This window comes from Nocardia shimofusensis NBRC 100134, from assembly GCF_001613125.1.
Lineage (GTDB): Bacteria > Actinomycetota > Actinomycetes > Mycobacteriales > Mycobacteriaceae > Nocardia > Nocardia shimofusensis.
In genome coordinates this window covers 114,436-229,778 of record NZ_BDBT01000004.1, presented here as the reverse complement: position 1 = coordinate 229,778, position 115,343 = coordinate 114,436, and the positions used below count along the sequence as shown (strand labels likewise).

Genomic DNA, 115,343 nt, shown 5'->3' with positions numbered 1-115,343 from the left:
GAGTTCGTCCTCGAGCACCGAGGCCGGGCGCAACTGCACGTCCACCTGCGCGTCGTCGGGGGCGACGAGCATGGCTTTCGACAGTGGCGGGCGGTCGTAGGGCAGATGCGGTTCATCGCCGACCAGCACGATCGGTCCTTCGTGGCTTGCGCGGCGCGCGGACTCACAGGCGCGGATACCTGCCAGCCCGGCGCCGACCACCACCAGGGTCTGGTCGCGACCCATCACGAGTCCTCGACGCGGATTTCGATAGCCTGCGTGGGGCACGAGGCCGCCGCTTCCTCGAGCAGCGCGCGATCGGCGAGGTCGAACGAGTTGTGGTGTACTAGAAGTGCCCCGTCGTCACCGATTTCGAATACCTCCGGCGCCACCGCTTCGCACAGACCCAGGCCCGAGCACTTGCCCATGTCCACGACCACCGTGCATCGACCCGCCGTCACCGACATCACCTGCTCCCGACATTGGTGCGGAACGGCAGGCTTACCACGCCGCGCATGAAGTTGGTCTTCATCAGCGTCGGTTCACCCGCTTCGAAGTCTGGCATCTGCCGGTGCAATTCCCGGAACAGTGATCGCAGCATCGATTTGGCGAGCTGGTTGCCGAGGCAGAAGTGCACACCGCCGCCGCCGAAGGCGATGTGCGGGTTCGGGCTGCGCGTGAGGTCGAACGCCTCGGGATCGTCGAAGACGTCCTCGTCGCGGTTGCCCGATCCGTACATCATCACGACCTTGTCGCCGGGCAGGATCTGCTGCCCGGCCAGCTCGTACTCCGCGATCGCGGTGCGCCGGAAGTTCAGCACCACCGACGCATGCCGCAGGAACTCCTCGATCGCGAGACCGATCCGGCCTTCGAAGTCCTCCCACAACCAGGCTCGCTGCTCGGGGTGGTCGGTGAGATTCTTGACGGTGAAACTCGAGGTGTGGCGGGTGGTGTCGGTGCCCGCCACCGCCATCAGCACCATCACCGCGCCGATCTCGAAGTCGCTCAGGCGTTCTCCGTCGACTTCGGCCTGTACCAGATTGGTGAGCAGGTCGTTCTGCGGTTCGGCCCGCCGTTCCGCGATCAACTGCTCGGCGATGTCGTGGATGACCAGGGAGGCTTCGACCTGGACTTCGGCCGCGTCGCGTCCGGCGAGCAGTACCGGGTCGGCCCAGGCGACGATCTCGTCGGCGGCGTGGGCGACGGTGGCACGCAGTTCCTGCGGAACCCCGAACATGTCACCGAACATCTCGATCGGCAGATGACGGGCGATGTCGGCGACGAAGTCGATCTCGGGCTTCTGTGCCGCGGCCGCGACGATCCGTTCGGCACGCGAGGCGATGTCGGCGTCGATCTTGCGGATCTGACGCGGGGTGAACGCGGCACTGACAAGCTTGCGCAACTTGTCGTGTTTCGGGTTGTCCATGGCAAGGAACGACATCGCCATCTCGAGGAACATCGGCGGCAACAGATCGAACATGACCCCGTAACCGGAGACGAACACATCGTTACGCTGGCTCACCTCGATGATGTCGCGGTGCTTGACCACCGCCCAGAATCCGGTGTCGTCGGGGTCGGGGACCACCGCGGACTCGATCGGGCGTTGCCAGCTGATCGGCCGCTCGCGACGCAATTGCTGGAACACCAACTCCCGTTGCGGCGCGTCGAGAGCCCAGAACTCGTCGCTGGAAACATTCAGTTCGTCGTATGTCCTGGTCGCGGCGACCTCATTGGTGGGTGCGACGTCGGCGTCGGTGTCGTCGTCGAAACTCAGTTCGGCGTCGTCGAACGAGGTGGTCATGCTCTGATCTCCTGAGAATAGTGTGCCGGTCAGTCGTCGGCGTGGCTGAGCAAGATGTCGAAGGGTTTGCGTTCACGCCCCCCCGACAGATCAAGGTGGATCGTCTTGGCCTCGGTGTACTCATCGAGGGCATCCGGGCCCAGTTCGCGCCCGATTCCGCTCTGCTTGTAGCCGCCGAAAGGCACCTGGGCATTGATCTGATGCGCGTCGTTGATCCAGACGCTGCCCGCCTGGACTCGTTCGGAGACGGCGAGGGCGCGCTCATTGTCACCGCTCCACACACTCGCGGCCAGTCCATACTGGCTGTCGTTGGCGATCGCGACCGCTTCGTCGTCGCCGTCGTAGGCGATCACGCACAGCACCGGGCCGAACACCTCCTCTTGTGCGATGCGCATATCGTTGCGCACGCCGGTGATGATGGTCGGCTCGATCCAGAATCCCTTGTCGAACCCGTGGCCTTCGACGGTTCTGCCGCCCAGCGCCACGGTCGCCCCGTCACTGCGAGCGCCTTCGATGTAGTCGAGGATCCGGGCCTTCTGTTTGGCGTTGATCACCGGTCCCATGTCGGTATCCCAGTCACGGGTGGCTCCGATGCGGATCGTCGCGGCCCGTTCGAGCAATCGTTCAACGAACTCGTCGTAGATCGCGTGGGGCACGATCGCGCGTGTGCCCGACTCGCACACCTGTCCGGAATAGACGAAGCACCCGTAGAGAACCCCGTCCACCGCCAGATCGAGATCGGCGTCGTCGAGCACGATCGAGGGACCTTTACCGCCGAGTTCGAGGGTGATGTTCTTGACCGTCCCCGACGCCAAACGCATGATCTCACGCCCGATTTCGGTGGATCCGGTGAACGCGATCTTGCCGACATCCGGATGCGAGGCCAACCGCGCCCCGGCTTCACGGCCCTCGCCCGGTACGACGTTGAGCACCCCGGGCGGCAACCCGTTCTCCTCGGCGATCCGGGCGAAGGCCAGGATCGACAGCGGGGTGTGCTCGTCGGGTTTGACGACCACGCTGTTGCCCGCCGCCAGCGCCGGGCCGACCTTCCACAGAGTCAGCAGCAGCGGGAAATTCCACGGAGCGATCGCACCGACGACACCGATCGGCTCACGGTGCACCACCGACTGCGCAAGCGTCGGGAAGGTCACGATCGGCGCGGGCCGTTTCCAGTTGTAGGTCTCGATGAGGTCGGCGAAGTAGGTGAAGTGCGCCAAGGCATAACCGACATGGAATCCGGTCGCCTGCCGAACGGTGGCGCCGTTGGCCGACATCTCGAGTTCGACGAGTTCCTCGATCACGTCGTTGGCCGCGGCGGCGATCCTGCGCATCACCGCCGCTCGTTCACTCGGTGTCTTGCGCGCCCACACTCCGGCTTCGAACGCGGCTTTCGCCGCGCCGACCGCGTCGTCGATATGTTCGGCGCCGCCCATCGCGACCGTCGCGACGGTGGATTCGTCGCTGGGATCGATGATGGCGCGCACGCGCCCGGTTTCGACATCCCGGCCACCGATGCGCATCGGATAATGGCGTACGTCTACAGCAGTCATCGCTTCTCAGTTCCTGGGATCGAGGATGATCTTGGTCGCTTCGCGGGCTTCGAACATGCGGTATGCCTCGGCTGCCTCGCTCAGGCCCATCCGGTGGGAGATCATGTCGCTGGGGCGGAGCTTTCCGGCTCCCATCAGGGCGATCACCTCGTCCATGTATTCTGTGATGTGGGAAACGCCCATTTCGACCTTCACGCCTTTGAGGTACAAGTCCGAGAACGGAATCGTCAGGCTCTCCTCGGTGTAGACACCGGGGATCGACAGGGTGCCGCCGGCCCGAACCAAGGCGATGGCCGAGATCAGCGCGGACTCGTGTCCGACCGCGTCCACGACGACGTCCGCACCGCGCCAGTCGGTCAGATCCAACACCGCGTCGGCAGGGTCGTTCTCGGAGGCGTCGACCCCGATCGCCCCGTAGCGTTCGGCTTCCTTCAGACGAGCCTTCACACGGTCGATCACGATGACCTGCCCGGCGCCGAGCGCCACCGCGGCCATGGCCGCGCACAGCCCCACCGGCCCGCCGCCCACGACGGCGACGCTGTCTCCGGGGCGCATCGCCCGCGCGACGGCTTCGTAGCCGGTCGTCATGATGTCGCCGGCGAACAGGATGTCCTCATCGTTGGCCGACCCACCGGTCGGCACCGCACGCGCGGTCAGGTCCGCGGACGGCACCACCACGTATTCCGCTTGGCCGCCGTCGAGATCGCCGAGTGCGAGCCCGAGGCCGAAAATTCTACTGCCCGCGCAGTTTCCGGGCTGGTGGCGACGGCATTGATAGCACGAGCCGCAGCTGACCACACACGAGGACACCACTCGGTCGCCCTCGGAGAACTGGGTGACCGCGCTGCCGACCGCCTCGACCGTGCCGAGGAATTCGTGGCCGAGAATGATATCGGACTCGAGTTCGAGCCGACCCTCGTACGGGTGCAGATCGGTGCCGCAGATCGCGGTCTGCTCCACTCTGAGCAGCAGGTCGGTCGGCTCACCGATGCTGGGAACCGGGACGTCCTCGACCTCGACCCGGTGCGGCGCCTTCAGCACCGCGGCCTTCATGGTGCTGGGCATGTCAGGCGACCTCGGCGTCTTTGCGGGCGATCTTCTCGCGGTACATCGGGAACAGCGGCTTGGTCAGCGGCACCAGTTTGAGGATCTTGTTGACCGGCCCCTTCGCCTTGACCTGCCCCTTGGCGAGGCCGACAGCGAGGTTGTAGTCACCGCGCCAGAATTGATCGGCGGTATCGGCACGCATCAGCAGGGTGATATCCGGCTTCACTTCGGTGGGGCCGACGAAAACCTGGTAGTCGTCGCGGAACGCGATCGTGACCTCGCAGTCCGGATCGGTGTAGAGAACACGCATCACGATGCCGGCAGCCCGCAATTTCGGTCCGGATTCGGGGTGATCGCCCGCATCGCGAAACACTCCTCCGATGTACTCGTCGAGTTCGTCCGCATCTTTGAAGAAACCCATATTTCGACTCCCGTGCCCGGCCTCTGGATGATGGCTTGTTTTGTTGACAGAAGCCATCAAATCACCGCCGAACAATAAAGATCAGACCCCACAAGGGGTATATCCCCCTCCCGAAAGGGATATGTCACGAGTCACATACCGCTCCCTGTCGGATGCGCGCAGAGACCGCACAGGACACAAGTGGAACCCGAACCACACGCTCGAACCTGCCCATGACGCCGACATGATGACCTGGACAGCCAAAGTAATTGCAACACAACGATAATCGCGTTCAATACGCCCTAGCCGCGACCAACCGGAGTTACAGCCCACGCCGGCTCGAAAACATCACGGGCAATGCCGCTGGATCTACGAAGAACGCTGTACACAGGGTTGCTTGTCGCTAGGAAGCCATCGACTTCCGCGCAGCACCGGAGCGATCGACGGTGACGTCGTGCCCACCATCTCGGGTGGCTGCTATCCAGGATCCCCACGGCCCGCCGTCGAGATCTGATCATGCTCAAGCCCTATCACCGACCGGGCGAGAATCAGGGCGCACCGAGATCGGCCGCAGCTTATGTACCCGACTGCAACGGGACGGGCACGGCCAATTCGCTACACTCCTCCATGCACCTGGCCTGGTGCGCCCGAATGCCATGGCTCGGGCAGGAAATGCACTACCGCGCGGTTCTCGCAGATGAATCGACGAACCCGGAGCCCTCGCTAGCCGTCGGCGCCCCCGCACACGAAACAGTACACATGATGCTCGGGAAGCTCTCGACACTCCCCGATAGGAGCCGACCCCGACGTTCTGTCACTCAACAGAGTTTTGATTGTATGGTCACTTTGAATATTCAATCAACCATGCGGCTCGTCGGGGGCGCCATCAGCGCACCGGACCCGTGCGAAGCCACGGGGCCGGCGACGTACCGGAGTCGTCGCACCATTCGACTCACCCCGCCTTCCCCCGGCTTCGGCCAGCTTCTCCCTCGGCTGAGCGAGCTTCATCGGGCCGGCGGCCAGAAACAGCACGGCAAGCAGAATAATGTGAGACTTTGGTGGACTTCCGCGATGACCGAAACCTGGCCGTCCCGTCCGGCCGCGCATGTCACAGAGCGCCCGCGGATCTCCCGACGCCGGTAGGTCCGCGATCACGATCGTTGCGACGACCGGCGATGGGTGCCGGGCGAACGCTCCGGCTCGGGCGGCAACAGCCACCTCCGTAGTCGTGGGCGATGTGACGCAGCCTGCCGAGACGTCCTTTGACGGTGGTTTTCGGACCTGGTTACCGTTGCGCAGCTTTGTATTCAGCGAGGGGAGTTCGTCAGATGCCCGATGACGTCCCACCGACTCCAGCCGTTCCGTCCGTACCCGATCCAGCCGTTCCGTCCGTACCCGATCCAGCCGTTCCGGCGATGCCCGATCCAGCCGTTCCGGCGATGTTCACACCAGAGTTCTTCCAGAATCCCTATCCTTTCTACGCATGGCTACGGGACAACGCGCCCGTATATCCGGTCACCATCCCGTTCGTCGATATCAGGGTGTGGCTGGTCAGCCGATTCGCCGACGTCCGGCACGGCTTCGCCGACCGGCGACTGAGCAGCGACTACCGTTCCGCGTCAGCGGATTTCCACGCGGCGGGCCTGGCCTTCGGGGCGGGCACGGTCGCCGAGCGCACGATGGTCAACCTCGATCCACCGGACCACACGCGTGTCCGTCGCCTGGCTGCGGGCACCTTCACAGCAGGCCGAATCACGCAGTGGGAACAGACCATTCGCGAGGAGGTCGACGCCCTACTCGACCCGCTGCCGATGGGCGAACCGGTCGATGTGATAGCGCGGATCGCGGCGCCGCTGTCGGTCCGGGCGATCTGCGCGGTTATCGGCGCGGAGCCGGGCGACGAGGCCGACCTGCGGCGGTGGGGCGATCTGGTGTTCACCGCGGATCCCGCGGAGCTGGCGCAGGTCCCCGAGGCCACCGCCGGGCTGATGAAGTACGCCGAGGAGCTTGTGGCGCACAAGCGCAAGCATCCCGGCGACGACCTGCTGTCCGAGTTGATCGCGGCAGGCGACGACTCCGGCGGCCTCAGTTCGGACGAGCTCATCGCCACTGCAGTGGGGCTGGTGGTGGCCGGCTACGAGAGCTCCATCCGGCTGATCGGCGACGTGCTGCTCGCGCTGCTCGACCACCCCGACCAGCTTGCCGGCGTGCGCGACGGCAGATTCACCGTGGCGGACGCGATCGAGGAAACGCTGCGCTACGACGGTCCCCAACCCAGTTCCCTATGGCGATTCGCGACCGAGGATCTGAATATCGCAGGCACCGCGGTCCCGGCGCACGAGCCGGTGCTGCTGCTCGTCGGTGCCGCCCATCGGGACGAACGGCAGTACCCAGATCCGGACAGCTTCGACCTCGGCCGGGCGAACAAGCGGCATCTGGCGTTCGGGCACGGACTGCATCGCTGTCTCGGCGCCGCACTCGCCCGACTGGAGAGCCGGATCCTGCTCGAACATCTGCTCTCGCGCTGCTCCCAGCTGTCATTGGGCATGCCGCGGGAGGAAGTCCACTACAAGCCGTCACTCGTGCTTCGCGGGCCGAGTGCCCTTCCACTCGTGCTCCACCGCTGAAAACGCGGCATCCCTCATGCTGTCGCGATCGTCTTACCAGGAGAATTTCGTGATCATCGCCCTCGGCCTGTATCCGGGTTTCACCGCACTGGACGCCATCGGCCCGTATCAGGTCTTCACGACCGTGCCGAACGCCGACGTGGTGCTGTGCGCCGCGGAGAAGGGCACGCTTGCCGACGATCACGGTCTGCTGCAGTTGCCGATCGACACCACTTTCGCAGACGTCCCGCGCCCCGACATTCTCCTGATCCCCGGCGGCGCGGGCTCGCTCACAATCGCCAGGGAGAGCGGGCCGATCGTCGACTGGGTGCGCGGGGCACATCCACACACCAGGTGGACCACCTCGGTGTGCACCGGAGCGCACATCCTCGCCGCCGCGGGCGTTCTGGACAATCAGCCGGCTGCCACGCACTGGAACTTCTACGACGAACTCGCCGAGTACGGCGCGCACCCCACAGACCAGCGCATCGTCATGGGCGAGCGCATCGCCACCGGCGCGGGGTCCTCGGCGGGAATCGATCTGGCGCTGACCCTGGTAGCCGATTTCGCGGCTCCCGAACTCGCACAATGCATTCAACTCGCCCTCGAATACGATCCCCGGCCACCGTTCGAGTCGGGCACTCCGCGCAAAGCGACCCAGCCGATCGTCGACCTCGTCTCGATGATGATGGGCGAATTCGAAAAGCAGTACATCCGACGAGCAATCCAGAACTGAGCCGTCCCGGCGGCGGCTCGAGTCGCCGAATCACGATGCGAGGATGCTATGGAGCATGTCCGACTGGCCGAGGCGATTCTGCGCATCGTGTTCCGGCGTCGCCGCACCACCGACCCGTCGGATCCGTGCTCGGCCGAGCCGTGCCCGGAATGCTTCGCTCCCCACCTCGACAGGATCTGCCGGCATGTCGCGGCCGGTGAGCCGGTGCACTTCGTCATCCCGGCGTTCCCGGCGAAGTCACGTAACCGGCGTAAGACCGTCGGGCGGTTGCCGGACCTGGGAGAGCAGCTGGCCCTCGAGTCGATCCAGGCTTTCTGCGAGCGGATCTCGGCGGTGTACGCACCGGGCGCGGTAGTCACCGTCTGCTCCGACGGGCACGTGTTCAGCGACGTCCTGGGTATCCGGGACGAGCACGTCGACGACTACGGCGCCGAACTGCTCAGGATCATCCGCTCGATCGGCGGCGGAGCGATCGGGCTTTACGCGCTGGCCGACGTCATGCCTGGACTGAGCTGGGAGCAGCGTCGCGGCCGGCTGCTCGACGAGCACGCCGATCCGATCGAGAAGATCCGCGACGCGGTGCGTTCCGCGCCCGCGGCCCGTCGGATGTTCAACGGCATCCACCGGTTCGTCACCGAGGACAGTGCGGCTCTGATGCCGGAGCTCAGTGCCACCCAGATCCGTAATCACGCGAAACTGACCGCCTACCAAGTGGTCCAACGCAGCCAGGCGTGGAGCCGGGTCGTCGCGGGAGCCTTCCCCGACGCAGTGCGGCTGTCCATCCACCCCCAGGCGAACCACGACACCAAGATCGGATTTCACCTGCTGGGCACCACCGACAGCTGGCTCACCCCGTGGCACGGCGTGGTGCTCGACGACGGACTGCGTCACGTGCTGGTCAAGCGCGCACAGGCCGAGAAGCTCGGCGCCCGCCTGGTGTGGCGCAACAACAGGCCCAGCCATTTCGTTCTCGCGGAGCCGATCGGGTCGAGTTCGCTCGCCCCCGCGCCCGCCACGTCGAAAGGACAATCGTGACCGATCAACGGCAGCAAGTCCTGCTCGAGGGCGTCGATCTGGCACCGTTCGGGCGGCTGGTGACTGCGCCTGCCGCCGGGCAGACCCTCGCCGATGTACCCATCGATTGCCTGCTGGCCACGACTCTGTCGGCCAAGGTGCTGGTCCTGCGCGGATACGAGTTGCTCGACGCGCTCGCCCTCGAGGCATACTGCCGGGCCGCGGGTGAACTCGTGCAGTGGGAGTTCGGCACGATTCTGGACCTGGTCGTACAAGAGGATCCGAAGAACTACCTGTTCGACTCCGGGGACGTGCCGTTCCACTGGGACGGGGCGTGGCAGGATCGGGCGCCGCGGTACTTCCTGTTCCAGTGCCTGCGTGGGTGTTCGCCGGGCGCGGGTGGCGAGACGGTGTTCTCGGACGCGACCAGGGTGTACCGAGACGCGCCCGAGGAACTGCGCGACCTGTGGGCCCACACCTCGATCACCTACCGCACCGATCGGCTGGCACACTACGGCGGCACGATGACCCATCCGGTCCTGACAATCCATCCGGTGACAGGCGAGACAACGATCCGGTACGCCGAGCCACTGGACCCGGCGCGGTACCGAAACCCTTTGCTCCTCAACGTCGAAGGGCACCCCCCGGAGATGGCGACGCACCTGATGGGGGAGCTCAGCTCGCGCCTGCACGACCCTCGCTACTGCTATGAGCACGCCTGGCGGACCGGTGACATCGTCGTCGCCGAGAACCATGCCCTGCTGCACGGGCGCAACCGCTTCACCGGATCCACCGAGCGGCACATGCAGCGCATCCAGATCCTCTGACCCGACGGCCGGTGCCCATCGCGACAGCGGATGACGGGCGAAACGATTGGAATGCTGCATTGGTCGATCTGCTGACCCCCGCGACGAGGTCCGTGCGAGCCTACGGACACCTCGCCAATGTCTATTTTCTCGACTACAACCTGGGCTATCTGTTGGTGGCGACACTGCTGCCCACGGCTGTCGCGCGCGAGGCGAGCACCTGGGTGGCTCTGGCCCTGATCATTGTGGGGTACTTCCTGCTCCACAGCGCGGTGATCGCCTTCGACGACATCACCGGCTACCGGGACGGCACCGACGCGAAGAACTATCAGGACAATCCCAGCGCGCTGCGGCGCGCCAAGTGGAAACCGCTGGTCACCGGGGAGCTGCGGCTCGGACAGGCGGTGCGGTTCGCGTGGACATGCGTGGCAGTCGGTCTGCTGCTGCTCTTGACAGGCCTGCTCATGACGCCGCATCACCCGCTTGCGCTGATCGCACTCGCCGTTGCCGGCGTGTGCGTCTCGCTGCAGTATTCCTACGGAATCAAGTTCAGCCACATCGGCTTCCAGGAAATGGTGCTCCTGCTGTGGACGCTGGAGCTGGTGCTGATTCCGTATTGGGCGCTGACCGGCGGGCTCACCGGGCGCATCCTGGTCGAGGGTGCGCTGTTCGCCTTCTGGCTGATGATGGTGTCGATGTACTCCAACCTACGTGACCTGGAGACCGACCGCGGCGCAGGCAGGCTCAACATCGCGACCATCGCCGGGGAGCGCAACTACATCAGACTGCTCGGCGCACTCGCCGTCGCGGACATCCTCGTGGTGGGAGTGCTCGTGGTGACGGGGATACTGCCGCCGCTGCTCGCAGCGCTCCTGTGCCCGGTGTTCGCCGCCCGGCTGGCCCAGTTCCGTCTCGGCGCACTCGAGCGTAATCCCTTGCTGGGCCGATTGCTCGGTCGCCGTCTGGCCTGGGCGGGGGCGATTGTGATGGCCATCGGGAATCTCGTGGTTTCGGGCTGATTCGCCGACCCACGGCCGGGCCGTTCCCGCACGGGTGCGGTACGGGGAACCTGCGTGAACCACCGTCGAAGTAGTAGGACCCCGGAAAGATCCGCGATAGACTCGCCACCATGGTGGAAGCACGGGCACAACAGACCATGGCTTGCTCTCCCGAAGAATTCCTCGAATTCGCGATGGACGTCGAACGATATGCGGAAGTGGACGACAAGATCGGACGCTTCGATTGGGTTCGCCGCGATGGGAATCGCGTCGAATTCAAATTCCGCCCGGCGATGCCCGGACTTCCCGGCCCGGCGCCGAAGATGATCGCGCAGGGAATTCTCACACCGGGCAAACGAGTCGATGTCGGACTCGCGCCGCTGCCGGACAGCAAGCTGTGGCATCGGCTGATGAAGTTCGATGCGAGTTTCGTCTGCGAACCCGGCGAGAACGGCACCCTGGTCACCAGGACGATGGCAGCCGAAATCACACCGGCGCTCCGCTGGCTGGTCGATCCCATTCTGCGCCGCAATCTCCCGGGAAATATCGAGACCGAGATTCGGCAGGCCAAGGCATATATCGAAAGGCGCAGCAGCCGGCATTGACCCGCCTGCTCGCCTCGCCGGTGAACTTTGTCGCCGAACTCCTACTGGTGCGAGGATGGGATCAGCTGCCGTACAAGGCATTCCGTCCACCACACTCGAAGAGAGTTCCTATGAACGACGACTATGACGTGGTAATCGTGGGCGCCGGTCTCGCAGGATGTACCGCGGCAATTCTGCTGGGCCGCGCGGGCTTGCGGATCGCGCTGCTGGAGGCGCATCGGAATCCGGAAACCTACAAACGGCTGTGCACCTCGTCCATCCGGTCGAGCGCGTTGCCGACCATGAGGCGCGCAGGACTGGACAAACTCATCGAGGATGCCGGCGGCGTCCCCTCTCACGACGCCTATCTGACTCCCTACGGTTGGCTGCGCGCGCCCCGCACGAACGACCGTCCGCCACACGGTTACAACATCCGCCGCGAAACCCTGGATCCGCTGGCCCGCAACGCCGCCGCCGAGGTGCCGCAGGTCGATCTGCTGCTGGGCGCCAGGGTTCGCAATCTGACCAGGGACGCGCGCGGACGCGTCGACGGTGTCGAGGCCGCCGTGCACGGCGAGAATCGGCGACTGCGAGCGAGGCTGGTGATCGGCGCGGACGGGCGCCATTCGAAGATCGCCGAGTTCGCCGGGCTGCGGGGTCATCGATCCGAGAACTGCCGCTCATGCGTCTTCGCCTACTACCGCAATGTGGAGGTCCCCGAGGACCGGACGCTGAGCATCTGGCTGAAGATGCCCGAGATCGTCTCGATCGGCGCCATGGACGACGGGCAGGTGGTGCTCGCCGGCCTGCTCGACAAGAAGCAGTACGCCGCCGCCGCGGACAAGGAGGCAGCACTGCTGGCCGCGTACTCGGGCCTGCCCGGTGTCCCGGATCTCAGCAGCGCCGAACGTGTTTCCGAGGTCATCGGTTACCGCGACTACCCGAGTATCACGCGCCCGCGGATCACCGCGCCCGGTGTCGCGCTGATCGGCGATGCCGCGATGTCGGCCGATCCGGCGGAGGGCGCGGGTCTGGGCTGGGCGCTACAGACGGCCGAGTGGCTCAGCGACGCGGTGGCGCGGCCACTGCTCGAGGGCGCCGCCGACGGAATCGACGCGGCGGCGCGAAAGTACCAGCGCACACACCGCTTCCGATTGTGGCCGCATCAGCTGCAAATCGTCGATCTGAGCAAGCGTCCCGAGTTGTCGATCCTGATGCGAGTGCTGCTGTCCGCCGCGGTGCACGACTCGTGGGTGGGAGCACGCGTCACCAAAGCGGTGACCCGCAATTCCTCCATGTTCACCGCCCTGCATCCGGTGTTCGTGGCCCGCGCACTGTTCGCCGCCCTGCGCCGGCGCCTGACCTTTCGTGGGAGCGGCGCGACACCCGTCACGGCTCAGCTGTTGTAGGCGCTACGGGCCTCGATATAGGACTTGGCGTGTTCGATCTCCGCCTGGAAGTTCGCGGGCAGAGTCCGTCGCAGGATCGGTTCGACGAGCCATCGCAGCGCTGGAATCACCTCCAGCGTCGTGGAACTCGTGACGAGGGTGCCGCCGTCGGCGGGCGTGCAGACGAAACTGCCCGTATAGGTCATGACGCGGTTGCCGAACTTGTTCATCGGTAGCGGCGCCAGTCGGAGATCGATGCGCTCGCCGGCCACCAGCGTCAGCTGAAGCACCATTTTCGGCATCGGCCGCGGCAATCCGGGAAGCGCGGGCCGGAATCGGAACCGAACGACATCGCCTTCGCGCCGTATCCAGGAAAGCGACGTGATCTTGTCATCGACCTCGGCATAGCGCTCGACGTCCATGACGAAATCGAGATATTCGTCGGGGGAACATTTCATAAGCTGGCGCACGACCACATCCATACTCCGGAAAGATACGGTCGCGCGCCTGACGCAGGCAAACTGGTGCGCCTCAAAGGTATTGAGAGATAGTTGAATACGAGATTTCGGCAGGAGAGGAAGTCCACGTGCATCCGATGAGTATCGCGGCATTCGGCAGCTACCTCCCGCCGGAGGTGCTCACGGTCGACCCTGCGGTCGCGGCGGCCGATCCGATGGCCCAGAGCCCACTTTTTCGTCTGCCCGACCAGCGGCACCGGATCGCGCCCACCCAGCGGGCGGCGGACATGGTCGTCGAAGCCGCGCGGCCGATGTTCGAGCGCCTCGGCCTCGAGCCGGCCGGCAATATCGATCTGCTGATCACGAACACCCTGTTACCCGACGAATGCATCACCGGATGCGGGGCGGAGGCCGCCTACCGGCTGGGGTGCGATCCGGCGCTGGTGCTCGATCTGCACAACGGCGGGTGCGGCGCCTTTCCGTACATGCTCAAGATCGCTCGCGCGATGATCAGCAGCGGTGAGGCGAGAACCGTTCTGCTGGCGAATATTCAGAATACTGCGGGCCAGTTGTTCGCCCAGCCGGAGCTGAGCGGAAAGCAGAGTGCGGCCATAGCCGGAGACGGTTGTGGCGTCGCCTATGTCACCGGCGACGGCCGTTCCCCCGTGCTGGGCGTCCACGTCCGGAATACGCCCGCCTTCGCACCGGATATGTCGCCCGCGACCGGCGACGGCCGCAAGTACTGGGCGGCGGGCAGCGGCGAGCTGGAGATCGTGTTCGATCAACAGAAGTCCAAGGAGATCATCGATCGGGGGAATCGACTGGTCCCGGAGGTGGTCGGCGAGCTGTGCAAACAGATCGACATCGATCTCGGCGCCATCGACTACCTGGTCACGAATCAACCCAATCGGCTGTTCCTGCGCAATTGGCGCCGGGCACTGGGGCTGGAACCCGAGCAGCATCTCGACACCTTCGACCGCTGCGGAAACCTCTACGGCGCGGCGGTTCCGGTGACGCTCGACACCGCGATCCGAGAGGGCAGGATCGCCGACGGTTCGCTGGTGGTGATGGCGGGATTCGCGCACGCCGGTGATTTCGCCGCCGCGGCGGCGATGCGTTGGCACAACTGAGTCACGCTACCGGTGTAGCCATCCTTCGATGGCGCGCGCGGCGTGCACGGCATCCTCCTCCATGACGGAGAAATGGTCGGCGGGCACCGAGACGGTGGTCTGCGCGATGTCCCAGAGCGGCCGATCCGCATCGCCGGGACGTCGCTGTGCGCGCAGCATCAGCACGGGCGCGGCGACCGGACCGGGGTGCCACTGCTCCAGTAATCCGAGGTAGGCGCCCATGGCGGTGAGATTGTCGTCGGTGACCAACCGGCCGTCGGCATCCCGATCGAGAACGCTGCCCAGCGCCCAGGCGAAACTCGCCGCGCGTGCCGCGGCATCGGGATCGACCGTGTCGATCATGACGATGCCTGCCACCGGGCGCCCCGTCTCTTCCAAGCGCTGCGCCATCGCGTGTGCGACCACTCCGCCGATCGAGTAGCCGACCAGAACCGGGGGCTCACCGTCCGCGGCGGACAGGGCAGCGTTCGTCAGGGCATCGATCGCCGCGAACCAGTCCGCGGGTACCGCACCGGCTCGCTCGAATCCGGGAAGGACCAGCGCCTTCGCACGCGAGCGCCGCTCGAAGGAGGCGGCCAGCCGCGCGAACTGGTGCGGGCCCGACCCGGCGAGGAACGACGGCACGCAGACGAGTACCGGAGGTGCGCCTTCACTGACCAGCAAAGGCTTCGACGGGCGGGGGAGATCGGCCGCCGAGGTGAAGGTGCTGCGCGTGGCCGCCGCCGCCCGCAGGACCGGGATCGCCTCCGCCAGGGCGCCCGCCTCGTGCGCTCGACGCAGCACGGCCGTCAGACTCGCCGCACCCACCGGTCTTCCGGCGAGCAGAGGGTCGGGAGAGGCATCGGTGGACATGACTCAGCGCACCCCCAGATCGTTGTCGATCAGATCGAAGATTTCCGAGGCCGTTGCCGACTTGATGCGCTCGCTCCCCTCCTCGCGCGCCTCGTCCTCGAGCATGCGCTGGGTCGCGCGCAGGCGTTCGGCCACACGCGCACGATCCTCGGTGGTGGCCGAGCGGATCAGCTCCGCCAGCCGGTCCAGTGCGAGGTCGAGGGGATGCGCGGTCGATCCGGACGCTGCGCCGGGTGTGAGCTGCTGGAGCAGGCGCCTGGTCACGGCGCTCGGAGTCGGATGGTCGAAGACCAGGGTGGCCGGCAGGGTGAGCCCCGTGGCGTGGGCGAGGCGGTTGCGCAGTTCGACGGCGGCCAAGGAGTCGAATCCGACATCCTTGAATGCCTTTTCCGGGTCGATCGTCGCCACGTCGGCGTGCAGAACCTCCGCGGCCTCGGCCGAGACCAGCCGCAGCAGGTGGCGTTCGCGTTCCCGGGGCGTCAGCGACGCCAGCCGGTTCCGCAGGGCCTGCGCCGCCCCGCTGTCCGGCTTCCCGGCCGTGGCGGGCACCAGGCCGCGCAGCAGAGCCGGCAGCTCCGCGGTCCGGCCGCGCGCCCGCAGTGCGGCGATGTCCAGCCGCATCGGCGAGATGACGGGGTTCGGCGACGACAGTGCCGCGTCGAACAATGCCGTGCCCACATCGGCAGGCATGGCGGCGAGACCCGTTCCGGCCAGTCGGGAGACGTCCAGATCGGTGAGCTCGCCGGTCATCGACGTCGATTGCGCCCACAGGCCCCATGCCATCGAGACGGCAGGTAGACCGCGGACTCGACGCCAGTGGGCCAGCGCGTCGAGAAACACGTTGGCGGCGGCGTAGTTCGCCTGGCCCGGGCCACCCAGCAGGCCCGAGGCGGAGGAGAACAGCACGAAGCCGGACAAGTCGAGATCTCGGGTGGCCCGGTGCAGATTCCACGCGCCGTACACCTTGGCCGCCAGTACCCGATCGACATGGTCGGGGGTCATCGATTCGATTGTGGTATCGGCCAGTACGCCCGCCGCATGAACGACGACACGCAACGGATGGGCCGGGTCGATCGAAGCGATCAGATCCGTCACCGCGGCCGGATCGGCCACGTCACAAGCCTCGATCCGTACCCGCGCGCCGAGCTCGGTCAGCTCCGCCGCCAGGACGTCGGCCCCCGCCCCCGCCGCGCCGCTGCGGCTCGCCAGCACGAGAAAGCGCACGCCGTGCGCGACCACCAGGTGGCGGGCCAGCAGCGCCGCCAAACCGCTCGCACCGCCGGTGATCAACACCGTCGACTCGGCGTCGAAGACGGTGGTGGCGGGAGCCGGTGTGGTGCATCTGGTCAGGCGCGGAACGTGAACGCGGCCCGAGCGGATCGCGACCTGCGGCTCGCCGATCGACAGCGCCGCCGCCACGCCCGACCATCCCACCTCACCGTTCGAACGGGTGCCGGTGTCGGCGGCGTCGTCGGTGTCGGTGTCGACGAGTACGAAACGGTTCGGGTGTTCGGCCCGGGCGCTGCGCAGCAGACCCCATACCGGCGCGGTCGACAGTTCCGGCGTCTCGTCCTTCGCGACGGCGATCGCACCTGAGGTGACCACGACCAGCCTGGATTTCGAGAACCACGGCGAGGCGAGCCATCTGTGGACCATCGCGAGAGTGTCGAGGACCGACTGCCGTGCCGCGTCCGGCACCGGCCCCCGCACCGGCGGAATCGCCACCACCACCGCCTCCGGCAGCGGCGCACCCGCTTCTGCCTCGGCCTCGAGCGCCGCCAGATCCGGATACCGCGGCAGCCCGGTCAGGCCGCCGGGGTCGAATCCCGTCTCCACCACCGCGACCTCGGGAGCCGTACGCTCCGCCGCCGTCGCGGGCTCCCACCGCACCTCGTACAGCGCCCCCTGCGCCGAGCGCCGGCCCGCGGCCAGCTGCGCCACCGACAATGGCCGCGAGACCACCTCCCCCACCGAAACCACCACGCGACCGGCGCCGTCCACACCGACCATCGACACCGAATCCACCCCGGTCGGACGCAGCCGCACCCGCAATGCCTGCGGGGCCCCGGAGTCGGCCCGCAACCAGACCTGCGACCACACGAACGGCAGCACGACACCGTCCTCGGCCGCCGGACCGCCGACCGTGCCGTCGGGCTCGGAAACACACAGGGCCGCGTGGAAGGCCGCATCGAGCAGGGCCGGGTGGATCGAATAGCCTCGGCCCGGCGCCGGGGAGACGACGTCGGCGTAGATGTCGCGGCCGTGCCGCCACACCGCCCGCAGGCCACGGAAGGCCGGGCCGTAACCGAAGCCGCGGGAGGCGAGCGATTCATACCATCGCTCGATGGGGATCGTGGTCGCGCCGGGCGGCGGCCAGGTGTCCCAGTGTTCGTCCGGTGGGGCAGCGACCTCCGGGCTCAGGACACCGGCGGCGTGCCGGGTCCATTCGCTGTGGTCGAGGGTGGTGTGGAAGGCGAATTCGCGTCTGCCGTGCTCATCCGGGTCGCCCACGGTCAGCTGGACGCCGACGGTGGTGTCCGCGGGAATGATCAGCGGGGCCTCGAGCATCAACTCGGCGACCGCCGGGCACCCAGCCCGGGTTCCGGCCGCCGCCGCCAATTCCAGGATCGTGGTACCCGAGACGACCACCTCACCGAATACGGCGTGGTCGGCCAGCCACGGATGGCGGGCCGACGACCAGCCACCGGTCCACAGCCATCCCGGGCCCCCGCCCGGGCGGACGGCGCCGGCGAGCAGCGGGTGGACGCTGGGGGCCAGACCGAGTTCCTCCGCGTCGCCCAGGGTTTCGGCGACGGCCCAGAAGCGCTCGTGGTCGAAGGCGTAGGTCGGCAGGGCGACGCGACGGGCGCCGCGACCGGCGAACACGGCCCGCCAGTCGATGTCGGCACCGGCGACGAACGCCTCGGCCAGCGCGTGCAGCATGCGCCGGGGCCCACCGTCGCCGCGCCGCAGCGTGCCTACGACGGCGGCGCGAATTCCGCTGTCGGAAACCGTCTCCTCGGAACCGAGGGTCAGCAGCGGATGCGGGCCCACCTCGATCACCACGTCGTTGCCCGCCGCCAGCAGTTCACGCAGTGCGGGCTCGAAGAGAACCGGCTCGCGAAGGTTGCGATACCAGTAGGAGCCGTCGAGTTCGGTTGTCGGGAGGACTCTTCCGGTCACCGTGGAGTAGAAGGGAACGCGGGAGGTGACCGGGTGTAGCGCCGCGAGCGCGGGCGCCAACGGCTTGCGCAATCCGTCCATCGCCGCGGAATGCGCGACGAAATCGACGCCGTCCACCAGCCAGCGCATCGTTCCGGCGCGCGCCAGCACGCGTTCCAATCGCGCCAGCGGTTCGCGGGGCCCGGCGACGACGACCGCACGCGGCCCGTTGACCGCGGAGATCGTGAGATCGTCGAATTCACTCAGCAGCGCACGAACGGAGTCCGCCGAGTCCACGATCGACAGCAGCGCACCCCCTTTGCTCCCGAGTTCGCCGATCAGCCTGCTACGCACGGCGACCAGCCGCGCCGCATCCGCGAGCTCGAGCGCACCGGCCACATGCGCCGCGGCGATCTCCCCCTGTGAGTGGCCGATCACCGCGTGTGGTCGCACCCCGAAGGATTCCCACAGCGCCGCCAGCGACACCATGACCGAGAACAGCACCGGCTGCACGACATCGACCCGATCCAGGGCGGGCGCGTCCGGACGACCGCGCAGCACGTCGAGCAGCGACCACTCGACATGGGGGTCGAGCGCGGCCGCGCATTCGGCGATTCGCTCGGCGAATACCGGCGCGGTGTCGAGCAGTTCGACTGCCATCTGCGCCCATTGCCCGCCCTGCCCGGGGAAGACGAAGCCCACCCGCCCGGACCGATCCGCCCGTCCGACGACGACGCCGGGGGCCGTGCGTCCGTCGATGACAGCCTCGAGTCCTTCCAGCAGTTCCGCTCGGGTGGTCCCGACCACGACCGCGCGATGCTCCAACCGCGCCCGGGTCGCCACCAGCGAATACCCGACGTCGACCGGGTCCAGGCCGGGATCGGCGAGCACCCGTTCGCGCAGCCGCCCGGCCTGCTCCGGCAGCGCCGTGGCGGACTTCGCGGAGAGCACCCAGACGATGGGCCCCGCGCCGAACGCCGCCACGCCCGGCGCCGGGTCGGCGCCGTCGGTCGGCTCGGGTGGCTGCTCCACGATCACGTGCGCGTTGGTACCGGACACCCCGAACGAGGACACGCCCGCCCGCCGCGGATGCCCGTTCTCCGGCCACGGCCGTGCCGCGGTCAGCAACGACACCCCGCCGGACCAATCGACCTTCTCCGTGGGTGTCTGCGCGTGCAGCGTCTTCGGGAGCACCCCGTGCCGCATGGCCATGATCATCTTGATCAACCCCGCCACACCGGCAGCCGCCTGGCTGTGACCGATGTTCGACTTGATCGAACCCAGCCACAGCGGTGCACCGGCGCGGCCCTCGCCGTAGGTCGACATCAGCGCCTGTGCCTCGATCGGGTCACCCAGCGGAGTCCCGGTGCCGTGCGCCTCCACCGCGTCCACCTCGTCCGCCCTCAGGCGCGCGTCGGCCAGTGCCGCGCGGATCACCCTTTCCTGCGACGGACCATTCGGGGCGGTCAAACCGTTCGAGGCCCCGTCCTGATTCACCGCCGAACCGCGCAGTACGGCGACGATATCGCGATCGTTGCGTATGGCGTCGGAAAGTCGTTCCAGCAGAAGCACTCCCATCCCCTCCGACCACCCCGACCCGTCGGCGCTCTGCGAGAACGCGCGGCACCGGCCGTCCGGCGACATGACCCGCTGTTGCGAGAACTCCACGAACAAGCCCGGTGTCGCGAGGACCGTCACGCCCGCGGCGACGGCCATAGCGCACTCACCGCGCCGCAGCGACTGCATCGCCAGATGCGTCGCCACCAACGACGACGAACACGCGGTATCCACCGTCACCGCGGGGCCCACCAAACCGAAGGTGTACGCGACCCGGCCCGACACCACACTGCCCGCCGAACCGACGCCCCAATAGCCACTCAGTTCATCGACCGTCCGGGTGATCAGCTCGTAGTCGCGATACATGGAACCGGCGAATACACCGGTATCGCTGCCCCGGACCGAAGCCGGATCGATCCCCGCATCCTCGAACGCCTCCCACACGCCCTCCAGCAACAGCCGCTGCTGCGGATCCATCGCCAACGCCTCACGGCGGCCGATACCGAAGAAGGCGGCATCGAAATCACCTGCACCGGCCAGGAATCCACCCGAACGGCAGTAGGTGGTTCCCGGATTTCCCGGATCGGGGTCATAGAGGGCCGTGACATTCCAGTCCCGGTCGACGGGAAAGTCCGAGACCGCGTCGACGCCGTCGGACACCAGCTGCCACAGTTGCGCCGGTGAGCCCACACCTCCGGGATATCGGCAGGCCATGCCGACCACCGCGATCGGCTCGTGCGCCGCCTCGAGCAGTCGCTGATGGTCTCTGCGCAAGCGCGCGTTGTCCTTGATCGACGCGCGCAGCGCCTCGACGACCTCGTTCATCGACATCGACATCGGGCCGGTCCTCCTACTGCCGATCCCCGCGCAGGGCGAGCTGGACAAGGGCTTCGGCATCCATGCCGTCGATCCCCGCCAGTTCCTCGGCGTGCTCGGCGGGCATCACGGGTGCGGCGACGGGCCCGGACTCGGCCCGCGCGGGGAACAACCGGTCGAGCAGGCAGGCGGTGATCGCATGGGGCGTGGGATGGTCGAAGACGATGGTGGGCGCCAGGGTCAGGCCGGTGGCGCGGCTCAGACGGTTCCGAAGTTGTACCGCGGCCAGCGAATCGAAGCCGAGTTCTTTGAAGGCCCGGTCCGGGGCCACGGCCTGCGGAGTACGGTGATGCAGCACGGTCGCGACCGCTTCCCGGACCACCTGCAGCAGGTGATGCTCGCGCTCCTGCGCCCCGAGTGCGGCCAGTGTCTTTCGAAGTTCCGCCGCGGGGTCTGCGGTCGCGGCATCCCGGCCGGAGGTGACGAGACCGTCCAGGACCGGGTCGAGGCGTCCCGCCCGCGCCTGGCTGCGCAGTGCCGCCCTGTCGAGGCGAACCGGGAACACCACCGGATCCCGGCCGGCGAGCGCGGCGTCGAACAGTGCCAGGCCCTCCTCTGCCGACATCGCGACCACCCCGGACTCTCCCAGCCGGGCGACGTCCAGTTCCCGCAGTTCCCGGGTGAGTGAGGTGGTGGGGGCCCAATACCCCCAGGCCAGGGATATACCCGGCAGTCCGGCGGCGCGACGGAAGTGCGCGAGAGCATCCAGGAAGACGTTCGCGGCAGCGTAGTTCGCCTGGCCCGCGCCGCCGAGAAGGCCCGAGGCCGACGAGAACAGGACGAATCCGGACAGCTCGAGATGGCGGGTGGCCCGGTGCAGATTCCATGCCGCGTCCACCTTCGCCGCCAGCACCCGGTCCAGTTGCTCCGGCAGCATGGCCTCGATCACCCCGTCGGCGAGCACGCCGGCGCTGTGCACGACCACACGCAACGGATGTTCGGGCCCGATGCCGGCGATCAGGGTGGAGACCGCGGCCGGATCGGTCACATCGCAGGCAGTGACACGTACCCCGGCGCCGGATTCCGTCAGCTCTCGCACCAATTCGTCGATGCCCTCCGCAGCCGGACCGCTCCGGCTCGCCAGGACCAGGTGCCGGACACCGTGCTCGGTCACCAGGTGGCGGGCCGTCAACGCGCCGAGACCGCTCGTTCCGCCGGTGACGAGCACGGTCGCCTCGGCATCGAAGCAGTCCGCCCGGAGATCGAGTCCGGCCGAGCGGCCGGTGCGCGAGACCGGCTCGAGCCGGGGAACGCGGAGTCGCCCGTCTCGCACCGCGATCTGCGGCGCGCCCGCGCCGATCGCCAGATCCAGCTCATGCCACCAGCGGCCGGGGTCGGCCCGGTGCTCGGTGTCCAGGTCGGCGATCACGATCCGGTCGGGGTGCTCGGTCTGTGCGCTGCGCAGCAGTCCCCAGACCGGGGCTACCGGCAGCGCTACGGCGGCATCGGCATCCACCGCCACCGCGTGTTCGGTCACCACCACGAGCCGAGTCGTGGCCAGTCCCGGCGCCGACAGCCACCGCTGTACCAGGTCCAGTGCCCGTCGAGTCGTCGCGTGCGCGGCCCCGGCAACATCCGTGTCCTGCGGTGCCGTGATCCGCACCAGGGCCACATCGGGGGCCACGGCCCCACCGTCGAGCGCGGCAACCAGATCCGGCACGTCCCGGAAACGCCGAACATCCCGATCTCGCGGGTCTGCTTCGATCTCCGGCCCCAGGAGAACGAGGCGTCTCGGCGTGCCCATCGGTGACGCGGCGATCTCCGGCCAGCCCAGTGTGAACAGCGCATCGTTCCGGGAGCGGGCCGGACCCAGGTGGTCCGGGGAGACGGGCCGGGAGACCACCGAGTCCACCGAGACGACAACGTCTCCGGCCTCGTCGATCCCCACCATGCCCACCGCGTCCGGCCCCGTCGGGGTCAGGTGTACCCGCAACACGCCGGTACCGGGACGCCGCACGAACCGGACTCCCGACCACACGAACGGGAGGACGACACCCTGTGGCGCGGATGCCCCGTCGCCGAGCAGTGCCGCGTGAAAGGCGGCGTCGAGTGCGCCTGGATGCAGCAGAAAGCCCGATCCGGACTGCGGCATCCGGACCTCGGCGTAGATCTCCTCGCCGCGCCGCTGGACCGCGCACATCCCCCGGAAGGCAAGGCCGTAACCGAAGCCGCGCTCCTCCAGTGCCGCATAGGCGTCGGCGACATCCACCTCGCGGGCATCCGCCGGCGGGGAACTCACCGAATACGGTGCTACTGCGTCGCTCTCGGCGACCAGAGTGCCCGAGGCGTGGCATACCCAGGCACCGCCCGCGTCGACGGCAGTGTCGGAGTACACGGTGCAACGAGATCTGCCCTCGTCGTCGGGCTCACCGACGCGCACCTGGATCGCGACCTCGGCGCCGTCGGGCACGATCAGCGGCGACTCCAGCACGAGTTCGGCGACGACGGGACAGCCCGCGCGTGCCCCTGCCGCGGCGGCCGCCTCCACCAGCGTGGTGCCCGATACCACCACCCGGCCGAAGACGAGGTGGTCGAGCAGCCACGGATGTCGCTCGGCCGACCAGCTGCCGGTGAACAGCCAGCCGGATCCGTCTGCCATGTGGACCACGCCGGACAGCAGAGGGTGCTCCGCCGAGGACAGCCCCGCCGACCGAACGTGCCGTTCGGCGACGGCCCAGAAGCGCTCGTGTTCGAAGGCATAGGACGGCAGCGCGACGGGCCGCGCGTCACGGCCGGCGAACAGAGCCCGCCAGTCCACATCCACGCCCGCGACGAACGCCTCCGCCACCGACAGCAGGAAACGGTCCGGACTTCCGTCGTCGTGGCGCAGCGAACCCACCGCGCACACCTCCCCGGGATCCACACCGGCCGCCCCGACGGACTGTTCCAGCGGGACCGTCAGCGCCGTGTGCGGACTCATCTCCACGAAGGCCCGGTAGCCCTCGGCGAGCATGCCGCGTACCGCGGGGTCGAACAGCACCGGCTCCCGCATGTTCCGGAACCAGTAGTCGCTCGTCGATTCGGCGGGCGCGCCCGGCACAGTGGAGTGGAAACGCACCGGTCCGTCCTCGATGCGCAGTTCACCGAGTTCCGCGAGCAGCGGTTCACGCACCGGGTCGACCTGCGGCGAATGCGAGGCGTAATCGACCGGCACCCAGCGCACCCACACACCGTCGGCCACACAGCTGTCGTACACCTCGGTGAGCGTCTGCCCGGCGCCCGACAGGGTGACCATGGCCGGGCCGTTCACCGCCGCGACCCAGGCCTGCCCCGGCCACCGCCGCAGCCGCTCCCGCACCCGCTCCACCGGCTCGGCCACCGACATCATCCGCCCACCACCCCCCACCGCGACAACCAGATCCCGCACCAGACGACTACGCACCGCCACCACACGAGCACCATCGGCCAACGAAATCCGCCCAGCCACACACGCCGCCGCAACCTCCCCCTGCGAATGCCCCACCACCCCATCCGGCCGCACACCCAACGCCTCCCACAACGCCGCCAACGACACCATCACCGAAAACAACACCGGCTGAACCACATCCACCCGATCCAGCGAAGGCGCACCCTCGTTGTCGCGCAGGACATCGGTCAGCGACCAGTCCAGATGTGGCGCCAGCGCCTGCTCACACTCGGCCATCCGTGCCGCGAAGACAGGTGAGGAATCCAGCAATTCCACCGCCATACCCGGCCACTGAGGCCCCTGGCCCGGGAACGCGTACGCGACCCGTTCGATGCGTCCGGCGCGGCCGGAGGCGATCCGCAGATCGGCTCTGTCCTCGTGACTTCCGTCGATGACAGCGTCCAGACCGGCGAGCAGCGACTCACGAGTTCGACCGACGACGACGGCCCGATACTCCCACCGCGCCCGCGTAGCGATCAGTGAGTACGCGATGTCCACCGGATCCCGCTCGGGATCGGCGAGTATCCATGCGCGCAGCCGCCGCGCCTGCCCGGTCAGCGCCGCGCGCGATTTCGCCGACAGCACCCATACCACCGGCCCGGATACGAACAGAGACGGCGCGGCCGGATCAGGCACAGGTTCTGTGGCATCCTCGCCTGCGGGCGCCTGCTCGACGATGACATGCGCATTGGTACCGCCGATGCCGAAAGCCGACACACCGCCGCGGCGGGGCCTGCCGTTGTCGGGCCAGGCCCTCGCCTCGGTGAGCAGCCGTACTCCGGACTCCGCCCAGTCCACTTCGGCCGTGGGGGCATCCGCGTGCAGTGTCCTGGGCAGGATCCCGTGTCGGATCGACATGATCATCTTGATCAGGCCCGCGGCGCCGGCGGCCGCCTGACTGTGACCGATGTTCGACTTGATCGACCCCAGCCACAACGGCGTTTCGGCGCGGCCGCGGCCATAGGTCGCCATCAACGCCTGCGCCTCGATCGGATCACCCAGGGTGGTCCCGGTGCCGTGCGCTTCCACTGCGTCCACGTCGGTCCCCGACAGACCCGCATCCGTCAGCGCCGCGCGAATCACCCGCTCCTGGGACGGCCCGTTCGGCGCTGTCAAGCCGTTCGACGCGCCGTCCTGATTCACCGCCGAACCACGCAGGACGGCGAGAACGCGATGGTGGTTGCGCCGAGCGTCCGACAACCGTTCCAGCACGAGCACTCCGACGCCTTCGGACCACCCCGCACCGTCGGCGTCCTCGGCGAACGATCTGCACCGGCCGTCCGGCGACATGGCCCGCTGCCGCGAGAATTCGACGAACAGTGCGGGTGTCGCGTACACCGTGACGCCGGCCGCGAGGGCGAGCGAGGATTCTCCGCGCCGCAGCGACTGCATCGCCAGATGCGTCGCCACCAGCGACGACGAACACGCCGTATCCACCGTCACCGCCGGACCGACGAGACCGAACGTGTACGCCACCCGCCCCGAGAGCACACTGCCCGCCGAACCGACGGCCCAATAGCCCTCCAGCTCGTCTCGACTGGAGCGCGCGAGGTGGCGGTAGTCGGAGTCGCACGCGCCCACGAAGACTCCGGTGTCGCTGCCGCGCAGCGACACCGGGTCGATGCCCGCGTCCTCGAACGCCTCCCACACGCCTTCCAGCAACTGCCGCTGCTGCGGGTCCATGGCGAGCGCTTCGCGCGGACCGATGCCGAAGAACCCGGCATCGAATTCCGCCGCGCCCTGCAGGAACCCTCCTGAGCGCGCATACGAGGTGCCGGGATGGTCCTGATCCGGATGGTATATCGCCTCGACATCCCAGCCGCGGTCCGCCGGGAACCCCGTGACCGCGTCCACGCCCGCGTGCACCAGCTGCCACAACTGCTCGGCCGAATGCGCGCCGCCCGGATACCGGCAGGCCATTCCGACCACCACGATCGGATCGTCGTGCTCGGCCCGCGCTCTCGGCGGCGCGCCCGCATCGTCGGCCACGCTCGACGGATCGAACCTCGCGAGCAGGTGCCCGGCCACCGCCGCGGGGGTCGGGTAGTCGAACAGGAGAGTCAACGGCAGCTCGAAACCGCTCACCTCCGAGAGCATCCTGGTGAGCTCGACCGCCGCGAGCGAGTTGTATCCGTAGTCCTGATACGCCCGATCCGGATCGACGTTCTCGATCCCCTTGCCGATCAGGTCCGCGGTCTCCCCGCGGACGATCTCCAGCACGACGGCATAGCGTTCGCCGGCGGGCACGCCCGCCAGACGCCGGGACAACAGCGACGCCGGCAAGGCGTGATCGGACATGTCGATCCCTCGATCTCTCAGACCAGTTGTGCGGGCACGAGGCGCGGGTAGCGATCCTGGGCGGCGAGCAGCGCCGTCAGGCCCTTCGAACCGAGATAACAGAACGGCTCCGGCGGATACGGCTTCTCCTTGCCGTTGACGAACAGCAGGTTGGTGTAGGTGGTGTCACGGCGAAGGATGAGATCGCGCAACACCTTGCCGGTCGAATGCGTGACCGCGATGCCGTTCCCGCAGTAGCCGTGACCGTAGAAGACCCCGTCGCCCAGCGTGCCGACGTGCGGAACGATCTCGCGGGTCATGGCCACCGCGCCGCCGTAGGTGTGGCTGAACCGCACATCCCGCCACTGCGGAAAATAACGTGTGAGCACCGCGCGCAACGCCGCGGTGGCAGGCGGGTTGTCCATGTACTTGCTCTCGTCCATGTCCCGGCCGAAGTGGTAGTCGACCTTGCCGCCGCCGAACAGCAGCCGGTTGCCCGCGGTCAGCCGGCCGAACACGATGAAGTTGCCCGCCTCGACGAATCCTTCGCGTTCGGGCCAGTGCACCTGGTCCAACTGCCGGTCGGTCAGGGGCTCGGTCACCGCGGCATAGCTCCACACCGGCGCGACCTTGCGTTTGAACTGAGGGAACTGGAACTGGTAGGCGTTCGTGGCGTACAGCACGTTGGGCGCGGTCACCCGCCCTCGCGGGGTGGACGCGACATGCCCGCGGGCGGTGCGCGTCACGTCGGTCACCCTGGTCGACTCGTGGATGTGAACGCCCATCTCGGTCACCACTCGATACAGCCCACGCGAGAGCTTGTGTGGGTTGATCAGCGCTCCGCCGACCTTGAACGCGGCCGTGATCGCGGGCGAACCGATACGCTCGCGCGCCGCGGCCGTGTCGAGCAGTTCTATCGACGACTGCCCGCCGAACTCCCCGCTCAGTTCGATATCGCGCTCGAGCAGCTTGCGTTGGGCGTCATTGGTGGCCACTTGGTAGTAGCCGTTGCGTTCGTATTCCGCGTCCACGGAGTACTTGCGGCAGAACCGCTCGAGTTCGAGCATCGACTTGCCGACCACCGCGTAGGCGAGCTTGGCTCGCTGCGCGCCGAAGCGGTGCACCAGCGCGCCGAGACTGTGCCCGATCGTCGGAGTGACGAAGCCGTCGTTGTGCCCGGAGGCGCCGGCGCCGGCGTACTCGGCCTCGAGGATGTGGATATCCATCGACGGATCGGCCTGCTTGAGGAAGAAGGCAGTCCACATCGCGGTGTATCCACCGCCGACGATCACCAGATCACAGTCGACGTCTCCGCTCAGCGGCGGTCCGGGCACGACCGGTTCGGTCTCCCGCCAGTAGATCTCATGTTTCGGCTCGTCACCCCGCGTACCGCCCGCGGCCCCGATCGACTGCGTACCCACCATCGCTGCTCCTCACACACGCTCGAAAATCAAGCGGCCGAGCCCGAAATGCCTCTTCTGGAAGGCATCGGCGGCCGCGTTCAGGTATCTCTCGTAGTTGTCGACCACTTCCTGCCCGACCATTCGTTCGGCGAGGGCGCGGTTGGCGAGCATGCGGTGGTTCCATTCCCGGCAGGTGCGCGCGTAATGGTCGGCGTCGTTGCGCACCCAGACCACATCCATCAGCCGTTCGGCGGCCTCGAAGATCTCCGACATCCACGGCAGTTCCGATTCCGGGAAGATCGTGTCGATCATGAACAGCAGGTCTCGGACGGTCTGCCGATCCATCCGGGTGTTGTTCCCCTTGGTCATGGTCTGCAGGGCGAGGCGTCCGCCCGGCGGCAACCAGTCACGGCAGCGCAGGAAGAAGTCGCGGTAGGCCGCCACTCGCTGCGGGCGGCGCAGGCCCATGTCGGCGAAATGCTCGAAGGCGCCGATCGAGATGACGGCGTCGTACTGCTCGTCCGGCCGATGCTCGGCCCAGTTCTCCACCCGCACGTCGTAGCGCTCGTCCGCCCAGCCCGCGACCGAATCCACCTGGGCCTGGCTCAGGGTCAGGCCGACGACCTGTTCGACCTCGTGAGTCTGCACCAGCCGTCGCAGCAGCGCTCCCCAGCCGCTGCCGACGTCGAGCACCCGCCGGGCTCCGACGGCGTGGGATTCCCGGATCAGCAGGTCGTGTTTGCGGTCCTGAGCTGCCTCCAAGGTGTCCTCGGCCGCGCTGCCGTGCGGATCCAGCCACAGTCCGCACGAGTAGGTCAGCGAGGAATCCAGCCACAGGGCATAGAACTCGTTGCCGATGTCGTAGTGGCTGCGAATGGCGTCCGCCGACGCGCCCAGGTAATCCGTCTCCGCCGTCATTTCGCGGCCGCCTCACGACCGGCGGCGACAACGCGGTTCAGCCGCTCCATCCGGGCCGCCAGCGTGATCCGCCCCTCCAGGCGGAACGGCGGGGGCTGCCTGCCGTCGGTATCGGCGAAGCCGTACTGGACAGCGAGATCGCCGACCGCGAGCCGCTTGCCGGAGTGCTCGATGACATCGGGGTCCGCGGCCAGGTGAGCGATCGCGCGCCCGACATATTCGGGAGAATGCACGACCTGGGCCGGCCCCTCCCCCAGCAGATCCCACGCCGCCTCTACCCGCTCGGTTCGCACGAACCCCGGATGCACAGCGACAGCGCCCACTCCGTGTTTGCGCAGCTCGTATCCCATCCCGACGACCATCCGGTCCGACGCCGTCTTGCACACGTCGTAGGCGGTCTGGCCGAGGTAGACCTCACCGTCGGTGAACGACACGTTGACGATCAGCCCGCTCCGGCCTGCGATCATCAGCGGCGCGGCGAGTCTGGAGGCGACGAACTGACCGCGCAGCGAACCCGCGAACAGTTCCCAGCGCCAGGCAGGCTGCTTCCAGAACGGCGCGTCGAACTTCGCCTCGGGCCACCGCTCATAGCCCGACCAGGCATTGTTCACCAAAATGTCGAGCTTGCCGTCGGTTTCGGCGATCTGGGCGAACAGCCTCTCGGTGTCGGCGTCATCGGTGTGATCGCAGCGCACCGCCACCCCGAGCCCACCGCGAGCGGTCACCTCGTCGGCAGTGTCGTCGATGGTGCCGGGCAGGCCCTCGGTCGTCGGCTCACCGCGCACGCTGCGTCCGGTCACATACACTTTCGCGCCCGCCTCGCCGAGCGCGAGGGCTATGCCGCGGCCGACGCCTCGGCTCGCGCCGGTCACGACCGCGACCTTCGAGCTCAACACTGGTGGCTGCCAGCCATTTTCGAGTTCGGTCACGCTGATTCCTTCCGATCGGAGCCGAGTTCCGGGTGAGCCCAGTACTCGAGGGTGCGCCGGTACGCGTCCCGGTCGCTGACGGCCGGCACGTCGAACTCCTCACGCAGTTCGGGCAACGAGCTCGGCAGCACGCCGCCGCAGGCGTTGGTCACCTCGCTCGTATCGATGAGCACTTGAAGGAACGTCCGCGACATCGGCGCGATCCGCTCCAGCGGGACAGGCAGCGGCAGCGTCGGATCCACCACCGGCACCGGCGTGATCGATCGGCCCCGCGAGGCCGCGTGTTCGACCATGATCTCCTGCGCTTCGTCGGCGGTCATGGCTTCGCCGCCGTAGGTCTGCCACAGCACTCTGCCCAGTGCGTCCGCCTCGACCGCTCGCGCGATGGCGTGCGCCGTGACGTCCAGCGGCACGAAATCCATCAGATTGCCCGGGTGCAGCGGAAAGTAGGGCGCCTTGCCTCGGCAGAACCACTCCGATACCTGCTGGACGATCTGCGGCCGGCTGCTGGCGCCGGTCACCGAATCCCCGATGACGTTGGTGGGCCGATGAATCGAATAGGGCAGGCCACTGCGCGCGACGAGCCGCTCCGATTCCAGCTTGGACCAGATGTAAGGGGTCACGACGTTGCCTGGCCGCAGATCGTCGATCCCGCCTCGCTCGAGTGCGTGGACGAAGCACGAGCTGATCAGGTGGATCGGCGCGCCGGCGGCCCGCGCGAACTCGATGATCCGCGCCGTCCCGTCGATATTGATGCCCTGGTAGATCTCCCTGGTCTGGCCCCAGTTCGTCAGCGCGCCGGAGTGGACCACGACGTCGACACGTTCGGCCAGTTCGTGCCACTGCGCCTGCGGCAGCCCCAGCAGTGGCTGCCGGAGATCGGCCCACAGCACCTCGTCGGCTTCGGGCACCTCGGTGTCGGAATGCGCGAGCCCGACGACGTGGAAGCCGCGCAGTTCCGCGGCGACCGCCCGGCCGACCACTCCGGAGACACCGGTGAGCAATACGGTGCGCAACATAGCGTCACATCCTCGTCAGATCGACCACGGCCAAGGGATCGAACCGTCCTGCTTCGAACATGTTTCGGCACCGATGGCGCTGGATCTTGCCGGTCGGGGTCTTGGGCAGACTGTCGCGGTCGAGGAAGACGCATTCGTCCAGCGACACAGCAGCTTTGGACATCGCGGCCGACGCGGCGACCGCGGCCACATCGCGGTAGTCGGTGTCCCTGCCGCTCACCTCGATGAACAACGTCAGCCGCTGCATCGAGCCGGACCGGTGCGCGACCAGGGTCGAGCACCCCCTGCGCACCCCGTCGATGCCGTCCACGACACTCTCCACCTCGCGCGCGTACACCTTGCGGCCGGCGATCGAGATGAGGTCGTCGGTACGCCCGACCGGATACAGGTGACCGTCCTTGACGAAGCCCAGATCGGAGGTGTGCAGCGCGCCGTCGCGAAAGGTCTCCGCGGTGCGCGTCGTGTCGGCCCAGTACCCGGTGGCCAGACTCGGCGAGCGCACGACGATCTCCTCCAGACGCCCTGTCCCCGAATCGATCAGCTCGACATCCCGGCAGGGCGTACCCGCGCTGACCACGGCCGCGCCGAGCGGGTCGTCGGGTTCGACCTCGATCAGTTCCGAATCGGCCAGGGCGGTGGCATCCACCACCACCCTCCGCCACGGCTGGTCGCCCTTGGGCATGGAGGTGACGGCGAGAGTGGCCTCGGCGAGCCCGTAGGCGGGCACTATTCCCTCGGGTCGCAGACCGAACGGTGCCAGGGACTCCGCGGCGAAACGAAGGGTCTCCCATTCCACCCGCTCGGCACCGATGATGCAGTTCTCTACGGTGCTCAAGCCTCCGCCCGGCATGTTCCTGCCACGCTTGGCCGACCGCGCCGCCAGATACAGGGCGGTGTTGGTGCCCGCGCTGGACCGGCCGCCGAACTGCGCCATGTCCGAGAACCAGGTGCCCGGCGAGAAGGTGAATCGTTCGGGCGTCGACAGATACAGCGAGAAGTCGTTCGCCCACGACGAGAGCAACCCACCGAACAGGCCCATGTCGTGGGACAACGGCAACCAGGAAACGAAGACATCGCGGTGTGGCCGCGCGTCGATGAGATCGGCGATGATGTCCAGCTGTGCCGCGATGGCACGCGGCGTCAGCGCGCACCCTTTCGGGCTGCTCGTGCTGCCCGACGAGTACTGGATGAACGCCAGCTCGTCATCACCCGGCGGGGACGCCGCCACCCGTCCGGTGTCGGCGAACGACTCCCAGGTCCGGAATCGGAATCGCCCGGTCAGCGAATCCGGTAGCAGCGCGAGCAGATCGGCCTCGATCAAGAAGATCACAGGTTCCAGCTGGTCTGCGATGACCCTCAGCTGTTGGGCGTACTCCTCGAAGGTCATGCCGCGGGCCGGCACGGGCAACGACGCCACCGAGCCGCCTGCGAACCACACGCCGAGGAGCCCGCGCACCACGTGCGGGTTGTTGGTGAACACGGCCGCCACCCGGGCGCCGGGGCCCACGCCGACCTTGCGGAGACCAGCGGTGGTCGCCTCGGCGTCGCGGATCACCTCGTCCCAGCTCGATTCCCGGTAGCGGTCGCCGACCCAGCAGTGCAGCGAGTTCCGGAACGACCGGCCCTCGCCGGTCAGGCGGTCCCACAGACCCGGCCCGGACCGTCGTTCACTCGACATCGGCGGCTCCGTCGCGGTTGGGCCGCTCGGCCAACGGCTTCGCCGGCGACGCCGGCGCAAGCCTGCCTCCGCCCGTGCGGGCCAGCCCAGCGGCGCGGGCCCGGATCCGCTCCTCCGGAATGCGCACGACATCCCAGGCCAGCCCGGTGATCTCGAGGGCACGGATGAAGATCGCCGTGAGATCGATTTCCCACCAGCGCATTCCGTGCGAGGCTGCCTTGGGAAAGGCGTGGTGGTTATTGTGCCATGCCTCGCCGAAGGACGGGATCGACAGCCAGGCGACGTTGCGGGACTCGTCGGGAGTGTCGAACCGCCTTCTACCGTAGTAGTGCCCGATCGAATTCACCGCGTAGGTCACGTGATTGGCCAGGAAGATGCGGACCAGACCGCCCCACAACATGCCGGTCAGGAAGCCCTGCCAGGATTGCGTCAGGGCGAGCACGATCAGGCCGGGCGCCACGATCCCCGCGATGACTATCTCCACGAAATGTAGAGAGATGAACCGAATGTCCCTGTCTCGGGCCAGATCCGGACAATATCGGATCGGGTCCGAGGTCAGGTTCTTGTCGAACAACCAGCCCAGGTGTGAGTGCCACAGCCCCTGCAGCACACCCCGAATGCCCGGTACATGGTCCAGATACGGGCTGTGTGGATCGCCGGGTTTGTCGGCCACACGGTGGTGGCGCCGGTGATGCGAACACCAGATCAGCGCCGGGCCCTGTCCGGCGATCGTGCCCGCCACCGCGAGGAAGATCTTCATCGGCCGCGAGGTCTTGAACGATCGATGAGTCAGCAGCCGATGGTAGCCGGCCGAGATACCGAGGATGGCGATCGAATACATGATCGCCAGGGCGATCAGGTCCGCCGGGCCCACATACTTGTTCCACAGCAGCACGATCGCGACGACCACGCCGACGAGCGGAAGTATCGAAGAGGCCAGGATGAACCCGTAATGGTCACGCCCATCCACCGGCCTGTCCCTCCGTCACAGCCCCGCGACCCGCTATGGCCTCGTTCCCCACCCGGATCAGATCTCCCAAGGTCTTCGCGTCGGCCGAACGCGCCGGATCGAACTCGACCTCGTGTTCCTCCTCCAGGCTGAACACCACTTCCGCGATCTGCAGGCTGGACAGCCCCATGTCGCGGAGCTCGGTGTTCTCGTCGAGGACGATGTCCTTGGATTGCTTGCCGCGCATCTGTCGACGGATGAGCACTTCGACTTCGCCGATGGTGATCAATGCAATTACCTCCTGAATCGAGTCGCGTGATCGGGACTCGTTACTCATCCGCACCATCATCCAGCCGATACGAATCGGCATCGCCGAATAGCTCGAGCAACTGCGGAATCCGATTGACAAAGGCGATTTCGGCGACAGGGGAGAGTTCGGCGACGGAGACGAGCTCGTTCGGAATTCGCCGTACATCCACGTCCCGACAGGAGCAATCTACCGTCGCCTCCTCTGCTCCGTAAACTTCCGGCGACGGCTTCCAGCACAGCTGCGAATCGGCCCCATGGCGGCGCGAGCCTCCCGGCGTCGGGAGATTTGAAGGGCGCCGCCGGCACCACTTACCGTCGAATCACGGCTGGTCCGTGCGCTGCTGCGACGGCGAGTCACTGATGCTCACCCGTCAAAGGGAATCCATGGCTGATCAGGTAGAAGTGTCCGATGCGTTGCTGACTTACGTCCGCGACGTTTCCCTGCGCGAGGATCCGGTGCTGCGCGAACTCAGGGAGACGACAGCGGGGCTGCCCTTGGGGACGGCAATGCAATTGATGCCGGAGGAAGGACAGCTCCTCGCGCTTTTCGTCAAGTTGTGCGCCGCGGAGAGGGTGATCGACCTCGGCACATTCACCGGCTACAGCGCTCTGGCCATGGCCAGAGCACTCCGCCCCGGTGGCCGGCTGATCACCTGCGACAACTCCGCCCGCTGGCTCGGAATCGCCGAGCATTACTGGCAGCGCGCGGGTGTTGCCGACCGGATCGAGGCGCGGATCGGTGACGGGGCGAAAACTCTGGGCGAGCTGGCCGCAGAATTCGGGCCGGACTCCTTCGACTTGATCTTCATCGACGCCGACAAGATCGGCTATCCGGACTATTACGAGTCCGCACTCGCCCTGCTGCGCCCCGGCGGCCTCATCGTCATCGACAATACGTTGTTGCGCGGACGTGTCATCGACCCGGAAGCTTCGGACCCGGAGTCCGCAGCGATCCGCGCGCTCAACAAACGTATTTCCGGCGACAGCCGGGTCGATATCGCACTGCTGGTCATGGCGGACGGCATCACATTGGCGCGCAAGCGATAGCGACGGATGGAGATTCGATGACCGAGGGAATTACGGTATTCGGCGCAGGCGTGATGGGATCCGGCATCACCACCCTGGCCGTCGGGCACGGCATCCCGGTGCATCTGGTCGATATCGATGCTGCCGCATTGCAGCGTGCCGTGACGATGGTCGACAGGCAATTGCGGCACGCGCAACTGCTCGGCGCGCTGCCGGCCGACGCGGAATTCGGCACTCTGACGACCGCCTTGTCCACCGGAGGACAGATCGCCTCGGCAGCGGCCGTCGAGGCGATCACCGAGGACGCCGATCTGAAACGCAAACTGCTGGCGGAGGTCTCGGCTGTCTGCGCCGCGGACACCCTGCTCATCTCCAACACCTCCAGCATCCCCATCGACGAGCTGGCGACCGCCGTGGCCCGGCCCGAACAGCTCGTCGGCATTCATTTCATGAATCCGCCCTACCTGATCGAGACCTTCGAGGTGATCCGCGGGCCTCGCACCGGCGAGGCCGCGATGACCGCGGTCACCGCACTGCTGGCCCGTCTCGGCCGAAGGAGTGTGGTGGTGCGTGACTCACCCGGCTTCGTCACCAGCCGGCTGTTGCATCCGATGATCAACGCCGCCGCGCGGCTGGTGGGCGAGGGGGTGGCCGCCGCGGCGGACATCGACGCGCTCATGCAGGGCTGCCTCGGCCACCCGACCGGCCCGTTGCGCACCGCCGACCTGATCGGGCTGGACAACCTCGCCGATTCGCTCAACGTACTGGCCGCTCGGCTCGGCGACGACAGTCTGCGCCCCTGCGAGGCGCTGCTGGAGAAGGTGCGCGCGGGCGAACTCGGCCAGAAGACCGGTGCCGGCTACTACACCTACGACGGGATTGCACCATGACCAGCGATGTACCGACCGCCTCCACCTCACCGACCGCCTCCACCTCACCGACCGCCGGCGATGTGCAGCGGGCTCTGATCGAATATCTGCAGGCGAAGACCAAGACCGTCGTCACCGTCGACCAGGACCTCGTCGACAGCGGTCTGTCCTCTTCGATGCTGGCGATGGAATTGGTGGTGTTTCTGGAAGGCCGCTTCGATGTCGCCATCGTCGGCCTCGACCTCAAGCTGGAGAACTTCCGCTCGGTGGGCCGGATGTCGGAGCTGGTTCTGCGCCTGCGCGCCGACGAGGAGCAGAGTCTCGATGCCTGATCGGCTGGCCGAACAACGCGCCCTGGTGCGCGCGACAGTCGCCGATCACCCCGGCACCTGGGATGCCGAAGGCGCCATACCCGTCGAGGTTCTACGCGGACTGGGCAAGGCGGGCGTGCTGTGCGCACAGGTGGATTCGGCCTACGGCGGCCTGGGCGCGACAAGTATCGACAACGGCGAACTCACCGCCTTCACCGGCGCGCTGTGCAGCTCGACCCGCAGCGTGATGACCTCGCAGGGAATGGCCGCCTGGTCGATTCGACGACTCGGCGACCGCGAGCAGCGCCGCGAGCATCTGACCGAGCTGGTCTCCGGTCGGCTGGCCGCCGTGGCCATGTCCGAGCCGGCGGCGGGCAGCGATCTGACGGCGATGCGGACAGAGATCCGACCGGACGGCGACGCTGTGGTGATCGACGGCCGCAAGCGGTGGACAACCGCCGCGACGACCTCCGATGTGCTGGTGGTTTTCGGCCGATACGGTGACGGCGGCGCAGCCGTGCTGGTACCCACCGATACGCCGGGAGTCCGGCTGCGTCCGGTCGAGTCCCCGGTGGGTTGCCGGGCGGCGGGGCACGCGCACATCGATCTCGACGGCGTGCGCGTACCCGCGGCGAACGTGCTCGGCGGCGGTGGCGCCCCACTGTCATTTCTGGTGACAGCGGCCCTCGCCTACGGGCGGTTCTCGGTCGCGTGGGGGTGCGTCGGCATACTGCGCGCCTGCCTGTCCGCGGCGACCGGGCACGCCGGTGGCCGCGAGCAGTTCGGCGTCACGATCGACCGCCATCAACTCGTGGCCCGGCACCTCGCCGAACTCTACGTGTCCGAGCGTGCCGCCACGCGTGCCTGCGAGCATGCCAGCCGCTGCTGGGACGCGAACTCCCCCGAGGTCGTCGCGGCCACCGTACTGGCCAAATACACCAGCGCGCGGCACGCGGCGGCGGGTGCGGCGAACGCCATGCAGGTGCTCGCCTCGGCGGGTGCGGACGACCACGGCGTGGTGGCGCGCGCCTTCCGCGACGCCAAACTCATGGAGATCATCGAGGGCAGTAACGAAATCTGTCAGTTGATGCTCGCCGAACACGCGATTTCGACATCTGGAAGCGACACCGCCGAAGGGCTGGCCTCATGACCGCGGAAACCTCCACCATCAAATGCCTGGTCTGGGATCTCGACAACACGCTGTGGCGGGGCACGCTGCTCGAAGGCGGCGCCGATGAGCTGTTCGACAGCGTGCGTGACATCCTCGAAACCCTCGATCAGCGCGGCATTCTGCATTCGATCGCGAGCAAGAACGATCACGACCTGGCCTGGCAGCGCCTCGAAGAACTCGGCATCGCGGAATATTTCGTGCTGCCGAGGATCGGTTGGGGTCCGAAATCGCGCGCGGTCGAGCAGATCGCGAAGGAGTTGAACTTCGCGCCCTCGGCCATCGCGTTCATCGACGACCAGCCCACCGAGCGGGCCGAGGTGGCGTTCCATCTGCCCGAGGTCCGCTGCTATGCCGCCGAACAACTCGTCACTCTGAGCACCCTGACGGAGTTCACCCCGGCCATGGTCACCGTCGATTCACGGCGGCGCCGCGCGATGTACCAGGCGAACTTCCGCCGCGATGCCGAGCGGGAGGGCTTCGAGGGTCCCGACCATGCCTTTCTGCAGACCCTCGGTTTGGAACTGCGGATCGACCGGGCCACCGACGCCGATCTCGCCCGGGTAGAGGAACTCACGGTGCGTACGACGCAGATGAACACCACCGGCGTCTACTACCCGGAGGACACATTGCGCGCCCTCGTCGACGATCCGCGCCATGAACTGTTGGTGGCGTCGATGTCGGATCGGTTCGGGCCGTATGGCGCGATCGGCATCGTGCTGTTCGAGAAGTTCGACTCCGTGTGGCATCTGGAACTGCTGGCTACCTCGTGCCGGGTGGTCTCCCTCGGCGCCGGTTCGGCGATCCTCAACTGGCTGTCGACCGAGGCCGCGCGCAGCGAGGTCCATCTGATCGCCGACTTCCGGGCGACAGAGCGCAATCGGATCATGGACGTGACCTACCGCTTCGCCGGCTACACCGACGAACCCTGCGCGTGCCGAGACGAGCTGGCGCCCGTGCCGGAGGAGCTGAGCCGCCTGCACCTGGTTCCGGCGGCACACGAGCCGCCGGACACGCTGCGGCTCGTCTCCCCCGACCTCGGTACTCCTCAGCGCACCGCCACCGGCGCCGTCCACCAGTAGCTCGCACGCTGAAACGGATACGTCGGCAGCGCCACGCGGCGCGCGCCGAAACCGTCGAATACCGCGGGCCAATCGATGTCCGCTCCCGCGCAGTACATCCGGGCCGCTCCCTCCAGGGCGGCCCGGATGTCCGAGATGCTCGTCTCGATCGCGTGGATCCCGCCCTCCACTCGCACGGCCGCGGCGACGGCTGCGGTGCGTGCCGACTCCGTGAGCTGCCGGGTCCAGTAGGCCGGCGTGCGCAGTTCGGCCGGGTCCGCCGCGACACTCGCCACCATCGGCAGGTGCGGCTCACCGAACTCCACTGCGCGCGCCAGAGCAGTGAATTCCCGGCTGTCCCCCGAGCGCGCCACGGCCAGACGGCAGGCATCGGGCAAGGACAGAATCCCCGCGACGTGGGCTGCCGCGATCTCCCCGACGCCCCGGCCCGTCACGACTTCGGGACGCAGGTTCCAGGAGTCGAAGAGCGCCGACACCGCCAGCTCATGGGCGAAGGTCAGGCATTCCGCGTCCACACCGTCGGCCAGTCGTGTGATCTGCTCTCGGATCTCGTCGAAGGTCCGGGCGTAGAGGGGAAAGGCACGCAGATCCGCGTCCGGCTCGGCCCGCTCCGGAAACCACGATGCCATGCCCTGTTTCGTGCCGGAAGTACCGCGAATCGCTTCCGCCTCCCCACCTTCGGACAGCGTGGCCACATCGGTGAGCGTTCGCGGTAGGTCGACGGCGAGGACCACCGCCCGCCACGGCAGATGCGCGCGGGTGGTCGCGAGCGAATACCCGATGTCGAGCACATTCGCTCCGGGGTGTGCCCGCAGATGCGCCAGCAGCCGTCGGGCCTGCGCGGCCAGGGCCTCCGGGCTCGCCGCGGAGATCGGCCAGGGAACGAGGCCCGGTGTCGCGCGGTCCGAATCGAGCGCGGCCGATTCGACCGCAGCCTCGGGTGCGGACTCCAGAACGATGTGGGCGTTGGTGCCCGAGATCCCGAAGGACGACACCGCCGCCCGGCGCGGACCGTCGTGCGCCGGCCAGGGCATGTTCTCGGTCACCAGTTCCAGTGCGCCACTGGACCAGTCGATGTCCGGCGACGGCTCGTCGACGTGCAGTGTCTTCGGCACGATCCCGTGCCGCATCGCCTCGATGAGTTTGACGATGCTCGCGATGCCGCTCGAGGACTGCGCGTGACCGATATTGGATTTGACCGAGCCGAGCAGCAGCGGGCGATCGACCGGGCGGTCGCGGCCGTAGGTGGCCAACAGGGCGTGTGCTTCGATCGAATCGCCCAGCCGCGTCCCCGAACCGTGCGCATCCACGACGTCGACCTCGTCCGGCGCCACACCGGCATCCGCGAGCGCCTGCCGGATCACCCGCTGCTGAGTCTGCCCGTTCGGCGCCGCCAGCCCGTTGGAAGCCCCGACACGGTTGACCGCCGAGCCGCGGATCAATGCGAGAATCGGGTGTCCGTGCGTACGTGCGCGCGAAACACGTTCCAGCAGCAGCAATCCGGCGCCCTCGCTCCACCCGGTGCCTTCGGCGCCCGCCGCGAAGGAGCGGCACCGGCCGTCCGGCGCCTGCCCTATCGACCGGGCGAACTCGGTGTACATGTGCGGTGTCGCATTCACCGCGACACCGCCGGCCAGCGCGAGCTCGCTCTCGCCCAGCCGCAGCGACTGGCAGGCCAGATGGACGGCCACCAGCGAGGCCGAACACGCGGTGTCCACGGTGACAGCCGGGCCCTCCAGTCCCAGCGCGTAGCCGACACGGCCCGACATGACACTGCCCGCGACACCGGTGACCAGGTGATCATCCGGGTCGTCGAAGACCGACGCGGTGGCAGCGTACAGGCGATAGAACGCGCCGATATAGACACCGGTCCGGCTGCCGCGCAGCGACCGCGGATCGATGCCCGCCCGCTCGATCGCCTCCCAGGCTGTCTCCAGCAGCAGGCGCTGCTGCGGATCGGTCGCGCGGGCCTCCGCCTGCGTCATCCCGAAGAACTCGGCATCGAAATCTCCGGCGTTGTAGAGGAATCCGCCCGCGGCCTGCCGCAGAAGCTCAGCGGCGGCGGGTTCCGGGAACCAGCCGCGGTCCGGCGGCGGCTCCGAGATGACGTCCTCACCGCTGGACACCACGCGCCAGAGGTCCTCCGGCGATTCGATGCCGCCCGGATAGCGGCATCCGATACCCACCACCGCTATCGGCTCGCGCATCGTGTCCCTGGCCTCGCGTAGCTGGGAGCGGCAGGATTGCAGTTCGGCGGTGACCTTCCGGAGGTATTCCCGGAGCTTCTGCGTGTTCTCGTCCACTCGAGCCTCATCTCTCATCCGGTGTGCCCTCCCCGAACCTCGCCGGTGTTCCCGACCGATTCCTGTTCTGCCCCCTCGACTGCCCGCAGCGCCCGCGGTGGGCACAACGGGTCGGCCGAGGCGTCAGGACAGGCCGAGTTCGTCGTCGACATAGTCGAAGAGTTCGTCGTCGGAGAGGTCGGCGAAATCCGTAGCGGTGAGGTTCTGCTCGGTCGGCCCGGCGATGCCGCCGACGAGACCGGTCAAACGTTCCAGTGCCGCGGCGTATTCGGGACTGCCGGGGTCCAGGCCGCGGAACCACTGTTCGAGATCTCCGAGGCGGTCCACATCGCCCGCGTCCGACCGGCGGCCGCCGATCTCGGTATCGAGGTGGTCGGCGAGCCGCTGGGGAGTCGGGTGATCGAAGATCGCCGTTGTCGGCAGGCGTACGCCGGTGGCCTCCGAGAGCCTGCGCACCGTCTGCACCAGCGCGATCGAATCCATACCGAGTTCCTGGAAGGTGGCATCGGCGGACAGCTGCGTCGGGTCGTCGTAACCCAGCGCCGTGGCCGCGTGCTGAAGCACGGTACGGCGCAGCACTTTCCGCCGTTGACGCGCCGACATGTCGACGAGGCCGGCGAGCACTTCGACGTCGGGCCGCACCCCTGAGGTCGCGGCCGAGGCGCCGGTCATCTCGTCGAGGAATCGGCTGGCCCGCCGAGCCGTGAACGCCTCACCGAATGCGGGCCAGTCGATATGCGCGATCACCGGCGCGGTCTCGGCATTGCCCACGGCGCGGTGGAGCTCGCGCACGGCCCGCTCCGGAGCCATTCCCACGACGCCGCGACGACGCAGCTCCCGGCCCACGTCGTCAGCGCCCATGCCCGCACCGGCCCACGCACCCCACGCGACAGCGGTCGCCGGGATTCCGCGTGCTCGCAGCAGGCCGGCGAAGGCGTCGAGGTAGGCGTTGGCCGCGCCGTATCCGGCGAGCATTCCGCTGCCCCACACTCCGGCGCCGGAGCTGAACAACACCAAGGCGTCCAGCTGCTCCGGGTCGACCAGCCGGGCGAGGTTGTCCGCACCGACCGCCTTGGCTGCCATGTCTTGGGCCAAGGTCGCCGGTGTCATGGCGTCGACGGCCACCGGCGAGGCGATCCCGGCGCAGTGGACGACGGTGCGCACCGTCCGGCCCTCGGCGCGAATCCGGGCGAAAAGGTCTGTCATCGCATCGAAGTCGACGACGTCGCATGTTTCGACGGCCAGGGTGGCGCCGGTACCGGCGAGCTCGGCGGACAGCGCCGCGGCGTCCTGTGGCGCCATGCCGCCACGGCTGACGAGGACGAGATGCTCGGCGCCCTCGGCGGCGAACCAGCGGGCCACATGCCCGCCGAGCGCGCCGGTGCCACCGGTGACCAGTGCGGTTCCGCGGGGTTTCCATCCGGCGGCGCCGGGGCCGTGCGATCGGTCACGACGCAGGCGACGGACGTGCGGACCGTCTCGGCGGATCGCGATCTGATCCTCGCCGTCGCGGTTGCCGAGCGCGCAGAGTACTGCCCGGGCGCTCGAGGCGTCCGAGTTCTCCGGCAGGTCGAGCAGCCCGCCCCATCGGTCGGGAAGTTCCAGGCAGGCGATGCGGCCGAAACCCCACAGCGCCGCCTGTGCCGGATCGGCCGGTGGGTCGTCGGGGGTGACGACCGTCGCGCCACGGGTCAGCAACCACAGTGGCGCGTTCGAACCGGCATCACCGAACGCCTGGGTGAGCAGGACAGTGGCCACGAGGCCGGTCGGGAGCCAGGGGTATGTACCGTAGGGCCGCGCATCGAGGCCGAGCAGGGAGACCACACCGACGACATGGCCGGTACCCGCGGCCTCGAGCGTGCGTGTGAGATTCCCGCGCTCCAGGCCGGCCGCGTCGATCTCCACCACGGTCATGGGCACACCGCTGTCCTCGAACGCACGCACGCAGGCCCGCGCCCGCTCGTCCACGGGCCCGCCCGGCGCGAGAACGAGCCATTCGCCGGTCGGCAGGTCCGGGCCGGTGAATGTGGCGGGGGTCCAATCGACCCGGTACCGCCAGGATTCGGTCCCACCGGCGCGATGGCCGCTGCGCCATTCCGACAGCAACGACATGGCGGTGCCGAGCGCCGCGGAGTGCTCGTCGGTGTCGGCGTCCAGGACACGGGCGAGGGCGGCGACGTCGCCGCGATCCACCGATTCCCACAACGCGCGCTCCGGACCGTCTGCCGCGAAGCCGGTGTCGACGGTCGCATCGATCCAGAACCGTTCCCGATCGAAGGCATAGGTCGGCAGCGTCACCCGCCGGGCGCCCCGGTCGGCGTACAGCGCTTGCCAATCCACCTCCACGCCCGCGACGAACGCCTCCGCCACCGACTGCAGGAAACGATCCGGCCCTCCGTCGTCGTGCCGCAGCGACCCGAGCACCTGCGCCTCCCCCGGCTCGAGCCCCGCCGACTCGACCGACTGCTCCACCGGAAGTGTCAGCACCGCGTGCGGGCTCGCCTCGATGAAGGTCCGATATCCCGATTCGGCCATATTCCGCACCGCCGTGCCGAAGAGCACCGGGTCCCGCAGGTTCCGGAACCAGTACTCCGCGTCCAGCAGGTTCTCGGCCCCGTCGGCGACCACCGTGGAATGCAGGCGCGCGCCGCCCTCCGGGATCGACATCACGTCGGCCAGGGCCGCCAGCAGTGGTTCGCGCACCACGTCGACCTCCGGGGAATGCGAGGCGTAATCGACCGGCACCCAGCGCACCCACACACCGTCGGCCACACAGCTGTCGTACACCTCGCCCAGAAGATCGCGGTCTCCGGCCAGTGTCACCGTCCCCGGGCCGTTCACCGCGGCGATCGATATGCCGGCCGGCCACCGCCGCAGCCGCTCCCGCACCCGCTCCACCGGCTCGGCCACCGACATCATCCGCCCACCACCCCCCACCGCGACAACCAGATCCCGCACCAGACGACTACGCACCGCCACCACACGAGCACCATCGGCCAACGAAATCCGCCCAGCCACACACGCCGCCGCAACCTCCCCCTGCGAATGCCCCACCACCCCATCCGGCCGCACACCCAACGCCTCCCACAACGCCGCCAACGACACCATCACCGAAAACAACACCGGCTGAACCACATCCACCCGATCCAGCGAAGGCGCACCGAGCTCACCACGCAGCACCGCCGACAACGACCACTCGACATACGGCGCCAGCGCCTGCTCACACTCGGCCATCCGCGCCGCGAAGACAGGCGAGGAATCCAGCAATTCCACCGCCATACCCGGCCACTGCGCCCCCTGACCGGGGAAGACGAATCCCACTCGACCGGCGCGGATCGCGCGGCCCGACACCACACGGGCGCCCGGCCTGTTCTCGGCCACCGCACGTCCCTCGATCACCGCGTCCACACCGGCCAGCAGGTCCGCTCGATCGTTGCCGATCACGACCGCACGGTGCGGGTGGATCGCGCGCGTCGTCAGCAGCGAGTGACCCACATCCACCGGGTCCAGCGCGGGATCGCCGAGAATCCTGTCACGCAGCCGACGCGCCTGCCCGGTCAGCGCCCTGGCCGATCGTCCCGACAGCACCCACACGACAGGACCGGATACCGGCGGTGGCGAGGTCACGGGCCCGGCCGGTGACTCGACCTCGATCTCGGTGCCTCGCGCGGGTGCTTGCTCGATGATCACATGTGCATTCGTGCCGGAGACGCCGAAAGCGGAGACAGCCGCGCGCCGCGGGCGCCCCGTGTCGGGCCAGGCCCGCGCCTCGGTGAGCAGTTCGACACCCGAGCCCCGCCAGTCGACCTGGCTCGTCGGGGTCTCCACGTGCAGCGTCTTGGGGAGCACCCCGTGCCGCATGGCCATGATCATCTTGATCATCCCCGCCGCGCCCGCCGCCGCCTGACTGTGACCGATGTTCGACTTGATCGAACCCAGCCACAGCGGTGCACCGGCGCGGCCCTCGCCGTAGGTCGACATCAGGGCCTGTGCCTCGATCGGATCACCCAGACCCGTGCCGGTCCCGTGCGCCTCCACGACGTCGACATCCCCAGGCGCCAATCCCGCGTCAGCCAGCGCGGCACGGATCACCCGTTCCTGGGACGGGCCGTTGGGGGCCGTCAGACCATTGGACGCACCGTCCTGGTTCACCGCGGAACCGCGCAGCACCGCGACGACGGGGTGCCCGTTGCGGCGGGCGTCGGAAAGCCGCTCCAACACCAGCACCCCCATCCCCTCCGACCAGCCCGCCCCGTCGGCGCCTTCCGCGAACGACTTGCACCGGCCGTCGGCCGACATCGCCCGCTGGCGCGAGAACTCGACGAAGACCGTCGGAGTGGAGTTCACCGTGACGCCGGAGGCGATGGCCATGGTGCATTCACCCCGGCGCAGCGACTGCATCGCCAGATGCGTCGCCACCAGCGATGACGAACACGCGGTATCCACCGTCACCGCGGGGCCCACCAGACCGAAGCTGTACGCGACCCGGCCCGACACCACACTGCCCGCCGAGCCCACGCCCCAATATCCGCCGAGATCCGGGCGGGTACGTGCCAACAGCTCGTAGTCCTGGTGCATCACCCCGGCGAAGACGCCGATGGCGTCGCCGCGCACCGATGACGGATCGATCCCCGCATCCTCGAACGCCTCCCACACGCCCTCCAGCAACAGCCGCTGCTGCGGATCCATCGCCAACGCCTCACGGCGGCCGATACCGAAGAAGGCGGCATCGAAATCCGCGACGCCTGAGACGAATCCACCGGATCGGGAATAGGTGGTACCCGGATGGTCGGGGTCCGGGTCGTAGAGGTGTTCGACGTCCCAGCCGCGGTCGTCGGGGAACTCGGTGACCGCATCGCTGCCGTTGGCGACGAGATCCCACAGCGCTTGCCCGGAGCTCACTCCGCCGGGGTACCGGCACGAGATCCCCACCACCGCGATCGGCTCGTCGGCGACCGTTGCGGGGGCGGCGGGCACCTGCGGCCGCTCGATGCGGGCGGGCTCCAGCAATTCCAGTAGGCGGGTGGTGACGGCGCGGGCATTCGGGTAGTCGAAGACGAGCGTCGGAGGCAGGGTCAGGCCGGTCGTGGCGCCGAGCCGATTGCGTAGCTGGACCGCGCCGAGCGAGTCGAATCCGAGTTCCTTGAGTGCGCGCTCGGGGTCGATCGCCCCGGCATCGCGGTGGTGCAGCACGGCGGCGATATCGTCGGTGACGACCTGCTGTATGTACTGCTCGCGTTCAGCCGCAGGCATTTCCGCCAAGCGAGCACGCAGCTTCGCCCCCGGCTCGGCCCGGTCCCGCCCCGCGGCGGCGACCGGTATCAGGGTGTCGAGGACGGCGGGCAATGTCCCGGCGCGCCCCATCGCACGGAGGGCCCCGACGTCGAGGCGGACCGGGCTCACGACCGCGGCGGGCGAATCCGCCGCCGCGTCGAACAGTGCCAGCCCGGCGTCGACCGGGAGCGGGAGTACGCCGAGCGCGGCCAGCCGCACCACGTCCACCTCCCGAAGATCCCGCGTCATACCCGTATCGAGCGCCCAATGCCCCCAGGCGATCGAGGTGCCCGCCAATCCGGCGGCCCGGCGGGATTGTGCCAGCGCGTCCAGGAAGGCGTTCGCGGCCGCGTAGTTCGCCTGTCCCGGGCCGCCGAGGAGACCGGAGACCGAGGAGTAGAGCAGGAAGCCCGCAAGATCGTGCCCCTCGGTGGCCTCGTGCAGATTCCACGCGGCGTCCACCTTCGGCGCCATGACCCGATCCAGATGCGCGTCGGTCAGTGATCCGACCGTCGCGTCCGCCAGCACACCTGCGGTATGGACGACGACCCGCAGCGGGGCCCGCTGTTCGATCGAATCGATGAGTTCGGTGATCGCGGCGCGGTCCGCGACATCGCAGGCGGCGACCCGCACACGCGCGCCGAGCGCGGTCAGTTCGTCGGTGAGCGCGCCGATGCCGTCGCTGTCCGGGCCACGACGGCTCGCCAGCACCAGATGCCGCACGCCGCGCTCCACCACCAGGTGCCGAGCGAGCACCGCGCCCAATCCGCTCGTGCCGCCGGTGATCAGGACTGTGGACGAGCTGTCGAACATGTCCTCGGTCCGTGAGGCCGCGGGAGCCACCCGCAGTTTCGGCACGTGAATTCCGCCGTCCCGCACCGCGACCTGCTCCGCGCCCGCTCCGACGGCGATCCGGACGGACCGCAGCCAGGCCTCGGGCTCGTCGACGGGATCCGCGTCGATGTCGGCGAGCACGAAGCGGCCCGGGTTCTCGGCCTGCGCGCTGCGCACCAGCCCCCACACCGCAGCCGGCGCGGGCGATTGCGCCGCGCCGGACTCCACGGCCACCGCACCGCGGGTCGCCACCACCAGCCGGGATGCGGACAGCTCCGGTGTACCGAGCCACTGCTGGACCAGCCTCAGCGCCCGGCGGACCGTGATCCGCACGCCTTCGGGCACCGAGACACCGGCCGGTGACCTCAGCACGGCCACCACGCTCTCCGGCGGGCACTCCGCACGGGCCACCGACGCGATGTCGGGGTACCACCGCACCCGGGCGCCGGACGGATCGGCGTGGCCCGGATCGACGTCGCCCGGATCGGCGATAACGACCGGCGGCTCGATCGACGGCCGCGGTGCGGCACCGGGGACCCAATCCAGGACATACAGCGATTCGGCGCGACGCGGACGCGACGCCGACAACTGTGCCGCTGAGACCCGGCGCGAGGACACCGATTCCACCGAGACCACCACCTGGCCTCGCACATCCGTGGCCACCATGCTCACGGCATCCCGCCCCGCACGGACCAACCGCACCCGCAGCGGCCCGGCTTCATGGCTCTGATGCAGTCGCACGCCCGACCACGCGAAGGGTAGCGCGACCTCGCGCGCGCCGACCGGATCGGCGTCCCCGGCATCGAGCAGCGCCGCGTGCAACGCGCTGTCCAAGGCCGTCGGATGAACCAGAAAACCCTCCGTATCCGCGGCGGTTTCGATCTCGGCACAAACCTCCTCGCCCGCCCGCCAGACTGCCCGCAATCCACGGAATGCCGACCCGTACCCGATTCCTCGTCCTGCGAGCGCGTCGTACCAGCCGTCGAGCTCGACGCTGCGCGCACCGACGGGCGGCCACACGCCCCAGCCCGAGCCGTCGCCGGCAACCGGATCGGCGGAGGGCACCGCAGCGGTCAGGGTGCCGGTGGCATGCCGGACCCAAGCGTTCTCGCCAGGACCGATATCCCCCAGGTCGTTGTCGGCGGCCGAGTGAACGCTGAAGTTCGCGCGGCCGTCCGCCCCGGGTTCGCCGACCGACACCTGCACCGCGATCGTCGCGCCGACCGGAACGATCAGCGGCGCCTCCAGCACGAGTTCGGTCAGCACCGGACATCCGAGGTGTTCCCCCACCGCGACAGCGAGCTCCACGAGCGTGGTCCCCGAGACCACGACCTCACCGAAGACCGAATGATCGGCCAGCCACGGAAACCGGTCCACCGACCAACATCCCGTCCACAGCCATCCGGAGCCGTTCGCCAGCCGCACCGAGCCGGCCAGCAACGGGTGCTCCGCCCGGCGCAAGCCGAGCGCGCGCACATCCCCGTTCGCACCGGGCGACACCCAGAAGCGCTCGCGCTCGAAGGCGTAGGTCGGCAGGTCGACCCGCCGGACCGGCCGCCCCTCGAACAGCACCGGCCAGCGCACCTCCGCGCCGGACACGAAAGCCTCGGCCAACGCGGTCAGCATCCGGTGCGCGCCGCCGTCGTGGCGGTGCAGCGAGCCGATCACCGCGGCGCGCGCGCCCGCGTCCGCGATGGTCTCCTCGGTACCGAGGGTGAGAATCGGATGCGCGCTGACCTCGATGAGCACGTCGTGCCCGCCGGCCAGCATCGCTCGGGTCGCGGCCTCGTAGCGCACCGGCTCGCGCAGATTCCGGTACCAGTAGGCACCGTCGAGCATCTCGGCCCGCACCGCGGACCCGACCACGGTGGAGTGGAAGGCCACCTCGACTTCCCGGGGCCATATCGAGGCGAGCTCACGGATCAGCCGGTTCTCCAGCGCGGCCACCGCGGGCGAGTGAGCGGCGAAATCCACCCCGGGCACCAGCCAGCGCATGATCCCGGCGCGGGCGAGGACACGTTCGAACCGCGCCAGTGACTCCGGATCACCGGCCACCACCACCGATTGCGGACCGTTGATCGCGGTGATCGAGATCCGGTCGGCGGCCCCGTCCAGCAACGCCCGTACGGTGGCCTCGGATTCCACGATGGACAGCATCGCGCCCGCGCCGTCCACCTCCTGCTGGATGAGCTGGCTGCGCACGGCGACGATCCTGGCCGCATCCGTCAGCGACAGCACCCCTGCCGCACAGGCGGCGGCGATCTCCCCCTGGGAATGCCCGACCACCCCCTCGGGCCGCACGCCGAAGGACTCCCACACCGCTGCAAGCGAGACCATCATCGAGAACAGCACCGGCTGGACGACATCCACTCGTTCCAGCGTCGGCGCGCCGGGCGCGCCACGCAGCACGTCGAACAGCGACCACTGGATATGCGGCGCCAACGCCTCCGCGCATTCCGCCATGCGCTCCGCGAAAATTGGTGAGCTGTCGAGCAATTCGACTGCCATCCGGTCCCACTGCGTGCCCTGCCCGGGGAACACGAATCCCACTCTGCCCGCGCGATCGGCACGGCCCGCCACCACCCGGACGCCGGGACGTTCGGTGACCTCGGTGCGGCCGTCGGCGAGGGCCCCCAGGCCCGCGAGCAGATCCTCCCGGTCCGTGCCCACGACCACCGCGCGATGGGGCAGCCGTGCTCTTCCGACGGCCAGCGAGTAGGCGATGTCGATCACGTCCGGATCCGGGGCGGCGCGGACCCGGTCACCCAACCGGCGCGCCTGTTCGGCCAGGGCGCCGGCCGAGCGGGCCGAGAGCACCCAGACCACGGGTCCGTCCTCGAACACCCGCGGCGGGCTGTCGGCGGGCCGTAGCGGGTGCACAACAGCGGACCCGGCGACGGGTTCCGGCGGTGCCTGTTCGACGATGACGTGGGCGTTGGTCCCGGAGACGCCGAAAGAAGACACTCCGGCGCGCCGGGGCCGCCCGGACTCCGGCCATTCCTGCCGCTCCGTGAGCAGCCGCACGCCCGCAGTGCTCCACTCCACCTTCGGTGTGGGGGCGTCCACGTGCAAGGTGCGGGGAAGCACCCCATGACGCATCGCCATGATCATCTTGATCACCCCGGCGACGCCCGCGGCGGCCTGCGTGTGCCCGAGGTTGGATTTGACGGACCCGAGCCACAAGGGATCACCGGCGCGCCGGTGCCCGTAGGTCTCCGCCAGCGCGTGCGCTTCGATCGGATCACCGAGCACCGTACCGGTGCCGTGTGCCTCCACGACGTCGACGTCGCCGGGCCCCAGCCGGGCGTCGGCGAGGGCCGCCCGGATCACCCGTTCCTGGGATGGGCCGTTCGGTGCGGTCAGACCGTTGGAAGCACCGTCCTGATTCACCGCCGATCCACGCAACACCGCCAGCACAGGAAGACCGGCACGCCGCGCGTCCGACAGTCGCTGCAGCACCAGCACGCCCAGCCCCTCCGACCAGCCGGTCCCATCCGCTCCGGCGGCGAACGACTTGCACCGGCCGTCCGGAGCCAGCCCGCGCTGGCGCGAGAACTCCACGAAGACACCCGGGGTCGCGTTCACCGCGACCCCCGCGGCGATCGCCAGATCACATTCGCCACGCCGCAGCGATTGCATCGCCAGATGCGCGGCAACGAGCGAGGAGGAACAGGCGGTATCGACGGTGACCGCGGGGCCGACCAGACCGAAGGAGTACGCGAGCCGCCCGGACAGCACGCTGCTCGCCGTACCGATGCCCCAGTATCCGCCGAGGTCTACATCACTGGAGCGCGCCAGATGCGCGTAGTCCGAGGTGGAGCCGCCGATGAACACCCCGGTATCGCTACCGCGCAACGACAGCGGGTCGATACCCGCGTTCTCGAACGCCGCCCAGGTGCCCTCCAGCAGCAGCCGCTGCTGAGGATCGGTCGCCAGCGCTTCACGCGGCGCCACACCGAAGAACTCCGCATCGAATTCCGTTGCGTCCGAGAGAAATCCACCCTGACGGGTGTATGTCGTTCCGGGATGGTCGGGATCGGGGTCGTAGAGCCCATCCACGTCCCAGCCGCGGTCGCGCGGGAAATCGGAAATGGCATCCGTTCCGTCGGCGACGAGTTCCCACAATTTATCGGGAGAATCGGCGCCGCCGGGATAACGACACGACATTCCTACCACCGCAATGGGTTCGTGTGCCTTCTCCTCGCTTTCCTGGATCCTGCGCCGCGCCGCCTGCAACTCGACGGTGACTCGCTTGAGGTAGTCGAGCAATTTCTGGTCGTCCGTCATGGACCACACACCCCGAATCACTGTCGATGGAATACGAGTGCCGGCGCATTCACCCACCCCACATTTCGAGACGCCGAGGTTCCGCGGTTGCGCGGTCCTACATCGACCCGCTCCGCACCCGAGTTGCGCCGTTCGGCATTGAATTCCCAATTTAGCGGAGCGTGTTCCTCCGCTACAAAGTGCGGGATTCTTCACGAAATGACGCCATCGGATGCCTGCTTGCGCGCCCGGGATCCGTTGCGCCCGCCAGGCCGGCGCAACGAATCTACCGACGTCGGTAGATGTCTCCGCGAACTCGACTGTGTCACGACCGGCGACGGCAGGCAGGCAGAGCGCGCTAAGCCGACCTCAATTCGGTCTTCCGGGCGGCTTCCACGGCGGTCGCCACGCCGTCCTCGAGATGGAATCCGCACTGGGGACACACCGGCGCCTCCGCGGGAACGGACTCGACCGGTTCCATCGACTGCGTATCCTGTGGTACACACTCCCCCGAGGCCGCAGCCTCCTTGCGTCGGGCCGCACGGAGTTCCTCCCGCAGACCACGCACGGACAGCTTCGATTCCTCGGCGTGCAGCAGCCACCGGTCCTGATCGTCCGGGTCCAGCGCCGCCACCTCCGCGTGATGGCTCCACGACAGGCGCTCATGGCGGCGCTCTATCGAGAAGCGTGACGCCACGTACGCCATATTCATCAGACTCTGCACGTCATAGCCCGTGATGCGAGCTGCCCGGGAATATTTTTCACCGAACTTGATATTGCCGTAGTTCACCCAGTCACCGATCCACCATGCCGCCGCCCGGCCGATCGTTCCCAGGCGGCCGCCGTGGCGAAGCCACTCTTCACATTTGATTGCGGCGACCGGCTCCCACGCCACCGCACTCACCGAAACCCGAGTGCTATTGTTCCGGACGAGTTCTCCGCGTATCGCCTGCTGTGAAGGATTGTTCACCACTGGGCCCCCTAGGGATCTCTGGAGATTACCCGCCGATCCGATGTCGGCAGCCCACGACCGTTGCCGCCGGATACGAGCGCGGATCGGCCTCACAATATTCGACAGGGCAACCGAAACCGCTGTATGAAGAAACGGAATCGGACGCTGCCGACAGGTGAGGATTCCGCCCGCACCGCGCGAGCTGTCACGGGTTCATTTGGATCGACGAATACTATTGCTGCACAGCCATTTTCGTTCATGCTGGTGCCTCTGATCACGCTACTCGATCCGGCTTGATCTGACTACCCGATCAGCGAGATAACAGACCTTTAACATTCGCTTCCTGTGATCCGGAGCGCGTAGTGCGCAGGACGCGCCGCACGCCGGGCGGGGTACCTCGACCTCGCGAGGGCAGCAGTGAAGACGCCGCGTGGCCACGGTGGAGCCGGGCAGAGCGCCCCCTGTCCACCCGACCTCGTCACCGCGTGCCAGGCCACGATATGGGCACCGGTCGTCCGCCGGTCCGTCCGCGACGTGTCAGCCGGAGACCGAGGAGGGCTCGAGGACCTTCGCCTCCCGATCGGGCTTGCGCTCCCACGGGTTCCACCAGTTCCAGCGCCCCATGAGCTGCATAGCCGCCGGGACCAGCACGACGCGGACCACGGTCGCATCGATCGCCACCGCCACCGCCAGCCCGATCCCGAGCTGCTGGATCGGCATCAAGCCGGCGAATCCGAAAGCGCCGAAAACGACGATCATCAACACAGCGGCACCCGTGATCATCGGAGCCGTACGTGCCATGCCACGGGCCACGGCCGCCCGATTGTCCCCTGAGGCCAGATACTCCTCGCGAACCCTGCTGAGCAGGAAGACCTCGTAGTCGGTACCGAGGCCTACGATCAGCGCCAGCACCACCAGTGGGTCGATGAAGAAGAGAGCCCCCGCGTCGCCGAGCCCGAGCCAGCCGGGTGCCCAGCCGAACTGGAAGACCATCACCATCACGCCGAAGGTGGCGCCGACTGTGAGCAGGTTCGCCGCGATCGCCTTGAGTGGCAGCAACACCGAGCGGAACGTCCCGAGCAGCACGAGGTACACCGCGACAAGCATCAGCACCAGCACCAGCGGAATCGCCCGGGCGATCTCGGCATTCGAATCGTCACCGCGCGCGGTCTCGCCGCCGACCACGGACGTCAGCAACCGCAGATCGGCGGCCCGGTCACGCACGCCGTCGAGCAGCCGCACGGTCGCGTCCTCGGAACTGCGCTGAGTGGACACCACCTGCACGACGAGTTTGCCGCCGTCGTCAGAAACGAAATGACGCACGCCCGCCGCCAGATCGGCCGGGATCCGGTCGAGCGTGGAGGGAGCCAACGCCGCCCCCGGATCCGACGGCGAGATGCGCTGGAGGATGGGCAACGCCGAGTCGACGGAGGCGACGTCGGGCATCGCCCGCAGATCGTCGACGAATTGCGCCATCTCCGCGAGAGCAGCAGCACTTGCAGGCGCACCCTCCCGGGGCTCGAGCACCACAACGATCGGGCTCGCGGCGCCGGGACCGAATTGCTCCGCGACGAGATCGGCGCCGGCGCCGACGGCCGAGTTCGCGGGCAGGATGCGCGCGTCGGGGGTGAAAAGCTTCATCCCGAGGACAGGCACCGACAGCAGCAACAGCGATGCGACGACCGCGACCGAGCACAGCACCGGCCGCGCCATCACCCACAGGGTCACCCGATACCAGCGGGCGGACTCCGGATCGGATTCGTCGCGACGCATCACAGCGGGCACCCACACCCGGCCCGCGTTGATCCGCTCGCCGAGCAGATGCAGCAGCGCGGGCAACAGCAGTACCGCCACGAGCATGGCGATCGCGACCGCGAGCGCGGCGCCGATCGCGAGCGACACCACAGTGTTCAGCGGTGTGACGAACAGCGCTGCCACCGCGACGACGATCGTCAGCGCCGACGCGATCACGGTGTGCCCCGCGGTGGCGATCGTGCGCGCGACGGCGGACGGCACCGGCACGCCGTCCGCCAGCTCCTGTTTGAAACGTTTGAGCATGACCAGGGCGTAGTCCACGCCCACGCCCAGACCGAGCATCACGACGATGTTCTGAGCGAAGATGTTCATCGGCACGTACCGCGCGATCAGGTCGAGCACCCCGAGGGTGTACACGATCCCGGTCATGGTCGTCGCCAGCGCCACCACCGTCGCCGTCACACTGCGGAACAACAGCAGCAGCACGACGACGATCAGGGGCAACGCGAGAGCCTCCGCCTCGGCCAGCGAGGCGGCACTGGCTTCCGTCAGTTCCCCTTGGAACGCCTGGATGTTGACCAGCGCCACCTGCAGGCCCTGCGGCCGGAACCTGGTGTCGAACTCCTGCTGCATGGAGGGCAGCACCGTGGTTGCCGCCGCGTCGTCGAGCGCGAGGCCGACGGAGGTGACCACCGTCCGGTTGTCCGCGCCCACGAACTCGGCGCGCCGCTCGGGGGCCGCGGTATCCCAACCGAAGCTGCTCGTCCCGCCGAGCCGGGAATCGGTCAGGACGGCGTCGATGGCGCCGCCGACCCGGCCGTCGAAGGCGGGGTTGTCGGCGACATTTCGCTCGTCCCGCACGACGAGCACCATCGTGGTCGCACTACGGCCCTGAAATCCCTCGGCCAACAGTGCATCCGCGTGAACACTGCCCGCGTCGGGCGGCGGACCCGACCCGTTGCTCAACCGACCGGCAAGCGATGCGGCGCCCAGTGCCGAGATGAGGAGCAGCAGCAGCCATACGACCATGACGACCCACCTGCGGCGGCCCGTCACCCTGGCGATGGCCTCGGCCCACGGCCGGGAACCTACGGCCCGCGCATCCTCGCCCGCCTTCGAACACATCGTGACTCCCCTCACGTGAGTGGTCGAGCGAATTGTCCGAACCTGCCGCAACCTGCCTGGCCGAGCGGATCAAGCCGCATGCATATCCTGCACTGTACCAACAGTTTTCCGAATCCGAAGGCGATGACATCCCGTCGGATCCCCCTGTCCAGGTCATGCCGGGATGACATCGATCCGGCCGCCGCACTCGCCCGCGAGCACGGACTACACACCGTCACCGCCGACGCGATCGCGGCGCGCGCCGATGTCTCCACCCGCACGTTCCACAACTATCTCGCCGGTAAGGAGGAAGCGATCCCCGCGCGGGGCGTCTGCACCGTCTCGCCGCCGAGGGGGAAATCTTCACCGCCCTGGTCGATTCCACCCGGGCCGAACTCGCGCGGCACATGGTGGCCGGCCGCCGCCACACCCTGACCGGCACGTACTCGCGCATCATCGAACGCGACTGGCCTGCTCGGCGCCTGGATGAACCCACCGCCACCGACATCGGCCGGCTCGTCCACAGCCACCGCGAGAACGCCGTGGTGCGATCGAACGCCCGCGACGGACACGGCGCGGTCTCCCACTTCGTCTCCGCCTTCAGACGCCTCTACTCCTACGCCGAACGCGACCGGCTCATCGACCCGCGCGACAACCCAGCGGCGGCCGTACCCCGGCCGAGACCCCTGCCCGGCCTGCGCCACGCCCTGAGCGCCGAGCAGATCCTCGAATTCGCGCATGTCGCCGCGACCACCGGCAACGACCCGGGACTGGACGCACTGATCATCCGGCTGCACATCGAGACCGCGTGCCGCCGCCAAGCGGTACCGAAGCTGGCACTGTCCGATCCGAACGTCTCGGACTGCCTGATCAGGCTGGGAAAAGGGCACGGTGGTGCGCTGGCACCCCATCTCCGCCACGCTGATGCGTCGGTTGGTCGAGCACGCCGCCCAGCAGGGTGGGTCGGCGCCACCGATCGGGTCCTGCGCTATCGCACCGGCCGCTCACTCGGGCGGCGCCGCTACGACACCCTCACCGAGCGGATCCGCGAGCATCTGTCGTGGGCGGCAGCGCTCGGAGTCAGCACGCACTGGATTCGCCACACCATCTTGACCTGGGTCGAACGCGAGTTCGGGATGGGCGGTCGCCCGCGCGTTCGCCGGCCACAGCGACCGCCCCGCCCGAGGTGTGTCGACCTTCACCTGTGTGGGCGCCTCAGTCGCCGAACTCGCGGAAGCGGTCTCTGTCCTGACCGGAGAACCCCACCCTCTGGCGCGCCTGGCCCGGCCCTCCCGGCAGGCCCCGACGGAGGTGGCGCGGACGCACCGGCAACCCTGACAGCCCGTCGCACCAACCCTTCGGGCACCCGATGTCGGTTCCGGCCCGATGTATTGTGTCGGCGTATGAACACAGTCGCCTTGCAAAACTCGCACTTTTTGTGTGTTGTTGATAGGTGACCAACACTTCCGGAGACGCGTACCCCCTGGCCGACACGATGACCACCTCTGTCGCGCTGCACGACGCGGCGACCGTGTTGACGGTGGACGGTGAGGTGGACCTGGCGACCGCCCCCGCATTGGAGAGCGCGATCGACGGGGCGCTCGCGGACAAGCCCGCGCACCTCGTCATCGACCTCACGCAGGTCAGCTTCCTGGCGTCGGCCGGAATGGCCGCGCTGGTCGGGGCGCACCAGCGAGCCGGTGAGACCACCGCCATCGCCGTCGTGGCCGACGGTCCTGCCACCAGCAGACAGTTGAAGATGACCAGCCTGGACCAGGTCTTCGCGCTGTACGCGACGTTGGACGCGGCGCTGGCCGCGATCGGCGGGAACTGACCTCCCACGCACCGACGGCGCCCCGGCACCGAGCCGGGACGCCGTCGTCGTGTTCGCAGTGGGTCAGACCAGCTCGCGCAGCTGCTCGATGAGGCCGACGCGCTCGGCGGGGGTGGCGGCCAAGGGGACGACGTTGAGCACGGTCGCGCCCGCTTCCTTGAACGCCGCGACGCGCTCCTTGACGAAGCCGGCGGGGCCGATCAGAGAGATATCGCGAACCAGAGCGTCGGGGACGACCTTGGTGGCCTCCTCCTTCTTGCCCGCGAGATACAGCTCCTGGATGCGGTCGGCCTCGGCGCCGTAGCCGTAGTTGGTGGCCAGGGTGTGGTAGAAGTTCTTGCCCTTGGCGCCCATGCCGCCGATGTAGAGCGCCAGATGCGGCTTGACGAACTCCAGCAGCGGGGTCACGTTCTCGCCGATGGCCAGCGCGGGCCCGGCGAACACCTCGAGATCACCGCGCGCGGGGTCGCGCTTGGCCATACCCGCGGCCAGCGCGTCGCCCCAGACCTCCTTCGCCTTCTCCGGCAGGAAGAAGATCGGCTGCCAGCCCTCGGCGACCTCGGCGGCGAGTTCCACGTTCTTCGGGCCGAGCGCGGCCAGCAGAATCGGAATGTTCTCGCGAACCGGGTGATTGATCAGCTTGAGCGGTTTGCCCAGTCCGGTGCCCCGCTCGGGGGGCAGCGGGATCTGGTAGTACTTGCCCTGATATTCCAGCCGCTCACGCCGCCACACCTTGCGGCAGATCTCCACCAGTTCCCTGGTGCGACCGATGGGCGCGTCGTAGGGCACGCCGTGGAAGCCCTCGACGACCTGCGGGCCGGAGGCGCCGAGCCCCAGCAGGAAACGGCCGTCGGAGACGAAGTCCAGGCCCGCGGCGGTCATCGCGGTGAGGCTCGGGGTCCGGGTGTAGATCTGCATGATGCCGGAGGCCAGCTCGACCCGCTCGGTCTTGGCCGCGAGATAGCCCAGCGCGCTGACCGCGTCGAAGGAGTACGCCTCGGGCACGAAGACGATGTCGAGGCCGGCCTTCTCCAGGTCGGCCACTTCGGCCGCGACTTCCTTGAAGCCGCCCGAGTAGTTGATGCCCAATCCGATCCGCATAGTGCCCAACATAACCCCGGCAACCGATGAGCCACGCACCGGCTGTGCGCGCGGGGCGGGTGTGACAGACGCACGGTGTTGCGTACAACGGAGGTCGCCGCGCCGAGTAGCGTGAGGCCGTAGTCATTCGCCGTCACCGAAAGGCCGAAACTCCGTGTCGCAGCCGACCACCTCGTCCCCGGACAGCACCTCGCCCGCATCGGCCGGGTCTTTCGGCACGGCCACGCTCGCCGGCTATCTGTCCGATCTGGCCGCGAAGGTGCCCGCCCCCGGCGGCGGCGCCGTCGCCGCGCTGCACGCCGCCCAGGGTGCGGCGCTGGTCGCCATGGTGGCGCGCTACACCACCCGCGCCAAGGACGCCGAGCACCGTCCGGTGATCGACCGGATCATCGAGGCCGCCGATGCCGCGCGCGGCCGGGCGCTGGCGCTGGCCGACGCCGATGCCGCCGCGTTCACCGCCGTCGGCGACGCCTACAAGCTGCCCAAGGGCACCGAGGAGGAGGTCGCGGCCCGCAAGGCGGCCATCGACGCCGCGTTGGTCGAGGCGGCCCGGGTGCCCGCCGCGGTCGTGGACGAAGCCGACGAGGTGCTCTCGCTGGCCGCAGAACTGCTGCCGATCGGCAACCCGAACGTGGTGACCGACATCGGCGCCGCCGCGGACTCCGCCCGCGCCGCGGCGACCAGCTCGCAGCTCAATATCGAGATCAATGTCGCCTCGCTGCCCGCCGCCGAGGGTGATGCGTTCGCGCCGGTGCTGCTGCGCATCGAGGAGATCTCCGCGCGCGCCGACGGCCTGCACGCCGAGGTTCTGCACGCCGTGCGCCTGCGCTGATTCCGACCCGGCCGGGCGCCCTCGCGGGCTCCTGATACGAGCAAGTGGTCCAGCACGCGCTGCTGATCCGACACGCCCGAGGCTCGCCTCCGGCAACTCTTCGGCACGCGAGGTCAGCGGTCGCTCGCGGCGAGTATCGACACCGACGGTAACAGCAAGTTTCGGCGAGGCCGGAGCGCGCCAGCTACCGTTGATGGACATGAGTGAGGAGATCAGTGCCTCGCAGGGGGACAGCGACGATCCTGCGCTACATGTCCGTCAAGGCCGAGAGCAAGCCTGGAGCAACTACCGTGCCGCTCGGATCGAACTGACCGAGCTGCGCATCCGCACCAATCTCGACGGCTGGCCGACCTGGGTGCACATGCTGCCCGGCGGCACGCTCGAACGTGCCGAGCGCAGGCTCATCAGGCTTCGCGGGAGGTTGTCCCGGCACGGCGTCGGCGCCGAGGAACGACGCTGGGGGCCGTTGTCCGGCGGGGAGTTGCCGGGCACGCAAGGTGTGGTGACTCTGGAGTCGACCATCACCGGGCTCGTCCGCCGCTACCGCGCGAGCGCACCGGCCTGGGCCGCGGAGCTCGCGGCGATCGCGCGATCGGGTCCGCAGATCCGGGAGGCCGCGGCCGACGGGGACCGCGCGCAGGTGCACGCCCTGATACAGCGGCTGCTGACCGCAGTACGGCTGGCCCCCGGCGAGGCGGCCGGGGAGTCGCTGCTGCGCCATCTTCCTGGCGAACTGCGGCCGATACCCGCGGAGGTCACGGCACTGCGACGCTCGGGAGAGCGGGTGACCGTCGCCTTCGAGGTGCGCACGAGCACCATCGAACTCGAGACGATCACGGTCACGCCGGGCCTGCGTGGCATGGGACTGGGCAGTGCCGAGCTGCTGCACCTGTGCCGGACCGCCGACGAGCACAGGATGCGCATCGTCGGCCGGTTGGTGCCCACCTACCACGACGACTCCGCCGTCCCGGCGCTGGCGGCCTGGTTGCGCAGACATGGGTTCACCGTGCAGGAGCGGGTGGGCGGCCGGATCAGCCGCGAACCGGGGATGCCGACCTGACCGCCGTCGGCCCGGCGGCGATCGGCGGGTTTCGGACACGTCCGGCCCAGTTGATCATGCGCGCGTAGACTGGGCTATCCCCGGTCCACCAGGTTCGAAAGGGGTGGCCGCTCATGCGGAGCATCCGGTCTGTCCTACTCGCGGTCATGGTCATCGCGTTGGCAGTTTTCGGTTCCGGCGGCGCGTCCGCGATATCCACAGGCACCACATCCAGCGGCGTGCGCGCCGCGATCTCCCCCTCCGACGGCCGGATGGTCGGCATAGCCCAGCCCGTGACCGTCGAGTTCGCCGAAGCGGTCACCGATCGGGCGCGCGCCGAGCGTTCCGTCCACGTCACCGCCGAGGGGCCGCTGCCGGGCACGTTCTCCTGGACGGGCGACCGCGTACTCACGTGGACACCCACCGGGTTGCTGCCCGCCGACTCGGTGATCAGTGTGCGCGCGGGTGACGTGCGCACCGAATTCCGCACCAACGCGGGCGTCTACGCCGAGGCCGACATGTCGGCGCACACGTTCACGGTGAGCATCGGCGGCCAGGTGGTGCGCACCATGCCCGCCTCGATGGGCAAACCCGGCTGGGAGACGCCGACCGGTACCTACCCGGTACTCGAGAAGTTCCGCTCGATCGTGTTCGACTCGCGCACCATCGGCATCCCGCTCGATTCGTCCGAGGGGTATCTCATCGACGGCGAGTACGCCGAAAGGCTCACCTGGGGCGGTGTTTTCGTGCACTCCGCGCCGTGGTCGGTGGATTCCCAGGGCTACGCCAATGTCAGCCACGGCTGCATCAACCTCTCCCCCGAGGACGCCGCCTGGTACTACCACACCGTCGGCATCGGCGACCCCGTCTATATCCACTGGTGACTCGCTCCCTGCCCTGGGTCCGAGGCGCTCGCGGGTCGCACCGACGCGAGTGCCGGGCCCTCCCGCCGATCCGCGCGTCAAGGCCCGTATTTGGCTGATCCGTCGCACGCGGCGGTATCGTGCCCGGGGAGTTTGTTTCGAGGCGTGCCGTGGTGGCGCATCGGATGAAGGGCGGGGACATGAATCGATGGGATCCGGGCGCGCGGCCGCACGCACCGGAGTCCGTATCGCCGGACGCGCAATCGCCGGGGGGCGACCGCTTCGACGGGCAGGACTGGCTACCGGGCACTCCGCGCCGGAAGACTCCGGAGATAGTCGACCGGACGGGGGCCGGAGGGACCACCGACCTGTTCCCCGAAGAGGATGTCTTCGCGCGGATGATCGACCGCTCCCCCAAGCGCGGGCCGCTGCTGCGCTGGGCCCCGGTGGTGCTCGGTTGCCTGGCCGCGGTGGCGCTGGTCGCGGCGGCGACGATCTTCCTGCGCGACGACGGCGCCCCGAGGCAGGCATCCACCACCGAGGCCGTGCCGACCGGGTCGGGTGACAGTGCCCCCGCCGCCCAGTGCCCGGCCGAACGCGTGGGCAATCGGATCCAGGGCAACGGTGTGGGCGGCACCGACTCCGGGCCCGCGGTGATCTTCGCGTTCCAGTACGCCTACTACGTCCAGCGTTCGGCCGACCTCGCGCGCGCCATGGTCGCGCCGGACGCCTCGGTGCCCACCGACGAGGAGATCCAGCAGGGCATCGACTCGGTGCCGGTGGGGACGACGCACTGTGTGGCGATCAATCCCGGTGCGTTCGCCGGTCAGTACCGGGTCGTGGTGACCGAGCACCGGCCGGGCCAGGCGCCGGTCAGCTACAACCCGCAACTCGTCAGCGTCGCCGATTCGGGCGGCCGCACGCTCATCACGAGCATCTCGGCCGCCTGAACCGATCGGTGCTCAGCCGCGGTGCTTTTCGGCCGCTTCGACGACGTGACGCATGAGCAGGGCGGTGGTGACCGGGCCGACACCGCCGGGAACGGGGCTCAGGCTCGCGGCCTTGCCCTGCACCGACGCCGCGTCGACGTCGCCGACGATGCCGCCGTCCGGGGCCTCGTTGGTGCCGACGTCGACGACGACCGCGCCCGCGCGGACGTGTTCACCGGTGATCAGCCCCGCCCGGCCCACCGCGGCGACCACGATGTCGGCGGCCGAGGTGACCGACGGCAGGTCGGTGGTGCGGGAATGGCAGACGGTGACCGTGGCGTTCTCGGCGAGCAGCAGCTGGGCCAGCGGCTTGCCGACGACATTGGATCGGCCGACCACCGCGACATGCCGTCCCGACAGCGCGATCTCGTGATGCTTCAGCAGTTCCACCACGGCCTGCGCGGTCGCGGGGACGAAACCGTCGAGGCCAGCGGCGAGCAGGCCCAGCGACAGCGGGCTGACACCGTCGACGTCCTTGTCCGCGGCGATGGCGGGGCTCACGTCGTCGAGGGTGACGCCCGCGGGCAGCGGAGTCTGCAACATGATGGCGTCGAAGGCGGGGTCGGCACTGCGCTCGGTGAGTTCGGCGCGGATGCGCTCGGCGGTCGCGTCGGCGCCGAGATCGATCCGGTCGCAGTCGATTCCGAGACGCTCGGCGGCCTTGCGCAGCGAGTTGACGTACCAGGCGCTGGCCGGGTCGTCGTTGGCGACGATCAGGGCCAGCCGTGGTCCGGCGCCCGCGGCGGTCAGCGCCTGCGCGCGCTGCTTGGTGTCGGCATTGATGGCGGCGGCGAGTTCCTTGCCGGTCAGCGAAACGGTATCCACGTCGGGACAGCCTAATCATCGTCGCGCGCACCGCCCCCGGAGCCGCCCCGCACGGGGTTTCGGCGCGACCGGCGTGTCGCCGTGAAGGGTCACAAATTACCCGGGAATCGGCACAACCGGCCGTATGGTGAATGGGCCTCTCTCCTGCGCCCGAGGCCGATCGATCGAACCGTGGACCCGTTCACTCGTGGAAAGGTGTCGACCGAAGTGAGATTCCCCCGGCAAGCAAAGACCCTCCTGGCGGCCGGTTGCGTCGCCGTCGCGCTGTCCGGTCTGGCGGGAGCTCCCGCCCAGGCGTCCCCCGAGACCGATGCCCTCTACAACTCCGCCCAGCACCATTTCACCTCCGGTGACCCCGCCGCGGGCCGGGCCGACCTGCGGGCACTGATCGGCATGGACCCCACCGATGCCGAAGCGCTCGCCCTGCAGGCCATCTGGTCGCACTTCGACAACGACCTCCTCGCGATGCACGACGCGATGCACCGACTCCGGGCCGTCGATCCCGAGCTGGCCGCGGGCACCGACAATGTGTTCCGCGCGATCGGCGCCGCGGTGGGCACCCTGCCGAATCCGTTGCCCGCCCTGATCGGACCGCAGACCGGCATCGTGGTCCTCGGCTACGGCCTGCTGCCCGACGGCGCGCTGCGCCCCGAGTTGGTCAACCGGCTGACCGCCGCCTGGATCCAGGCCGTCGCCGCGCCCTTCTCCCCCATCGTGCTGACCGGCGGCAATCCGCAGAACGGCATCACCGAGGCCGAGGCCATGCGGCACTGGCTGGTCGGCCGCGGTATCCCGGCATCCCGTATCCACGTGGAGAACCGCGCCGGTTCGACCGTGCAGAACGCCCTGTTCAGCACCCAACTGCTGCGGAATGTCGGCGCGCACAGCGCGGTCGTGGTCACCTCGCCCAATCACATCCGCCGGGCGGTCGCCGATTTCATCGTGGCGGGCACCCATGTGGTCGGCGCGATGACCTCGCTGGAGCAACTGGTCTCGCAATTGCCGCCGCCGGCACGATCCTCCCAGCGCGGGATCTACCTCGACGCCACCCGCACGTTCCAGCTGAGCACGTCGCGCTGATCGTGCCGCCGGGGGCTCCGTGGCTGCGAACGAACAACCGCTCGCCCGCACGCGGGCCGACCGCGCCCGCGGTCGTGGAATTCGCTGGCCTCGGCGCCGGTGGTACGTCGAATATGGACGGATGCACCGAGTTCTCGCCGACCTGACGATGCGGCTGCGTGCGGCCGGCTGTGTCTTCGCCGAGGAGGAGGCCGCCCTGCTCGCCCGGGCAGCGGCGGCCTCCGGTGTGTCGCTGGACGAACTGGTCGAGCGACGGGTGGCCGGCTCGCCGCTGGAGCATGTGCTCGGCTGGGTCGAGTTCGACGGGCTGCGGATCGCGGTCGAGCCCGGGGTGTTCGTCCCGCGCCGGCGCACCGCCCTGCTGGTCGAGACGGCGGTGACCGCCGCAGCGGACCGGCCTGGCGTGTTGCGGGTGGTCGATCTGTGTTGCGGCTGCGGGGCGCTGGGACTGGCGTTCGCCATCCGTATGCGCGCGCTGGGCCGGCAGATCGAACTGGTGGCCGCCGATGTCGATGCGACGGCGGTGCGGTGCGCGCGAGGCAATCTCGCCGAGTACGGCACTGTGGTCGAGGGCGACCTGTTCGAGGCGCTGCCGCAGGCGTGGCGTGGGCGGATCGACATCCTGCTGGCCAATGTCCCCTATGTGCCCACCGGGGCCATCGCCGACATGCCGAGCGAGGCCCGCGACCACGAACCGCACGTCGCGCTCGACGGCGGACCCGACGGTCTGGCGGTACTGCGCCGGGTCGCCGAGGCCGCGCCGTCCTGGCTCGCGCGGGGCGGTTCCGTGCTGTGCGAGACCAGCCGGGATCAGGCGGCGGACGCGGTGGCGGCGTTCGCCGACCGGGGGCTGTCGGCTCGGCGCGTCGACTCCGAGCCGTTGTTCGCCACGGCCGTGGCCGGGGTTCGCTAGCCCGCGCGGCCGGTGAATCGGTCCATCGAGCGGTAGACGCCCACGGTATCGAGGAACAGGTCACGCAGCTTCACCGGGAGCAACCCGGAGATGGCCTTGTTCAGCCGTGAGGTCCACGGCAGCACCACCAGGGGCTCGCCGGCCTTCATCCGCCGCCAGGAGGTGTCGACGACGTCCTGCTGTTTCAGGATGGGGGTGAGCCAGAAACCCTTGGCGCCGTCGAACATTCCGGTGTCGATGTAGGTCGGGCAGACGGTGGTCACCTTCACGTGGTCGTGCCCGGCCTGCTCGAGTTCCAGGCGCACCGAGTCCGACCAGCCGAGCGCGGCCCATTTGGAGGCCGCGTAGACGCTCATCCGCGGATTGGAGACCAGCCCCGCCGAGGAAGCGATGGTCATCACCCGGGCGAGGCCGCCGCGGCGCACCATAGCGGGCAGGAACTCGCGCGTGATGTACATGGGGGCAAGGGAATTGATGGCCATCGTCGTCTCGATGTCGGCGAGGTCCTCGGTCTCCCAGAAGTAGGTGTTGCCGCGCACGATGCCCGCGTTGTTGATCAGGATGTCGATGTCGCCGACGAGTCGACGGGTGTCGGCCGCCGCCGCGGCGATGGCGTCGCGATCGGCGATGTCGACCACGCGGGTGTGGATGCGCACGCCGCGACCGGACAGTTCGTCGGCGGTCTCCTTCAACGTCGGCTCGTCGATGTCCCACAGCACCACCGCAACGGCGCGCTCGAGCACCGCGCGTTCGGCGAACAGTTTGCCCATTCCCCGCGCGGCGCCGGTGACCAGCACCGTCTTGCCCGCGACCGTGTCCAGCTTCATTCCCGCACCGTCCCGTCCTCGAATTTCCCCGCCCGCCAGTGCTTCACTTCTGGCGCAACGTGTTCATGACGCCCAGGAAGAGCGTCATGGTCTTGGCCCACAGCTGCTCGGACATGCCCGGCAGCGGGGCGATCGGCAGCACCCGCTGGGTCGCGATGGTCTGGGTGTCGACGTACTTGAGCAGACCTTCCGGGCCGTGCCTGCGGCCGCTGCCGGAGATGCCCAGACCGCCCGACGGCGCGTCCGCGCTGCCCCACGCCGCGATGAAGCCTTCGTTGACATTGACCGACCCGGCCTGGATGCGGGCGGCCACCCGCCTGCCGCGTTCGGCGTCCTTCGTCCAGACCGACGCGTTCAGACCGTAGGGGGTGTCGTTGGCGGCCGCCACGGCCTCGTCCTCGCTCGCCACCTTGTAGATCGAGACGACCGGACCGAAGGTCTCCTCGCCGTACACGGCCATCTCGGGTGTCACGCCGGTCAGCACGGTGGGTTCGTGGAAGAACGGGCCGAGGTCGGGACGGTGGCGGCCGCCTGCGAGCACGGTCGCCCCCTTCGCGACAGCGTCGTCGATGTGGGCGCGCACGCTGTCGAGCTGGCGCTGGAAGGTCAGCGAGCCCATGTCGGCGCGATAGTCCAGACCGGCGCCGAGTTCGATGTCCTGCACAGCCGCGACGAATTCGCGCACGAACCGATCGTGGACGGCCTCGTGGACGTAGATGCGTTCGATGGATTCACACAGCTGACCGGCCGAGGCGAAGCAGGCGCGCACCGCGATCCTGGCCGCGCGGCCGACGTCGGCGTCGTCGAGCACCAGCAGCGGGTTCTTGCCACCGAGTTCCAGCGAGTAGCCGATGAGGCGCTGACCGGCCTGCTGGGCGATGGTGCGGCCGGTCGCGCTGGAGCCGGTGTAGTCGACGTAGTCGGCGCGATCGATCACCTCGCCGCCGATCACCGAGCCGCGGCCGAGCACCGCTTGCCACAGCCCCTTCGGCAATCCGGCGCGCTCGGCGGCGTCGATCGCCCACAGCGCGGTGAGCGCGGTCTGGTTGTCCGGGCGCGCGACCACGGCATTACCCGCGGCCAGGGCGGGCAACGCGTCGGAGACCGCGAGCGCCAGCGGATAGTTCCACGGCGAGATCACCGCGACCACGCCCTTGGGGCGATGCAGGACGTCGACCTTGGTGAGCACCGGCAGCACGCCGCGCGGTTTCCGCGGGCCGAGCAGCCGAGCCGCCTGCGCCGCATAGTATCTGGCGTTCACCGCGACATCGGCGACCTCGTCGAAGGCGTGCGCACGGGACTTGCCGGTCTCGGTCTGCACGATGTCGAGGATGGTGTTCTGTTCGGCGAGCACGATCTTGTGCAGGCGCCGCAGCACGGCCACCCGCTCACGCACCGGACGCCGCGCCCATTCCCGCTGCGCCGCACGGGCGGCGGTGAAGGCGCGGTCGATATCGGCGGTACTGGACTGCGGCAGGTCGGCGATCTTGGCGCCGGTGGCCGGGGCGAAGGTCTCGACGGTGCCGGCGCCGCCCGCGACGGCGCGGTCCAGCAGCGGTTTCACCAGTTCGGCGGACAGTGCGGCAGGCGGGGGGACGGTCGTCATCGGCGCTCTCTCCGGCGTGAGGGGTGGGGCGGGATCAGCTCAGCTTTTACCTGAACACAGGTGTTAGATTAATGACACAGCACAGCCCCGTGTCAAGCTTCTCGTGGCGGTGCACCGTGGCCGCCGCCGTCGACCTGTGAGGTTGCACCATGCCGTCCGAGACCAGTTCGCCCGACGCGGCCGAGGCTGCGGCATCCATGTCCGGGATCACCCCGCGCACCGTGGACGCGATCGGGGCGACCGAGGCAGCGGCGGGAGCATCCGCGGCGGAGGGCGCCCCGGCACGGCGGGGGCGGCCGCCGCAGAGCAGGGAACAGGCCGAGCAGGTGCGCGCCCGCATCGTGCGCGCGACAGCGGAGGTGTTCAGCCGCAACGGTTCCCGTGGCACCACGGTCGCGCGCATCCTGGCGCAGGCCGAGCTGGCCAGGCCGACCTTCTACCGCTACTTCGGCAATGCCGAGGAGCCGTTGCACGTCCTGCTCACCGAATCCAACGACCGGCTCACCGGCGGCATCCGCGCGGCCTTGAGCGCCTCGGCGGATCCGGTCCCACTGGGCATCGGCCTCATCGACGCCTATCTGGACTGGGCGCGCGGGCACGGCCGGATGCTGGGCCCGCTGTTCGCCGAGCTCCACGACCCGGCCTCCCCGGTCTCCGCCTACCGAGAACGCGCCCTCGACGACATCCGCGCCGCCGTGCGAGCGAAGTTCACCGAACTCGGCAGGCAGGCCCCCACGCCACTCGATCTGGACGCCGCGCTGCATCTGTGCGAATACGTGGTCTTCCGCATCTCCACCGCGGCCGACGGGGAACCCGACCCACGGGTCGTCACCCCCGCCCGGCTCACCATGATCCGCTTCCTGCTCCCCGTCCTCGGCACCCGCGCCGATCTCGAGTTCGCGCTCGGCCTGCCCGGCATCTTCCCGGAACAGGACTGAACGACGCCGGGCAGGACGCGCTGCGCTCGGCAGCTGCCGAGGACGTCCACCCGCGCCGGGGCGATGTCGGCCCGGGGTGCTGATCTGCGCCGCCGGGCAGGCGTGTGACCCGCACCCCTATGCTGTCCGCGGCGGTCGACGGCGCAATGCGCCCGAACCGCCGATACGCTCCCCTACTCGTACGACATATTTTCGGAGGCAACCTGATGCGCGTCCTCGTCACCGGCGCCAATCGCGGAATCGGAGCCGCGATCGCCGCCCACCTCGTCACCGAAGGGCATACCGTCTGGGGTACGCACCGGGGGTCGACGGTGCCCGACGGGGTGCACGGCGTGGAGTGCGACGTCACCGACGATGCCTCGGTCGACGCCGCGTTCACCCACATCGAGAAGACCGACGGACCGGTCGAGGCCGTGATCGCCAACGCGGGCATCACCGACGACACCCTGATCATGCGGATGAACACCGACCAGTTCACCCGCGTGATCGACACCAACCTCACCGGCGTGTTCCGGGTGGTCAAGCGCGCGACCCGCAATATGGTGCGCAACCGGCTCGGCCGCATCGTCATCATCGGCTCGGCCTCCGGTCTGGCCGGCATGCCCGGTCAGGTGAACTACACCGCCGCCAAGGCCGGTGTCGTCGGCATCGCGCGATCGCTGGCCCGTGAGCTCGGCTCGCGCAACATCACCGCCAATGTCATCGCACCCGGCTTCACCGAGACCGATATGGCGGCGGGGGTGAACGAGCGCGTCGCCGAGATCGCTCTGCAGGCCATTCCGCTCGGCCGTTTCGGCAAGCCGGAAGAGGTCGCCGCGACCACGGCGTTCCTGCTCACGCCCGGCGCGGCCTACATCACCGGCACCGTCATCAATGTCGACGGTGGCATCGGCATGGGGCACTGACCCCACGGCCCGGCTCAACACGGCACCACAGTTCTAGAACCTGTTCTAATCTGAGTGTGGAGTGAGCCGGGACCGAAACCGGTCCCCCGACCGGGAGTGAGTGAACGTGCCTGTTGCCCTGACCGCCGATCAAGTGGCGTTGGCGGAGAGCGTCGGCGGATTCGCCGCGCGCCACGCCACCCGCGAGTACACCCGGAAGAACACCGAGCAGCTACGACGCGGCGAGCTGCCCACCTTCTGGGCGGAGCTCGTCGCGACCGGACTGACCGGCGTGCATCTGCCGGAGGACGTCGGCGGGCAGGGCGGTTCGCTCGAGGAGATCGCGGTGGTGATCGCCGAGTTCGGAAAGGCACTGCTGCCGGGGGCCCTGCTGCCCAGCGTGATCGCCAGCACCGTCGTGTCGGCGGCGAACGCCGACTCGCACACCGAGGCCGCGCTGCGTCGCTTCGCCGAGGGCGGCACCGGCGCCGTCGTCACTCCGGAGCACGGGATCGCTCTCACCGAGGATTCGACGAGCCTCACCGGGACGAGCGGCCTGGTGCTCGGCGCGGTCGCGGCGCAGGTCTTCGTCGTCGCGGCGAACCGACGCTGGTTCCTGGTCGACTCCGACACCGCGGGCGTGACGGTGAGCGCCGAGAGCGGCGCGGACCTCGGCCGTGATCTGGGCCGGGTCACCTTCGAGAACGTGACGCCCAGCGCCGAACTGACCGGCGTCGACAGCGACCGCGCGGCCGATCTCGTGGTCGCCTTCCTGGCGGTCGAGGCGGCCGGCGTGATCCGCTGGTGCTCGGACACCGCCACCGAATACATCAAGGCGCGCAAGCAGTTCGGCCGTCCGGTCGGCGCGTTCCAAGCCGTCCAGCACCGGGCCGCGCAGCTGCTGATCACCAGCGAGCTGGCGACCGCCGCCGCCTGGGACGCCGTGCGCGGCCTCGACGACGAGGCCGATCAGCGTGCGCACGCCGTCGCGGCGGCCGCGCTGACCACGCTGGGCAACGCGGTCCACGCCGCGGTGGAATGCCTCGCCCTGCACGGCGCCATCGGCTTCACCTGGGAGCACGACCTGCACCTGTACTGGCGGCGGGCCATGACGCTGGCCGGACTGGCCGGGCCGGGTGAGATCTGGGAGCGCAGGCTCGGCGAAGTCGCGATGGGCGGCCCGCGCAACTTCACCGTGCCGCTGCCGGAGACCGATCCCACGTTCCGCGACTGGGTGTCCGGCATCCTGGATCAAGCTGCCGCGCTGGACAATCCGACCCCGAGCACGCTCGGCGACATGGACATGGTCGCCATCGGCCCGCGCCGCACCCTGCTCGCCGACCACGGTCTGGTCTCCCCGCCCATGCCCAAGCCCTACGGCATCGAGGCCGGGCCGCTCGAGCAGCTGATCCTGCAGGACGAGTTCGACAAGCACGGCATCGCCCAGCCGTCGATGGGCATCGGGCAATGGGTGGTGCCGATCGTGTTGCAGCGCGGCACCCCTGAACAGCTCGCCCGCCTGGCCGCGCCCGCGCTGCGCGGCGAGGAGATCTGGTGCCAGCTGTTCAGCGAGCCGGAGGCGGGCTCGGACGTGGCGTCATTGAGCCTGCGCGCCACCAGGGCCGACGGCGGCTGGCGGCTCAACGGCCAGAAGATCTGGACCACGCTGGCGCATCGCTCGCACTGGGGTCTGCTGCTGGCCCGCACCGATCCGGAGGCCGAGCGCCATCGCGGACTGACGGTGTTCCTGGTGGACATGCACGGCGAAGGCGTCACCGTCCGGCCGATCACCCAGTCCAGCGGCGACGCCGAATTCAACGAGGTGTTCTTCGATGACGCCTTCGTCCCCGACGAGATGGTGCTCGGCGAACCGGGTCAGGGCTGGGCGCTCACGCTGGAAACCCTTGCCCAGGAACGGCTTTTCATCGGCGGCGTCCGCGACCCCGGCCACAACCAGCGCATCGTGGGCATCATCGAGCGCGAGGAGTTCGCGGGCAGCCGCGACGAGGCGCTGCGCACGCTGGGCCGGATCAGCGCGCGCGGCGCGGCGATCTCGGCGATGAACCTGCGCGAGACGATCCGCAGGCTCGACGGGCAGCCGGTCGGCCCGGGCACGAGTATCGCCAAGGCCGCGGCGGCGATGCTGCACACCGACGCCGCGGCGGCCGCGCTCGAATTGGTCGGCCCGGCAGCCGCGTTGCGCGAAACCGTCTCCGAGGTCGTGCATCACGAGCTCGACATCCCCACCTGGGTGATCGGCGGCGGGACCTTGGAGATCCAGCTCAACACGATCGCCGCCCTGGTGATGGGGTTGCCGCGCAAATAGCGGTCAGCGCCTGTTGGTCTCGCGGACCAGCGGGCGCACCACCGTGTCACGCACCGGGGCCAGGCGCTGCTCGAGCCGGTCGAGCAGCGAGTGCAGCTTCGCGTCGCGGGTGAGGCGGTCGTCGAGGACGACATTGATGGTGCCGCGCAGCAGGGCGTAGGCCTCCCACTGCTTGGGCGCCATCGTGCGCGGGGAACGGCGGATGATGCCGTCGGCGATGGAGACGGCGGCCTCCCGGGCGGTGATGCGCTGATTCAGCGGCCAGGGCAGCATCTCCCCTACCTCGCGGCCCAACTCGTCGTCATCCAGGGTGTGCCGGGTCATGGCGGTCTCGACCACGCCCAGGTAGGCCACACCGGCGGTCGCGCCGTGCGCGGACAGCTCCACCCGCAGCGCACGGCCGAACTGCTCGACGGCGGCCTTGCTGGTCATATAGGGCGAACCCGCCATGCCCGGGGCGAAGGCCGCCGCCGAGGAGACGACCACGACGTGACCGCCGGTCTCGATGACGCTGTCGAGGGCGGGCTGCACGGTGTTGAACACACCGGTCAGGTTCACCGCGATCACCCGGTCGAAATCGGCCGGGTCCATCAGCCGGATGGTGGCGGGCGGGGGCACGATGCCCGCGTTCGCGACCACCACGTCGATCCGGCCGAACTCCTCGCGCACCCGCGCGATGGCCGCCTTCATGCCCGCCCGGTCGGTCACGTCGGCGGTCAGCCCGAAGCCACGCACGCGCAGGTCGCGGGCGACGGATTCGGCGGCGGCGGAATCTATGTCGATCACCGCGACCCGCGCCCCGCGCGCGGCCAACAGCCTGGCCAGTTCCCGGCCGATACCGGTGCCCGCGCCGGTGACCACGGCCACCCGGTCCTGCAGGTCGAACAACGGCTGATCGGAGACACCGGTGAACGGCACCGAGGCGAGCAATCCGCGCAGATCCGGCATTTTCATCGGGTCCTCATCTCATACGATTCCGCGTCGAAACGTCGTGTGCGGCGAGCGTATTCGAAGCTCCAGCTCGGGTACAGGCCGGAGTTGGCGCCGTCGGCGGTGGTGTAGTAGCTGTTGCAGCCGCCGGTCAGCCAAGCGGTGTCGGTGCTGCGCGCGTTGACGTCGGCGAGGAAGGCCTCCTGCACCTCCGGCCGGACCACGACTCGCGCGATCCCCTTGTCCCGCATCATTTTCAGCGCGTCGACGATGTAGCGGGCCTGCGACTCGATCATGAAGACCGCCGACTGGTTGCCCACCACGCCGAACGGGCCGAGGGTGGTGAAGAAGTTCGGGAACCCTGCGATCGAGGTACCGAGGTAGCTGCTGGGCGCCTCGCGGTAGCGGTCGGCGATCGAGCGGCCGTCCGCGCCGTGGATGCGCTCGAACACCCCGGCGGGCATGCCGAAGCCGGTGCCCCAGATCAGGGTGTCGACCGGATGCTCCACACCGTCGGCGGTGACGATGGAATGCTCCCTGATCTCCGCGATGCCCGCGGTGACGACCTCGACATTGGGCTGGGTCAGCGCCGGGAAGTAGGCGTCGGAGAAGATCGCCCGCTTGCAGCCGATCACATAGTCGGGAGTCAGGATCTTGCGCAGCTTCGGGTCGCGGACCTGCCGCAGCAACTGCAGCTTGCCCAGCGCCTCGTACGGGTGACGGAAACGCTTGTCCACGAACCCGACCAGCCCGAAGCTCTCGATGCCGGTGTAGAATGCGCCGCGCACCGCCTTGCCGAGCACCGGCAGTTTGCGCAGCAACGCGCGCTCCACGCCGGTGGTGCGGCGGTCGAGCCGAGAGACGATCCACGGCGCGGACCGCTGGAACACGGTCAGCTTGCCCACCTTCGGCTGGATCTCGGGGATGAACTGCACGGCGGAGGCGCCCGTGCCGATCACCGCGACCCGCTCGCCGGTCAAGTCGTGGTCGTGATCCCAGTGCAGCGAATGGAACTGGGTGCCGGCGAACTTCTCCCTGCCGGGCAGGTTCGGGATATTGGCCTCGCTGAACGGGCCGACCGCCGAGATCAGGACGTCGGCGGTGTAGTCGCCCTTGCTCGTCGCGATCCGCCACTGCTGGGCGTCCTCGTCGAAGCGCGCGTCGGCGACCTCGACGTCGAAGCGCATGTGCGGCACGATCTCGAAGTCGGCGGCGACCTTCTCCAGGTAGGCCAGGATCTCCGGCTGGGTGCCGTAGGTGCGCGACCAGTCGGGGTTGGGCGCGAAGGAGTACGAATACAGCTGCGAGGGCACGTCACAGGCGCAGCCGGGGTAGGTGTTGGCGCGCCAGGTGCCGCCCAGGCCCGACGAGCGTTCCAGGATCACGAAGTCGGTGATCCCCTTGGCGCGCAATTCCACGCCCAGCGCGATGCCCGCGAAGCCCGCGCCGATGACGACGACCGGGAAATGCTGGGGCGTGTTGCCCGAGGCGGCGTTCTCCGCGGCAGCGTTCGCCGGGGCGGCGTTCTCCGGGGCGGAGGTCTCCGGGGCGGAGGTCTCCGGGGCGGGGGTCTCCGCGGCGGGGGTCTTCTTGGTCGCCATATCGGCGACTCCTTTCCGAGAAAGGTCGGGTCGGTTCACAGATCCAGCACGAGGTCACCCTCGTCGGCCCGTGAGACGCAGGTCAGCATGGCCTTGTCGCGTTCGACCGGCGACAGGGTCCGGTCCCGGTGCTCCACCCGGCCGGACAGCACGCCCACCTTGCAGCTGCCGCAGAAACCCTGCTGGCAGGAGTAGGCGACACCGGGCTGCACCCGCCGGATCGCGGCCAGCGCGGACTCCTCGGCGCCCACCCGCACCGAGGTGCCGCTGCGGGCCAGCGTGACGGTGAACTCCGAGCCGCCGAGCACCGGTGGCGGCGAGAAACGTTCGGTGTGCAGCGAGACCCGCAGGTCGTCGCCGACGGCACGGATCGCGGCGGCCAGCATCGGCGGCGGGCCGCAGACATAGATCGCGGTGCCGGCGGGGGCCGAGGCCACAATGGATGCCACGTCGGGCGCACCGAATTCGTCGTCGGGGCGGATCTCGACATCCGCGCCCTCGATCGCCGCCAGCTCATCCAGGAACGGCATGGAGGCGCGAGACCGGCCGGTGTAGACCAGACGCGCGAAGCGGTGATCGGCGCGAGCGGCGCGCAGCATCGGCAGGATCGGCGTGATGCCGATGCCGCCCGCGACGAACAGGTACCTGGGCGCGGCCACATAGTCGAACGCGTTGCGGGGACCGCGGATTCGCACGCGATCGCCGACCTTCAGCTCGTGCACCTCGACCGATCCCCCGCCGCCCTCGGCGATGCGGCGCACCGAGATCCGATAGTGGCGGCGGTCGGCCGGATCACCGTTGAGCGAGTACTGGCGCTGCCTGCCCGACGGCAGGAACAGGTCCAGATGCGCGCCGGGCACCCAGGCTGGCAGCTCGCTGCCGTTGGGGTGACGCAACGTCAGGCTGCGCACGCCCTCGGCTTCGTCGTCGATGCGATCGACCAGCATCGGCAGATCGAAGCCGGTGCGCCGGACCGGCTGCGGACGCGAGAGCAGCGGGGCGGCGGGGCTGTTGGTGAACAGCTCTTTGTAGGCGTCGAACGCGCCGACCAGCAGCCGCAGCGCCGGCCCGGCGTCGTAGTGCGGACGCGCGGCGGCGGTTCCCACGCCCTGCCCGTCGAGGACGAGGGCGCTGGTGTGATCACGCTCGGATCCGCTCATGCCTGACCACCCCGGGCCGCGGGCGAACTCGCCAGGTAGCGCAGCGCGTTGTCCATCGGGCCGAGCTGCGAGGGATGGAACCCGGGCTTGAGGTAGCGCGGGATCTCGGTGAAGAAGGTGGTGAAGCTCGGCACCACACCGCGCATGGTGGCGCTCGCCAGCTGCACCGGCCACCACCTGCCCTTGCTCGGCGAGGGATCCTTCGCGAACAGGTAGCCGCCGGTGGCGGCGAAGAGCACGAGCAGCCCCATGCTGGAGAGCACCGCGTGCCTGGCCTTGCGCGCGTAGCTGCCGTCGACGTGCATGTAGGCGTCGTAGACCACGCTGCGGTGCTCGACTTCCTCGGCACCGTGCCAGCGGATCAGATCGAGCATGGCCGGGTGCATGCCCTTCTCCTCGAGGACGTCGTTGGTCAGCAGCCACTCGCCGATCACGGCGGTGTAGTGCTCCATGCCCGCGAACAGCGCCAGCCGCTCACACAACCATTCGTGCTTCGCCCGGCCGGTGAGCCCGTGATCGCCCAGCATCCGGTCCACCAGCCAGCCGACCAGCTCGACCAGCGGCCCGACCTCGAGGCCGAGCTTCTCCAGCTGGATGCGCGCCTGCTCGTGCGAGGTGGCGTGCATGGCCTCTTGGCCGATGAACCCGCGCACCTCTTCGGCGAGCCGCTCGTCGTCGATCAGCGGCAGCGCCTCCGACAGCGCCTGGGCCATCGCGCGCTCGCCCTCGGGCAGCAGCAGGTGCATGACGTTGATGATGTGGGTGGCCATCACCTCGCCGGGAATGTAGTGCAACGGCACCGAGGAGAAGTCGAAGGCGACGTCCCGGGCGTGAATCGCGTGCGCCTGCTCGGTATAGGAGGCAGTACCCATCGAATGATCCTCACGGCTCGACGTTGAACGGGAGACCTTGACGATATTTGTTGACATCAGGCAATGTCAACAGCACGTGATGTCAACATCTCGATGTGAGAGGATGAGGAGCATGGTGGCCGAATCCGACGCACTCGCCGGTATGCGCAACTGGCGGGGTCTCGCCCCCGCCGACCGCATCGCCGCCCGCCGCGCCCAGCTCATCGAGACGGCCACCGACATGATGGCGACCTCCGGCTCTTCGGAGCTGTCGATGCGCGGGGTGTGCAGGAAGGCCGGGCTCACCGAGCGCTACTTCTACGAGAACTTCCCCAACCTCGACGCCCTGATGGTCACGGTGCTCGAAACCGTGGTCATCTCCGCCCGCGACCGGCTGCTGGAAGCCCTCACCGAGGCGCCCGCCGAGCGCGAGGCGATGTTCCACCACGTGGTCTCCGCGTTCACCGATTTCCTGCTCGAGGACCGCAGGCGCGGGCCGATCATGTTCATCGAATCGCAGGCCAACCCGGTGCTCAGCGCACGCGGCGACGAGTTGATCGCGCTGTTCACCGCGCCGATCGCGTTCACCATCGGCAGCGGTGACTACCGCGAACCGCTACCCGATCACATGGACGCCGCGCTCAACGCGAACGCCATCTTCGGCGCGCTGGCGTATCTGTATCGCCCCTGGCTGGACGGCACATTCGAGGTACCCCGCGAACGGTTCGACCAGCATGCGGTGCGGGTACTCACCAGCATCGCGACGGTGCGGTCCTCCGACGTCCTCGCCCCGGCGCCCGAAGGGCCTTAGCCCGACACGCCTGCCGGGCACGAGCGTTTCTCGTCGAGCGCTCGGGGCACCCGCTGAGCATGGCTACCGACAACTCTTCCGAGCACAGCGACCGCCGATCCCCGATACACGTCGACTCGAGCGACCTCCGCCGGCTGCTCGATGCCGTGCCCGGCAGCTGCCTCGTGCTGTCCGAGGGCCGGGTGCACGTCCACAACGGCCCCCCGGACGTTGACGGCGGCTTGGTCGTCGTCACGCGCGCCGAGCTGACCGACCACCTGGGAGATCGGCCGGACGAGCCCGAACTGACCACCGAGGCCGCACTGCTCGACGACAAGATCCGCCTGCTCGGCGCGTGAGAAACCGCCTGTTTCGCCGCTCGGCCGTGGACGCACCGGTGCGACGTCGCCCCCGAGGTCGGGACGACGCCCAGCTACGTTCGCGATGTCAGCGCGAGTAGTCCCGGAACGTCATGACGCCCCCGACCATGACAACCGCCACCGTGAGGAGGTATACCGTGACGCGCAACCAGGTCGGCCCGTAGTAGCTGACCGCCAGCGATGCACCGAGAGCCGCGAGAATCATCACCACCCCGTAGAAGGGCGTGTACTGCTCCTTGTCGACCATCCCTCCAGTGTCCGCCGCAGGCGAAGCGGGTGGCAATGCCCACGACTTCACCGGGGGAGACAGGGGTTGGCGTGGCCGGTGAGACCGAGCGCGACGATCTGTCGCACGCCGTGCTCGAAACCGCACACGGCGATCGAGGCAGGCACCATCGAGATCCGAATACCGTGGGCCACCGGCAGTTCCATCCATCGCGCCAGCAGCACGCGGGAGAAGTGGCCGTGTCCGACGAACACCACATCGCGACTTTCCAGGCATTCCAGAGCCAGCACCACGGCGCGGTCGGCGCGAGCGCTGACCGCGCTCACGCTCTCACCGCCCGGACAGCCGTGCGTCCAGACCAGCCAGTCCGGCACGGTCTCGCGGATCTGCGCGGTGGTGAGGCCCTCGTAGTCGCCGTAATCCCACTCCCTCAACAGGGACAGCTCCTCGTCGACGCTCAGCCCCGCCAGCTCAGCGGTCACCATCGCTCGCCGCCGCGGACTGCTGACGATCAGCGGGTCACGCAACTTCAGTTCGGCGAGCGCCACCGCGGCCGACTCGGCCTGTCGGCGGCCGGCCTCGGTGAGATCGAGTTCGGTCCGGCTGGTATGCCGGTGCCCGACCGACCACTCGGTCTCGCCGTGCCGGAGCAATACGAGGCGGTGCTGTTGGATGCTCACACCGACGATTCTGCTGCACGACCACCCGAGCGACTCACGCCCGGATGAGCCGTCAGGCGGACGGGAGACGCGTTCGCAGCGCCCGACGCTATGGCGCGTATCGCAAGGTGGCCGCGGCTTGCGCGCCGTCGGGCAGGTCGTCGGCACGGACGACCAGTACCTCACCGCCCGCGAGGAGGACCCGGCGGCTGATCTCGTCGAGCACACCCGGGCGGTCGGTCGCCGCCGACTCGTCGAAAGCGACTGCGCCATCGGCGGATATGCTGCCCGGGACCGATGCGTCGAGGTCCACGAGAAGTGTCTCGACAGCACCGTTGGTCGCCGCTCTGGCCAGATCCGAGATGTCGGTGCTCGCCCGGCCTTCACCGCGCCGTTTGTCCAGTGTCTCGACCAGCTCCGCCAGTTGCCGCGCGTAGTGCCTGTCCAGAAACTCGCGCGAGCGTTCGGCGAGTTCTTGGTCCGAAGTGTTCTCCGGGTTGCCCGGGATCGTCTCGTCGAGCAGTCCGTCGTAGCGGTTCACCGATCGATACAGCGAACCACTCGGCTCGGCGGCCGCGAGGATCAGCGGGACATCACGACCGGCGAGTACCTCGCGAATCTCGGAGTCGACGGCGCGAGCGTACTGACGCACGCGCATTTTGTGTCCTTCATCGCCCTGAACCCGGCCTTTCGGCGCGCGATCACTCAGATTGGCCTTGCCCGCGTAGTCGGCGGCGCCGGTCGGCAGCCCCGGCACCGGGACCGTCTGCGCCGGCTGATCGGCGCTGACCTGAACCAAACGCACCGAGCCCTCCGCGAACGCGAGCACGAATGCCGACTGTGGGAACGTCACCGCCCGAAGGAGGCGTTTCAGATAGAAGCGGTCGGCGACGGTCTCGGCCGCACCCAGCCTGTTCGGCACCCGGTAGGTGCGAATCCGTGTCGGCGTCGCCAGCACGACCAGCGTGCGCGACTGATAGCGCCAGAACATGACATCCTCGAGGAGGGCATCGAACTCCTCCTGCAGCGCGGCGCGAGCATCGGGAGCGGTCACGAGATCCAGCGCCCGCCGAACCTGGTTCGAGAATTCGATGCGACCCTCGTCCGGATTCGCGGTTCCGGGTTCTGTCGGGGTGTAAATCGACACGCACCATGGGTCGGTGACAGCCGCGAGTGCCTTCATCTCGCCCCGGGTCGGAATATCGGTATGCAGCACGACAGACCTCCACATCGGTTGGTCCCACCACCCTATCCGGCGCGGCGGTGATCTTCCCGCTTCGCGCGCCACCCCGGTAGGTGACTGATAACCCGTCTCTGCGTAATTGCATTGCCCCTGTCGGGACGAGCTGCCAACATCCCAAGATGAACACGGAGCAACCAGCAGCGCTCGCACCGGGAATCGCGCCGCCTCAGCGGATCGACCTGGGCGACCTTCTACTGCGCCGTTGGCAGCCTGACGACCTGCTCCCACGATTCGAAGCGATAGTGGCCTCCTTCGACCACCTCCATCCATGGATGGACTGGCTCGCCGAGCCCATGACACTCGAGCGGCAACGCGACTTCGGCAAGGCGGTTGCGACGAGCTGGCCGAGCCCCGACGGCAGCTGCCACTACGGCATCTTCGACGCCGAGGGAACCGTACTCGGCGCGATCGGGCTCCACGACCGCGTCGGCCCGCGCGCGCTCGAAATCGGCTACTGGTGCCATGTGGCGCATACCGGTCGAGGAGTGATCACCCGCGCGGCCGACGCGCTGACCCGAATCGCGTTGGAGCTTCCTGGCATCGATCATGTCGAAATCCACTGCGACGAAGCCAACATTCGCAGCGCCGCAGTCCCCCGCCGACTCGGATACCGCCTCGATCGAGTCGAGCCCCGCGAGGTCCGCGCGCCCGCGGAATCGGGCCGAGATATGTTCTGGATCAAAGACAGGCAGAGCCGGGAGGTGTGAGCGTCTTCCGAGAAACCGAATATGGACATAGGATTCTGATTCCGCATCGGCGGAGGTCGGTAGGGGTAGGGAATGAAGAAGAAGCTCATCGCCGCTGCTGCGGCTCTGTCCGCGGGAGTCATCGCAGTGGTCGGGTGTTCGAGTGACGCCGACGTGGTGTCCAAGAACCTGTCCAAGGAATCGGACCAGTTCAAGATCGACCGTCGCGTGGTGTTCTTCAACGGGATCACCGACAAGTACCTGCTGACCATCGAGGGCAAGTGCTCGATCAAGGACGAGAACAACCAGCTCGAGGTCACGTGCAAGACCGGTGACGACGAATACAAGAAGCACTTCCTCGGTCTCTCGGACAACGTGAGCTACTTCGTGGAACAAATCGAAGGAGCCGACGTGAGTCCCTACCACTACAAGGTGATCTTCAAGCCCGAGACCATCATCCCCGACGTCGACCATCCCTGAGCTCGACATTCGGCACCCCAGCCGCACTTGGTCTTCGTGCGGTTGCCGCCGCAGTCATCGGGGCAGCGAGCGGCGCTGGAAACGCAGCGAGCCGGTGGCGACCTGTACAGGGAGGGCACACGCTCCCGGAACCGATCGGCTCGTCCTTGCGTCTGATCAAGCAGGACTACTACGAGGAGGACAGGCGCCGTGAGCGAACCGAATCAGATCGGCGGGTCACCCAGCGGCACCGGGACGGGCGCACCTGAACTACACGTGGACCCCCGCGCCCTGGCCGAGCTCGACCGCGCCTGCGGCGAATTGGCCGCCGCACTCATCCAGGCGCAGGATCGAGCCGCCGCGCTGGGCGAGCTCACCACCTGGGGACTCGGAGAAAGCGATCCGGCGCTACGCACGGCACATGCGCTGGTGAACATCTTCCGCGAGAAGGCCGCCGGTGGCCCCGGCGACGCCCACTCCGCGCTGGGTGAGTACCTGACCGAAACGGAGGAACTACGCACACTGCTCGCCACCGTCGCGACGGTACTGCCGCAGGTGGACGAGCAGTTCGCCCAGCGGTTGGGGCAGCTCGACAGCTGACCACCGGAGCTTCGCCGCTCGATGACAGGATGCCCACGCTCGACGCCGGGCTACCGTCGACCGGACGTCACTTCGCTTCCGATCCCGTCCAACTCGGCGAGGTCTGCCTCGGACAGCGAGAGCCGGGCACCGGCGATGTTCTCCCGCAGGTGCGCCACCGACGACGTGCCAGGAATCAGCAGAATGTTCGGCGACCGGTGCAGCAGCCATGCCAGGGCAACCGACATGGGCGTGGCGTCCAGCCGGGCGGCGACCCCGGACAGCGTGGCCGACTGCAGCGGACTGAACCCGCCGAGGGGGAAGAACGGCACGTAGGCGATGTGCTCGGCGGCGAGCCGGTCGATCAGCTCGTCGTCGTGGCGGTGAGCGAGGTTGTACATGTTCTGGACGCACACGATCGGCGCGATGCCCTGCGCTTCGGCGACCTGCTCGGCGGTAGCGTTGCTCACGCCGAGATGCCGGATGACCCCCTGACTCCGGAGTTCGACGAGCGTCTCGAACGCTTCGGCGATCGACCCAGCCTGCGGTCCCGAGGCGTCGCCGAGCCGGAGATTCACCACATCCAACGTCTCGAGCCCGAGGGATTCCAGGTTCTCCTCGACCTGACGCCGCAACTGGTCCGGCCGCCTGGCCGTCGGCCATCCGCCCCGCTCGTCCCGTTCCGCGCCGACCTTCGTCACGATGTGCAACGACTCCGGGTAGGGGTGCAATGCTTCGCGGATCAGCTGATTGGTGAGGCGAGGCCCGTAGGCGTCGCTGGTGTCGATGTGGGTGATCCCGGAGTCGACGGCCTCGCGCAGAACGGCGAGCGCACCGTCCCGATCGGCGGGCGGCCCCATGACCCACGGTCCCGCGAGTTGCATCGCGCCGTAACCGAACCGGGAGACGGTCAGGTCGCCCAGCGTCCAGGTGCCGCCGGGAAGTGAGGGGGAAAGTGTGCTCATGCTTCTCTCTCCTGTCGTGCTCAGCGAGCGGTATCTCATGGCGAGCAACTCCATACTGGAGAGGTAACTTCTCGACGGGAAGTAGGCACTTCGAAGTGCCTCGGTCACCCACGGGTAACGGGAGCAGACGATGAGCACGACCACCGCCGCGGCCAAGAGAGCCCAGGCCAAGATCGAGTACGACGCCTTCCTGGCCATGTGCCCGAGCCGGCAACTGCTGGATCGGATCTCCGACAAATGGGTCGGCCTGATCCTGTGCGCACTCAGTGGCGGCGGGCCCCCGGGGCCGGCGGAACCTCGCGCGATGCGCTTCTCGGAGCTGTCCCGTCAGCTCACCGGCGTCAGCCAGAAGATGCTCACCCAAACCCTGCGCTCCCTGGAGCGCGACGGTCTCCTCACCCGCACCGTGACCCCCACCGTCCCGGTCACGGTCTCCTACGAACTCACCGACCTCGGCCTGTCACTGCACCACCTGATGCGCGGGCTCAAGGACTGGGCCGAGACACACATGGACGAAGTCCTCGCCCACCGCGCGGAGCACGACGCCCGCACCACATAGCGCGCCGGGATACCTCGGCGCCGCCGTCAGACCCCGGCGACGCCGAGGAGCTGCCCGATCCCGTAGGTGACGGCCATCGCGAGCGCACCACCACCGACGACCCGCACGACGGCCCGGCCGCGGCCGGCGCCGCCGAGGCGGGCGCTGAGGCTGCCGGTGAGAGCCAACGCCACCAGCATCGCCACGAACGTGACCGGGACGCGCAACTCGGCCGGCGGCAACAGGATCGCCAGCAACGGCAGGATCGCACCGAAGGTGAACGCCGCGGCAGAGGCGAACGCCGCATGCCAGGGGTTGGTCAGCTCATCCGGGTCGATCCCCAATTCGGCCTCCGCGTGCGCGGCGAACGCGTCGTGCGCGGTCAATTCCTCGGCGACCGTGCGGGCAGTCTCCGCAGACAGGCCTTTCGCCTCGTAGATCGCGGTCAACTCGTCGAGCTCGTATTCGGGCATGGTCGACAGCTCGTGGCGCTCCTTGGCCAGCAGAGCGCGTTCGGTGTCGCGCTGGGTGCTGACCGAGACGTACTCGCCCAAGGCCATGGAGACGGCGCCTGCGGCGAGACCGGCCAATCCGGCGGTCACGATCGGGCCGCGATCGGTGGTGGCCGCCGCGACACCGACGACCAGACCGGCGACCGAGACGATGCCGTCATTGGCGCCGAGCACCCCGGCTCGCAGCCAGTTCAGCCGCGACGACATCCCGCCGGTGTGTGGTTCCGCGGCGTGGGCGCCGTTGCTGATCGGCGAATCGGTCAAATCCTTACTCGAGGTCACGACCGAAAGACTATTGCGACCGGGCCAGGTCTACCAGCAATGCAAGGCTATCCGAACCGAGATCATCCGGACGATTTCCTGCCTGCTGCGGAGACGACATCACCACCTTGGTGCCGCCTCGGTGCCAGCGGAGTTGGTCCAGACCGCGGCCACCACGAAGTGCACCAGCAAGGGCGGTTCGCCGAGATTGCGCTTTCCATATGATACTACTGGCGGTACCATTGTCGACATGGCAAAGGCCGAGAAGCTCCTCGCCAAGATGCGGGAGTCACCGTCGAATTTGCGGTACGAGGAGCTCTACGGAATCTGCGTCGAGCTCTTCGGGCTACCGCGGACGCGAGGCTCGAGCCATGCGGTCTTCCAGGTTCCCTGGCCAGGCGATCCGCGAGTGAATATCCAGGAAGGTCGAGACGGTGGCTGCAAGACATACCGGGTCAAACAAGTGATCGCAGCGATAGACAAGCTGCAGAAGATGCAAACAGAGGAGGGTGACCGATAATGACCGATCTGCACAACCTGCCGGACTACACGCACTACGCGTATCGGGTGTTGTGGTCGCCCGAAGACGACGAGTTCGTCGGCCTGTGCGCCGAGTTCCCCTCGCTGTCGTGGCTCGCTCCTACCCAGGACGAGGCATTGCAAGGCATCCGCAAACTGGTGCACGAGGTCATCAAAGACATGGCGGTGAACGGCGAGATGGTGCCGTGCCCGCTCTCGGAGAAGTCCTACAGCGGCAACTTCATGGTTCGAGTCGGCTCCGAACTACATGCCCGACTCGCTCGGGAGGCCGCAGAGATGAAGGTCTCGCTCAATCAACTCGTCAATCAGCGACTTGCCTCTCAGGGGCGCTGCTGAAAGAGCCGCGCAGTCGAGACCTTCCAGACAGTGTTCGGGCTCGAAAGTCCGCGTGATCTGGTCGTCGATGCCTTCTGCGACCGGGCCGAGATTTCTCGGCACGAGATGCCCTACGTCGCCAGGTGAGACTCGCCATCGGAATGTCGTAGCGATTCGTCACGAGAATGTCAGTAGAACCGACCGCTGATCAGATGGTCCGTGGTCGAACACTTTGCAGGGCGCGCTTGCGCGGATCTGTTGCGAGCCAACAGGTTCGGAAGGCGTGGGCGGTGGCCGATGCTGCGAAGCGTGCGCTGCGGCAAGCCGCCGTAGACCGGTTGGCGATCCTCGACCAGCACGATGACCGGCCAGCGCGAAGCGGCCGGTATCTCAGACGGTGCGGGGCGCGTACATGATGATCGCGACCCCGACCAGGCAGATGATCGCGCCGATCACGTCCCAGCGGTCGGGCCGGAAACCGTCCAATGCCATCCCCCACAGCAGGGATCCGGCGACGAACACTCCGCCGTAGGCGGCCAGGATGCGTCCGAAGTTCGCGTCCGGTTGCAGTGTGGCGACGAACCCGTACAGGCCCAAAGCGATGACACCGGCACCGATCCACGCCCAGCCCTTGTGTTCACGCACGCCCTGCCAGACCAGCCAGGCCCCACCGATCTCGGCGACGGCGGCCAGGACGAACAGCAGGATCGAGCGCACCACAGTCATCCGCCGATCCTAAATGCCCGGTTTCAAGAGGTCGTGACGGTGGCGCACCCGCATCCCGAGCCCGCACACGAGCTGGTCGATCCTGCGCTGTCGGTGTCGGCGCAGCCGTTGCGGCGGGTGCGGGTGCGTGACCAGATCAGACCGGCAACACCGAGACCGATCAGGGCGAAGCCGAGCGGTTCCAGCCACGACAAGCTGACCAGCACGGTGCCGCCGCCGAGTATTCCGGCCGCGATCAGCAGCGGGGCGAGGCAGCATCCGAGGCACAGCAGAGCGCCTGCACCGATCGGCGCCCACCAGCGCCGTGCCGTGGAATTCTTCTCAGCAGCCACAGCGGCCGCCTTCGAGGTTCGCCGGGGTGTGGTTCTCGTTGCCGAACGGCACTGGGCAGGAAGGTGATTCGCTACAGGCCAGGAGATCCTCGCAACCGGCGGCCAGTGCCGAACGCAGGGTGTCGCGGACTTCGGTGAGCTCGGCCAGCTTGGCGTCGACTTCGGTGAGCTTGGTGGTGACGCGGGCCCGCAGCCCGGCGTCAGCGCGACGGCGACCACCGACGCGGGTACCGGTGAGCAGGTCTGCGACCTCGTCGAGGGTGAACCCGAGCCGCTGGGCGGCTTTGATCACCCGCAGCACGGTGATCGCGTTCTCCGGGTAGAGCCGGTGTCCGCCCTGGGTGCGAGCGGGTTCGGTGAGCAGGCCGCGGCGCTCGTAGTAGCGCAGGGTCTGCGTGTTCACCCCCGCCGCTGCGGCTAGTTCGCTGGTGCGCAGTGCTGTCATCGATGGTCTCCGATCGCGGTATCGGCGCGGGCGGCGAACGCATCGAGCACGTCGGTGTCGGCGGCCGGAACACCGATACCCATCACCACATCCTTGTCGGTGCTGGTGAAGTCGAAGGTGAAGAACGAGCAGCAGCTGCTCTCACGCCCAGCCAGCTCCCGCGCCATCGCCTCGGCGCCCGGATCCACCACCACCTCGAGCCGCGTCCGATCGGGGCGCCGGGTGGTGCGCGCGGAGGTGGTGAAGAACTGGGCGAACTCGGCGACCCGGATCGGCTGCTCCACGGTGGGTAGAGTGCACGACGTAGGCACCCAATCGTTCTGAGCTGGTGAAATCGTCATGCTTCGACGGTAAGCCTGTACCCCGGTACAGGATGCAACCCGGACAGAGTTTCGAGGCCGGCTTGGCCACCTGACCTCAAAATTGGTGCTTGACCAGGTCTTTACTGCCATCTCGTGACGAGCTCTACTGACTGGTGAACCGGCCCTCGATGTGGCCTGACCGATGATTACTCCGCGCCGTGCTGGTCTGCACATCGAGTACCGACTCACGGGAGGCTGACAACACTATGCGGAAACTGACGTTCGGCATGAACCTGAGCGTGGACGGCTACATCGCCGCGCCCGGCGACGACCTCGGCTGGAGTGTGCCGAACGACGAGATGTTCCAGCGCAAGAGCCGGAGGCATCACTCACATCGCCGCACCCGTGAGACGACGACGGAGCCGGGTGACCCCGTCGAGCGATCCTCGGGTGGCCGCCAGCGAGTCGAGTTCACGCAGGTAGACACCCATGCGACGGGAGCGGACCCGGGCGGCTTCGTCGACGGCGGCGTGACCGATGACGATGGCCTCGCCGGGGTCGCCGGTGGCCATGACGAGCGAGGCCAATTTGAGGTGCGCCAGCGCCCTGGACCGGACATACATGTCACCGTAGCCGCTGACGGCGGTCTGCAGGCGTGCCCGCGCCTCGCCGACGAAGCGCCCGTGCAACGCCATGTCGTAGAGCGCGTGCCCGGTGTCGCCGCCGAGCTGGGCATCGTCGTAGTAGGTCATGAAGAACGCGTCGTCACCGGGGCTGCGGCTGCGGAAGCTCTCGTCGGCCTCGCCCACCGCGCGCACCGCTTCCTCGACGCGGTGCAGTTGGGCAAGGGCACGCGCCCGGATGACCCGCAGGCTGGCGCGCTCGGTAGGGGTGAGGCGATCGGCCCGCACCAGTCCGAGTTCGGTGAGGGTCAGTGCGGCATCCGGGTCACCGCACCAGATCTCCTGCCGGGCCATGCAGGACAGCACTTCGGCTCGCAGGTGAACATCGCCTGCCTCCTCGGCACAACGCAAGGCCAGGCGCTGCATCCGACGAGCGTCGTTGTGAGCGTGCGAGTCGAAGGCCATCCATGCCGAGGTATTGGCGAGAAAGCCGACAGCGCTGAACAATTCGATACGGTTCGATTCCGAACATCGGGCGTCGAGCAGGGCGACGGCGTAGCGCAACTGGGCGGCGACGGCCTCGCGAACCAGGACACCGCCGTAGGTATTGTCCCAGGTGTCGAACATCCGGGCGGTGTCGAATATCTGCGCGATCTCGATCTTTCCGACACGCGCCGGGATGGGCGTCGGCTCGGTGATCTCCACCAGATCCGCGAGAGTGACCGGCGCGGTCACATCCCCGGCTGCTCGCAGCGAGTCGGACAGGCGCAGGGGATCCTCGCCGGCACGTGACAGCGCGTGCGACGCCCGCTGATTGACGAAACCGAGCTGATGGTCGGAATCCACACCGAACACATGCCGGAACGCTTCCCGGTACTTCGGGTCCGGCCAGGTCCGCTCTCCACACAGATAGCGGCGAATCGTCTCGTCGGTGTAGCGCCCCGGGGTGCCCGTGACCTCGCCGATCCGCGCATTGACCCGCCGGGCCACCCCATCCTGGGTCAATCCCGCCTGCCGGATGAGCTGTTGCAGCTTGCTGTTGAACACGCGCTGGCGTCGTCTCATCGCTCTCGAACCCCTCCGCCCCCGAAGCTCTTGTCAAGATCTGACAGCGAAAGGCTACGTGGACACGTCGATTTCGGCGAACGAGCACCGCCGACCCCCCGACTTCACCGACCGTTCCCCCCGTTGAACGCCGATGGACACGTAACTTCCTCTGGGGCTGGCATTTTCGCCGAACTCCAGACAGCCTCTAATGACCGACCGGCGCCCGGCGCGCACCGTCCGCATCTCACTCGAACCGGGAGTCCCGTTTGTCCTCAGATCGATCCGGCCTACCCACCACCGTCTTCGCCAGTCAGCACCCCGCGGTATACGGCTCGCCTCTGGACAACGACGCCGAGTCCCGGGTGCCCCTCTACACCGAGCAGTTCGCGGCCGACCCGCACGCCGTATACGGGCAGCTGCGTGAGCAGTTCGGGTCTCTGGCGCCGGTATGGCTCGCTCCAGGAGTTCCGGCGACCTTGGTGATCGGCTATTGGACCGCGCTGAGGATCATGAACGACCCCGAGCATTTCCCCGCCGATCCGCGGATGTGGGAGCGCGACATCCCACCGGAATGCCCGGTGCTGCCGATGATGCAATGGCGACCGAACGCCTTGCGCAGCGCAGGGCTCGAACACGAGCGGTATCGGTCGACCACGGTGGCCGCTCTCGGCCGGGTGGATCTGGCCGCCCTGCACACATCGGTCGCGCGGATCGCGGCGACGCTCGTCGACACGTTCGCCGACCGTGGCCGGGCCGATCTGCTCGGCGACTACGCGGTCCCGTTGGTGTTCGAGGTGATCAGCGAGTTGATCGGGTGCGACCCCGACGTCAGCGCGCAGACCGCCGCCGGCATGGCGATGATGTTCGACGCGACCGCCGATGCCGCCGAGGGAAACCGACTGATCGTGACGGCGCTGGGCGAACTCGTCCGCCGCAAACGCGCCAGGCCGGGCAACGACATCACGTCCTCGCTGTCGGCCCACCCCATCGGTCTGACCGACGAGGAGATCATTCAGCAGTTGGTCACCCTCTACGGTGCGGCGAGCGAGCCGCTGACCAACCTCATCGCCAACGCCCTGTCCTGGATGATGACCCACCGGGATTTCGGGGGCGATGTCGCCGGCGGGTCGTTGTCCACCCGGGACGCGCTCACCCACGTGCTCTTCCGCGATCCGCCGATCGCGAACTTCTGCATGTCCTATCCGCCGCAGCCCCAGCTCATCGACGAAACCGTCTGGGTGCCGGCGCATCAGCCGGTCGTGATCAGTCTGGCCGCCTGCAACAACGACCCGGCCGTCCTCGGCGGCAATATCCGCCACAACGAGTCCCATCTCGGACTGGGCGCCGGACCACACCGGTGCCCCGCGCAGACTCCCGCGCATCTCATCGCCGGGGAGGCCATCGATCAGATCCTCGACTCGCTGCCCGAGATGGCACTGGCGATCCCCGCCGACCAGCTGCGGTGGCGACCGGGACCGTTCCACCGAGCACTCGAATCACTGCCCGTCGTCTTCCACCCCATTGCCTCCCCGCCTCTGCCCACCCGCTGAACGTAAGGCTCTACGATGACTGCTCTTCCCCCTTCCCCCGTCGCGAGCACGCCCATCGTGCTCGATCCCACCGGCACCGACATCCCCGGAGAGGCCATCCGCCTGCGTGAGCGCGGACGCCTGGTTCGAGTGGAACTGCCCGCCGGAGTGCAAGCCTGGGCCGTCACCGATCCCGCGCTGCTCGAGGAGTTGTTCGTCGACTCGCGGGTGTCCAAGGACGCCGCACAGCACTGGCCCGCCTTCATCGCCGGCGAGATCTCGGCGGACTGGCCACTGATCGCGTGGGTGTCGGTGCGCAATATGCTCACCGCCTACGGCGAAGACCATCAACGACTGCGCAGGCTCATCGGACCGGCGTTCACCGCTCGCCGCGTCACCGCGTTGCGTCCACAGGTCGAGCGGATCAGCACCGAGTTGCTCGACGACCTGGCCGCCCGGCCCGCCGACGCGGTGATCGACCTGCGGGAGGAATACGCGGCGCAGGTTCCGCTGCAGGTGATCAGCGCGCTGATGGGCGTCCCGGCCGATCTGCAGCCCGGGCTCCGGCAGTGCATCGACGAGATCTTCTCCACCTCCCCGCAGCGCGATCCGCAGGAAACCTTCGCCGACATGGTCGGCATCCTGGGCACGCTCGTCGCCCGCCGCCGCGCCGAGCCCGGCGAGGACATGACCAGCCTGCTCATCGGCCACCGCGACGAGAACGAAGACCGGCTCACCGAAGAAGAACTCGTCCACACCCTGCTCCTGGTGATCAGTGCGGGCTTCGAGACCACGGTCAACCTTCTCGGCCAGGCGATCTACCAACTGCTCACCCGCCCCGAACTGCTGCCCCAGCTCCGCGCGGGCACCCTGAGCTGGTCACACCTGATCGAGGAGACCCTGCGCTACGCGCCCCCGGTCGCGAACCTGCCGCTGCGCTACGCGATCACCGACATCGATGTCGACGACCAGCGGATCGAAGCGGGAGAAGCGATCATCACCAGCATCGCCGCAGCCAACCGCAGCCTCGCACTGCACGGCCCCGACGCGGACGAGTTCGACCCGAGCAGGACGACCAAGGAGCACCGGTCCTTCGGCTACGGCACGCACTACTGCCTCGGCGCCCCCTTGGCCCGGTTGGAGGCCGAGATCGCACTGCCCGCGCTGTTCGAGCGGTTCCCCGACCTGGCGCTCGCCGTCGCGCCGGAGGAGCTGAAGCCGTTGAGCAGCTTCATTTCCCAGGGCCACCAGAGTCTGCCGGTGTTTATGAGCGCCCAGCCCGAGGCTGCCGCCGACCGGTGAAATCCCCTCTGCCGCAGTCGTGACCGACGGACGCGCTCAGCACACGGAGAAGTACACCTCCAACGCACTCGGCGCGCCGTCGGTCCGTGCTTGGCTCCAGCACCGATCGTGCGGGAAGACCACGTAGGTGGTCCAGCGGGAGTCCACCAGCCGCACGACGCGCTGGCTGTCACCGGGCACGTCCCACGAGATGACCGCCCAGGAATCGTGGCACTCGCTCACCGTCGCGAGCGCGCCACCGAGATCTCCACCGACGTCCAGATCACGGACGATGGTCTCGGTGGTGCAGCTCGGAGCCGCATCCGGGTCCTGGAAACGCAGCAAACCGGTGACGACACGGCCGCCGGCCGTCAGGAACAAGGTGTGCATCCCCTCCGGCACCGGGACGGTGCCGGGCGGCGGCTCCATGCCGAATCGGTAGCAGCCCACCGGCACCGTCAGCATAATCTCACCGTTGACGTCGGTGGTGTCGGCCCACCGTTCGACCTCCGCCGCGTCCTCCGGCAGGTCGCCGGACGCGGGATCGCACGGGGCGTGGCGAGCGACGTACACAGGCACGTTCGGCACCGCGACACCTTGCAAGGTGACGGTGTGCAGCACGAGCGTGCCGAGCCCGTGTTCGACTGGGGCAGTTGATGTTCCGGGCGGAATTGGGCTGTTCGTCGCAGCCGGAGGCTGGGATGCGGTCGGGTCGACCGGCGGCCGGGCGTCGGTCGACCGCGGCACCGACGCCGACGAACCGGTCTGCGACACCGAGGCATCGGGTCCGGGTGCATTCGCCTCCCCGTCGCCACAAGCGGCGAGCGCTGCCACCGCGCAGACAGTCAGCGCGGTCCGTAGGTATCGTCCGCTTCGCATCGCTCCGCCTCACATCGTGCCGTTCCGATGCCTGCTCTATCGGCTTATGCCGCAGGTCATTACCGATGTAAGGGCCCCTTCATTCGAGGGCTTGCAGCGGCCGGCAGAGGAGACGATGAGCACCATGCCTACCCCACCCGCACACTGACCGACCTCGAAATCGGAGTCGTCGACAAGCTGCTGTCGTCCAGCACCGCCAACTCCGCCGACTATCTGGCTCAGGTCCCGTACGCGCGCAACAGCATCAACCACAGGTGGGCCCACTACCATTTGCAGTCGCTCCCCGGGGGATACGGTGGTGATGATCGGCTCCAGACGGCGTCGTACCGACCGATGACCTTACGAAGTTCGCGGGCGCTTCGGGGCGAGAGCGCTCGCATCACCATGTCGAGGAGAGCGCGGGCTTCGAGAGGGTTGCCGCAGCAGTACCAGTGCACGTTGCCCCATTCGTAGTCGTGCCACAGTTCCCGCTCGGGACGGTGGACGTAGTCCTGCCACAAGCACAGGGCCGCGTCGACGTCTCCAGGCCGAAGATAGTTGCGAGAGTGCTCGAGGCGGCGGATCTCGGACAGTGCCCGCGAGGACAAGCCGTCGATCACCGGCCTCTCACCCGATCTCCGGCGGCTCGAGATGCCCGTCCGCAGATTTCCTGGCCGTCTACGCGGCATGGACCTTTCGGGTCGTCGTCATGCGATCCATGGTGCCACGTCCGCGCCATGCGTTGTGGCGGTCCGGAATTCGTTCCGCGATCACCACACGGGCCGCCATCCCGAAGTGTTCGAGACTCGGCGCCGGAATCGCGTCGCGACTCCACAATGCTCACCGATCCGGCGGAGCACCGCCGCTCAGTGCGGTCGCTTGAACCATTCTCCCGCACGGCGCTGCGACAGCAGGATGACAATCGCCAGGCTCGCACCGAAACCGAGCAACCCCGGAGGGAGCCCCTGCACCGTGCCGCTGAGTCCCCACAGGATTCCGAAGCTCGCGAACACGATCGAGGCGATGCGCAGACCGTTGCCGTTCACGGTGAAGCCGAAGGCGAACAAGGCCAGAAAGAAGGCGGGTAGGAAGCCCGCGAGCAGCGCGCCGACCAACTCGATGTTCCCGATAACGCCGGCGACCACCGACAGCACGAGGCCGACGCCGCCGAACACCCAGGAGATGATCTGCGCCGCTCGCACCGGACCGGGCATGGTGGTGGGGTGCGTCGGTCCCCAGTCATTCGCGTAATATCCGCCCGGCGCAGCGGCCACATACCCTTCGGGCGCACCGCCCGGGCCGACCGGATATGCCTCGACGTGCGCGCCGTCGTTCCGTCCCGAATCCACCGGGTCCTCCGTCATTCCCACCCCAGCCGCCCAACGCGACCAGGTCCTCCCGGGGCCGTACTCTACATCAATCTTGTTGCATACCAGGCAGACTGGATGGATGAACATCGCGTGCGCGGCATCGTCGGGAGCGAATCCGAACGATGAGGCTCGCCCCGGACGAGGTCGGTTGCGCGTGTGGGCAGCGTGGGCCCTGGGGCTGTGCCTGCTGATATTCGTCGGAGCATACGGGTGTGATCGGGCGGTCGACCACGCTGTCGATCGCATGATGGTGCCCGACGTCGAAGAATCGACAAGTCCGGAATTGATGAGGGAGGCAACCGAATACGGCGACTGGATCGTGCCCGCGGGCGCCGAGGTACTGCTGGTCCGGCGCGAGATCATTCGAGACCGGATCTATCAGCTCGCAGTGCAGGCTTCCCCCGCCGACCTCGCCCTGATGCTGGAGCAATCCCGATTCCCCGATGTGATCAGCGAACGTAATCCGCCCAGCTCGCTGGGAACGATCGCTGGGCCACCGCTCGCCTCCTCGCCACGAGTGGAGCGAGGCCAGCAGGCTTGGTACACCTCGTCAGCCGGCGAAGTGATGATCCGGGACGTCACTGTCGACGTGCGGGACGACACGACCCGGATCATCCATGTCGAATTCCGCGGCGTCTAGAGAGCCCGGCTCCCGGTGGAGTCCCGGAAACTGATCGCCACCGCTCGGAGCAGCAGGCTCCGAAGTCACGATGACTGCGGGCCTCGGTGCCGAATCCGGTGCAGGCCACAGTGCCCAGATGACCGCAAGGAACACAATCAGCGCAGCCGCACCGAGGATCTGCCGCCCCAGCCGATGGCGGCCTACCGCCCGCGTACCCACGGCTGTCGGACTCCGATCGATCTCCTCAGTGGGTACGGCGGGCTCGGGCACCACCAGCGTGCAAACGTAAGGCAGCGCACGAGCCGCCACCCCGAAGTGTTCGAGACTCGGTGCCAGGATCGCGCCGGCCCGCGCGGTGCGAGCACGCTCCGCGATACAGGCAGTCGGCATGTAGGTCTCGTCATCGATGATGAGCACCTCAGCGAGGTGGTAGCCGCGCGATCGTGCGAGTTCGGTGAGCACCCGCCGATCGTCGGTTCGAGACTCGCTGACACTGATATTCAGAATTCCGAGCGCGATGTCCATGGCTCCCCTCCCGTGCGGTCATGGAAATAGCGGTAGTCCTCCGCGCTGACGCGGATCGCGGCCACCTTGGTCGAGCAATGCCATGGGCAGTCGCCATGAATGGACAGCGCGTGCGCGGCATCGTCGGGCGATCGCACCGGCCAGTGCGGGTTGTCGTGGCGGAGTTGGTCGGCGGTGGCCGCGAGACCGCGAACGCTGGGGGCTCGGCCGATCGGGATGACGGCGCCGATCGGCTCCGGCACGCTCGAGCACGAGGTTTCAGCCGCCATGGTGGTGCTCTCCTCCCCCATGCGAGCACGTCGGTGTAACCCGCGCGCTCGTGCCGTCACCAACTGCCCCCTCGGTGACCCGATCGGCCGCGATCCGTCCGCTCAGGCAAACCGGCAAGTATCGATGGCCGTGAGAGATGAAGCTGCCCAACGGTTTCAGCGTGTCCGCCGGGACAGCCAGGCCCATCTCGGGAAACCGGTTGAACAGTGCGGGCAACGCGATCTCGGCCTCCAACCGTGCCAGCGGCGCACCGAGGCAGAAGTGCGGCCCGTACCCGAAGGCCAGATGCTCCTTCGTCGACCGAGCCGGATCGAACTCGTCCGCGTCGGCCCCATACAGGTCCGGGTCGCGATTGGCCGCGGCGAAGGCGGCGAGGATGGCTTCACCCGCTTCGATACGCTGACCACCGATGTCGATACTGGTAACCGCATAGCGCAGCGGCAGATTCGCGACCGGCGGCGCATAGCGCAACGTCTCCTCGATGAGATGCGACCAGCCGAACGCCCCGGCGCGGAGCCGAGCGAGCAGTCCGGGCCGGGTCAACACCTGGACGACAGCCTGGTCGAGCAGGTCGACCGTGGTCTCGTACCCGGCACTGATCATCAACAGCAGAGTGTGGACGAGTTCCTGCTCGGTGAGCCGATCCCCGCCGTCACGGTGACCGATGAGCAGACTGGTCATGTCCCCGCCGGGCTCCGCACGACGGCGAGCGACGAGCGTGGTCAAAATGCTCACCATCTCGGCGAAGGTGACCTGCGGATCGCGCTCCGGCGCGGTGGAGAAGATCTCCCCGACACACGCCCGCAGCCCGTCCCGCAGATCGGCCGGAACACCCATCAACGCGGTGATCACCCGCAACGGCACCTGCGCCGCGAACTCCTCCCGCAGATCCACCACCGCCCCGTCAGGCAAGGCGGCCAGCCCGTCGAGCAGCCCGGTGGTGATCTGCCTGATCCGCGGACGCAACGCCGCGACCCGACGAGCGGTGAACGCGGGCCCGACGAGCTTGCGCAGCCGCTGATGATCCATGCCGTAAGCGGTGAACATGTTGCGCACCGACACCCACGAGATCAGCGGCCAATCCGGCGGGATCTCCCCCGCGATGAACGGCGGCCAGTGCTGGGCGGCGTCCTTGGAGACCCGCCAGTCGACGAACAGGTCCTTCAGCACATCGGGATTCGTGACCGCCCAGGCGCGAACACCGCCGGGCAGTACCACCCGGACCAGCGGGCCGGCGGCGCGCAGCCGCGCGGCTTCCCCCGGGATGTCGGCGCCGGTGACGTCGAGGACGATCGGAGCAGGGGCGGGATGAAGATCGGTCATCGAAACCTCACATTCGACGGTGGGGAACGGCCAGCGGCCGGACGGGAGCGAAGACGACCGGAAGCGCCGCCAACGCCCGATGGAACGGACCCGGCCGCCACCTCAGCTCGTCCACCGGGACGGCAGGCGCGATCTCCGGCAGCGCATCGAGAAACTGATCGATCGCCTCCCCGGCGATCAGATGCGTCAGCCGCGACGCGGGGCACATGTGCGGGCCCGCGCCGAGCGCGAGATGCGACCCGTTGTGCCGGATGTTGCCGCCCACAACGGCCGGATCGTTGTTGCAGGCAGCCAGACTGATCACCACCGGCTGATGGGCAGGCACCCAGAACGTGCCGCCGACCAGCTGTGGCCGGCGCGGATAGCTCATGCAGAAATTCGCGATCGGCGGATCACGGAACAGCACATGCTCGAGCGCGTCACGAGTCGACACCACGCCACCGGCGACCTCGCCGCCGAAGTCCGGGCGAGTCATCAACAGCAGCAACGTATTGACGATCAGGTTGGTCAAGGGCTCGCTCGTGGCCGCGTAGATCGTCACCAGCTGGTGGACGACCTCTTCGTCGTCGAGACCGGCGGAGTGGGTGAGCAAGCGGGTGGTGATGTCCTCCCCCGGCCGCGCTCGCTTGCGGCGGACGAGTTCGGCCAGGGCCGACACCATCAGCTCGTTGCCCTCGGCGGCGTCGATGGTGTCGAAGACCATCGCCATGCCGGTGCCCGCTTGTGTGCTGACGTCGGGGTCACAGCCCAGGAGTTCGCTGATCACGTTGGACACCAACGGGAATGCGAAGTCGGTGAGGAGGTCGGCCCGGCCGCGGTCGCAGAATCCGTTGACCAGCGTCAAGGCGTTGCGTTCGACCACCGCATGGGTGCCGTGGAGGTCCACTCCGGCGAGGGCATCGACGGTGGCGGCACGGTAGCGGGCGTGATCGAAGCCTTTGCTGCGCAGGGCGTTCGGGCGCCACTGCATCATCGGGAGTACCGGGCAGGTCGAGGGGATGTCGCGTTGCCAGGCGCGTGGGTCGGCTGGGAAGTGGTCGGGGTCGTGGAGGATTTCCAGGGCCGTTCGGTAGCCGACCACCAGAGTCGCCGGAACGCCGGGGGCGAGCCAGACCGGTACGAGCGGACCGCACCGGTCGCGCATCTGCGCGTAGGCAGCGTGCGGGTCCGCCGCGAACTGCTCGGTGTAGAGCGGGACGCGTGACTCACCACCGGTATTCAGTGGCGAACCACGGCCAGCAGGACAACGAAAGGAAGAATTGGTTGGCGAAGTGCCGAGCTGCATTCCAGGCAAAGAGCAACTCCCGAATAGAACGAATTGTGGACGATGTGCGGCGCCGGAGTTGCCGGCGTCTACTTGGAACAGAGCCGTTCGAGGTGCCCGCAAGAGGTGTCCAGTGCAAGCATCGAGTGCCTTTCTGCTGAGTCGCTCCACGCTCGCGGGGCCGATGGATGTGGGCCTACCGGTGGCGCTTCAGGAAGCAGGTGCGTCCGGAGCCGTGTAATCAGTCCAGGCGAGATCTGGCCCGCGAGCCACGGTCGGAGACACTGCAATCTGCCGAATTGGTGTGTCCCACTGCTGAATTTCACTGAATTCGAAATGTGCCGGAACTGCTCTGCAACCAGCCACATCCGGATAGAGTCTTGGGGCATGGCGGGGAAATCGAACAGTGTGCTTCGGCAAATCCTCAACGAACTTGGATGGTCCCCTTACGAGTTGGCCCGCCAGGTCAACCGTCACCTCCCCAAGGACCGCCAAGTCCACCCGACAACTGCCTTCGCTTGGAGAGACCGGGGAACACTTCCACGACCACCACTGCCGGCTGTGATCGCTGGAGTGCTCACCGAGGCGTACGGAATGACCATCGCAGTCGACCAGCTCTGGCCGAAGCACTCCACACCAACGGTTGTGTGGCAACCGGCTGTGGCCGATATGGAGGCCGAGCGGTGGGCACCGGAGGCCACCATTGCCCTGCTGACTCGGTCCAGCCGCATCGGCGACGGCAGTAGCCGGACCTATTTTGCGGTATCGGGTATCGAACTGAACGCGTTCGCGCAGTCCTGGGCATTCGGCAACCAGCCGATACTGGCCAAGGCGACATCGGGCGGAACCATGCTCCTGGCATCGGAGTACGTCGACTATCTCGAAGCCGACCTCACCCACCTGCGCAGGCTCGATGACGGGTACGGCGGCCGGATACTCATGCGGACTGTCGAGATCCGTTTGGCTCAGATCGCGGAAATCCTCCGCGACTGCACCTACACGACCGATCGAGCACGCCGCCTGCTCTCAGTGGCCGGTCAGATGGCGCAGATGGCCGGCTGGATCGCCTTCGACCACGGAGAGCACGGGCTCGCCCAGCGCATGTACCTCCTCGGGCTCCGGGCAGCAGCAGCCGCAGGGAACCGAATGCTCGGCGCGCTGATCCTCAGCTGCATCGCACTGCAGCAGTCTTGGCGTGGCCGAGGCCAAGATGCAGCCGCGATCATGAGGGCCGTGGAGCACGGATTGCGACAGCCGTTGCCGCCACGAGCGCAGGCAGTGATGGCAATCCGCCGTGCACGCGCCTTCGCCGATGTGGGCAGAGCAGTGGACACGGCAGCAGCATTGGACGACGCCCGCGCCGCCCTGGAAGCAGTTCCCCACGAGGCTGAGCCACAGTGGTCCTACTGGATCACCCCCGCCATCATCACCGGCGAAGCGGGCCGATGCCACCTCCGACTGGGCGATCTCCGCCAAGCCGAGATACTTCTGTCCGACAGCCTGACCGGACTCAGTGCCGACTCGACCCGCGACCAAGTTCTCTACGGCCTATCCCGCGCCCTTGCTCAGGTACGTAACCACCGCGACGGAAATGGTGACGTCGCGATGGCTTGTCACTTGGTCGACCAAGTTCTGCCACTGGTTCCCAAAGTCGGATCGGCACGCTGCCAAGATCTGCTTCAGACGGTCCTTGCCGAGCTACGCCCACACCGAACCGCAGCGGTGCGGGAGCTGCTCGACAAGTCTGCGGCACTATCCCAACCACAAGTCTGCTAATCACGAATCATGGAAGATCGCTTGCCGACAGCACCGACGCTCATCCTGCGCGTCGAGCCCTTCGACTCGCCTGGAGCCACGGCGATGATTGAGGGTGCCAACCGCACCAACACCGCGCTCTATGGGCACGCTGACCAGTCCCCGCTGGACAGTGAGGAATTCTTGCCGCACCGGCGTGGTCGGTTCATCGTGGCCTACTTCAACGGCACCCCCATCGGGTGCGGCGGCTACCGCGCACATCACGATGACGCCAGCGGCAGCACAGCCGAGATCAAACGGATGTACGTCGAACCCGACGCACGCCGGCAGGGACTTGCCCGAACCATTCTAGCTCGACTTGAGGCAGACGCGCGTTCAGACGGATATCACGCTGTCATTCTTGACACGGGTAGCAAACAGCATGCGGCCCATAATCTATACGAAAATTGCGGATACACCCGAACCGACGGATTCGGCCTCTACCGCGACAAACCAGGCAACCGAGCCTATCTGAAGACATTCACGTTACCGACGTGAACCGGATCCCACGAGTCTGTGCCCGCAGCAAAGGGGGCTGCTGCGCTGATAGGTGACATCGTGACCTGTTACCACTTCGTGCAGCAGTCCCGGGCTCCACTCCCGGGTGGTCACGTTATCGGGGACCGGCCAAGAAATACCAAGACTTCCGCACACAACAGCACGAGCCACTTAAAACTCGACTAGCGATATGACCAATCGACGTCCATCTAGCTTAGATGACACGGGTACACCACTCTTAAGAATCGAAGCAATGTCAGCGTGATCTTCCGCGATAATTCGCGCGACTGCATTTCCATCATTATCGATAGCCTCCACCGGGTGAGTAAATGAACCCTCTACCGAAATCAGCGCAACGTCACACTCTCCCCTAACCGAATAGGCCTCGACCTCAATCTCAAGCACCCGCTCTTCGAGTAGCGTGCGCAGCAAACTTCGCCTCCGAACTCGTACATACTCGATCAGATCTTCAATTTCGAGATCGCTCGCATGATAACTGGAGCGCCATATGTCAATATGTTGACCTGCAAGCCATCCTCGCAATTGGTCAAGCTCGACCCCCTCACCGGCCGCTCTCCGACCAATAGAATGGGCAATAGTACGAGAACGAACACCAGACGTAAGCAGATGGATGGCCTGCTCGGTGTCGACTCCATATCTGATAAGCCACGCAGTCTCGGCCTTCAACAGCAGTGGAGAATTCGCCACCATAAGTCGATCGTTGATCATCCGGATAAGCGCTCCGACTGTCCATGACAGATAGTGCTCAAAGGTCCTGCTGATGTTTGCAACAGATTGTTCGAGTGACCAATCTGCAGGAAGTGTGGGTAGCCAGCGGCGCGCCAGGTTTGGAATAGAATCACCATCAATCCACGCCCGAAGCGCCGATTTTAACTCGACCTCAATGCCATTTCTCTTGCCTGCACGCCTGTCAAAGAACGACCATGCCGATCCACGCTCGGATAATTGGAGAAGAACCTCAAGTGCTTCCTCCTCATCCAGCAGTCGAAGCGTTTCACTAAGGGACAAATAATCAGGAGAAATAATAGAAAAAGGATCATAAATCGAATTTTCACGCACAACACGATCCGCCACTCTGGCGGCTGTGCGGTCCAAGATCTCAGCACTCCTAAGACTCGTACCCGTCGCAGCCCATCTCCGACGCACCGCTGGCGCAGTTCTCAGATACTGCACCTGGGTGAGCGAAGCAAGGCGTCGCCACCGATCCCTATTTTCACTGGATAGTTGTCGCATAGCTAGTAGCTTGTCCACGGATTCTAGTGGGTCAGCCTCGACATTGAGATGATCGTGCGCATCGAGCACGAACCAGACGTATGTGATGAAGTCGCATGCCAACGACTGGCCCACCGCCAGTAGGCCGTCCGCAGACTCCGCGATCAACTGCTCGGCGTTAGCCAAATCTCTGAGCGCTTCCTCGCTAGCAAGCACAGAGGCCACTTGTAGATCTTCATCAGTGGGCGCAAACACATCATGGTCTTCAGCCTTTACCTTGCGATTGAGAGCAAGAAGGATCCATCCCTCAGTTTCACGACCGGCACGGCCAGCGCGGCCTACCGCATTTAAGAGTTTGGCGGCGTCGAGGCCTGGAACACCTCCGGGACGGCTGCCCTGGTCATTGCTCAGCGCCGCAGTAATGACGACCGTTCGCACCGGCAGATTGACTCCATCAGTAAGCGTGCTGGTACTAACTACGGCGCGGAGGCAATCCTTGCGGAGCGCATCTTCAATCGCTTCGAGCACGTCGGTAGGCAGCGCAGCATGATGGAAGGCGATACCATGGCGCGTGCATCTCACAAGAGGATGTTCTTCGCCGAGTTGCGCGCTGAACTGCTCTGCAAGGCGGTGCGCTGGTTCGTACATTTCGAGGTGATCTGCCATTGCCCGAGCCGTATCCTGAGCTAGGCGATGAGTGCTTGTTACCACCAGCATAGGACCAGCCGGAAGGAAATACGTTGCAGCCTCAGCGAACATTTTGTACGCTGCCGTACTCTTGCCTGAATCACGGTACGACCAGTCTTCCGGATCTCGCTGACCGAAAACAATCTCCCCCAAAGGTCGATTCTCGTCAGTAGTCAGTTCAGCTATCCTGACAGCCTCCGCAGGACGGATGCTGATTCGAACACTTAAAGGCACCCGTGTTGTCAACGGGCGGTCCCTGGACTTGCGCCTGGTCGTAGTCCTCTTACCCCACAATGCATTTGTGGTGAGTAGCCCATGGAGACGCCGCGGCCCACGCCAGTTGGATGAAAATAGCACCTCAGGGGAGTCTTCATCCAACCAACTAGCGAGAAGTGCACCGTTGCCGATTGCTGCCGACAGGAGAACAATCCGAGGCCTTGCGGGATGCGTCTGACAGAAAGCGAGCAACCCTTCGAGGAGGAATCCTCGCTGACCTTGAGAGATATGATGAGCCTCATCGACTACAATTAATGTTACGTCATTGAGAGCGTTCTGAGGATCGTGTCGCAAAGCGTGCATAAAGCGCTCAGGGGTGACCACATCAATATCGACGTCGTCACTATGCAAACCGGGCACAGTGATGCCAATATCAATATCTGGCACGTCCGACCCCAATTCTCGATCCAAGATCCGCAGCCGCTCGCTGAGCGAGCGTCGCATTTCTCGACTCAGGCTTCTCAGCGGCGATACGTAAATGACACGCCCTGGGACAGTTGCTAGGTGTGTGCACATGATCATTTGGGCCACGAGACTCTTGCCAGCGCTGGTAGGCACGCTAATCAGAAGTCGGCTGGTCGCAGGATCAAGAGGGTTGGCAGCGGGACGCGTGAGTAGATCTCTTTGAGGTTCCCATAAGGTCAGGACCGGAGGATCGGTCAATGTAAACGCCTGCGCTACAGCCCGTGGAGTATCAAAGGGAAGAACGCTGTATATACTTGCGCGAGCTAGTTCATCTCCGAGATCAAGTAGGTGGGCTGCAACCCACCTAGCATTGAGATCCCCCTCTCCCGCCTCACCGTTCAGTACGGTAAGAAGGAGCGCTCTAGCACGATCTAGCTGTCGCTGCGCCCCAAAGGTGAGAAAATTAGTCATTGCCGCCACGGCATCAATTACAGCGGCCGCTGGACCAAATAACGTGCCGTTAAGGTCGTCCGATTCCAACTGGTAAGCCAGCTCGGACAGTTGTCTCCGCCAATGCCTAACCATCGTTCTTACCACGGCAGTTTGCAGACCAAGAAACACTGCCCCCGCCTCTAGAGCGAGGGTTTCGATGTGCTCTTGTACTATAATTTCCGGATCAGGGTGACCATCGCGGTAATCCGCGCTTGCCGGGCCATGACATAAGTGGCTGACTCGGCGAAACACAGCAGTGGCATTAGGCTCCTGCCCGGCACGGCGGTACCCGATCTGCGCCGCGAAAGCTAGCGAAAGCAGACTCTCAGGCGACCGATTACGAGTATTAAGCGCTAGATCAAAGATATGCGCACTCACTGCAAAGGCTTGACGTTGCCTCGAAGGGCTGTAAAGATCCGCAGCCTGGGGTGAAGCGCATACACCGTGCAGATACCAAGCAGTACGAACGATCCTGTCATCGATATCAAATCGGTTCATGATCGCTGCGACTTCGATCTCGGCTATGAGGCTTATTAGTTCTTCCGGGCTAGGCAGGACGTCCGGCTGCGGCGAACCGAGAGCTTCCCGAAGCAGATTGATGTCTAGAGTGCGCTCCATAGGTACTCCCTCACCTCGGACGCGAAATCCTCGAAGTCTTGAACTGCGATGACGATTCCCCGCAATTGCCCAGGATGGACCATTCGCGAAAGATGGGTTGGCAGTTGAGTGAAGGCCTTGCGCTTAGGCGCTGCAGCCGGGTTCGTCGATACACTGACACCCGCGCCACCACGCGGGTCCGCATTCATCCATAGTTCGGTCAACTCCGACATAAGTCGTCCAATATCGCCGGATTTTGTCGCATTCGCCCACGAAATCTTAGAAACATACTCGCCGCCCCGTTTGGCGAGCTGCGACGCAGCGGTAGAAATGGTAGGGCTAATCGAGCCGCCACCTGTGAACTTCTTAATCTCCCAAAGTCTAAATATCAGCGCAGTGCCAGAGCCGGCCGGAATGCGGTATACGGCAAACCCGTCGCCTCCGCTCTCAGTCACATTCCAGCTAGGAGACTCAAGCAAGGCAAGGTCATGGTCAACAATTTCCTCTTCCCTCGCGAGTAAATACCAAAGCCATTCTCCGACATGCCCTGGTACATGGTCAGTAGCCGCCGATCCCTTTGGCGGAAGGCCAAAGACCGGTTGCACAAAAAACTCCACCAGCTTGGCTTCTTCCCCAACGAGTGGAGAGGCTGAAAGCACGGCATTCTTCCACAGGTCGTATGCCCGTGTATGTCCTGCTCGGCCTCTCATCACAGCATCAGCGACGATCCATGCAACGGCAGCTCGCGTTAGCGGGTAGGTGTCTACTATACGAATCAATTGCCACGGACAGGCCGAGTTCGCTGCTTGATCATTCCGGGACATGAACCGGGACAGGGCATACCCACGCGCAGACGCCACTTTGTCTGCCGTAACAGCAGGCACGAGAGCACTAGACGCCCGTGTCATTGCATCCTCTCTTTCCCTTCCTTGACCCAGATCTCGCCTTGACACCTCACCGATAGGAAGCTACTGAGGGTGTGCCGTTACGCCTTTGCCCTGCGCCACGGTCACGACAACAGTAAGCGATGTATGCCTCCAATCATGTTGTATCTCAGCATGATCGTGGCTTCTACCTCTTTCTTGGGTTAGACGCGAGAGTCGTCCGGGATGACCAAACGACCTCGTGCATGGTTATCGAGCACCGTGACCAGCTGCAAGTCGGGCGTGGGTGTCACCCGGCAAGGCGAGTACGGTCGATGTGCTGATGGTCCGACAGCAGTTCGGCGATACTGTCAATTCGAGACCCTACATATCAGGAATGGATGGAAAAGGTAGGTCTCCACCGACGCGTTGCCCATGTCGAGCCAACAGCGTCGTGGCTCATGCACCAGAACACAGGCAGCCGCCGCCCGCGACTGCAGATGGCGGCCGTCTGTGCGATCAGCGTTGTGCGGTTGAGGAATCGAATGCGTCGAGCAGTCGTTCCGCCGCGAGGGCAGCGGTGAGAGTCCCCTCGCGCACTTCACGCTCCACATCCGAGCGTATGGCCTTGACCTCGGGGGCGTCAGCCAGTCGACGCAGCAACTGGTCGTGAACCATCGTCCAGGTCCAGTCGATCAACTGACGGCGGCGTTTCTCGTCGAATTCACCCGCATCGGTGAGCACGCGGCGGTGTTGCAGCACCGTCTGCCAGAACTCTTCTAAGCCGCGGCCTTCCAGCCCGCTCATGGTGAGCACCGGTGGACGCCACAGCGCGTCGCGCGGGTGGATCAGGCGCAAAGCGCCCGCCAGCTCGCGCGCCGCCGACTTCGCCTCCAGCTCATGCTTGCCGTCGGCTTTGTTGACCGCGACGATTTCGGCCAGCTCGAGCACGCCCTTCTTGATGCCCTGCAACTGATCACCGGTGCGGGCCAGAGTCAAGAAGCAGAACACGTCGACCATGTTCGCGACCGTCACCTCGGACTGCCCGACACCGACGGTCTCCACCAAAATCACGTCGTAGCCAGCGGCTTCGAGCAGAACGATGGTCTCGCGGGTCGCCTTGGCGACACCGCCGAGCGTGCCCGCGGTCGGCGAAGGCCGAATGAACGCATCGGGCTCGACGGACAACCGCGCCATGCGCGTCTTGTCGCCGAGAATGGAGCCACCGGTCCGAGTGGACGACGGATCGACCGCCAACACGGCAACTCGGTGGCCCTCGCCAATCAGGTACATGCCGAGAGAGTCGATAAAGGTCGACTTGCCAACGCCAGGAACGCCCGTGATACCAACGCGATTCGACACTACGGTCGTGTTCGAGTCGGTGTCCTCAGGGGTGAGACGCAACAAGAGTTGCTGCGCCAGCGCCCGGTGATCGGACCTGGTCGACTCGACCAGCGTGATCGCCCGTGCCAATGCCGCCCGGTCATTCCGCCGGACGGCAGCGGCGAGTTCGTCTACGTCGATCTTCCGCTGCGCCCGCACAGCAGGCGCGGCGGAACCCGGTTCGCTCATTCCGCCGAGGACCCCACCTCATGACCCAGCTCGGCAGCCAACTTGCCGAGCAGGTCGATCGCGGCGTCGGCGATGACGGTGCCCGGCGGGAAGATCGCCGCCGCGCCCGCCTCATACAGTTCGTCGAAGTCGCCGGGCGGGATCACGCCGCCGACCACGACCATGATGTCGGGGCGTCCGACATCGGCCAGTGCCTGGCGCAGGGCCGGCACCAGCGTGAGGTGGCCCGCGGCGAGGGAGGAGACACCGACGATGTGGACGTCGTTGTCTGCTGCCTGCTGCGCCACCTCTTCGGGGGTCTGGAACAGCGGGCCCACGTCGACGTCGAAGCCGAGGTCGGCGAAGGCGGTGGCGATCACCTTCTGGCCTCGGTCGTGACCGTCCTGGCCCATCTTGGCGACGAGGATGCGGGGGCGTCGGCCTTCGGCCTCGGCGAACTCCTCGACGAGCTTGCTCGCGGCGGTGATGTTGGTGACCTTTCCGGCCTCGTCGCGGTACACACCCGACAGGGTACGGATCTCGGCCTGGTGGCGGCCGTAGACCTTCTCCAGGGCGTCGGAGATCTCGCCGACGGTGGCCTTGGCGCGGGCGGCGTCGATGGCCAGGGCGAGCAGGTTGTTCTCCATGCCGCCCTCGGTGGAGGCGGCGGCGCGGGTGAGTTCGGCCAGGGCGCGGTCGACGGCGTCCTGGTCGCGCTCGGCGCGCAGGCGCTGGAGCTTCTCGAGCTGCTCGGCGCGGACGCGGGAGTTCTCGACCTTGAGGACCTCGACGGCCTGGTCCTCTTCGACCTGGTACTTGTTCACGCCGATCACCGGCTGCTGGCCGGTGTCGATGCGGGCCTGGGTGCGGGCGGCGGCTTCCTCGATGCGCAGCTTCGGGATGCCCTCCGAAATCGCCTGCGCCATACCGCCGTGCGCCTCGATCTCGGCGATGTGCGCCCTCGCCCGTTCGGCCAGCTGGTGGGTCAGCCACTCGACGTAGTACGAGCCGCCCCAGGGGTCGGCCGGGCGGGTGGTGTTGGACTCCTGCTGGATGAGCAGCTGGGTGTTGCGGGCGATGCGGGCGGAGAAGTCCGTGGGCAGGGCCAGCGCCTCGTCGAGGGCGTTGGTGTGCAGGGACTGGGTGTGGCCCTGGGTGGCGGCCATCGCCTCGATGCAGGTGCGCGCGACATTGTTGTAGACGTCCTGGGCGGTCAGGGACCAGCCGGAGGTCTGCGAATGGGTGCGCAGGGCGAGGGATTTGGTGTTCTTGGGCTCGAACTTGGAGACCAGTTCGCTCCACAGCAGGCGGCCGGCGCGCAGCTTGGCGACCTCCATGAAGAAGTTCATGCCGATGGCCCAGAAGAACGACAGGCGGGGGGCGAACTTGTCGACCTCCATGCCCGCTTCGATGCCCGCCTTGATGTACTCCACGCCGTCGGCGAGGGTGTAGGCGAGCTCCAGGTCGGCGGTCGCGCCTGCTTCCTGGATGTGGTAGCCGGAGATGGAGATCGAGTTGAACTTCGGCATCTTCGAGCTGGTGAAGGCGAAGATGTCGGAGATGATCCGCATCGAGGGCTTGGGCGGGTAGATGTAGGTGTTGCGGACCATGAACTCTTTCAGAATGTCGTTCTGAATGGTTCCGGCCAGCTGCTCGGGCTTGACGCCCTGCTCCTCGGCGGCGACGACGTAGAGGGCCAGGATCGGCAGCACCGCGCCGTTCATGGTCATCGACACCGAGACCTGGTCCAGCGGGATGTGATCGAACAGCTGGCGCATGTCCAGGATGGAGTCGATCGCCACGCCCGCCATGCCGACGTCACCCTGCACGCGGGGGTGGTCGGAGTCGTAGCCACGGTGCGTGGCCAGGTCGAAGGCGACCGACAGGCCCTTCTGACCGGCCTGCAGGTTGCGGCGGTAGAAGGCGTTGGAGTCGGCGGCGGTGGAGAAGCCCGCGTACTGGCGGATGGTCCACGGCTGGTTGACGTACATGGTCGGGTACGGGCCGCGCACGAACGGCGCCACGCCGGGCACGCTGTCGAGCGGGTAGCCCGCTTCGACGACGGCGTCGCGGTCGGCCTTGGTGAACACCGGCGGCACATCGATGCCTTCCGGGGTCGACCAGGTCAGCTGCTCGGGCGCGTAGTTGTTGGCCTCGGCGGCGCCGCGCACGAATTCCTCGACCTGGGCGGCGTCGACCGCGGCGGCTTCGGGTTCGTGGTCGGTCAGCGGCACCTCGGCGAAGCTGCCCACCGGGCTCGCCAGGCCGCCCGGCTCTTCGACATGACTGAGGGTCATCAGGCTCCCACCTTCTCCAGCAGGTCGGACAGTGCCGCGACCGCGTCGATCTTCGCGGCGAGGAATCCGTCCGGGCGCTGCTCTCCGTCGAGCTCGGCCACGGCCTTCGCCGCGCCTGCCAGCAGCACTGTCTCCACTCCGGCGGCGCGCAGCGCTTCGACCGCCGCGCCCGCGTCCGTGCCGTAGCGCGCGTCCGAACCGCAGAGCACCGCGATCGGAGCTTGCGCTTCCTTGGCGGCGGCGGTGATGCCCTCGCCTGCCAGCGGTCCCGGGTTCACCGATTCGATGCCGCCGGAGGCGAGCAGGTTCGCGATGAACGTGACGCGCACGTTGTGTTCGGCGACCGTGCCCAGCGGCACCAGCAGCGCCTGGGGGCGGGTGCCGTTGGCGGCGAGGTACGCGTCGGAACGGTCGCGCAGCGCCTCGAAGGCCGCGCCGTAGCGGGCGATCGTTTCGGGGGTGCGGGCCCGCTCGGACAGCGGCTTCTCGGCCAGATTCGGGAACTCGTTGACGCCGGTGACCGCGAACTTGCGGTGGGCCACGTCGCTGTCGCGAGCGGCCTTGGTCGCGGCGATGGTCTCGGCGAGCTTGCCGGACTCCAACGCGGCCTCGTAGCCGCCGTCGCGCTCGAGTTCCTGCATGAATTCCCATGCCTTGGCGGCGAGTTCGGAGGTGTAGGACTCGACGTACCAGGAGCCCGCGGCCGGATCCTGCACGTGACCGAGGTGGGATTCCTCGAGCAGCAGGAGCTGGGTGTTGCGGGCCATGCGGTCGGAGAACGACTTCGAGACGCCGAGCTCGCCGGTGGGCAGCGCGGAATCGAAGGGCAGCACGGTGAGGGTGTCGGCGCCACCGACGCCCGCGCCGAAGGAGGCGAGCGTGGTGCGCAGCAGGTTCACCCAGGGGTCGCGCTTGCTCATCATGGCGGCGGAGGTGACGGCGTGCTGCGGGGCGCCGCCGGCTTCCGGGGCGCCGGAGACCTGGGCGACGCGGGCCCAGAGGGTGCGTGCGGCACGGAATTTCGCGATGGTGGCGAATTGGTCGTCGGTGGCGGCGAAGCGGAACTCGAGCTGGCCGAGCGCGTCGGCGATCTCGACACCGGCGGCGGTGAGCGCACGCAGGTAGGCCAGGCCGGCGGCCACGGAGGCGCCGAGTTCCTGGGCATCGGAGGCGCCGGCGTTGTGAAAGGCGGTGCCGTCCACGGTGATCGCGCGCACCGTCTCGGCGCGGGCGACGGCCTGCTTCGCCAGTTCGACGGTCTGGGCGAGGTCGGTGTCGGAGGCACCGGCGAAGGCACTCGTGAGCGGGCCTGCGCCGAGGCCGATTTCGATTCCGGCGCGATCCTCGACCTGGTAGGCGTCGAGCGCGCCTAACAGCTGAGCGGCCGCTTCGGTGATGTCGACACCGGCACTCAGTGCCAGCGGGGCGAGCTCGAAGAGCAGGCCGCGCACAGCGGTGGGCAGGTCGGCCACGGGCACGCCGTTCGCGCCCACGCCGAGGCGGATGGCGCTCAGGCCGTTCTCCAGCCCGGCGAGGATCTCCCGGTTGACCGCTTCGGCGTCGGCGCCGGTGAAGTCGGCGCTGACGTTCCAGCCGCGGTGCGCGTCGCGCTCGGCGTCGCGGCCGCGCACGAACGGGAACGCGCCGGGCAGCGGCGGTTCGGGGCGCTCGTCACGGCGCGTGTAGAGCGGGTTGACGGTCAGGCCGTCGTAGGTCGTCTGCGCGAGCAGTTGCTCGGGCTCGTCGGGCAGATCGGCCACGTCGACCCTGCGCGCCTTGGCGAGCACGCCCGCCACACCCTTGCGCCACGCACCGTACTGCGGCACTGCCTCCGCACCCGGAGACGGATCTGAAGCGATCGGCATAGCTTCTTCCCTCTTCCACTCGACCACGGGGCGCGCACACCCCTGTGCACCCGGAACCTGCGTTGTTCGCCCAGCTCAGCGAGCACGTAGGTTAACGAGCATTCGTCCCGTTTCCATTGATGCTAGCGGCAGCGAGACCGGCGGCTGACCTGGAGTGCCACTACCAACCGGTAACCTCTGGTGAGTGAGGGCCTTGCTCAGGAATCCGCGTATCGTCGCGCTGTTCGCCGTTCTCGGCGGGCTGTTCGTCGCCGCGCTACTGGTCCCACTGCCCACCCCGCAGCAGATCCAGGACTGGGCCGGGTCGCTCGGCGCGTGGTTCCCGCCGTTGTTCCTGCTGATCTACGCCGTCGTCGCGGTCGCGCCGATTCCCCGCACCGTCCTCACCGTCAGTTGCGGCGTGCTCTTCGGCGTGGGGGTCGGCATCCCCGTCGCCATGACCGCGACCGCCATCGCCGCGGTGCTGGCATTGCGTCTCGTGCGGGCGATGGATCGGGACCGGGTCGCCGCTCACCTCACCCATCCGAAGGTCCGCGCGATCGACGACCGGCTGCGCAGGCGCGGCTGGCTCGCGGTCGGCTCGCTGCGGCTGATCTCCTTCGCCCCGTTCTCGGTGGTCAACTACTGCTGCGCGCTGACCTCCATCCGGGTCAAGCCCTACCTGCTGGCCACCATCGTCGGTTCGGCCCCCGGGACGATCGCCACGGTGATCCTCGCCGACGCGCTCACCGGCGGCACCCACCCGGCCATGCTCGCGGTCTCGGCGATCTGCCTGTCCATCGGACTCCTCGGTCTGGTGATCGACGCCCGGTGGGAGCCGGCCGCCGAACCGACGGTGGGCGACGCGGCGATCGATGCCGCCACCGGGACGTCCCGGCGCTGAGTCCACCCGCCCACCGGCCGGTCACTCCGTCGATGATCCCGCCGCGGGGATGCGCGTCCCCCAGTCGGTGGCGATGGCGCGGCCGGTCAGTTCCGGCCGAGCTTGCGCAGCGGGAGGGCTGCGGCGAGCGCGGTCACGACGACGAAGACGAACAGGGCGGGGATCGGGTCGAGATCGGGCAGCCAGGTGAAATCGGCGGCGTAGACGGCGGCGAGCATGGTGGGTGGTGCGAACACCGCGACGACGGCGGTGAGCAGGCGCAACATGGCGCTGTGGCGCGCGCCTAGGCAGGCTGTCGCGGACTGGGCGAGGAAACGCAGCGCGTCGTGGTCGCGTTCGGCGCGGCGGGCCACCCGGTCGACGTCGGCGACCAGGACACCGACGCGGCCGCCGAGTCCGCTGGTTCGAGTCGCCAGGTCGTTGTCGAGACGGCGGGCGGCGACGGCCAGCTGGGATTGGGTTTCGCGGACGCGCGACACGATCCGTTCGATCTCGCCGAGCCGGTGGATCACCGTGCGCACGGCTGCCGCGCCCATGCCGTGACCGTGCTCGGCACCGGCCTCGGCGATCACGTCGCGCTGGGCGTTCAGCTGCCGGGCGGTGCGGTCGAGGACGCGTTCGGAGGCGGCGTTGAGCGCACCGAGCAAGGCGAAGGCGACACCGTAGGAGGACGCGGTGAGGGTGGCGTCGCCACGCATGGCCGAGATCGCGGTCTCGAACGGCGTGAACGGCTCGGCCGGTTGCAGAGTGATCAGGAATTCCGCGCCGAGGGCGAACACGATGGTCTCGCGTTCGATGGTCTCGCCTCGGCAATAGTTCACCGGTACGGGGAGATAGGTGTAGTCGCCGGGAATCGCGAGACCGGCGTCTCCGTCACGCCACGGAGTGAAGTCGACACCGAGCCGCTCGCGCAGCACGGCGGCGATGTGATCGTCGCCCGCGTGCAGCGGAATCCAGTGCATGCCAAGCGTTTCGGTGTCGAGGTTGTCGCCGAACACCTCCGCGGCGATGATCGAGGATCTGCCGCCCGCCGGGGCGGCGGACGGACAAGCGGCCATGGACGGCGCGGGCATCAGCTGCTCACCCCACTTCGGTTCGTCGGAAGACGGCGCGCGAACTCGCGCCGTTGTTCATTAGAACGGCGGCGCCGAACCCCAGTCAATCGAGGACGAGAGTATTCGGCGTCCGTTCACCCATCGTATCGATGGAATCGAATAGCGATGGGACACAACGAAAGCGAGCGGACTCCCGGCTATCGCGCGGGAGCGGACAGTTCCGCCGACGCGCTTGCGCCGATCACGGCGCTGTCGAGGAATTACCATTCTGGGGAATTGCACCGGATGCGCGATATCAGGCTCTCTCCGGATTCGGGCAACGACGGCTCATTCACCGGTTGATCGGGGCCACCGGCCACCGCTGCCCGAACTCCGAGACCTGGCGATTGCTCAGCAATCTTCCGGATGTGGGGCGCATCACCGGCGGCCCACATCGCAGCGGCTCACTGCCGGCCGTACCCCTCCGGCGGCGGGCCGTAACCCTGCGGCGGACGACCGTAGCCCTCCGGTGGGCGGCCCTGCGGCGGGGTGGGTCCCTGCGCCTGTCCGCCGTGCGGTGGCTGCGGCTGCTGGGCGTGCTGCTCCGGCGGCTTCACCATGCCCTGACCGGGCTGCCACGATTGCTGCTCGAGCTGCGGCGGGGCAGGTTGCTGGGGAGCGGACTGCTGCGGTGCGGGCGCGGGCGGCTGCGCGGCCTGGGCACGCGGAGTCGGCAGCGGATCGTCGACGGGCTTGCGCGCGGTCTCCTCCGCGGCACGCACGGCGCGTTGGATGGTGGGGTCGCTGGTCATGTCGAACCAGTCGGCCACGTCGGAGTCGTCCTCCACCTTCGGCGGGGCGACCTGCTCGGCGGGCGGTTCGTAGCGGAACACGCCGTCCTCGCCCTTGGTGCCGAAATTGCGGGCGAAGCCTTCCAGCGCCTTACCGAAATCGCTGGGTACCATCCACACCTTGTTGGCATCGCCGCGCGCGACCATCGGCAGCGTCTGCATGTACTGGTAGGCCAGCAGCTCGGGGGTCGGCTTGCCCGCCTTGATCGCGGCGAAGACCTTCTCGATGGCCTTGGCCTGGCCCTGCGCCTGCAGGTAGGCGGCGGCGCGCTCGCCTTGGGCACGCAGGATGCGGCCCTGACGCTCGCCCTCGGCGGAGAGGATGGCCGACTGCTTGGAACCCTCGGCCGCCAGGATCTGCGCTTGCTTGGCGCCCTCGGCGGTCTTGATCTGCGATTCGCGGGTGCCCTCGGCGGTGAGGATCATCGCGCGCTTCTCGCGGTCGGCCTTCATCTGCTTTTCCATCGATTCCTGGATCGACGGCGGCGGATCGATGGCCTTGAGCTCGACTCGGGCGACCCGCAGGCCCCAGCGGCCGGTGGCCTCGTCGAGTACCCCGCGCAGCTGGCTGTTGATCTGGTCGCGGGAGGTCAGGGTCTCCTCGAGCGTCATGCCGCCGACCACGTTGCGCAGCGTGGTGACGGTCAACTGCTCGACCGCGGCGATGTAGTTGCTGATCTCGTAGACCGCGGCCTGCGGGTTGGTGACCTGGAAGTAGACCACCGAATCGATCTGCAGGGTCAGGTTGTCCTGGGTGATCACCGGCTGCGGCGGGAAGGAGACCACGCGCTCACGCAGATCGACCTTGGCGCGGATGCGGTCGGCGAAGGGAATCAGGAAGGTCAGCTGACCGGACGCTGTCCGCGAATATCGGCCGAGGCGTTCGATGACCGCGGCCTCGGCCTGCGGCACGAGCGCGACCGATTTGAGCACCACCACCGCGATCAAGATCACGATGACGAGCGCGACCACCAGGAATTCCATCGTCTACGGTCCCTTCCATACGACGGCCGTCGCGCCGTCGATCATCATCACGGACACGGTCGCCCCCGGTTCGAAGACGTCCCCCACATTCATCGGTCGCGCCGTCCACACCTCGCCGCCCAGTTTCACCAGGCCCGCGGAGTCCGACACTTCCTCCAGCACTGTCGCGGTCTTGCCGGGCAGCGCGTGCACGTTGGTCAGGGTGGGCGGCGCGTTGTCGAACTTCCGGCGCAACACCGGCCGCACGCCGGCGAACAGCACCAGCGTGATCACCCCGAAGACCAGCGCGTCGACCACCACGGGAAAATCGGTGAGAGCGCTGAATCCGGCCGTGCCCAGGGCCGCGACGCCGAGCATCAGCAGTGTGAGTTCCCCGACCAGCACTTCCGCGGCAGCGAGCAACAACCCCGCCACCAGCCAAGCAATCGCTGCCACGACTTCCACTCTAGACCGCGCCCGCCGATCGCGGGTCCGACCGGAATGCCCGGTTCGGCGCCAACCGCGTCGCAGCGCCGAAAGCGGGCCCCCGGCGGGTAGTTTCGATCGGGTGAGTACGCGCGACACCCATCGCTACGGCGGCGACATCTTCGCCGGGCACGCCAGGAAGAAGAAGCGGGCTGTTCCGACGGTCGAGGCGGAACGCGATCTGGTCGTCGAGGACGCGGCCACCGGATTCTGCGGCGCCGTCGTCGGATTCGACCGCAGCTACGACGGTGAGTTCGTGAAACTCGAGGACGCGCGCGGCACGGTGCGGCTGTTCGCGATGCGGGAGGCGGCCTTCCTCATCGACGGCAGCCCGGTCACGTTGGTCCGCCCGAAACCCGCCGCGCCCGCGAAGCCCACTCGATCGGCCTCTGGCTCGACTCGGGTCGACGGGCTGCGCGCGCAGGTCGCCAAGGCCAGCCGCATCTGGGTGGAGGGCGTGCACGACGCCGCGCTGGTCGAGCGGGTGTGGGGGCACGACCTGCGGGTGGAAGGCGTGGTCGTCGAGCATCTCGAGGGCTTGGACAACCTGGCCGAGCGGCTGGTCGAGTTCGCCCCTGGACCGGGCAGGCGGGTCGGGGTGCTGGTGGATCATCTGGTGACCGGTTCCAAGGAGACCCACCTAACCACCGGGCTCGGACCGAATGTGCTGGTCACCGGCCACCCCTATATCGACGTGTGGCAGGCGGTGCGGCCCGCGGCGCTGGGTATCGAGGAATGGCCGCAGGTGCCGCGCGGCGAGGACTGGAAGACCGGCGTGTGCCGCAGGCTGGGCTGGGGCACCCCGCAGGAGGGGTGGCGGCGCGTCTACTCCTCGGTCGACTCGTTCCGCGATCTGGAATCGCCGCTCATCGGCGCGGTGGAACGACTCATCGATTTCGTCACCGAGCCGACAGATACCACGCAGTAGCCACACTCTGCCGGTGCGCGAGCGCGAACGGCTTTATGCTCGATGATTATGTGCTCTCCAAGTGCCACGCTGACGGTGTGGGCCGGCTCCTGGCTGGCCGGCAACAGTGCGCCCGACGACATCCTCGGGGCGTTGCACGCGTGGGCGCCGAGACACACCATCGCCGCAGGCGACCCGCTGACCGGCGGGCGCTCCGACCTGCCCTGGTCCTATCGCGGCGAGCCCACCGGCAGCGCGGTCATGCCGCTGCTCAAGGTGATTCGCGAGGCGATGGCGGGCGAGCGCGCCCAGGTGCGCCTGGTGCTTCCGGTGCCGGGCGATGTGCGCGGGCTGCCGACCGGCACGGTGTTCGCCGCCGATGCGCTGGAGGCGGGCGAGGGCATTCTGGCGGGCACGCCCGGAAGCGAGGGCACCGGCCTGATCCCGATCCGGGTCGACGACGACACCCTGCAGTGGACGGTCTACAGCGTCCCCGTCCCGTCGGCGCCCGGCTCGGATCTGTCGCTCGGGGAGGCCGAATACACCATGCGCGAGGCGGTTCGGGACGCCGCCGACGCGCTGATGAAACTGCACACCACCGGCGCCGGGCTCTCCGACGCGGACCCCCGTGAACTCATCGAGGCCGAACTCGCCGACTACTCGCGCCACGACTACCCGGAGTCGATTCCCTTGCGCGCCAGGCGGATTCTCGACACCGCCGACCATGTCGCGGCCATCCTCACCGTCGCCCAGCGCGAACCGGCCGCCTCCCCCACCTCGGCCAGCGCCATGAACGAGCACGAGAACCTGCTGCGCCCGCTCTGGGACGCCATCCGCGCCGCCCGGCTCGTCGCGGTGCACGCCTCGGCGCGCGGCTGAACACACGGCTCGCGTGAACCCCCGGCTCGCGCCGAACGACCGAGTGGCGCGCCGGCCACATGCAGCGGCCGGCGCGAGATAGCGCGAGCCTCGGCCTACGTGCCGAGTACGAGGGCGGGCACGGTCCCCTCGCGCGTGTGCCGGTCGTGCGCCGGTTCGGGAAGACACTGCCCCAGCCGGTTCGGGAAGACACTGCCCCAGCTCCCGGAGAGCGGCGGCGCATCCCGCCTAAGCCGAGCCCCGTCTCGATCTCGCGGGATGGGTGGCCGTGGTTTCGTCGGACGCGCACGGGTCGAAGCGGCGCCCACCCGGAGGCAGCACCGTGGCGGCCCGCTGGATCAGTGCCGTGCGGTCGCTGGAGGCCGTTGCGGCGCACAACATTTCACCGCACATGGGGTTCCGTCGTCGGTGCTGCCGTATCCGGGGACGTCGCCCAGCCGACGCGGGGCCAGCCCGTCGAGCTGTTCGCGGACCAGTTCCACGACCAGCTGCGCGAAGCGCGGATCGGTGCCGGGGGTGGCCGCGCGGGTGAAGGCCATGCCGAGTTCGGCGGCTTTGTCCTTCGCCTCGTTGTCGAGGTCCCAGATCACCTCGAGGTGGTCGGAGACGAAGCCGACCGGGCAGACCACGACCGCGTCCACGCCCTTGGCGGACAGGTCGTCGAGGTGGTCGCAGATGTCGGGCTCGAGCCAGGGCACCTGCGGCGGGCCGGAGCGGGACTGCCAGACCAGGTCGTA

Annotated in this window: 94 protein-coding genes and 4 pseudogenes (2 of these 98 only partly in view); 42 read left to right on the top strand and 56 right to left on the bottom strand. The window is 67.8% G+C overall.

From position 1 onward, the window contains the following. The 6 genes in view from NS3_RS06495 to NS3_RS06470 are tightly spaced (at most 29 nt apart) and all read right to left on the bottom strand, a layout consistent with a single transcriptional unit that may run on beyond the window. A protein-coding gene (locus NS3_RS06495) for an NAD(P)/FAD-dependent oxidoreductase (protein ID WP_067855113.1) crosses the window boundary here: on the bottom strand, nt 1-225 show its beginning. It extends 1,044 nt beyond the left edge of the window; 225 of the gene's 1,269 nt are visible here — the first part of the coding sequence; it begins with the start codon at nt 223-225; the stop codon falls past the left edge of the window. Beyond that, nucleotides 225-446 (bottom strand): ferredoxin, encoded by a 222-nt coding sequence (locus NS3_RS06490; protein WP_067855110.1) that lies wholly within the window; start codon nt 444-446, stop codon nt 225-227. The genes NS3_RS06495 and NS3_RS06490 overlap by 1 nt, the downstream gene beginning before the upstream one ends. Then, on the bottom strand, nt 446-1,780 hold the full coding sequence (locus NS3_RS06485; protein WP_084495101.1) for a cytochrome P450: 1,335 nt from the start codon (nt 1,778-1,780) through the stop codon (nt 446-448). The genes NS3_RS06490 and NS3_RS06485 overlap by 1 nt, the downstream gene beginning before the upstream one ends. Nucleotides 1,781-1,809: 29 nt before the next feature. Further along, complete coding sequence (locus NS3_RS06480) at nt 1,810-3,330, bottom strand: aldehyde dehydrogenase family protein (RefSeq protein ID WP_067855107.1); 1,521 nt, start codon at nt 3,328-3,330, stop codon at nt 1,810-1,812. A gap of 6 nt (nt 3,331-3,336) precedes the next feature. After that, nucleotides 3,337-4,395, bottom strand: a complete 1,059-nt coding sequence (locus tag NS3_RS06475; protein WP_067855104.1) for an alcohol dehydrogenase catalytic domain-containing protein — start codon at nt 4,393-4,395, stop codon at nt 3,337-3,339. A gap of 1 nt (nt 4,396) precedes the next feature. Then, nucleotides 4,397-4,798 (bottom strand): SCP2 sterol-binding domain-containing protein, encoded by a 402-nt coding sequence (locus tag NS3_RS06470; protein WP_067855101.1) that lies wholly within the window; start codon nt 4,796-4,798, stop codon nt 4,397-4,399. A 1,418-nt stretch (nt 4,799-6,216) separates the two neighbouring features. Between NS3_RS06470 and NS3_RS06465 the strand changes: the two genes are divergently transcribed. The 7 genes from NS3_RS06465 to NS3_RS06435 all read left to right on the top strand — a co-directional run bounded on the left by NS3_RS06465 (nt 6,217) and on the right by NS3_RS06435 (nt 12,930). Beyond that, complete coding sequence (locus NS3_RS06465) at nt 6,217-7,404, top strand: cytochrome P450 family protein (RefSeq protein ID WP_169811606.1); 1,188 nt, start codon at nt 6,217-6,219, stop codon at nt 7,402-7,404. Between the two features lie 49 nt (nt 7,405-7,453). Then, nucleotides 7,454-8,119, top strand: a complete 666-nt coding sequence (locus NS3_RS06460) for a DJ-1/PfpI family protein (RefSeq protein ID WP_067855408.1) — start codon at nt 7,454-7,456, stop codon at nt 8,117-8,119. A gap of 48 nt (nt 8,120-8,167) precedes the next feature. Further along, nucleotides 8,168-9,154, top strand: coding sequence for an L-tyrosine/L-tryptophan isonitrile synthase family protein (locus NS3_RS06455; protein ID WP_067855094.1), 987 nt, complete (start codon nt 8,168-8,170; stop codon nt 9,152-9,154). Then, nucleotides 9,151-9,960, top strand: a complete 810-nt coding sequence (locus NS3_RS06450; protein WP_067855091.1) for a TauD/TfdA dioxygenase family protein — start codon at nt 9,151-9,153, stop codon at nt 9,958-9,960. Before NS3_RS06455 ends, NS3_RS06450 begins: the two co-directional genes overlap by 4 nt. A gap of 92 nt (nt 9,961-10,052) precedes the next feature. Continuing rightward, nucleotides 10,053-10,958: a UbiA family prenyltransferase gene (locus NS3_RS06445; protein ID WP_169811605.1), complete on the top strand. Its 906-nt coding sequence runs from the start codon at nt 10,053-10,055 to the stop codon at nt 10,956-10,958. A 110-nt stretch (nt 10,959-11,068) separates the two neighbouring features. Further along, entirely contained in the window at nt 11,069-11,542 is a 474-nt protein-coding gene (locus NS3_RS06440; RefSeq protein WP_067855086.1) for an SRPBCC family protein, read from the top strand. 110 nt (nt 11,543-11,652) lie between these two features. Continuing rightward, nucleotides 11,653-12,930, top strand: coding sequence for an NAD(P)/FAD-dependent oxidoreductase (locus tag NS3_RS06435; RefSeq protein WP_067855082.1), 1,278 nt, complete (start codon nt 11,653-11,655; stop codon nt 12,928-12,930). Here the strand turns inward: NS3_RS06435 and NS3_RS06430 are convergent. Beyond that, entirely contained in the window at nt 12,918-13,391 is a 474-nt protein-coding gene (locus NS3_RS06430; RefSeq protein ID WP_169811604.1) for an SRPBCC family protein, read from the bottom strand. The genes NS3_RS06435 and NS3_RS06430 overlap by 13 nt on opposite strands. Before the next feature lie 113 nt (nt 13,392-13,504). On the opposite strand from NS3_RS06430, the gene NS3_RS06425 reads away from it, so the two are divergent. After that, complete coding sequence (locus tag NS3_RS06425; protein ID WP_067855077.1) at nt 13,505-14,497, top strand: 3-oxoacyl-ACP synthase III family protein; 993 nt, start codon at nt 13,505-13,507, stop codon at nt 14,495-14,497. Between the two features lie 6 nt (nt 14,498-14,503). Here the strand turns inward: NS3_RS06425 and NS3_RS06420 are convergent, their stop codons facing one another. From NS3_RS06420 to NS3_RS29930, 10 genes are read right to left on the bottom strand one after another with little or no spacing between them, the layout of a single operon-like run. Beyond that, complete coding sequence (locus NS3_RS06420) at nt 14,504-15,349, bottom strand: alpha/beta fold hydrolase (RefSeq protein WP_067855074.1); 846 nt, start codon at nt 15,347-15,349, stop codon at nt 14,504-14,506. Nucleotides 15,350-15,352: 3 nt separating this feature from the next. Beyond that, nucleotides 15,353-20,905 carry a type I polyketide synthase gene (locus NS3_RS30300; protein WP_067855071.1) on the bottom strand — a complete coding sequence of 1,851 codons (5,553 nt, stop codon included), beginning with the start codon at nt 20,903-20,905 and terminating at the stop codon, nt 15,353-15,355. 13 nt (nt 20,906-20,918) lie between these two features. Next, nucleotides 20,919-26,648: a type I polyketide synthase gene (locus NS3_RS06410; protein ID WP_067855068.1), complete on the bottom strand. Its 5,730-nt coding sequence runs from the start codon at nt 26,646-26,648 to the stop codon at nt 20,919-20,921. A gap of 17 nt (nt 26,649-26,665) precedes the next feature. Continuing rightward, the gene (locus tag NS3_RS06405; RefSeq protein ID WP_067855065.1) at nt 26,666-28,051 is read right to left on the bottom strand and encodes an NAD(P)/FAD-dependent oxidoreductase; all 1,386 of its coding nucleotides are present in this window, start codon (nt 28,049-28,051) and stop codon (nt 26,666-26,668) included. A gap of 9 nt (nt 28,052-28,060) precedes the next feature. Further along, nucleotides 28,061-28,948: a class I SAM-dependent methyltransferase gene (locus tag NS3_RS06400; RefSeq protein ID WP_067855062.1), complete on the bottom strand. Its 888-nt coding sequence runs from the start codon at nt 28,946-28,948 to the stop codon at nt 28,061-28,063. Then, a complete protein-coding gene (locus NS3_RS06395; protein ID WP_067855059.1) occupies nt 28,945-29,877 on the bottom strand; it encodes an SDR family NAD(P)-dependent oxidoreductase in 933 nt (310 codons plus the stop codon). The genes NS3_RS06400 and NS3_RS06395 overlap by 4 nt, the downstream gene beginning before the upstream one ends. Further along, a complete protein-coding gene (locus tag NS3_RS06390; protein WP_067855057.1) occupies nt 29,874-30,896 on the bottom strand; it encodes an SDR family oxidoreductase in 1,023 nt (340 codons plus the stop codon). The genes NS3_RS06395 and NS3_RS06390 overlap by 4 nt, the downstream gene beginning before the upstream one ends. A 4-nt stretch (nt 30,897-30,900) precedes the next feature. Continuing rightward, nucleotides 30,901-32,574 (bottom strand): AMP-binding protein, encoded by a 1,674-nt coding sequence (locus NS3_RS06385; protein ID WP_084495095.1) that lies wholly within the window; start codon nt 32,572-32,574, stop codon nt 30,901-30,903. Continuing rightward, nucleotides 32,564-33,544 carry an acyl-CoA desaturase gene (locus NS3_RS06380; RefSeq protein ID WP_067855054.1) on the bottom strand — a complete coding sequence of 327 codons (981 nt, stop codon included), beginning with the start codon at nt 33,542-33,544 and terminating at the stop codon, nt 32,564-32,566. The genes NS3_RS06385 and NS3_RS06380 overlap by 11 nt, the downstream gene beginning before the upstream one ends. Then, nucleotides 33,531-33,998 (bottom strand): acyl carrier protein, encoded by a 468-nt coding sequence (locus NS3_RS29930; RefSeq protein WP_245649484.1) that lies wholly within the window; start codon nt 33,996-33,998, stop codon nt 33,531-33,533. The genes NS3_RS06380 and NS3_RS29930 overlap by 14 nt, the downstream gene beginning before the upstream one ends. A 218-nt stretch (nt 33,999-34,216) precedes the next feature. On the opposite strand from NS3_RS29930, the gene NS3_RS06370 reads away from it, so the two are divergent. Genes NS3_RS06370 through NS3_RS06350 form a run of 5 tightly spaced genes read left to right on the top strand, consistent with a single transcriptional unit; the run spans nt 34,217 to nt 38,288 of the window. Continuing rightward, nucleotides 34,217-34,879 carry an O-methyltransferase gene (locus NS3_RS06370; RefSeq protein ID WP_067855403.1) on the top strand — a complete coding sequence of 221 codons (663 nt, stop codon included), beginning with the start codon at nt 34,217-34,219 and terminating at the stop codon, nt 34,877-34,879. A 17-nt stretch (nt 34,880-34,896) separates the two neighbouring features. Next, on the top strand, nt 34,897-35,748 hold the full coding sequence (locus NS3_RS06365) for a 3-hydroxyacyl-CoA dehydrogenase family protein (RefSeq protein ID WP_067855048.1): 852 nt from the start codon (nt 34,897-34,899) through the stop codon (nt 35,746-35,748). Then, on the top strand, nt 35,745-36,059 hold the full coding sequence (locus NS3_RS06360) for an acyl carrier protein (protein WP_218018195.1): 315 nt from the start codon (nt 35,745-35,747) through the stop codon (nt 36,057-36,059). Before NS3_RS06365 ends, NS3_RS06360 begins: the two co-directional genes overlap by 4 nt. Beyond that, entirely contained in the window at nt 36,052-37,188 is a 1,137-nt protein-coding gene (locus tag NS3_RS06355) for an acyl-CoA dehydrogenase family protein (RefSeq protein WP_067855045.1), read from the top strand. The genes NS3_RS06360 and NS3_RS06355 overlap by 8 nt, the downstream gene beginning before the upstream one ends. Then, on the top strand, nt 37,185-38,288 hold the full coding sequence (locus NS3_RS06350; RefSeq protein WP_067855042.1) for an HAD-IIIC family phosphatase: 1,104 nt from the start codon (nt 37,185-37,187) through the stop codon (nt 38,286-38,288). Before NS3_RS06355 ends, NS3_RS06350 begins: the two co-directional genes overlap by 4 nt. On the opposite strand, the gene NS3_RS06345 is transcribed toward NS3_RS06350, so the two are convergent. The 6 genes and pseudogenes from NS3_RS06345 to NS3_RS06330 form a co-directional block, all read right to left on the bottom strand. Next, the gene (locus NS3_RS06345) at nt 38,255-40,591 is read right to left on the bottom strand and encodes a type I polyketide synthase (RefSeq protein WP_067855039.1); all 2,337 of its coding nucleotides are present in this window, start codon (nt 40,589-40,591) and stop codon (nt 38,255-38,257) included. The two genes, NS3_RS06350 and NS3_RS06345, sit on opposite strands and share 34 nt — an antisense overlap. A 123-nt stretch (nt 40,592-40,714) precedes the next feature. Then, nucleotides 40,715-48,175, bottom strand: a complete 7,461-nt coding sequence (locus tag NS3_RS29735; RefSeq protein ID WP_373865285.1) for a type I polyketide synthase — start codon at nt 48,173-48,175, stop codon at nt 40,715-40,717. A gap of 114 nt (nt 48,176-48,289) precedes the next feature. Further along, nucleotides 48,290-49,231, bottom strand: a pseudogene (locus tag NS3_RS30500) (acyltransferase domain-containing protein); the annotation flags it as partial. A gap of 93 nt (nt 49,232-49,324) precedes the next feature. Further along, nucleotides 49,325-50,986 (bottom strand): annotated as a pseudogene (locus tag NS3_RS30495) (type I polyketide synthase); the annotation flags it as partial. A gap of 337 nt (nt 50,987-51,323) precedes the next feature. Next, nucleotides 51,324-51,938, bottom strand: a complete 615-nt coding sequence (locus tag NS3_RS06335; RefSeq protein WP_169811603.1) for an LmbU family transcriptional regulator — start codon at nt 51,936-51,938, stop codon at nt 51,324-51,326. 516 nt (nt 51,939-52,454) lie between these two features. Beyond that, nucleotides 52,455-54,797: an MMPL family transporter gene (locus NS3_RS06330; protein WP_067855030.1), complete on the bottom strand. Its 2,343-nt coding sequence runs from the start codon at nt 54,795-54,797 to the stop codon at nt 52,455-52,457. 123 nt (nt 54,798-54,920) lie between these two features. Between NS3_RS06330 and NS3_RS28915 the strand changes: the two are divergent. The 3 genes and pseudogenes from NS3_RS28915 to NS3_RS06320 form a co-directional block, all read left to right on the top strand. Beyond that, nucleotides 54,921-55,100 (top strand): annotated as a pseudogene (locus NS3_RS28915) (helix-turn-helix domain-containing protein); the annotation flags it as partial. Between the two features lie 83 nt (nt 55,101-55,183). Then, entirely contained in the window at nt 55,184-56,233 is a 1,050-nt protein-coding gene (locus NS3_RS28310; RefSeq protein ID WP_218018194.1) for a site-specific integrase, read from the top strand. A 38-nt stretch (nt 56,234-56,271) separates the two neighbouring features. Next, complete coding sequence (locus NS3_RS06320) at nt 56,272-56,610, top strand: STAS domain-containing protein (RefSeq protein WP_067855396.1); 339 nt, start codon at nt 56,272-56,274, stop codon at nt 56,608-56,610. A 63-nt stretch (nt 56,611-56,673) separates the two neighbouring features. Here the strand turns inward: NS3_RS06320 and NS3_RS06315 are convergent, their stop codons facing one another. After that, the gene (locus tag NS3_RS06315; RefSeq protein WP_067855025.1) at nt 56,674-57,711 is read right to left on the bottom strand and encodes an LLM class F420-dependent oxidoreductase; all 1,038 of its coding nucleotides are present in this window, start codon (nt 57,709-57,711) and stop codon (nt 56,674-56,676) included. A gap of 154 nt (nt 57,712-57,865) precedes the next feature. On the opposite strand from NS3_RS06315, the gene NS3_RS06310 reads away from it, so the two are divergent. From NS3_RS06310 to NS3_RS06295, 4 genes are all read left to right on the top strand, one after another. Then, the gene (locus NS3_RS06310) at nt 57,866-58,543 is read left to right on the top strand and encodes a cyclodeaminase/cyclohydrolase family protein (protein WP_084495092.1); all 678 of its coding nucleotides are present in this window, start codon (nt 57,866-57,868) and stop codon (nt 58,541-58,543) included. 199 nt (nt 58,544-58,742) lie between these two features. Beyond that, nucleotides 58,743-59,603 carry a hypothetical protein gene (locus NS3_RS06305; RefSeq protein ID WP_157101200.1) on the top strand — a complete coding sequence of 287 codons (861 nt, stop codon included), beginning with the start codon at nt 58,743-58,745 and terminating at the stop codon, nt 59,601-59,603. A 146-nt stretch (nt 59,604-59,749) separates the two neighbouring features. Further along, a complete protein-coding gene (locus tag NS3_RS06300) occupies nt 59,750-60,466 on the top strand; it encodes a L,D-transpeptidase (protein ID WP_245649483.1) in 717 nt (238 codons plus the stop codon). Nucleotides 60,467-60,645: 179 nt separating this feature from the next. After that, a complete protein-coding gene (locus NS3_RS06295; RefSeq protein WP_157101199.1) occupies nt 60,646-61,395 on the top strand; it encodes a DUF8176 domain-containing protein in 750 nt (249 codons plus the stop codon). A gap of 12 nt (nt 61,396-61,407) precedes the next feature. Here NS3_RS06295 and NS3_RS06290 read toward each other — a convergent pair whose 3' ends face one another. Then, nucleotides 61,408-62,259, bottom strand: a complete 852-nt coding sequence (locus tag NS3_RS06290) for a bifunctional 5,10-methylenetetrahydrofolate dehydrogenase/5,10-methenyltetrahydrofolate cyclohydrolase (RefSeq protein WP_067855014.1) — start codon at nt 62,257-62,259, stop codon at nt 61,408-61,410. 207 nt (nt 62,260-62,466) lie between these two features. Here NS3_RS06290 and NS3_RS06285 point away from each other — a divergent pair, with 207 nt between their 5' ends. Both NS3_RS06285 and NS3_RS06280 read left to right on the top strand, forming a co-directional pair. Next, complete coding sequence (locus tag NS3_RS06285) at nt 62,467-63,339, top strand: YdcF family protein (RefSeq protein ID WP_084495123.1); 873 nt, start codon at nt 62,467-62,469, stop codon at nt 63,337-63,339. 121 nt (nt 63,340-63,460) lie between these two features. After that, a complete protein-coding gene (locus NS3_RS06280; RefSeq protein ID WP_067855011.1) occupies nt 63,461-64,252 on the top strand; it encodes a putative protein N(5)-glutamine methyltransferase in 792 nt (263 codons plus the stop codon). On the opposite strand, the gene NS3_RS06275 is transcribed toward NS3_RS06280, so the two are convergent. Both NS3_RS06275 and NS3_RS06270 read right to left on the bottom strand, forming a co-directional pair. Continuing rightward, nucleotides 64,249-65,079, bottom strand: coding sequence for an SDR family NAD(P)-dependent oxidoreductase (locus NS3_RS06275; RefSeq protein ID WP_067855008.1), 831 nt, complete (start codon nt 65,077-65,079; stop codon nt 64,249-64,251). The genes NS3_RS06280 and NS3_RS06275 overlap by 4 nt on opposite strands. A 43-nt stretch (nt 65,080-65,122) precedes the next feature. Beyond that, the gene (locus tag NS3_RS06270; protein WP_067855006.1) at nt 65,123-66,685 is read right to left on the bottom strand and encodes a succinic semialdehyde dehydrogenase; all 1,563 of its coding nucleotides are present in this window, start codon (nt 66,683-66,685) and stop codon (nt 65,123-65,125) included. 149 nt (nt 66,686-66,834) lie between these two features. Between NS3_RS06270 and NS3_RS06265 the strand changes: the two genes are divergently transcribed. The 3 genes from NS3_RS06265 to NS3_RS06255 all read left to right on the top strand — a co-directional run bounded on the left by NS3_RS06265 (nt 66,835) and on the right by NS3_RS06255 (nt 70,833). Then, nucleotides 66,835-67,623 carry a TetR/AcrR family transcriptional regulator gene (locus tag NS3_RS06265; protein WP_245649482.1) on the top strand — a complete coding sequence of 263 codons (789 nt, stop codon included), beginning with the start codon at nt 66,835-66,837 and terminating at the stop codon, nt 67,621-67,623. Between the two features lie 206 nt (nt 67,624-67,829). Next, nucleotides 67,830-68,528, top strand: a complete 699-nt coding sequence (fabG, locus tag NS3_RS06260; RefSeq protein WP_067855003.1) for a 3-oxoacyl-ACP reductase FabG — start codon at nt 67,830-67,832, stop codon at nt 68,526-68,528. A 100-nt stretch (nt 68,529-68,628) separates the two neighbouring features. After that, nucleotides 68,629-70,833 (top strand): acyl-CoA dehydrogenase family protein, encoded by a 2,205-nt coding sequence (locus tag NS3_RS06255; RefSeq protein ID WP_067855000.1) that lies wholly within the window; start codon nt 68,629-68,631, stop codon nt 70,831-70,833. 3 nt (nt 70,834-70,836) lie between these two features. Here NS3_RS06255 and NS3_RS06250 read toward each other — a convergent pair whose 3' ends face one another. The 4 genes from NS3_RS06250 to NS3_RS06235 are packed head-to-tail and all read right to left on the bottom strand — an operon-like array spanning nt 70,837 to nt 75,396. Further along, a complete protein-coding gene (locus NS3_RS06250; protein ID WP_067854997.1) occupies nt 70,837-71,787 on the bottom strand; it encodes an SDR family oxidoreductase in 951 nt (316 codons plus the stop codon). Then, complete coding sequence (locus tag NS3_RS06245) at nt 71,784-73,364, bottom strand: flavin-containing monooxygenase (protein ID WP_084495091.1); 1,581 nt, start codon at nt 73,362-73,364, stop codon at nt 71,784-71,786. Before NS3_RS06245 ends, NS3_RS06250 begins: the two co-directional genes overlap by 4 nt. A gap of 35 nt (nt 73,365-73,399) precedes the next feature. Next, a complete protein-coding gene (locus NS3_RS06240; protein WP_067854994.1) occupies nt 73,400-74,524 on the bottom strand; it encodes a PDR/VanB family oxidoreductase in 1,125 nt (374 codons plus the stop codon). Beyond that, a complete protein-coding gene (locus tag NS3_RS06235; RefSeq protein WP_067854991.1) occupies nt 74,521-75,396 on the bottom strand; it encodes a metal-dependent hydrolase in 876 nt (291 codons plus the stop codon). Before NS3_RS06235 ends, NS3_RS06240 begins: the two co-directional genes overlap by 4 nt. A 112-nt stretch (nt 75,397-75,508) precedes the next feature. Between NS3_RS06235 and NS3_RS06230 the strand changes: the two genes are divergently transcribed. Both NS3_RS06230 and NS3_RS06225 read left to right on the top strand, forming a co-directional pair. Continuing rightward, entirely contained in the window at nt 75,509-76,186 is a 678-nt protein-coding gene (locus tag NS3_RS06230; RefSeq protein ID WP_067854988.1) for a TetR/AcrR family transcriptional regulator, read from the top strand. A gap of 59 nt (nt 76,187-76,245) precedes the next feature. Then, on the top strand, nt 76,246-76,524 hold the full coding sequence (locus tag NS3_RS06225) for a hypothetical protein (RefSeq protein WP_067854985.1): 279 nt from the start codon (nt 76,246-76,248) through the stop codon (nt 76,522-76,524). An 88-nt stretch (nt 76,525-76,612) separates the two neighbouring features. On the opposite strand, the gene NS3_RS06220 is transcribed toward NS3_RS06225, so the two are convergent. The 3 genes from NS3_RS06220 to NS3_RS06210 all read right to left on the bottom strand — a co-directional run bounded on the left by NS3_RS06220 (nt 76,613) and on the right by NS3_RS06210 (nt 78,823). Beyond that, on the bottom strand, nt 76,613-76,792 hold the full coding sequence (locus NS3_RS06220) for a hypothetical protein (protein WP_067854983.1): 180 nt from the start codon (nt 76,790-76,792) through the stop codon (nt 76,613-76,615). Nucleotides 76,793-76,839: 47 nt separating this feature from the next. Continuing rightward, entirely contained in the window at nt 76,840-77,451 is a 612-nt protein-coding gene (locus NS3_RS06215) for an acid phosphatase (RefSeq protein WP_067854980.1), read from the bottom strand. Between the two features lie 88 nt (nt 77,452-77,539). Then, complete coding sequence (locus tag NS3_RS06210) at nt 77,540-78,823, bottom strand: baeRF11 domain-containing protein (RefSeq protein ID WP_245649481.1); 1,284 nt, start codon at nt 78,821-78,823, stop codon at nt 77,540-77,542. On the opposite strand from NS3_RS06210, the gene NS3_RS06205 reads away from it, so the two are divergent. From NS3_RS06205 to NS3_RS06195, 3 genes are all read left to right on the top strand, one after another. Continuing rightward, nucleotides 78,793-79,380 carry a GNAT family N-acetyltransferase gene (locus NS3_RS06205; RefSeq protein ID WP_084495090.1) on the top strand — a complete coding sequence of 196 codons (588 nt, stop codon included), beginning with the start codon at nt 78,793-78,795 and terminating at the stop codon, nt 79,378-79,380. The two genes, NS3_RS06210 and NS3_RS06205, sit on opposite strands and share 31 nt — an antisense overlap. A gap of 72 nt (nt 79,381-79,452) precedes the next feature. Beyond that, nucleotides 79,453-79,839: a beta-sandwich lipoprotein gene (locus NS3_RS06200; RefSeq protein ID WP_067854971.1), complete on the top strand. Its 387-nt coding sequence runs from the start codon at nt 79,453-79,455 to the stop codon at nt 79,837-79,839. 189 nt (nt 79,840-80,028) lie between these two features. Continuing rightward, a complete protein-coding gene (locus tag NS3_RS06195) occupies nt 80,029-80,418 on the top strand; it encodes a hypothetical protein (protein WP_157101198.1) in 390 nt (129 codons plus the stop codon). 50 nt (nt 80,419-80,468) lie between these two features. Here the strand turns inward: NS3_RS06195 and NS3_RS06190 are convergent, their stop codons facing one another. After that, nucleotides 80,469-81,362: an aldo/keto reductase family oxidoreductase gene (locus NS3_RS06190; RefSeq protein ID WP_067854966.1), complete on the bottom strand. Its 894-nt coding sequence runs from the start codon at nt 81,360-81,362 to the stop codon at nt 80,469-80,471. Between the two features lie 130 nt (nt 81,363-81,492). On the opposite strand from NS3_RS06190, the gene NS3_RS06185 reads away from it, so the two are divergent. Beyond that, on the top strand, nt 81,493-81,921 hold the full coding sequence (locus tag NS3_RS06185; protein ID WP_067854964.1) for a winged helix-turn-helix transcriptional regulator: 429 nt from the start codon (nt 81,493-81,495) through the stop codon (nt 81,919-81,921). A 26-nt stretch (nt 81,922-81,947) separates the two neighbouring features. Here the strand turns inward: NS3_RS06185 and NS3_RS06180 are convergent, their stop codons facing one another. After that, nucleotides 81,948-82,619, bottom strand: coding sequence for a VIT1/CCC1 transporter family protein (locus NS3_RS06180; RefSeq protein ID WP_157101216.1), 672 nt, complete (start codon nt 82,617-82,619; stop codon nt 81,948-81,950). Nucleotides 82,620-82,923: 304 nt separating this feature from the next. Here NS3_RS06180 and NS3_RS06175 point away from each other — a divergent pair, with 304 nt between their 5' ends. Further along, entirely contained in the window at nt 82,924-83,193 is a 270-nt protein-coding gene (locus tag NS3_RS06175; RefSeq protein WP_067854960.1) for a toxin HicA, read from the top strand. Next, nucleotides 83,193-83,549 (top strand): type II toxin-antitoxin system HicB family antitoxin, encoded by a 357-nt coding sequence (locus tag NS3_RS06170; RefSeq protein ID WP_174550439.1) that lies wholly within the window; start codon nt 83,193-83,195, stop codon nt 83,547-83,549. Before NS3_RS06175 ends, NS3_RS06170 begins: the two co-directional genes overlap by 1 nt. Before the next feature lie 369 nt (nt 83,550-83,918). Here NS3_RS06170 and NS3_RS06165 read toward each other — a convergent pair whose 3' ends face one another. Genes NS3_RS06165 through NS3_RS06150 form a run of 4 tightly spaced genes read right to left on the bottom strand, consistent with a single transcriptional unit; the run spans nt 83,919 to nt 85,315 of the window. Next, nucleotides 83,919-84,254, bottom strand: a complete 336-nt coding sequence (locus NS3_RS06165; protein WP_067854956.1) for a YnfA family protein — start codon at nt 84,252-84,254, stop codon at nt 83,919-83,921. A 23-nt stretch (nt 84,255-84,277) separates the two neighbouring features. Continuing rightward, nucleotides 84,278-84,586: a mercuric ion transporter MerT gene (merT, locus tag NS3_RS06160; protein WP_067854954.1), complete on the bottom strand. Its 309-nt coding sequence runs from the start codon at nt 84,584-84,586 to the stop codon at nt 84,278-84,280. After that, nucleotides 84,576-85,031, bottom strand: coding sequence for a MerR family transcriptional regulator (locus NS3_RS06155; RefSeq protein ID WP_067854952.1), 456 nt, complete (start codon nt 85,029-85,031; stop codon nt 84,576-84,578). Before NS3_RS06155 ends, merT begins: the two co-directional genes overlap by 11 nt. Next, nucleotides 85,028-85,315: a hypothetical protein gene (locus tag NS3_RS06150; RefSeq protein WP_245649480.1), complete on the bottom strand. Its 288-nt coding sequence runs from the start codon at nt 85,313-85,315 to the stop codon at nt 85,028-85,030. The genes NS3_RS06155 and NS3_RS06150 overlap by 4 nt, the downstream gene beginning before the upstream one ends. A 284-nt stretch (nt 85,316-85,599) precedes the next feature. Between NS3_RS06150 and NS3_RS29730 the strand changes: the two are divergent. Next, nucleotides 85,600-85,701: pseudogene (locus NS3_RS29730) on the top strand (dihydrofolate reductase family protein); the annotation flags it as partial. Between the two features lie 21 nt (nt 85,702-85,722). Here NS3_RS29730 and NS3_RS29430 read toward each other — a convergent pair. After that, on the bottom strand, nt 85,723-87,021 hold the full coding sequence (locus tag NS3_RS29430; RefSeq protein ID WP_169811600.1) for an NsdA family TPR-like regulatory protein: 1,299 nt from the start codon (nt 87,019-87,021) through the stop codon (nt 85,723-85,725). Nucleotides 87,022-87,269: 248 nt separating this feature from the next. Here NS3_RS29430 and NS3_RS06140 point away from each other — a divergent pair, with 248 nt between their 5' ends. Then, nucleotides 87,270-88,553, top strand: a complete 1,284-nt coding sequence (locus NS3_RS06140) for a cytochrome P450 (protein WP_067854945.1) — start codon at nt 87,270-87,272, stop codon at nt 88,551-88,553. A gap of 15 nt (nt 88,554-88,568) precedes the next feature. Next, entirely contained in the window at nt 88,569-89,834 is a 1,266-nt protein-coding gene (locus NS3_RS06135) for a cytochrome P450 family protein (protein ID WP_067854944.1), read from the top strand. A 36-nt stretch (nt 89,835-89,870) separates the two neighbouring features. Here NS3_RS06135 and NS3_RS06130 read toward each other — a convergent pair whose 3' ends face one another. Both NS3_RS06130 and NS3_RS06120 read right to left on the bottom strand, forming a co-directional pair. After that, complete coding sequence (locus tag NS3_RS06130) at nt 89,871-90,401, bottom strand: hypothetical protein (RefSeq protein WP_245649479.1); 531 nt, start codon at nt 90,399-90,401, stop codon at nt 89,871-89,873. Nucleotides 90,402-91,537: 1,136 nt separating this feature from the next. Then, nucleotides 91,538-92,020, bottom strand: a complete 483-nt coding sequence (locus NS3_RS06120; RefSeq protein ID WP_157101197.1) for a hypothetical protein — start codon at nt 92,018-92,020, stop codon at nt 91,538-91,540. A 268-nt stretch (nt 92,021-92,288) separates the two neighbouring features. Between NS3_RS06120 and NS3_RS06115 the strand changes: the two genes are divergently transcribed. Beyond that, nucleotides 92,289-92,681, top strand: a complete 393-nt coding sequence (locus NS3_RS06115; protein ID WP_157101196.1) for a hypothetical protein — start codon at nt 92,289-92,291, stop codon at nt 92,679-92,681. Here NS3_RS06115 and NS3_RS28910 read toward each other — a convergent pair. The 4 genes from NS3_RS28910 to NS3_RS06100 are packed head-to-tail and all read right to left on the bottom strand — an operon-like array spanning nt 92,592 to nt 95,925. After that, nucleotides 92,592-93,188, bottom strand: a complete 597-nt coding sequence (locus tag NS3_RS28910; protein ID WP_157101195.1) for a hypothetical protein — start codon at nt 93,186-93,188, stop codon at nt 92,592-92,594. The two genes, NS3_RS06115 and NS3_RS28910, sit on opposite strands and share 90 nt — an antisense overlap. Next, nucleotides 93,164-93,457 (bottom strand): hypothetical protein, encoded by a 294-nt coding sequence (locus NS3_RS06110; protein ID WP_067854937.1) that lies wholly within the window; start codon nt 93,455-93,457, stop codon nt 93,164-93,166. The genes NS3_RS28910 and NS3_RS06110 overlap by 25 nt, the downstream gene beginning before the upstream one ends. Beyond that, nucleotides 93,447-94,781 (bottom strand): cytochrome P450 family protein, encoded by a 1,335-nt coding sequence (locus NS3_RS06105; RefSeq protein ID WP_084495088.1) that lies wholly within the window; start codon nt 94,779-94,781, stop codon nt 93,447-93,449. Before NS3_RS06105 ends, NS3_RS06110 begins: the two co-directional genes overlap by 11 nt. A 7-nt stretch (nt 94,782-94,788) precedes the next feature. Further along, entirely contained in the window at nt 94,789-95,925 is a 1,137-nt protein-coding gene (locus NS3_RS06100) for a cytochrome P450 family protein (protein WP_307609224.1), read from the bottom strand. 183 nt (nt 95,926-96,108) lie between these two features. On the opposite strand from NS3_RS06100, the gene NS3_RS06095 reads away from it, so the two are divergent. Together NS3_RS06095 and NS3_RS28295 are read left to right on the top strand one after the other, a co-directional pair. After that, entirely contained in the window at nt 96,109-97,821 is a 1,713-nt protein-coding gene (locus tag NS3_RS06095) for an NsdA family TPR-like regulatory protein (RefSeq protein WP_507762079.1), read from the top strand. A gap of 9 nt (nt 97,822-97,830) precedes the next feature. Next, the gene (locus tag NS3_RS28295) at nt 97,831-98,337 is read left to right on the top strand and encodes a GNAT family N-acetyltransferase (RefSeq protein ID WP_084495087.1); all 507 of its coding nucleotides are present in this window, start codon (nt 97,831-97,833) and stop codon (nt 98,335-98,337) included. Nucleotides 98,338-98,508: 171 nt separating this feature from the next. Here the strand turns inward: NS3_RS28295 and NS3_RS28290 are convergent, their stop codons facing one another. From NS3_RS28290 to NS3_RS06080, 5 genes are all read right to left on the bottom strand, one after another. Continuing rightward, nucleotides 98,509-102,048: a DEAD/DEAH box helicase gene (locus NS3_RS28290; protein ID WP_084495120.1), complete on the bottom strand. Its 3,540-nt coding sequence runs from the start codon at nt 102,046-102,048 to the stop codon at nt 98,509-98,511. Beyond that, on the bottom strand, nt 102,033-102,644 hold the full coding sequence (locus NS3_RS28905) for a hypothetical protein (RefSeq protein WP_169811602.1): 612 nt from the start codon (nt 102,642-102,644) through the stop codon (nt 102,033-102,035). The genes NS3_RS28290 and NS3_RS28905 overlap by 16 nt, the downstream gene beginning before the upstream one ends. A gap of 765 nt (nt 102,645-103,409) precedes the next feature. Then, nucleotides 103,410-104,462 (bottom strand): methylmalonyl Co-A mutase-associated GTPase MeaB, encoded by a 1,053-nt coding sequence (gene meaB / locus NS3_RS06090; RefSeq protein WP_067854928.1) that lies wholly within the window; start codon nt 104,460-104,462, stop codon nt 103,410-103,412. Further along, on the bottom strand, nt 104,459-106,738 hold the full coding sequence (gene scpA / locus NS3_RS06085) for a methylmalonyl-CoA mutase (RefSeq protein ID WP_067854925.1): 2,280 nt from the start codon (nt 106,736-106,738) through the stop codon (nt 104,459-104,461). Before scpA ends, meaB begins: the two co-directional genes overlap by 4 nt. After that, entirely contained in the window at nt 106,738-108,603 is a 1,866-nt protein-coding gene (locus tag NS3_RS06080) for a methylmalonyl-CoA mutase family protein (protein WP_067854923.1), read from the bottom strand. The genes scpA and NS3_RS06080 overlap by 1 nt, the downstream gene beginning before the upstream one ends. Nucleotides 108,604-108,787: 184 nt before the next feature. Here NS3_RS06080 and NS3_RS06075 point away from each other — a divergent pair, with 184 nt between their 5' ends. Next, a complete protein-coding gene (locus NS3_RS06075) occupies nt 108,788-109,486 on the top strand; it encodes a TVP38/TMEM64 family protein (RefSeq protein WP_084495086.1) in 699 nt (232 codons plus the stop codon). 86 nt (nt 109,487-109,572) lie between these two features. Here the strand turns inward: NS3_RS06075 and NS3_RS06070 are convergent, their stop codons facing one another. From NS3_RS06070 to NS3_RS06060, 3 genes are all read right to left on the bottom strand, one after another. Next, entirely contained in the window at nt 109,573-110,559 is a 987-nt protein-coding gene (locus NS3_RS06070) for a CorA family divalent cation transporter (protein ID WP_067854918.1), read from the bottom strand. Between the two features lie 425 nt (nt 110,560-110,984). Then, on the bottom strand, nt 110,985-112,355 hold the full coding sequence (locus NS3_RS06065) for an SPFH domain-containing protein (protein WP_067854917.1): 1,371 nt from the start codon (nt 112,353-112,355) through the stop codon (nt 110,985-110,987). A gap of 3 nt (nt 112,356-112,358) precedes the next feature. Further along, nucleotides 112,359-112,790, bottom strand: a complete 432-nt coding sequence (locus tag NS3_RS06060) for an NfeD family protein (RefSeq protein WP_067855377.1) — start codon at nt 112,788-112,790, stop codon at nt 112,359-112,361. A gap of 112 nt (nt 112,791-112,902) precedes the next feature. On the opposite strand from NS3_RS06060, the gene NS3_RS06055 reads away from it, so the two are divergent. After that, entirely contained in the window at nt 112,903-113,748 is an 846-nt protein-coding gene (locus tag NS3_RS06055; RefSeq protein WP_067854906.1) for a DUF3097 domain-containing protein, read from the top strand. A 48-nt stretch (nt 113,749-113,796) separates the two neighbouring features. Next, nucleotides 113,797-114,606, top strand: a complete 810-nt coding sequence (locus NS3_RS06050; protein WP_067854903.1) for an Rv1486c family protein — start codon at nt 113,797-113,799, stop codon at nt 114,604-114,606. A 338-nt stretch (nt 114,607-114,944) separates the two neighbouring features. Here the strand turns inward: NS3_RS06050 and NS3_RS06045 are convergent, their stop codons facing one another. Then, nucleotides 114,945-115,343: the end of a ferrochelatase gene (locus NS3_RS06045; RefSeq protein ID WP_067854901.1), read on the bottom strand. The gene runs 681 nt beyond the window's last position; only the last 399 of its 1,080 coding nucleotides appear in the window; the start codon falls outside the window, past its right edge — the gene reads right to left on this strand; its stop codon occupies nt 114,945-114,947.

Excerpts from the sequence above, each read along its gene's own strand:
- NS3_RS06490 (WP_067855110.1), bottom strand. The coding sequence starts at position 446 with ATGTCGGTGACGGCGGGTCGATGCACGGTGGTCGTGGACATGGGCAAG.
- NS3_RS06485 (WP_084495101.1), bottom strand. The coding sequence starts at position 1,780 with ATGACCACCTCGTTCGACGACGCCGAACTGAGTTTCGACGACGACACC.
- NS3_RS06480 (WP_067855107.1), bottom strand. The coding sequence starts at position 3,330 with ATGACTGCTGTAGACGTACGCCATTATCCGATGCGCATCGGTGGCCGG.
- NS3_RS06475 (WP_067855104.1), bottom strand. The coding sequence starts at position 4,395 with ATGCCCAGCACCATGAAGGCCGCGGTGCTGAAGGCGCCGCACCGGGTC.
- NS3_RS06470 (WP_067855101.1), bottom strand. The coding sequence starts at position 4,798 with ATGGGTTTCTTCAAAGATGCGGACGAACTCGACGAGTACATCGGAGGA.
- NS3_RS06465 (WP_169811606.1), top strand. The coding sequence starts at position 6,217 with ATGTTCACACCAGAGTTCTTCCAGAATCCCTATCCTTTCTACGCATGG.
- NS3_RS06455 (WP_067855094.1), top strand. The coding sequence starts at position 8,168 with ATGGAGCATGTCCGACTGGCCGAGGCGATTCTGCGCATCGTGTTCCGG.
- NS3_RS06440 (WP_067855086.1), top strand. The coding sequence starts at position 11,069 with ATGGTGGAAGCACGGGCACAACAGACCATGGCTTGCTCTCCCGAAGAA.
- NS3_RS06435 (WP_067855082.1), top strand. The coding sequence starts at position 11,653 with ATGAACGACGACTATGACGTGGTAATCGTGGGCGCCGGTCTCGCAGGA.
- NS3_RS06430 (WP_169811604.1), bottom strand. The coding sequence starts at position 13,391 with ATGGATGTGGTCGTGCGCCAGCTTATGAAATGTTCCCCCGACGAATAT.
- NS3_RS06425 (WP_067855077.1), top strand. The coding sequence starts at position 13,505 with ATGAGTATCGCGGCATTCGGCAGCTACCTCCCGCCGGAGGTGCTCACG.
- NS3_RS06420 (WP_067855074.1), bottom strand. The coding sequence starts at position 15,349 with ATGTCCACCGATGCCTCTCCCGACCCTCTGCTCGCCGGAAGACCGGTG.
- NS3_RS30300 (WP_067855071.1), bottom strand. The coding sequence starts at position 20,905 with ATGTCGATGTCGATGAACGAGGTCGTCGAGGCGCTGCGCGCGTCGATC.
- NS3_RS06410 (WP_067855068.1), bottom strand. The coding sequence starts at position 26,648 with ATGTCCGATCACGCCTTGCCGGCGTCGCTGTTGTCCCGGCGTCTGGCG.
- NS3_RS06405 (WP_067855065.1), bottom strand. The coding sequence starts at position 28,051 with ATGGTGGGTACGCAGTCGATCGGGGCCGCGGGCGGTACGCGGGGTGAC.
- NS3_RS06400 (WP_067855062.1), bottom strand. The coding sequence starts at position 28,948 with ATGACGGCGGAGACGGATTACCTGGGCGCGTCGGCGGACGCCATTCGC.
- NS3_RS06390 (WP_067855057.1), bottom strand. The coding sequence starts at position 30,896 with ATGTTGCGCACCGTATTGCTCACCGGTGTCTCCGGAGTGGTCGGCCGG.
- NS3_RS06385 (WP_084495095.1), bottom strand. The coding sequence starts at position 32,574 with ATGTCGAGTGAACGACGGTCCGGGCCGGGTCTGTGGGACCGCCTGACC.
- NS3_RS29930 (WP_245649484.1), bottom strand. The coding sequence starts at position 33,998 with ATGTACGGCGAATTCCGAACGAGCTCGTCTCCGTCGCCGAACTCTCCC.
- NS3_RS06370 (WP_067855403.1), top strand. The coding sequence starts at position 34,217 with ATGGCTGATCAGGTAGAAGTGTCCGATGCGTTGCTGACTTACGTCCGC.
- NS3_RS06365 (WP_067855048.1), top strand. The coding sequence starts at position 34,897 with ATGACCGAGGGAATTACGGTATTCGGCGCAGGCGTGATGGGATCCGGC.
- NS3_RS06360 (WP_218018195.1), top strand. The coding sequence starts at position 35,745 with ATGACCAGCGATGTACCGACCGCCTCCACCTCACCGACCGCCTCCACC.
- NS3_RS06355 (WP_067855045.1), top strand. The coding sequence starts at position 36,052 with ATGCCTGATCGGCTGGCCGAACAACGCGCCCTGGTGCGCGCGACAGTC.
- NS3_RS06350 (WP_067855042.1), top strand. The coding sequence starts at position 37,185 with ATGACCGCGGAAACCTCCACCATCAAATGCCTGGTCTGGGATCTCGAC.
- NS3_RS06330 (WP_067855030.1), bottom strand. The coding sequence starts at position 54,797 with ATGTGTTCGAAGGCGGGCGAGGATGCGCGGGCCGTAGGTTCCCGGCCG.
- NS3_RS28310 (WP_218018194.1), top strand. The coding sequence starts at position 55,184 with ATGGTGGCCGGCCGCCGCCACACCCTGACCGGCACGTACTCGCGCATC.
- NS3_RS06320 (WP_067855396.1), top strand. The coding sequence starts at position 56,272 with ATGACCACCTCTGTCGCGCTGCACGACGCGGCGACCGTGTTGACGGTG.
- NS3_RS06315 (WP_067855025.1), bottom strand. The coding sequence starts at position 57,711 with ATGCGGATCGGATTGGGCATCAACTACTCGGGCGGCTTCAAGGAAGTC.
- NS3_RS06305 (WP_157101200.1), top strand. The coding sequence starts at position 58,743 with ATGAGTGAGGAGATCAGTGCCTCGCAGGGGGACAGCGACGATCCTGCG.
- NS3_RS06300 (WP_245649483.1), top strand. The coding sequence starts at position 59,750 with ATGGTCATCGCGTTGGCAGTTTTCGGTTCCGGCGGCGCGTCCGCGATA.
- NS3_RS06295 (WP_157101199.1), top strand. The coding sequence starts at position 60,646 with ATGAATCGATGGGATCCGGGCGCGCGGCCGCACGCACCGGAGTCCGTA.
- NS3_RS06280 (WP_067855011.1), top strand. The coding sequence starts at position 63,461 with ATGCACCGAGTTCTCGCCGACCTGACGATGCGGCTGCGTGCGGCCGGC.
- NS3_RS06275 (WP_067855008.1), bottom strand. The coding sequence starts at position 65,079 with ATGAAGCTGGACACGGTCGCGGGCAAGACGGTGCTGGTCACCGGCGCC.
- NS3_RS06270 (WP_067855006.1), bottom strand. The coding sequence starts at position 66,685 with ATGACGACCGTCCCCCCGCCTGCCGCACTGTCCGCCGAACTGGTGAAA.
- NS3_RS06265 (WP_245649482.1), top strand. The coding sequence starts at position 66,835 with ATGCCGTCCGAGACCAGTTCGCCCGACGCGGCCGAGGCTGCGGCATCC.
- fabG (WP_067855003.1), top strand. The coding sequence starts at position 67,830 with ATGCGCGTCCTCGTCACCGGCGCCAATCGCGGAATCGGAGCCGCGATC.
- NS3_RS06250 (WP_067854997.1), bottom strand. The coding sequence starts at position 71,787 with ATGAAAATGCCGGATCTGCGCGGATTGCTCGCCTCGGTGCCGTTCACC.
- NS3_RS06245 (WP_084495091.1), bottom strand. The coding sequence starts at position 73,364 with ATGGCGACCAAGAAGACCCCCGCCGCGGAGACCCCCGCCCCGGAGACC.
- NS3_RS06240 (WP_067854994.1), bottom strand. The coding sequence starts at position 74,524 with ATGAGCGGATCCGAGCGTGATCACACCAGCGCCCTCGTCCTCGACGGG.
- NS3_RS06235 (WP_067854991.1), bottom strand. The coding sequence starts at position 75,396 with ATGGGTACTGCCTCCTATACCGAGCAGGCGCACGCGATTCACGCCCGG.
- NS3_RS06230 (WP_067854988.1), top strand. The coding sequence starts at position 75,509 with ATGGTGGCCGAATCCGACGCACTCGCCGGTATGCGCAACTGGCGGGGT.
- NS3_RS06225 (WP_067854985.1), top strand. The coding sequence starts at position 76,246 with ATGGCTACCGACAACTCTTCCGAGCACAGCGACCGCCGATCCCCGATA.
- NS3_RS06220 (WP_067854983.1), bottom strand. The coding sequence starts at position 76,792 with ATGGTCGACAAGGAGCAGTACACGCCCTTCTACGGGGTGGTGATGATT.
- NS3_RS06205 (WP_084495090.1), top strand. The coding sequence starts at position 78,793 with ATGAACACGGAGCAACCAGCAGCGCTCGCACCGGGAATCGCGCCGCCT.
- NS3_RS06200 (WP_067854971.1), top strand. The coding sequence starts at position 79,453 with ATGAAGAAGAAGCTCATCGCCGCTGCTGCGGCTCTGTCCGCGGGAGTC.
- NS3_RS06190 (WP_067854966.1), bottom strand. The coding sequence starts at position 81,362 with ATGAGCACACTTTCCCCCTCACTTCCCGGCGGCACCTGGACGCTGGGC.
- NS3_RS06185 (WP_067854964.1), top strand. The coding sequence starts at position 81,493 with ATGAGCACGACCACCGCCGCGGCCAAGAGAGCCCAGGCCAAGATCGAG.
- NS3_RS06180 (WP_157101216.1), bottom strand. The coding sequence starts at position 82,619 with ATGTCGTCGCGGCTGAACTGGCTGCGAGCCGGGGTGCTCGGCGCCAAT.
- NS3_RS06175 (WP_067854960.1), top strand. The coding sequence starts at position 82,924 with ATGGCAAAGGCCGAGAAGCTCCTCGCCAAGATGCGGGAGTCACCGTCG.
- NS3_RS06170 (WP_174550439.1), top strand. The coding sequence starts at position 83,193 with ATGACCGATCTGCACAACCTGCCGGACTACACGCACTACGCGTATCGG.
- NS3_RS06165 (WP_067854956.1), bottom strand. The coding sequence starts at position 84,254 with ATGACTGTGGTGCGCTCGATCCTGCTGTTCGTCCTGGCCGCCGTCGCC.
- NS3_RS06155 (WP_067854952.1), bottom strand. The coding sequence starts at position 85,031 with ATGACAGCACTGCGCACCAGCGAACTAGCCGCAGCGGCGGGGGTGAAC.
- NS3_RS29430 (WP_169811600.1), bottom strand. The coding sequence starts at position 87,021 with ATGAGACGACGCCAGCGCGTGTTCAACAGCAAGCTGCAACAGCTCATC.
- NS3_RS06135 (WP_067854944.1), top strand. The coding sequence starts at position 88,569 with ATGACTGCTCTTCCCCCTTCCCCCGTCGCGAGCACGCCCATCGTGCTC.
- NS3_RS06115 (WP_157101196.1), top strand. The coding sequence starts at position 92,289 with ATGGTGCCCGACGTCGAAGAATCGACAAGTCCGGAATTGATGAGGGAG.
- NS3_RS28910 (WP_157101195.1), bottom strand. The coding sequence starts at position 93,188 with ATGGACATCGCGCTCGGAATTCTGAATATCAGTGTCAGCGAGTCTCGA.
- NS3_RS06110 (WP_067854937.1), bottom strand. The coding sequence starts at position 93,457 with ATGGCGGCTGAAACCTCGTGCTCGAGCGTGCCGGAGCCGATCGGCGCC.
- NS3_RS06105 (WP_084495088.1), bottom strand. The coding sequence starts at position 94,781 with ATGACCGATCTTCATCCCGCCCCTGCTCCGATCGTCCTCGACGTCACC.
- NS3_RS06100 (WP_307609224.1), bottom strand. The coding sequence starts at position 95,925 with ATGCGCGACCGGTGCGGTCCGCTCGTACCGGTCTGGCTCGCCCCCGGC.
- NS3_RS06095 (WP_507762079.1), top strand. The coding sequence starts at position 96,109 with ATGTGCGGCGCCGGAGTTGCCGGCGTCTACTTGGAACAGAGCCGTTCG.
- NS3_RS28295 (WP_084495087.1), top strand. The coding sequence starts at position 97,831 with ATGGAAGATCGCTTGCCGACAGCACCGACGCTCATCCTGCGCGTCGAG.
- NS3_RS28290 (WP_084495120.1), bottom strand. The coding sequence starts at position 102,048 with ATGGAGCGCACTCTAGACATCAATCTGCTTCGGGAAGCTCTCGGTTCG.
- meaB (WP_067854928.1), bottom strand. The coding sequence starts at position 104,462 with ATGAGCGAACCGGGTTCCGCCGCGCCTGCTGTGCGGGCGCAGCGGAAG.
- scpA (WP_067854925.1), bottom strand. The coding sequence starts at position 106,738 with ATGACCCTCAGTCATGTCGAAGAGCCGGGCGGCCTGGCGAGCCCGGTG.
- NS3_RS06080 (WP_067854923.1), bottom strand. The coding sequence starts at position 108,603 with ATGCCGATCGCTTCAGATCCGTCTCCGGGTGCGGAGGCAGTGCCGCAG.
- NS3_RS06070 (WP_067854918.1), bottom strand. The coding sequence starts at position 110,559 with ATGCCCGCGCCGTCCATGGCCGCTTGTCCGTCCGCCGCCCCGGCGGGC.
- NS3_RS06065 (WP_067854917.1), bottom strand. The coding sequence starts at position 112,355 with ATGGAATTCCTGGTGGTCGCGCTCGTCATCGTGATCTTGATCGCGGTG.
- NS3_RS06050 (WP_067854903.1), top strand. The coding sequence starts at position 113,797 with ATGTGCTCTCCAAGTGCCACGCTGACGGTGTGGGCCGGCTCCTGGCTG.